Raw genomic sequence first — 109932 nt, forward strand, 5'->3', positions numbered from 1 at the left:
TATCTGCGCGAGGCGGCCGGGATGCCGGTCTCCAGCAAGGATCTGCGCATGCTGGCGGCCAATGCCGCCGCTGCCGAGCTGCTGCTCGCCTCCGACATCGCCGCCAGCGAGCGCGGCCGCCGCCGCCAGCTCGCCGACATCATGCGCGCCATCGCCGAGCGACTGGTCAACACCCCGGCGGTCGTCCGCAAGAGCTATGTCCACGCGATCGTGGTCGATTCCTACGCTTCCGGCCGGCTCCAGAGCGCCTATCGGAAGGCGCGCGGCCGGGGCGGCTGCTCGCGCATCGAGCGGGCGCTCGGCGTGCTCGCCGGCTGAGGCGAGGCTGCGCCGTCGCCCCCGCCCGTGCTATGCGCTGCCGCGGATGCGGCGGCGAGGGACTTCATGCGCAGGCTCAGGATCATCGGCATCGGCGCCGGCAACCCCGACCACCTCACCTTGCAGGCCGTAGCGGCACTGAACACGCTCGACGTGGTCTTCCTGCCCGACAAGGGCAGCGAGAAGGGCGCGCTGCGGGCGCTGCGCGAGGAGATCTGCCGCCGCCACGTCACCCGCCCCGACATCCGCATGGTGCCGCTCGCCGTGCCGAAGCGGGCCGAGGCAGGAAATGACTATCGCGGCGCGGTCGACGACTGGCACGCCGCGCTGGCCGAGGCCTATGAGCGGCTCTTCCGCGACCATCTGGCCGAGGGAGAGACCGGCGGCCTGCTGGTCTGGGGCGACCCGGCCCTCTACGACAGCACGCTGCGCATCGTCGAGGCGGTCTGCGCCCGCGGGCTGGCGCTCGACTATGACGTCATCCCCGGTATCAGCAGTGTGCAGGCGCTGGCCGCGTCCCATCGCCTCGTGCTGAACGGCATCGGCGAATCGGTGCTGGTCACCACCGGCCGCCGGCTGGCGCAGGAGGGGTTTCCGCAGAATGCCGGCAGCGTCGTCGCCATGCTGGACGGCGAGCAGGCCTTCGCGGCGATCGATCCCGCCGGGCTGGAGATCTGGTGGGGCGCCTATCTCGGTGCCGAGACGGAAATCCTCGCCAGCGGGCCGCTGGCAGAGGTCTCCGAGGAAATCCGCCGCCGCCGCGCCGAGGCCCGCGCCGCCCATGGCTGGATCATGGACACCTATCTGCTGCGCCGGTCGCGCTAGACGGGCGAGTGGGCAGGGGCTCTATCGCGCGATCGGCGCCTCGCGCCTGGCGGCGCACGGCGCTGATCCGAGGTCGATAAGGGCGAGAACACGGTGGCGACGGACGCAAGGCCCGCCGCCATACAGTCTCAGCCCTTCTTCTGCTGGCCGAATTCCGAGATGCCGCCATGCGCGCCCGACCATTTGGCCGGCTCGTTCAGGAAGCTCTCGACCTCGGCCAGGATCTTCGGCTCGAAATGGCCGCTGGCCTTGGCGGCGGCGAGCACGTCCCACCAGGTGGTGAGGTAGTGCAGCTTCACGCCGATCTCGTCCATCATCTCCCGGCCTTCCTTGAAGATGTCGTAGTAGAACAGCACGAAGCAGTGATCGACCTTGGCGCCGGCGTCGCGCAGGGCCTTGCAGAAATTGACCTTGCTGCCGCCGTCGGTCGCCAGGTCCTCGACGAGCAGGGTGCGCGCGCCCTCGACGACCTCGCCCTCGATCTGCGCGTTGCGGCCAAAGCCCTTGGGCTTCTTGCGGACATACTGCATCGGCAGTGACAGCCGGTCCGAGATCCAGGCGGCGAAGGGGATGCCGGCCGTCTCGCCGCCGGCGACGATGTCGATCGATTCGTAGCCGATGTCGCGCACGATGGTGGTGGCGGCGAAGTCGATCAGCGAGGAGCGCAGCCGCGGGAAGGAGATGATCTTGCGGCAGTCGATATAGACCGGGCTCGCCCAGCCCGAGGTGAAGGTGAAGGGCTTGTCGCTGTAGAAGTGGACCGCCTTGATCTCGAGCAGCATCTTCGCCGCTTCGAGCGCGATCGTGGCCCGGTCGACCGGCATGTAGAGGTTGGTCATGGTCTCGCTCTCCCAGGCCCGCGCGCACGACTGCGGCGCCGGGCGGCGGCGTCGTGGGCGGTTGCGATGTGGCAAACGGCCTCTTTTCCGCAGGTTGCGGCCGCCGGTCAATCCCGCCGCGCGGCATTTCCCACCGCGATCGCGTGACGGGCGCGGCTTGCGGGGGCGACGGCCCGGCCCGTCCATGGTAAGCGCCCGCAGCGGCGGCGACGGCCGCGGGCGGTTTTTGCGCGGATGCGCGCGGCTAAGGGCAGAGCGAGGGCAGGGCATGAGCGTCACGGATCTCTTCGGCAGCAGGCAGGACGCGGCCGCCGGCACCTTCGAGACGCTGACCATCCGCCGCCCGGACGACTGGCACGTCCATCTGCGCGACGGCGCGATGCTGAAGGCCGTTCTGCCCTTCACCGCCACGCAGTTCCGCCGCGGCATCATCATGCCGAACCTGGTGCCGCCGGTGACCTCGGTCGACGCGGCCAGCGCCTATCGCGAGCGTATCCTGGCGGCGCGGCCGGAGGGCAGCGACTTCACCCCGCTGATGACCTGCTATCTCACCGACGCGACCGACCCGGCCGAGATCGAGCGCGGCTTCCGCGAGGGCGTCTGGGTCGCCGCCAAACTTTATCCCTCCGGCGCCACCACCAACTCGCATCACGGCGTTACCAGCATCCCGAAGCTCGCCCCCGTGCTGGAGCGGATGGAGGCGATCGGCATGCCGGTGCTGGTCCATGGTGAATCGACCGATCCCGAGGTCGACATCTTCGACCGCGAGGCGGTCTTCATGGAGACCGAGATGCTGCCGCTGCTCAAGCGCCATCCCGGGCTCAAGGTCGTGGTCGAGCACGTCACCACCGCCGAGACGGTCGAGATCGTGCGCGCCCATGCCGGCCGCGCCGCCGGCACGATCACGCCGCACCACCTCATCATCAACCGCACCTCGATCTTCCAGGGCGGCCTGCGCCCGCATCTCTACTGCTTGCCCGTCGCCAAGCGCGAGCGGCACCGGCTGGCGCTGCGCAAGGCCGCGACCGCCGGCGACGGCAACTTCTTCATCGGCACCGACACCGCCCCGCATCTGCGCAGCGCCAAGCAGGCCGAATGCTGCTCGGCCGGCGTCTTCGGCGGCGCCACCGCACTGCAGACCTATGTCCAGGTCTTCGACGAGGAGGGCGCGCTCGACCGGTTCGAGGCCTTCGCCTCCGAGAACGGCGCGCGCTTCTACGGGCTGCCGCTGAACCAGGGCACGATCACGCTGGAAAAGCGCCCCTGCCGCGTCTCGCCGGCGGTCGCGGTCGGCGAGGAGGACGTGGTGGTCTTCCGCGGCGGCGAGGAACTGCCCTGGTCGCTCGGCGCCATCGCGGGCTGAAGGGGCTGCGCCTGATTCGCGCCATCGGTTGAAAAACCGCGCGGGTCCGCTAGGTGTGGGGCGATGAACCGTCCCCGGCGGCCCGCCAGACCGCCCTTAGCAGCAGGACCCGAGGCTTGGATCTTCGTTTTTCCGTCGCGCCTATGATGGACTGGACCGATCGGCATTGCCGTGTCGTCCATCGCCTGATGTCGCGCCGCGCGCGGCTCTATAGCGAGATGGTCACCGCCCAGGCCGTGATCCGCGGCGACCGCGAGCGGCTGATCGGCTTCGACGCGGTCGAGCATCCCGTCGCGCTCCAGCTCGGCGGCAACGACCCGGCCCTGCTGGCGCAGGCGGCCCGGATCGGCGCCGATTTCGGCTATGACGAGATCAACCTGAACTGCGGCTGCCCCTCCGACCGGGTGCAGGGCGGAGCCTTCGGCGCCTGTCTGATGAAGGAGCCGGCGCTGGTGGGCGACTGCGTCGCCGCGATGAAGGCCGCCGTGGCCATCCCCGTCACGGTGAAGTGCCGCACCGGCGTCGACGAGCAGGACCCCGAGGCCGCGCTCGACGCGCTGACCGCGAGCGTCCGCGCCGCCGGCGTCGACGCGCTGATCGTCCATGCCCGCAAGGCCTGGCTGCAGGGGCTCTCGCCCAAGGAGAACCGCGAGGTGCCGCCGCTCGATTACGAGCGCGCCTATCGGCTCAAGGCGGCCAATCCCGGACTGATCGTCGCGCTCAACGGCGGCATCCGTGCGCCGGACGAGTGGCTGCCGCATCTGGAGCGTCTCGACGGCGTGATGATCGGCCGCGAGGCCTACCAGAATCCCGAAATCCTGCTGGCGGTCGATCCGCTGCTCCATGGCGAGGCGCCGCCGGTGTCGGACGCCTTCGCCATGCTGGAGGCGCTGGAGCCCTTCATCGCGGCGCATCTGGAGCGCGGCGGCCGGCTGCATGCCTTCACCCGCCACCTCGTCGGGCTCTTCCCAGGCCGGCGCGGTTCGCGCCTGTTCCGCCGCCATCTCGCCGAGCATTGCGTCGCGGCCGGCGCCGGCCTCGCCGATTTGCGCGCCGCGATCGCCCATGTCGAGCGCGAGCGCCCCGTCATCGCCGCCGCGTGAGCCGCCCGAGGGTTTTTCCATGAGCGCTGCCGAACCCGCAGTCGTCGCGCGCGTCGAGGCGAGCTTCGCACGCCAGGCCTTCATGGCGACGCTGGGTGCGCGACTCGCCCATGTCGGCGCGGGCGAGGTCGAGGTGCATCTGCCGGTGGCGGCCCATCTCGGCCAGCAGCACGGTTTCGTGCATGCCGGCGCCGTCGCCACGATCGCCGACAATGCCTGCGGCTTCGCGGCTTTGACCCTGATGCCGCCCGGCACCGGCGTGCTGACCGCCGAGTTCAAGATCAACCTGCTGGCGCCTGCGACCGGCGAGGCGCTGATCGCGCGTGGCCGTGTGGTGAAGGCTGGCCGCACGCTGACGCTGGCCATGGCCGAGGTGTTCTCGGTCTCGGGCGGGGCCGAGAAGCTCTGCGCCATGATGACCGCGACCTGCATGACGATCGCCGGGCGCGAGGGCATCGCCGACTGAGGGCGGCCCGCGGCCGGGCGACGCATGCCCGGCCTGCCATGGGCAAGCTTGCCCTTTCGTCACAAACGCTTAAGACCGCCGCGACGTCCTTCCCGATCGGATATGCGATGATCGCCGGCATTCCCCTGAACGACCTGATCTTCCTCGCGGTCTCGCTGGTCGCAGCCGGGGCCGTCACCGGGCTGCTCGCCGGCGTGTTCGGCGTCGGCGGCGGCGCGGTGGTCGTGCCGGTGCTCTACGAGGTCTTCCGCGTGATCGGCGTGCCGGACGAGGTGCGGATGCCGCTCGCGGTCGGCACCTCGCTGGCGGTGATCATCCCGACCTCTATCCGCTCCTTCAACGCCCATCGCGCCAAGGGCATGGTCGACACCTCGATCATCAAGGTCTGGGCGGTGCCGGTCGTGCTCGGCGTCATCGGCGGCAGCGTCATCGCCCGCTACGCGCCGGCCGACCTGTTCAAGGCGGTGTTCGTCGCCGTCGCCTTCATCAGCGCGCTGCGGCTGCTCTTCGCCTCCGACCGCTGGAAGCTCGGCGACGACATGCCGGGCCCCTTCCTGATGCGTGTCTACGGGCTGGTGATCGGCGTGCTCTCGGCGCTGATGGGCATCGGCGGCGGCCAGCTTTCCAGCCTGTTCATGACCTTCTACGGCCGGCCGATCCACCAGGCGGTCGCGACCTCGTCCGGCCTCGGCGTGCTGATCTCGATCCCCGGCGCGCTCGGCTACATCTATGCCGGCTGGCCGAAGATGGACGTGCTGCCGGCCTTCTCGCTCGGCTATGTCTCGCTGATCGGCTTCCTGCTGTTCATCCCGACTTCGATCTGGACGGCGCCGATCGGCGCGCGGCTGGCGCACCGGCTGTCGAAGCGAAGGCTCGAGGTCGCCTTCGGCCTGTTCCTGCTCGTGGTCTGCGTCCGTTTCGCCTGGTCGCTGATCGCCTGAGGAGCGCGCCTGCTGCCCTAAGGGCAGCTTCCCTCAGCCCGGCTGGCGTGGATGCCGCCCGGCCTGCGCCGCGCCGAGGCGCTCGCCCAGCGTCGCCATGATCGCGCGCCGCTCCGCCTCCGAGAGCCGCGACCATTGCGCGATTTCCTGCAAGGTTCGGCCGCAGCCTTCGCACAGCCCGCTCGCCTGATCGATCACGCAGATCTGCACGCAGGGGGTGGAGACGCCGGTCACGCGGCGGCCCAGCCGAGCGCGGCGGCGAGGCCGAGATAGATCGCGATCTCGCCGAGCTGCTGCGCCGCGCCGAGGATGTCGCCGGTCTGCCCGCCGATCAGGCGCCGCGCCATGGAGGCGAGCAGCGAGCCGGCCAGCACCGACAGAGCGAGCCCGAGCAGCAGGCCGGGCAGGGGCAGCAGGCCGGCAGCCCCCAGCGCCAGCGCGACGGCTCCCGACAAGCCATAGGCTACAGGCAGCACCGAACGCGCCGGCTGGCCGACGGCGGCGGAAGCACCGTCGCGCCGGGTCGGCGGGGTGGTGGCGAGGATGCGGATGCCCTCGACGCGCGACCAAGGCGCTGCGGCGAGCACGGCCGCCGCCATGGCGAGCGGGCCCGAAGCCTCGAGGATCGCGGCCAGCGCCGTCACCCGCAGCAGCACCGAGAGCCCCAGCGCCAGCGCCCCGAAGGTGCCGACGCGGCTGTCCTTCATGATCTCCAGCCGGCGCTCCGGCGTGTGCCCGCCGAACAGCCCATCGGCGGTGTCGGCGAGCCCGTCCTCGTGGAAGGCGCCGGTGGTGACGACCAGCGCGGTCACGGTGAGCGCAGCCGCCAGCAGCGGCGCGATCCCGGCCAGCCCGGCCAACAGGGCGGTCACGGTTGCGGGCAGGGCGATTGCCAGCGCCGCTAGAGGCAGGGCGCGCGGCACCAGCCGGAAATCGGGCAGGCCATGGGGCGTCTCGCCCGGCAGGGCCGGCACGGGCAGGCGCGAATAGAAGCGGATGCAGGTCGCTGTCGCGATCGCCCACCCCGGCCAGTTGGGGGGCGTCGCCTGCGTCGCATCATCGCTGTCGGTCTGCGTCACGCCACCCTCGGATTGTCTTCGGCGACTCCAGCCTATAGCAGCAGCGGCGAGTGCGCGGCGATGCCCGTGCGAGTCCGACATTCCAGGCTTCCACGAGAACGCTGCGATGACCGCCTCCGGCCTGCCCTTCGACGATATCCGTAACCTGCTCGCCAATATGCCAGGCCCCGACATGGCCGCCGCCAATGCGGTGCGCGCCCGCGACAAGCAACTGACCAAGCCCGCGGGCAGCCTCGGCCGCCTCGAGGAGATCGCCGAATGGCTCGCCGCCTGGCAGGGCAAGGCGCCCCCGCGCGTCGACCGGCCGCTGGTCTGCGTCTTCGCCGGCAATCACGGCGTGGTGGCGCAGGGCGTCTCGGCCTATCCGCAGTCGGTGACCCGGCAGATGCTGGAGAACTTTGCCGCCGGCGGAGCCGCTATTAACCAGATCTGCGCCGCCTACGATCTCGGCTTCAAGGTCTTCGACCTGGCGCTCGACCTGCCGACCGGCGACTTCACCCGCGAGGATGCGCTCGACGAGCGCGCCTGCGTCGCCACCATGGCCTTCGGCATGGAGGCGCTCGCCGGCGGGGCCGACCTGCTGGCGCTGGGCGAAATGGGTATCGGCAACACCACCTCGGCGGCGGCGATCTTCGCGGCGCTCTATGGCGGTGACGTCGCCCGCTGGTGCGGCCGTGGCACCGGGCTCGACGATGCCGGGCTGGCGCGCAAGGTCGCGGCGGTGGAGGCCGGGCTGAAGCGGCACGCGGCGCATCTCGCCGATCCGCTCGAAGTGCTGCGTCGCTTCGGCGGGCGTGAGATCGCGGCGATCTGCGGCGCGATCCTGGCCGCGCGCCTGCAGCGCATCCCGGTGATTCTCGACGGCTATGTCGTCACCGCCGCCGCAGCCATCCTGCATGCGCTCGATCCGGCGGCGCTCGACCATTGCATCGCCGGCCATCTCTCGGCCGAGGGCGCGCATGCGGAGGTGCTGGTGCGCCTCGGCAAGCAGCCGCTGCTGGCGCTCGACATGCGCCTCGGCGAGGCGACGGGCGCCGCGCTGGCAGCCGGGCTCGTCAAGGCGGCGGCCGGTGTGCATTCCGGCATGGCGACGTTCGCGCAGGCCGGCGTCTCCGGCAAGGACGCGGCCGCTACGCACTGATCTGCGCGAGAACCGCGTCTCAGCGCTCGATCTGGTCGCGCTGCATCTCGTCGGAGAGCCGCGCCGCGCCGGGCGGCCGCGAGCGCGACCAGACTACCGCGAGCATCAGCCCGACGGGGATCGCCAGCAGGATCGTCCAGGCCAGGAAGCCCCATTCCGCTTGCATGTGTGTCGTCCTTTCGCAACGGAAACCCGGCCGATGGCCGCGAGGTTCCGTGCCGCCGTCGCGGCGGCCGTCTTGCTGCCGCGATCCTCGGCGAAATCTTGACAGGCGCCGGTGCGGACCGCGAAACCGGTCCTGGCGGCAGGCGCCTGACGAGGGACGGCATGAAGCTCTATGATGGCGGTCGGGCGCCCAATCCCCGACGGGTCCGCATTTTCTACGCCGAGAAGGGCATCCCGCTGCCCGAGATCGTGCCGGTCGACATCGCCGCGCGCGAGCACCTGACGCCGGAGTTCGCCCGCATCAACCCGGCAAGGCGCGTCCCGGTCCTCGTCCTCGACGACGGGACTGCGCTGGCCGAGACCATGGCGATCTGCCGCTATCTCGAAGGGCTGCACCCTGAGCCGGCGCTCTTTGGCGCCACGCCGAAGCAGGCGGCGCTGATCGAGATGTGGAACCGGCGCATCGAGCTCGGCCTGTTCGCCTCGGTCACCGCCGTCTTCCGCCACAGCCATCCCTCCATGGCCGATCTGGAGCGCCAGGTGCCCGAATGGGCGCAGGCCAACCGCGACATGGTCGACGACCAGCTGACGCTGCTCGACCTGCAGCTGGCCGGCAGCCGCTTCCTCTGCGGCGAGGAACTCAGCGTCGCCGACATCAGCGCCGGCATCGCCATAGACTTCATGAAGCCGGCCCGCATCGCGCTGCCGGAGGAGTTCGCCAATATCCGCCGCTGGCATGCAGAGCTCTCGTCGCGGCCGAGCTGGAGGGCCTGAGCGGTGCGGCATCTGCTGCTGCTGCCGTTCCTCGTGCTGCTGCCCGTCTGGCCCGCCGGCGCCCAGATGCTGACCGGCGAGCAGATCGGCGAGGCCTTCGGCGGCAACACGGTCAGCGGCCGCTATACCGGCGGCGGCTTCTTCACCGAATATCACGATCCGGACGGGCGGGCGCTCGGCCATAATGGCTGGTTCGCCAACACCGACGCCTGCTGGATCACCCGGGCCAATTCCGTCTGCTACTATTACGGCCCGCCGGAGAAGCGCACCACGCATTGCTTCACCGTGGAGCGGAAGGACAAGCTCTACATCCTGCGCAATGCCGGGGACGGCCGCATCAATGCGGTGGCCTCGGTCGAACTGGCCAATCCGCGCAACCATACCGACCAGGGCAAGCCCTGGTATTGCGACGGGCTGATCTCGCGCGCGCCGGGCAAGGCGATGTCGCGCAAGGTGGCGGCGCGATGAGGCGGCTTTTCCTGCTCGCTGCGCTGGCGCTGCTGGTCCGGCCGGGTCCGGCGGCCGCGGTCGACAAGCTGAGCGGCGAGCAGATCCGCACGCTGTTCGAGGGCAACACCGTGCTCGGCCGCTATGCGAACGGGCTGCCCTTCAGCGAGTATCATCATCCCGACGGCCGCGCGCCGGGCCATAACCGCAACGTGCCCAACACCGACGCCTGCTGGACCACTACGGCGGACGCCGTCTGCTACTACTACGGCCCGTTCGAGACGCGCCGGACCTATTGCTTCACGGTCGAGCGCAGCGGCACGCTCTACGTGCTGCGCACCCAGCGCAGCGGCCGCATCAACGCGCTGGCGCGGATCGAGCCCGGCGACGGCGAGAAGCACACCGAGAAGACGCCGCCCTGGCATTGCGACGGGCTGATCTCGCAGCGGCCCGGGGGCGCGCGCCTGGCCGCACGATGACGGACCGCGAGCGCGATCCGCAGGACGGCCTGGACGCGGTGCTGGCGGAGCTGCGCGCCTGCCGCATCTGCCGCGACGCACCGCGCTATCTGCCCGGCCTGCCGCACCAGCCGCGCCCGGTCATCCAGGCGGCGGCGAGCGCCCGCCTGCTGATTGCCGGCCAGGCGCCCGGCACCCGCGTCCACGCCAGCGGCCGGCCGTTCACCGACCGTTCGGGCGACCGGCTGCGCGACTGGCTCGGGCTCGATGCCGAGCGCTTCTACGACGCCGCGCGCGTCGCCGTCGTGCCGATGGGGCATTGCTTTCCGGGGCTCGACGCCAAGGGCGGCGACCTGCCACCGCGGCGCGAATGCGCGCCGGAATGGCGGGAGCGCGTGCTGGCGGAACTGCCGGCGCTCGAGCTGGTGCTGCCGATCGGGCGCTATGCCCAGGCCTGGCATCTCGGCCGCGAGGCGGCGAAGAACCTGACCGCCACCGTCGCCGACTGGCGCAGCGTCTTCGCGCTGCCGCGCCGGCCGCGCGTGCTGCCGCTGCCGCATCCCTCCTGGCGCAACAATGCCTGGCTGCGGCGGAACCCGTGGTTCGAGGCCGAGCTGGTGCCGGTGCTGCGGGCCGAGGTCGCCCGGCTGGTCGGGTAGCGGCCCCGCTCTCACGGGGCGGGCGGGAAGGCAAGCCGGGGCCTGCGCTGGACGCGGCCCCGGATGGTGTCATGGTGCGCCCGGCGGCGAGCGTAGCGCTGCGCCTTACGATTCCAGGCGCTTCAGCAGGCTCGACGTATCCCAGCGGCCGCCGCCCAGCGTCTGCACGTCGGCATAGAACTGGTCGACCAGCGCGGTGACCGGCAGGCGGGCGCCGTTGCTGCGCGCCTCGTCGAGCACGATGCCGAGGTCCTTGCGCATCCAGTCGACGGCGAAGCCGTAGTCGAACTTGCCGATGTTCATGGTCTTGCCGCGGTTCTCCATCTGCCAGGAGCCGGCGGCGCCCTTGGAGATCACCTCGATCATCGCATCGACGTCGATGCCGGCGCGCTTGGCGAAGTGCACACCCTCGGCCAGCGCCTGCACCAGCCCGGCGATGCAGATCTGGTTGACCATCTTGGTGAGCTGGCCGGCACCGGCCGGGCCCATCAGGCGGCACATGCGGGCGAAGCTCGCGATCACCGGCTCGACGCGGGTGAAGACCGCCTCGTCGCCGCCGCACATCACGGTCAGCACGCCGTTCTCGGCGCCGGCCTGGCCGCCGGAGACCGGTGCGTCGACGAAGCCGAAGCCGGCTTCCGCCGCTGCGGCATAGAGCTCGCGCGCCACATTGGCGGAGGCGGTGGTGTGGTCGACGAAGACCGCGCCCTTTTCCATGGCGGCGAACGCGCCGCCCTCGCCGGTGGTGACCGAGCGCAGGTCGTCATCGTTGCCGACGCAGGCGAAGACGATCTCCTGGCCGCGCGCGGCGTCGGCCGGCGTCGGGGCCGAGACGCCGCCATGCTGGGCCACCCAGGCCTGCGCCTTCGCCGGAGAGCGGTTGTAGACCGTGACCTCGTGGCCCTTGGCCTTGAGGTGTCCGGCCATGGGGTACCCCATCACGCCGAGCCCGAGGAATGCGACCTTTGCCATGTCCAGCTCCACCCTTCTTCTCTGGAAGTCCGGATTGCGTGTACCGCCTCATCCCTGGGCTGCAAAGCCGTTCGCGCGGGATCGGCGCATGCCGGAGGCGCGCACGCCCCGGTTGCCTGAGCTGCGGCACGGGCGTAGGAGCGGCCCATGACCGTGAGCAATGACGACGAACTGCAGGCGCTGCGCGAGATCGGGCGCATCGTGGCGGAGACGCTGGCCGTGATGGGCAAGGCGCTCGAGCCGGGCATCACCACCGCCGAGCTCGACGCGATCGGCCGTCGCCACCTCACCCTGCACGGCGCCCGCTCGGCCCCCGAGGTCGACTACGCCTTCCCGGGTGCCACCTGCATCAGCGTCAACGAAGAGGTCGCGCACGGCATCCCTGGGGCGCGGCGCATCGCGGCCGGCGATCTCGTCAACATAGACGTCTCGGCGGAGAAGGGCGGCTTCTACTCGGACACGGGTGCCTCCTTCATCGTGCCGCCGGGCGACCGGCGCATCGAGAAACTCTGCCGCGACGGCAAGCGCGCGCTCTGGGCCGGCATCGGCCAGGTCGGCGCCGGCAAGCCGCTGGCCGGCATCGGCAGCGCGGTCGGCCGCTTCGCCGGCAAGAACGGCTACACGCTGGTGCGCAACCTCGCCAGCCACGGCATCGGCCGCTCGCTGCACGAGGAGCCGAAGGAACTCGCGACCTGGCCTGAGAAGGCCGAGCGCCGGATCATGCGCAAGGGCCAGGTCTTCACCATCGAGCCCTTCCTCTCGCTCGGGGCCGAATGGGCCGAGACGACCGATGACGATCGCTGGACGCTCTACGGCACGCCGAGCGCGCCGACCGTGCAGTACGAGCACACGCTGGTGGTGACCGCCTCGGGCGCCACGGTGCTGACGCTGGCGGCCTGATGGGCGGCGGCTAGCGCAGCGCCATGTGCCGGGTCAGGCGCCGCTCGAACAAGTCCCAGACGCGCCGGACGATCTCGACCAGTGCCAGATACACCAGCGCCGCATAGAGATAGATCGACAGGTCGAAGGATCGCGCGAAGGCGAGACGCGTCGCGCCCATCAGGTCGAACAGCGTCACCAGCGAGGCGATGGCGCTCGACTTGATCATCACGATCAGCTCGTTGCCGAGCGGCCGCAGCGCCAGGATCATCGCCTGGGGCATGATGACCAGCAGCAGCGTCTTCCAGCGCGGCAGGCCGAGCGACAGCGCGCCCTCGAACTGCCCGCGCGGGATCGACTGGATGGCGCCGCGCAGGATTTCGGCCTGATAGGCGGCCGTGTTCACCGTGAAGGTCAGGAGCGCGCAGTAGAACGGCTCGCGGAACAGCCACCACAGCCCGACCTCCTGCCAGAACGGCCGGAACTGCCCGAGGCCGTAATAGACCAGGAAGAGCTGGCAGAGCAGCGGTGTGCCGCGGAAGAAGGTGGTGTAGCCGGTGATAGTCGCGGCGAGCCAGCGCGGCCCGTAGAGCCGCCCGACCGCTAGCGGCACCGCCATGACGAAGCCGAGCGCCACCGAGATCGCCACCAGCTGCAGCGTGATGCCGAGTCCGGTCGCCATCCGGCAGCCATAGTTCTGCAGAGCTTCGTTGCCGGTGATGAGGCCGGGATACTCGCACCACCTCATCGCGTGCTCCCGCCGAAAGCGCTGTAGCCGCGATTGGCCCTGGCCTCCATCCGCGCCAGCCCCCAGGCCGAGACCAGCGAGAAGAACAGATAGAGCAGGATCGCCGCGCCGAAGAACAGGAAGGGCTCCTTGGTGGTGACGTTGGCCCGCGTGGTGATGAACATGATGTCGGGCAGCGTGATCACCGAGACCAGCGAGGTCTCCTTGAGCAGCACCATCCAGTTGTTGCCGAGGCCGGGCAGGGCGACGCGCATCAGCTGCGGGAAGACGACGAGGCGGAAGGCCTGCCGGCGGCTGAGGCCGAGCGCCGCCGCGGCCTCGCGCTGGCCGCGCTGCACCGAATCGAGCGCCGCCACCCAGACCTCGCTGGAGAAGGCGCCGAGCACGAGGCCCAGCGCCACCATGCCGGCGACGAAGGGTGGCATCGAGAAGCCGCTCCACAGCTTCTGCATCAGCACCTGGATGCCGAAATAGATGATGTAGAGCGTCAGGAGCTCCGGCACGCCGCGGAACACGGTGGTGAACAGGGTCGCGGCGCCGCGCACCAGCGCGTTGCGCGAGCGCTTGCCGAGCGCCACCAGCAGGCCCAGCGCCAGGCCGAAGGGCAGGGTGGCGAGCGCGATCGAAATGGTAACGAGTGCGCCCTGCAGGAGAGCGAGGCCCCAGCCTCCCGGGCCGAAGCCGAGCAGTGCGAGCTTGTCGAGCATGACCGGTATCGTCGGGATCCGAAGGGGAAGGCCGGGCCGTCAGGCCCGGCGGGAGAGGGGGCGCGGCTTCAGTTCACGGTGAACTGGAACCACTTGTCCTCGATCTTCTTCTGCGTGCCGTCGGCGATCGTCTCGGCGATGGCCTTGTCGAGCATCGCCTTCAGCGCGGTGTCCGACTTGCGCACGGCGGCCGCGACGCCCGGCCCGTGGATGGCCTCGTCGCGCGTCACCTCGGCGATCAGCTTGCAGCAGTCCTTGCCCTGGCCCTTGAGGAAGTCGGCCAGCGCCAGCGCGTCGGCCACGGCATAGTCGAGCCGGCCGTTCAGCAGGTCGAGATTGACCTCCTCCTGCGTCGGGTAGAGCCGCGCCGTCGCGTCGGGATAGACCTTCTCGACATAGTTGGCGTGGATGGTCGAGCCCTGCGCGCCGATCGCCTTGCCCTTGAGGGCAGCTGGCGACACGTCGTTCGACTTGGTGCTCTTCGGGCCGATCACCCAGATCGGCGTCTTGCTGTACACCGCGCTGAAGGCGACCTGCTTCCGGCGTTCCTCGGTGGCGTTCATGCCGGCGATGATCACGTCGTATTTGTTGGCCTGCAGCGCGGGAATGATGCCGTCCCAGTCCTGCACCACCCAGGTACAGGTCACCTTCATCCGCTCGCAGAGCACCTTGCCGTAGTCAATCTCGAAGCCCTCGAGCTCCTTCTTGGCGTTGAGGTTGTTGTAGGGCGGATAGGCGCCTTCGGTGCCGATCCTGATCTCCTTCCACTCCTTCGTCTGGGCCGAAACGGTGGTGGCGGCGGCGCAGCTCAGCGCCAGGACGGCAAGAAACCCGGTGAACGCCTTCATGAAACCTCCCTCTCGCGATTCTGCCGGTGGGCACCGAACGCCCGGCCGGATCATGGCGACACTGTGAGGGAGGAACGGGCGCAGCGGCAAGGGGCGGCGAAGGGAAGCGCGCCGCTTTCGCGGGCGGACCGGTCAAAAATGCTGCAGGACGGCCCGCGAAGGCGTCCGGCTCAGCGGGGCGCGCCGGGCTCGCCGCGCCGCGCATCCCACCAAGTCAGAAGGAAGACCGCGAAGCCGGCGAGCGCCAGGCCCATGCCGACCCAGCCGGTCGATGTCCAGCCATAACCGGCCGCGATCGCCATGCCGCCGAGCCAGGGGCCGAGCGCGTTGGCGGTGTTGAAGGCGCTGTGGTTGAGCGCCGCCGCCAGCGACTGTGCGTCCTGCGCCACGTCCATCAGCCGGGTCTGGAGCGGCGTGCCGAGCCCGCCGCCGCAGCCGATCATGAACACGACCACGCAGACCGCGACGAGATTGCCGGCCGCGAACGGGAACAGCGCCAGCGACAGCGCGCTCCACAGCAGGATCGCGCCGATCGACGGCATCAGCGCCCGGTCCGCGGCCCAGGCGGCGGCGAGCGTGCCGACGGTCAGGCCGAGGCCGAACACGGCGAGCACGACCGGCACCATGGCCGGCGAGACCTGCGTCACCTCCAGAAGCGTCGAGGCGACATAGGTGTAGACCGCGAACATGCCGCCGAAGCCGATCGCGCCGATCGCCAGCGTTAGCCAGACCTGGCGGTGGCGCAGCGCACCGAGCTCGCGCAGCGGGCTGGAGCCCGCCTGCGGCTCGTCGCGCGGCGCGAAGAGCGCGATCAGCACGGCGGTCAGCGCCGCCAGCAGTGCCACGAGGCCGAAGCCCCAGCGCCAGCCCAGCCACTGGCCGAGCCCGTTGGCGAGCGGCACGCCGATGATCGTCGCGATCGTCAGGCCCAGCATGACGCGCGCCACGGCCTGCGACCGGCGGTTGCGCGGCACCAGCGAGGCCGCGACCAGCGCCGCCACGCCGAAATAGGCGCCATGCGGCAGGCCGCTGAGGAAGCGGAAGGCGAGCATCCAGGAATAGCTCGGCGCCAGCGCGCTCAGCCCGTTGGTCACGGCGAAGGTCGCCATCAGGCCGATGAGCAGCGTCCGGCGCGACAGCCGCGCCGCCAGCACGGCGATCACCGGCGCGCCGACCACCACGCCGGCGGCATAGGCGCTGATCACAAGACCCGCCGTGGGTTCGTCGATGCCGAGCCCGGCCGAGAAATAGGGCAGGAGGCTCATCACCGCGAACTCGGCCGTGCCGATGGCGAAACCGCCCATGGCGAGCGCCAGCAGCACGAGGGAGACGCGGTGGGGCGCGGCGCGGGGCGACGTGGCGGGCGCGGCCTGCGCATCGCGCGCAGCAACGTCCTCCGTGACGGACAGGCTCATGGATCGGCTTCGGAAAAGGAGTGTTGGCGCAGACATGGGCATGCTGCGCTGCAATAACATGCGTCGATCATGCGCTTTGCGCAAGTCCCCCGCGGGGATACCTGCCGTTACACTCTCCGTCATGTGATCGGCGCATGCGGATGGGCGGCTTCATAGGCACGGGGCTTCGCGGTGCGCGGCGAGAAACCATCTTTCCACGGCCGTTTCCGGTGATTTGCCGCGACAACTGCTGCAAAAATCGCCTGTTTCGGTGCGTGGTGGTGGTTGACCGCGCCCCCGAAAAGCCGCATCGCTTGAGCGCAGCCGTGCCATGCTCTGGGCGCAAAGCGCCCCTATGCGCAGGGCCATGGCGGGCGACGGCAACGGAGGTGCTCCGCAGGTTCGCGCAGACGGGGAGGGCAGCCGCCTCTCGGGCAGGATCCCGCCGGAAGGGCTCCGCAGAGAGCCCGCCATCCCCCACCAATGTCGCCCTTCTAGTTCGCGTCGTGCCGTTCTATCGCTGGTCGCGCACGACGATAAAAAACGTCGAAACGAGGAGATGTCCCAGATGAAGCGTCGTCACTTTCTGCAGGCCGCCACGGTCGGCGCGGCCGGCTCCACCATCGCGATGCCGGCGATCGCCCAGTCGAATCCCGAGGTGAAGTGGCGCCTGACCTCCAGCTTCCCGAAGTCGCTCGACACGATCTATGGCGGCGGCGAGACGCTGGCCAAGATGGTCTCCGAGCTGACCGACGGGAAGTTCCAGATCCAGGTCTTCGCCGCGGGCGAGATCGTGCCCGGCCTGCAGGCGCTCGACGCCGTGTCGAACAACACGGTCGAGATCTGCCACACGGTCTCCTACTACTATGTCGGCAAGGATCCGACCTTCGCGATCCCGTCCTCGGTGCCGTTCGGCCTGAACACCCGCATGCAGACCGCCTGGCTGGCGCAGGGCGGCGGCGACGCGCTCTTCAACGAGTTCTGGAAGAAGTACAACGTCGTCGGCATCCAGTGCGGCAACACCGGCGCGCAGATGGGCGGCTGGTTCCGCAAGGAGATCAAGTCGGTCGCCGACCTGCAGGGCCTGAAGATGCGCATCGCCGGCATCGCCGGCTCGGTGCTGCAGAAGCTCGGCGTCGTGCCGCAGCAGCTCGCCGGCGGCGACATCTACCCCTCGCTCGAAAAGGGCACGATCGACGGCGCCGAATGGGTCGGCCCCTATGACGACGAGAAGCTCGGCTTCGCCAAGGTCGCGCCCTATTACTATTATCCCGGCTTCTGGGAGGGCGGCCCGGCCGTCCACGCCTTCATCAACACCGAGCGGTGGGACAGCCTGCCGAAGCATTACCAGGCGGCGCTGCGCGCGGCGGCGGCCTATGCCACCCAGCAGATGACCGCCAAGTACGACGTGCAGAACCCGGCGGCGCTGAAGCGCCTGATCGCGGCCGGCGCGCAGCTCCGCCCGTTCCCGCAGGACGTGATGGACGCCTCGCTCAAGGCCTCGAACGAGCTCTATGCCGAGATCTCGGCGAAGAACCCGGAGTTCAAGAAGGCGATCGACGCGATGAACGCCTTCCGCAACGACCAGTATCTCTGGTGGCAGGTGGCGGAGCTGACCTTCGACATCTTCCAGGTGCGCAACCGCACGGCAAAGTGATCGCTGCGCGCCAGCGTGACGATGATCAGCGAAAGCCCGGCCCGGTGCCGGGCTTTCCGCGTTTTCAGGCAATGGCTGTCGCGCCATCTGCCGCCATGCCTGGCCTTGCTCGGCCTGCGCCGCTTTGCCCGCATCGGGCGAACGCGCTAGGATCGCGCGGTTTTCACGCGATCGAGGCCATGATGCTGCGTCCCGCTCTCCTCATCATCGCGCTGCTCGGCCTGCCCGGCCTGGCGTCGGCGCAGTCGATCGGCGAGCCGATTCCCGGCCGCGCCGCGCTCAAGCCGCGTCCCGCCCCCGCACAGCAGGCCCCGCGCGGCGCCAGGTCGTGCCCGGAATACGGCGCCGGCTTCGTGCGCCTCGAGGGCAGCACCACCTGCGTGCGCATGGGCGGCGGGGTCCGGGTCGAAATCGGCAAGTCGTCGCGCCGCTACGGCTCGAACGCCGACGCCATGCTCTATGGCGAGGCCCGCAGCGCCACCTCGCTCGGCGAGGTCCGCGCCGTGGTCAGCGGCCGGGTGCGCCGCGACACGCTCAACGACGGTTTCCAGCGCTGGTGATGGTCGGCCGCCCGCGGGCGGCGCGCCGCATGCTCGATCATCGAAAAGGCCCCGGACCTGACGGTCCGGGGCCTTTTCTGTTCATGAAAGAAATTCGATACGCCGGAGCTTACTGGCCGGGAGCCGGGGGCAGGCCGAGGCCGGGGAAGGCACCGCCATCGCCCAGTCCGGGAATGCTGATCGAATCCAGCTGCTTGTTGATCTCCTGCTGGTCGAGCTGTTTCACCGATCCCTTGTAGTGCATCACCATCTGCGGGAAGAGGATCAGCAGCACCACCATCAGGCACTGGATGCCGATGAAGGGCACCGCGCCCCAGTAGATCTGCCCCGTGGTCACCGGCTCCATGCGCTTGCCGGTGATCTTGTCGACATAGGCCGTGCGCGGCGCGACCGAGCGCAGGAAGAACAGCGCGAAGCCGAAGGGCGCGGTCATGAAGCTGGTCTGCATGTTCATCGCCAGGATGACGCCGAACCAGATCAGGTCGATGCCGAGCTTCTCCGCTGCTGGCGCCAGCAGCGGCACGACGATGAAAGCGAGCTCGAAGAAGTCGAGGAAGAAGGCCAGCACGAAGACGATCACGTTGACGATCGCCAGGAAGCCGATCGTGCCGCCGGGCAGGCCGACGAGCAGGTGCTCGACCCAGACATGGCCGTTCACCCCGTAGAAGGTCAGGGCGAAGACGCGCGCGCCCAGCAGGATGAAGAGCACGAAGGCGGAGAGCTTCGCGGTCGACTCCGTCGCCTGCTTCAGCAGCTGGAAGGTCATCCGGCCGCGCACGAAGGCGAGCAGCACCGCGCCCGCCGCGCCCATCGCGCCGCCCTCGGTCGGGGTCGCGACGCCGATGAAGATCGTGCCGAGCACCAGGAAGACCAGCGCCAGCGGCGGCACCATCGAGAAGATGACGCGCTCCGCCATGTGCGAGAGCAGGTTGAGGCGCAGAAGCTTGTTGGCGCCGGCGATCACCAGCGAGATCGTGATGCCGATCAGCATCAGCATCACGGCGAAGTCGGAGCCGGCGGTGACGTTGGTGTAGAGCTTCAGAAAGGCATAGGCCGTGCCGAAGGACAGCAGCATCACCACGCCGAGCGAGGTGCGGCGCGTCTTGCCGTCCGCGTCGCGCAGCGTCAGCGCCTCCTCGGGCAGGCCGGGCACGCGGTTCGGCGCGACGAGGCCGACCGAGAGCACGTAGACCGCGTAGAGCGCCGCGAGCGCCAGCCCGGGGATCATCGCCCCTTCGTACATCTCACCAACGGGGCGGCCGAGCTGGTCGGCCAGCACGATCAGCACCAGCGAGGGCGGGATGATCTGCGCCAGCGTGCCAGAGGCGGTGATGACACCGGCCGCCAGCCGCCGGTCGTAGCCGTAGCGCAGCATGATCGGCAGGGAGATCAGCCCCATCGAGATCACGGAGGCCGCGACGACGCCGGTGGTCGCCGCCAGCAGCGCGCCGACGAAGACGACGGCAAAGGCGAGGCCGCCGCGCACCGGCCCGAAGAGCTGGCTGATCGTGTCGAGCAGGTCCTCCGCCATGCCCGAGCGCTCCAGCACCAGCCCCATGAAGGTGAAGAACGGGATCGCCAACAGCACGTCGTTGTTCATCGTGCCGTAGACGCGTTCGGGCATCGCCTGCAGGAAGTTCTCCTGGAACAGGCCGAGCTCGATGCCGATCAGCGCGAAGAACAGCCCGTTGGCCGCCAGCGCGAAGGCCACGGGATAGCCGAGCAGCAGGAAGACGATCAGCGCGCCGAACATCACCGGCGCCATGTTCGCGCGCAGGAAGTCGGTGACACCGGCGGCGTGCGCGTCGCCCATGTGCAGGCTCAGCAGCGCGAAGAGGGCGAGCGCCGGCACAGAGGCCGTGGCGCGGACGATGCGGGAGAGCTGCATGATATGTCGTGTCCGGAGCGGGCTTGCGAGCGGTCAGGTGAGGCCGTCGGCCTTGGCCTGCTGCAGCAGGCGCTCGGCTTCGGCCTCGGTCGACGCGGCAAGTCCGCCGCTCTGGGAATCGTCCTCGATCACGCCACGCATGATCGCGATCTGCTTGATGATCTCGGAGACGCCCTGCAGCGCCAGCAGGAAGAAGCCGATCACCACCAGCCCCTTGGCCGGCCATTGTGCCAGCCCGCCAGCCGAGAGCGACTGCTCGTTGACGGCGTAGGAGCGCAGGAAGAACGGCACGGCATAGTAGAGCGTCAGCAGCGCGAACGGCATCAGGAACAGGATATGGCCGAGCAGCTCGATCCAGAGCTGCACGCGCCGGGGCAGGGCCAGGTTCACGATGTCGATGCGGATGTGCTCCTTCAGCATCAGCGTCCACGGCGCGCAGAACAGGAAGACCGCGCTGAACAGCATCCACTGCAGCTCGAGCCAGGCGTTCGACGAGACGTTGAAGACCTTGCGGACGATGGCGTTGACCGTCGACACGAGAATGGCGGCCACCAGCAACCACGCGAAGGAGCGGCCTATGCGCTGGTTAAGGCCGTCGATCAGCCGGCTGATGGCGAGTGCTGCCTGCACCTTGGGCTCCCTCGGATCATGACGTTATGGCCGCGTTATGCGGCCTCCGAGGGCGGTTATAGGAAAGATAAGCGCGAGACAAGGTTCCGTCGCCGAGGGGCTATGCGGCCCGGTCTGGCCTCGACGGGCGCAGCGCCAGCATGGCGATGGCGATCAGTAGCCACATCATCAGCATCATCACCTGCGGCCAGACGACGACCAGTGCGCTGACGAGCACGGCGGCAAGGGCGCTGCTCCCGAGCTGCAGCGCGCCCGAGAGACCCGCAGCGGAGCCCGCCAGCTCCGGCCTCGCCGAGAGCGCCTCGGCCGTCGCGCCGGGAATGGTCAGCCCGTTGCCGATGGCGTTGAAGGCGAGCGGCAGGAACAGCGAGAGCGGCGTCCAGTAGGCGCTCAGCGAAATCGCGAAGGCGGCGGTGGTCGCTATGAACGAAATGACGAGACCGATGCGGATAAGCCGGGGCGCGCCATGGCGTCGCACCAGCCGCGACATGCCGAAATTGCCGATCATGTAGCCGAGCGCATTCAGGATGAAATAGGTGCCGTAGGCGTCCGAGCCATGGCCCATGACCTCGACCACGATATGCGGCGCGGCGGCGACGAAGGCGAAGAAGGCCGCCGTCGTGGTCGAGACCGCGATGGCGTTCATCTGGAACTCGCGGTCGGAAAGCAGGATCGGGAAGGCGCGGAACAGCCCGGAGAGCGAACTGCGCACCCCGATGACGGGCGCCGTCTCCGGCAGGCGCCAGGCCGTCAGCAGCAGCACGACGCTGCCGACCGCCACCATCGCCCAGAAGATGGTGCGCCAGCCGAGCCAGGAATCGATCTGGCCGCCGAGATAGGGCGCGATCATCGGCGCCACGACCATGACCATGGTCACCGAGGCGATCTGGCTGGCGGCGTCGTCGCGGCTCGAGGTGTCGCGGATGATGGCGCGCGTCAGCGCGAAGGCGGTGCCCGAGCCGGCGCCCTCCAGCACGCGGCTGAGCAGCAGCACCCAGGTGCTCTGGGACAGCGCGCCGAGCACCGAGCCGGCGACGAACAGCGCGATGCCGGCGATGACGCAGGGGCGCCGGCCGAAGCGGTCCGAAAGCGGGCCGACCACCAGCTGCGTCAGCGCGACCGAGACGAGGAACAGCGTCAGGGTCAGCTGGATCGTGGCGTAGCTCGCGCCGAACTCGCGCGCCAGCGCCGGCGTCGCGGGCGCCAGCATGTTGAGCGCGATCGGCTGCAGGGACGAGATCGCGACGAGAATCAGCAGGGTCGGGCGGGGGGCCGTCACAGGGGTGGCTCGCCTTCCGGCTTGAGGTTGGAATCGCGACGCACGCGTTGGCGGTGCAGCGTGTAGAGGCCGCTGCCGACGATCAGCGCGATGCCGGCGAGCGCGGCGGCATCCGGCCTCTCGTCCCAGACGATGTAGCCGATCGTCACGGCGAAGACGACGACGGCATAGCGATAGCCGGAGACGACGCCGATGTCGGTGCTGCGGAAGGCGTTGATGATGCAGAAATTTCCGAGCGTCACCAGCACCGCGGCCATCACCAGGTAGAGAAGCTGCGGCCTGAAGGTCGGCACCCACTCTTCGAACAGGCCGAAGCCGAGCGAGACGATCCCCACCACGATGCCCGTCGAGAAGGAGACGATGGTGACGGGCACGCTCGGCCCGATCTGCCGCGTCAGCAGTTCGCGCGCGGCGACGAGGGCGGCGCTTCCCAGCGCCACCAGGGCGGCAAGGCCCAGCCCGTCGCCGCTCGGCCGCGCCACGATCAACACGCCGGCGAAGCCGACCGCCAGCGCCGCGGCGCGCCGCCAGCCCACGACCTCGAGGCGCAGCACCACCGCCAGCACGACGAGCAGCAGCGGGGAGGCCATCAGGATCGCGGTGATCGTGCCGAGCGGCATCTGGCCGAGCGCCCAGATGAAGCAGAGCGCCGAGAGCGCCTCCGCCAGGCCGCGCCCCAGCACCAGCGGGCGCAGCGCCATGCCGAGCCGGCGCACGTCGCCGAGGATCATGATCACCGCGAAGCCGGCGATCAGCGCGAAGACCGTGCGCAGCGCCACCGCCTGCCCGGTCGGGAAGGTCTCGCGCGCCAGCTTCATGAAGGTGTCGTTGACCGAGAACAGGGCCATAGCCCCGAGCATCGCGATGATCCCGCGGCGATTCTGGACGGCGGTGGCCAAGATGATGTCCCGATGCGGAAGCGTCAGGCGCCGAAGCGCGCGAGCGAGAAGGGCGAGAGGTCGAAGGCGGAGGGCTTGCCGGTGCCGAGATCGGCGAGGATCTCGCCGATGGCGCTGGCGAACTTGAAGCCGTGGCCGGAACAGGCCGAGGCGAACACCGTCTGCGGCACACCGGGCACGGCGTCGATGATGAAGTCCTCGTCGGGCGAGACCGTGTAGACGCAGCCCCGGACCGTCAGCGGATCGCCGGCGGCGTCGGGGATGTAGCGGGCGAGGCATTCGCGGATCAGCCGAAGCTGGTTCGGGCTCGGCGTGCGGTCGGGCTCGCGCGGGTCCATCGGCTCCCGGCCGAAATGCGGGCCGCCGAGCTTGAAGCCGGGATGCTCGTAGAGCGGGAAGCCGTAGAAGCTGCCTTCCTCGACGCTGAGGATGAAGACCGGGAAGGCGTCGGCGCGGAACAGCTCGGGCCGCTGCGTGCTGAACCAGCCGATCGCCTGCTTGACGGTCGAGACGCGGCTCTGCAGCGCCGGCACCGCATCGGCGATCCAGCCGCCGGAGGTGATGACCAGCCGCCCGGCCGAATAGCTGCCGCGCTCGGTGCGGACGGTGACGCCGCCATCGGCGGTCGGCGCCCAGTCGAGCATCGGCTCGCCGGTGCGGATCTCGGCGCCGTGCGCCTGCGCCAGGCCGACATGGGCGTAGATCGCCTTCTCGGAGGCGACGAAGCCGCCATCCGGCTGCCACAGGCCGAGATGCTTCTCCGGCAGGCGAAACGCGGGAAAACGGCGGGCGATCTCGGCATGTGACAGGACCTCGTGCTCGAGCCCGTGGTCGAGGCAGGATTGCAGCGAGGATTCGACCGGTCCGAGCCCCTCGGGCGCGAGGTCGAGCGAGCCGGTGACGTGAAGCAGGCGCATCCCGGCGGCGGCACCGGCCTCCTGCCAGAGCGCATGGGCGCGCCGGACGATCGGCACGTAATGCGAGCCTTCGAAATAGGCGAGGCGGATGATCCGGGTCAGCCCGTGCGAGGAGCCCATGGCGTGGCCGAGGTCGAAGCGCTCCAGCCCGAGCACCCGCAGGCCGCGCTTCGCCAGATGCCAGCAGGCGGAGGAGCCCATGGCGCCGACGCCGGCGACGATGACGTCGTAGCTCCTCGCGCTCATCGCTTTCCTCTCCCGACTGGGCCGCGAACCCGCGCGATCCCGGCTGCCGACTGGTCCCGCAACCGGCCGGGACGCCGGACCCGGACGCGCGGGAGACCAAGTCTCTCGCGCGGCGCTGGGCGACCGCCATGTCCCGCCGCGGATTGAAGGGCAATCTAGACCGCGCCCTTTGCGCCGGTCCATGGCGGCGCGGGCCGCGGGGCCATGCGCTGACCGGGTGAGGGCAGGACGAAGTGTTAACCATGGCGGCGTCATGGTCCCCGGACCGCGTCCGTCCGGAATCTGCCTATGCTTCTTCGTGCTCTCCGGCGCTGGTCGCGCCGGACCTCGCCTCCCGAGCCGGTGCCCGTCGCGCCGCAGCCCGAAAGCACCGTGCCGGTCCCGGTTCCCGCCGAGGTTGCGGGCCCGGTGGGCGAGACCATCAACGAGCTGGAAAACGACGTCGTCGCCGCCATGCGCCGGCTGACCGACGGGCTCGACCGCTCCGAGGAATGCTCGGTGCGCGCTGAGGCCCGCTCGCGCGAGATCCATGCCGGCGTCGCCGAGCTGCGTGAGGTCGCGTTCTCGGCCAGCACCAATTCCGTCGCCTTCGCCGGTGCGACCCAGCAGGTCTCGGACGCGGCAGAGCGCGTCGGCGCGCTGATGACCGGCATGCGCGGCCGGCTCGATGCCGCCGCCGTCCGGGCGGGCGAGGCGACGCGGATGATGGACGAGCTGGCGCTGGCCGCCGGCGAGATCCGCTCGGTGGTCGACGCTATCGCCGACATTGCCCGCCAGACCAATCTGCTCGCGCTCAACGCCACCATCGAGGCGGCGCGCGCCGGCGAGACCGGCCGCGGCTTCGCCGTGGTCGCCCAGGAGGTGAAGTCGCTGTCCTGCGAGGTGCGCGACGCAGTCGACGACATTCGCGGCCGGGTCGACCGGCTGAACCAGACGGCGCAGGGCTCGGCCGCCGTGATCGGCGATGCGCTGCGCATGGTCACCGACGTCAATCCGGTGATGGCGACGATCAGCGAAGCCACGCTGGAGCAGGCCGCCGCCGCCGCCGAGCTGTCGCGCGGGGCCGACGTCACGGCACGCTTCGTCGAGACGGTGCAGCAGCGCGTCGTCACCATGGACCGGATGGCGCTCGCTGCCGCCGAGGAATGCGCCGGCGCCCGCCATGCCCTCGCCGAGGGCACCCGCCAGGCGGACGGGCTGATCGAGCGCTTCGTGCCGACGCTGCGCCATACGGTCTTCGCCGACCGCCGCCGCCATGACCGCTTCCCGGCCGAGTTGCCCGCCGTGCTGACGGCGGACGGCGTCGCCCACCGGGTCCAGACCATCGATATCGGCTTCGGCGGTGTGCTCGCCCGCCATGACGGCCCGGACCGGATCGAGACCGGCAGCCTGGCCCGGGTCGCGCTCGACGGGCTGCCGGCCCTGGCCTGCCGCGTCAAGGGCCGCAGCGATCTCGGCCTGCATCTCGCCTTCGAGGGGCCGGAGGGCCCAGAGCATGCGGCGCTGCGCCAGCGCCTTGCCGCGATCGAGGAGGGCTATCGCCCGCTGATCGATCGGGCTCAGCTCTTCGCCCATCGCGTCGCCTTGCTGTTCGAGGACGCGTTGCGCCTGCGCCGGCTCCCGGAAGACGACCTCTTCGACGTCGATTACGTCGCGATTTCCGATACCGATCCGCGCCAGTACTGGAACCGCGCGCTGCCGGTGATGCAGCAACTGCTGCCGCCGCTGCTCGAGGAGATGATGGCGACCGATCCGCGCCTCGTCTTCAGCCTCGCGGTCGACCGCAACGGCTTCATACCCGTCCACCACCCGCAATACTCGCTGCCGCAGCGGCCCGGTGATCCCGACTGGAACCCGGCCTTCAGCCGCGACCGGCGGATCTTCGACGACCGCGCGGGCATCATGGCGGCGCGCTCGACGCGGCCCTTCCTGGTGCAGTCCTATCTGCGCGATATGGGCCCCGCCGGCTCCGAGCTGATGCGGGAGGTCGATGCGCCGATCCGCGTCAACGGCCGCCATTGGGGCGGCGTGCGCATGGCCTACCGCATGTGAGGGCGGCCGCCGCGGCGGCGCTCAGCCGCCGGTGACGCTCATATGCCGCCCGACCGCGGCACGCGGCGTGCGCCGGTCGATCACGAAGTCATGGCCCTTGGGCTTGCGCGAGATCGCCTCCTGCATCGCCTTGTGGAGCAGGGCGTCGTCCTCGGAGGCGCGCAGCGGCGCACGCAGGTCGGCGGCGTCCTCCTGGCCGAGGCACATGTAGAGCGTGCCGGTGCAGGTCAGCCGCACGCGATTGCAGCTTTCGCAGAAATTATGGGTCATCGGCGTGATGAAGCCGAGCAGCCCGCCGGTTTCGCGCACCCGGACATAGCGCGCCGGGCCGCCGGTGCGGTGCGGATCGTCGTCCAGCGTGTACTGGTCCATCAGCCGCGCCCTGACCATAGAGAGCGGCAGGTACTGGTCGAGCCGCGCCGGCTCGATCTCGCCGAGCGGCATCACCTCGATCAGGGTGAGGTCCATGCCGAGCCCGTGCGCCCAGCGCATCATCGTCGGGATCTCGTCCTCGTTGACGCCCTTGAGTGCCACCGCGTTGATCTTGACGTGCAGGCCGGCCGCCCGCGCCGCCTCGATTCCCGCCAGCACCTTGGAGAGGTCACCCCAGCGCGTGATCGTGCGGAACAGGTCGGGATCGAGCGTGTCGAGCGAGACGTTGACCCGGCGCACGCCGCAGGCGGCGAGCTCGGCCGCATGGCGGGCCAGCTGCGAGCCGTTGGTGGTCACCGTCACCTCGTCGAGCGCGCCCGAGGCGAGATGGCGCGAGAGCGAGCGGAACAGGCTCATGATCTCGCGCCGCACCAGCGGCTCGCCACCGGTGATGCGCAGCTTGCGGGTGCCGCGCTGAATGAAGGCGGTGGCGATCCGGTCGATCTCCTCCAGCGTCAGCAGGTCGCGCTTCGGCAGGAAGGTCATGTCCTCGGACATGCAGTACACGCAGCGGAAATCGCAGCGGTCCGTCACCGAGATCCGCAGATAGGAGATGTCGCGGCCGAAGGGATCGACCAGCGGGGCGCGCGTCAGGGGCTTGAGCGGGGCGTCGAGCACGAAGGCCTTGTCCTGGGCTGTTCCGGTGCGTCGTCCCGGCGGCTTCACGCCGGCCGGTTTCTTGCCGATATAGGCACGAAGCATTGTCGCGGCCACCCCGCAGGTCAAGCGGGCCGAAAGCCGCAGCCGCATCGAAGGAGCGCCAGCATCATGTCGGATTGGCCGAGCGAAATCCGTCTGTCGAAAGACCGGCGCACCCTCACCGTGAGTTTCGAGGGCGGCGAGAGCCACGAGCTGCCGGCTGAGCTGCTGCGGGTCGAAAGCCCTTCTGCCGAGGTCCAGGGCCACGGGCCCAGCCAGAAGCGCATCGTGCCCGGCAAGCGCGAGGTCGAGATCCTCAAGGTCGAGCCGGTCGGCAACTATGCCGTGCGGCTGACCTTCGACGACATGCACGACACCGGCATCTTCGGCTGGGACTATCTGCGCCTGCTCGGCCGCGAGCGCGAGGCCAAGATGGCGGCCTATCTCGCCGCGCTCGACGAGCAGGGCCTCTCGCGCGAGCGCCCCTCCGCCCGCCGCTGAGGCGGTTGCCGCCGCATCTGCCCATGAAAAAGGCCGGCGTCGCCGCCGGCCCTGGGTCGTCTAAGGGTTTGTCCGAAGCGTCGCGTCAGCGGGCGACGACGACGCGGGTGCCGACCTTGGCGCGCTCGTAGAGGTCGATCACGTCGTCGTTCAGCATGCGGATGCAGCCCGAGGAGACGGCCTGGCCGATCGTCTCCGGCTCGTTCGAGCCGTGGATGCGATAGAGGGTCGAGCCGAGATAGAGCGCGCGGGCGCCCATCGGGTTCTCCGGGCCGCCGGGCATGAAGCGCGGCAGGTCGGGGCGGCGCTTCAGCATGCTGGCCGGCGGCGTCCAGGTCGGCCACTCGGCCTTGCGGGTGATGGTCTGCGAGCCGGCCCAGTCGAAGCCCGGACGGCCGACGCCGACGCCGTAGCGCACGGCCTTGCCCTCGGGCAGCACGAAATAGAGGCGGCGCTCGGTGGTGTTGATCACGATCGTGCCCGGACGGTGGCGGGTCTCGTAGGACACGACCTCGCGCGGGATCGTCGTGGCCTGCGCCTTCGACGGGTCGGCGTACTGGAACAGCGGCTGGCGGGTCAGCGGGTCGATTTCGGCGGTCGCGATGGTCGCGCTGGCCGAAAGGCAGGCGCCGGCGAGCAGGGCCACATGGAAGAGACGGGTCATTTCAGCCTCGAGCGAATGGGGGCGGCAGCAGGGAGGAAAGCTGGCGGAAAAACGTCAACAATTCAAAAACCTCTGGCAGATGCGCAGGGGCTGCGCAAACGGCCGAGCGTTCACATCGGCGCGACTTCTCCAGCTTTCCGGCGGGCGTTGCGGGGCAGCAACAAGGGTTAGCGTCGCCTTGCTTCTGTCGCATTCTGGCCGGGTTTCGCACCCGCCCGCTCTTCGGGTGCGGGATGGGCCGTCGGAAGGCCGTCGCATACGACCTCACCGCGCCTGATCGCCGTCTCCGGCAATCCGCCGACGAGCGTTTTCCTGCCCGCGCCACCGCCGCGGCATCGATCCTGCAATTGCTTCCGGCACAGCCGGGAACCGGGCGGCCGCGACGGCGTTACGTCGCTGCCCTCGGCGGTCGACCGACCGGCTGAGGGCAAGCCTAGGCCTGGCAGGAGCATGAATGATGAGCAGACCCGACGCCGATGAAGAGCGCATCATCCGGATCGCGCGGGCCATGTGCCGTTCGGCGCGGATCGATCCGGATTCGATCCTGGACGAACGCAACGCCCGGCTGCCGATGCGCGACGGCCCCGGCAGTTCCGAGCCCCTCCCGGCCTGGACCGCCTTCCGTGCCGACGCGCTGGCCTTCGCGGCCGAATGCCCGCCGGAAGCCGTGCGCCTGCTCTGAAAGCCGCGCCATACACAGGGCGGCGTGCGCGGCTGCGAGTTGAGCATTGACGCGGCCGCCGGAGCGCCCTAGGAGAAGCCCGCTCCGGGCGGCTAGCTCAGCGGTAGAGCACTCCCTTCACACGGGAGGGGTCACAGGTTCGATCCCTGTGCCGCCCACCATTTCCCCGACAATTCGCCTTATGAATCGTCGCCCTCGCGGGCACGTTTCGGCGCGCCTGAGGCGTGGTCGAGCGCCGGCTGTGCTCAGGCCGCAGGTACGAGCGCGCGCACGGCCTCGGGCAGCGCCGAGAAGTGCTGGATGACGCGGTCGGGCGACAGATCCTCCACCGGCACGTCGGTATAGCCGAAGGGCACGCAGACCACCGGGATGCCGGCGGCCTTGGCGGTCGCCACATCGGTGCGCGAATCGCCGATCATGACGGCGCGGCGCGGGTCGGCGCCGGCCTCTGCGATCGTCATCGTGAGATGGCGCGGGTCGGGCTTGAAGAAGGCGTAGCTGTCGCGCCCGGCGATGGCCGCGAAGCGGTTCGTCACCCCGAAGGCGTCGAGGATCAGGCGCGTGTGCAGGATCGGCTTATTGGTGCAGACGCCGAAGACGAACCCGTCCGCCGTGAGGGCATCGAGCGCCTCGACCACCCCGTCATGCAGATAGGAGTTCGGCGCCACCGCACCCGCATAGATCTCGAGGAACTGCTCGAACAGCCGCTCCAGCGTCTGCGCGTCCAGTGGCCGGCCGCTCGCCTTGAAGCCGCGCTCGATCAGCGCGCGGGCGCCGGCGCCGACCAGTTCGCGCGCCCGCTCCACCGGCAGCGCCGCCAGGCCTTCCTGCTGCAGGATGACGTTCAGCGTGTGCATGATGTCGGGCGCGGTCTCGGCGAGGGTTCCGTCGAGATCGAAGACGACGATCGGGGGCAGGGACATGGCGGCATCCTGTTGCTGGCTTGCGGCATAAGGGCCGCGCCGCCGCCGCTTGGCAAGCGCGCCACCGCCGCGGCGATGGTCACGGTTTCCGCTGATCGGCGCAGGCCGGCGCGTGATATCCTCCCGCGCGAATCGCTGGAGGTCGCCACGGTGTTCAGGTTTGCCCAGGTCCGGAAGATCGTTGCCGTCGCGGCCTGCCTCGCGGCTGCGCCCGCGCTCGCCGGCTCCTTCGAGTTCGCGCCGGCGCCGCAGACCGACATCAACCGCATGTATCGCGTCGATCGCGCGACGGGTGAGGTCGGCGCATGCCAGTTCCAGCTCAAGGACGGCGGCATCGGCATCACCGTCTGCTTCCCGGCGGGCGAGGGCGCTGGCCCCCAGCAGCAGCCGGGCGAATATGCGCTGATGCCGTCGCGCCACGAGCGCGAGGGCGGCATCTTCCGCGCCAATCTGCGCACCGGCGAGATGAGCAACTGTTACGTCTTCGACGACAAGGTGGTGTGCACCCCCCAGGCGAAGTGAGGGCGCGCGAGGCGCTTTGAGGCATGGCGGTCCAGGCGCCCACGCGCTTTCCCCTCTGCCGGGTGATGCTGTAGACGGCTGGCAGTCCTTTCAAGCCGTCGCGAGGCCGCCATGCTCCAGCTCAACGATCCGACCCTCCTGAAGACGCAGTGCCATGTCGGCGGGGCCTGGCTCGGCGAGGGCGTCGACGTCGTCGACAACCCGGCGACGGGCGAGGAACTGGCGAAGGTGCCGCGCTTCGGCGAGGTGGAGACGGTGGCCGCGGTCGAGGCCGCCAAGCGCGCCTTCAAGCCGTGGGCGCGCAAGAGCGCCAAGGAGCGCTCGCAGATCCTGCGCAAATGGTTCGAGCTGATCATGGCCAACCAGGAGGACCTGGCGCGGATCATGACGGCCGAGCAGGGCAAGCCGCTGGCCGAGGCGCGCGGCGAGGTGGCCTATGCCGCCTCCTTCGTCGAGTTCTACGCCGAGGAAGCCAAGCGCATCTATGGCGAGACCATTCCCTCGCCCTTCCCGAACTCGCGCATCATTGTGCAGAAGCAGCCTGTCGGCGTCTGCGCCGCGATCACGCCCTGGAACTTCCCGGCCGCGATGATCACCCGCAAATGCGCGCCCGGCCTCGCCGCCGGCTGCACCTTCGTGGTCAAGCCGGCGCCGGACACGCCGCTGACCGCGCTCGCCCTGATCGAACTGGCGATCCGCGCCGGCTTCCCCGAGGGCGTGCTCAACACCGTCACCGGCGACGCGGTCGCGATCGGCAAGGTGATGACCTCGCATCCGGCGATCCGCTTCATCGGCTTTACCGGCTCGACGCCGGTCGGCAAGCTGCTGATGCAGCAGGCCGCCTCGACGGTGAAGAAGGTCGGGCTCGAGCTCGGCGGCAACGCGCCCTTCATCGTCTTCGACGACGCCGATCTCGACGCGGCCGTGCAGGGCGCGATCGCCGCCAAGTACCGCAACATGGGCCAGACCTGCGTCTGCACCAACAGGCTTTTCGTGCAGGACGGCATCCACGACGCCTTCGTCGAGGCCTTCGCCGCCGAGGTCGCCAAGCTGAAGGTCGGCAATGGCACCGAGGCCGGCGTGACCCAGGGGCCGCTGATCAACGCCCGCGCCGCCGACAAGGTCGAGCGCCACGTCGCCGATGCCGTGGAGAAGGGCGCCAGGGTCGTGGTCGGCGGTAAGCGCCACGCGCTGGGGCGCACCTTCTTCGAGCCGACCGTGCTCGCCGGCGCCACCACGCAGATGCTGGTCTCGCGCGAGGAGATCTTCGGCCCCGTCGCCCCGGTCTACCGCTTCGGCAGCGAGGACGAGGTCATCGCGCTCGCCAACGACACGCCCTTCGGCCTGGCGGCATATTTCTACACGAAGGATCTCGGCCGGGCCTTCCGTGTCGCGGAGGAGCTGGAATACGGCATGGTCGGCATCAACTCGGCGATGCTCGGCACCGAGGTCGCGCCCTTCGGTGGCGTCAAGGAATCGGGCCTCGGCCGCGAGGGCTCGCTCCACGGCATCGAGGAGTTCGTCGAGATCAAGTACATGCTGATGGGCGGCCTCGGCGCGTGAGCGACGCGCTCAAGCGGGCTGCGGCGCAAGCCGCGCTGGCGCTGGTCGAGCCGGGAATGCGGCTCGGCCTCGGCACGGGCTCGACGGCGAAGCACTTCGTCGACGGGCTCGGCGCCCGCGTGGCGCAGGGGCTCGCCATCCTCTGCGTCGCCACCTCGGAGGCGACGCAGGCGCAGGCCGAGCGCCTGCGCATCCCGATGACGACGCTCGACGAGACGCCGGAGCTCGACCTGACGGTCGACGGCGCCGACGAGCTCGACGGCCGCCTGCGCCTGATCAAGGGCGGCGGCGCGGCCCTGCTGCGCGAGAAGATCGTCGCTGCGGCCTCGCGCCGGATGGTGGTGATCGCCGCTGCGGCGAAGGCGGTCGACATGCTCGGCCGCTTTCCGCTGCCGATCGAGGTGGTGCCGTTCGGCCTGGGCGCCACACGCCGCGCGATCGTAGAGGCCATGGCGTCAGCCGGCGCCGCGGGCGAGCTGGTGCTTCGCCTGAAGGACGACGGCGCCCCGCTGGCGACCGATGGCGGCCATCTCATCCTCGACGCGCATCTCGGCCGCATCCCCGATCCGGAGGCGTTGGCGCTGGCGCTCTCGCAGGTGCCGGGGGTGATGGAGCACGGGCTGTTCATCGGCCTCGCCACGGCGGCCTTCGTCGCCGGGCCGGACGGCGTGACGGTGATCGGCGACCCGGCGGCCAGCCGGGGCTGAGCATTCCGCCCATGATGCGGCCGCAAAAGTGGTTTCCACTTTGGCTGTACATGTTCTAAGAGCGGCACGCTGGCGCCTTGCTCCCGTGGACAGGCGCCGACGGGCCTCGCCCGTTCAGGAATCCGACAAGGGGTACTCGCATGATCCGTCAAAGCCTCGCCGGCGCGCTGCTCTCGCTGGCGCTGCTCGTCGCGCCCGCGCAGGCGCAGACGGCGCCGACGCCGGACCATCTCAAGGCGGCCCGCGAGGTGGTGGTCGCCTCCGGCATGGCCCAGTCCTTCGACGCGATCTACCCCGAATTCTCCGCCCGCGTGCGCCAGACCATCGGCGTGACCCGTCCGGAGATGCAGAAGGACATGGATGCGGTGCTCGAGAGCCTGAAGGCCGACGCCGACGCCAAGCGCACCGAGATCGTCGACACCACCGCGCGCGTCTTCGCCAGCAAGATGACGGAGTCCGACCTCAAGGAGGTCGCGGCCTTCTTCAACTCGCCGGTCGGCCAGCGCTACAACGCGCACCGCAACGAGATCATCGACGAGGTCTTCACCCTGCTCCAGCCCTGGAGCGTGGCGACCAGCAACTTCCTGTTCGATCGTTTCAACGCCGAGATGCGCAAGCGCGGCCACCAGCTCTGAGCCTGGCGCCTCGCCTCTGAGATCAGGCCGCCGGCTTCGTGCCGGCGGCCTTTTTCTTAAAAATCGCGCCTCAGTTCACAGAGCCTCTGCCACTGACATTCTCCGTGGATGGCCCGTGATGGCGCAGCGGCCGCATCCGCTGAAGGTCTTTGCACCACATTTCGTCGTCCCTGCCGCCGACGCCCGCGGAGTTTCGACTAGTCGCGGTCGTGCCGTTTCGAGTAAGCCCCTGCGCATGACCGCTTCGCCCGCCGCAGCCGCCGCTCCCGCCTATCCCGAGCCGGCGCGCGTCCGCCGCCTGCGGCTGGCCGGCGAAGCCTGCCTGGTGCTGCTGCCGATCTTGATGTGGCTGGCCAACCGCTCGGCGCCGCTGCTGCTCGGGCTCGGTGCCGCTGCCTATCTCGCCGCCGTGCTGGCGGCCGGGGAGGGGCGGGCGCTGGCCGGGCGCCTGCGGGCGCTGCTCGGCACCCCGCCGGCACTGGCGCTGGGCTGCTTCCTGTTCTGGGCGCTGCTCTCGATCGGCTGGAGCCATGACAGGCCGGGCTCGCTGCGCGCCTATGGCGAACTCGTGCTGCCGCTCGGCTTCGCGCTGCTGATCGCGGCCTCTGGCCGCTTCCGCCCGTCGCCGGGCTTCTGGCGGGCGCTGGCGCTGGCGCTGATCCTCGCCGGCGCCATGATGGTGGTGGAACTCGCCTCCGGCCTGTCGCAGCGGGCCGCGCTTGGCACCGGCAAGCTGATGGGCTTCGTCTTCAATCGTCCGATGATCGTGCTGATGGTGCTGGTGCTGCCGACCGTGCAGGCGCTCTGGTCGCGGCCGGGCGCCGCACTGGCTGATCGCGGGCTGGCCGTGATCTGCGTGCTGGTGGTGACGTTCTGCGTCTTCCGCTCCGAGAGCGAGGCGGCCAAGCTCGGCCTCGCCGTCGCCTGGGCCTGCTGGCTCGGCGCCGCCCTGCTGCCGCGGCTGTCGCGCATCACGGTGGCTACCGCCTTCGTCGCCACCATGGCGATCGCGCCGGCCATCGGGCCGCTCGCCGACAAGGCGCTGCCGAAGGCTGTCGTCACCAGCTTCGACGAGATGAGCTCGCGCGCCCGCATCGACATCTGGCAGAGCTTCGGCGAGGTCGCGACGGCCCGCCCCGTCACCGGTACCGGCTTCGGCTCGGCCGCGAGCATGCAGAACAACCGCGTCGTCGCCGAGGTCTCGCACGAGCATCGCGCCATGCTGGCCGCCGGCCATCCGCACGACATGCCGCTGCAGAGTTGGGTCGAGACAGGCCTCGTCGGCGCGACGCTGCTGACGGTGGCTGGGCTGCTCGCTTTGCGCGGGCTCGCCGGGCTGTCGGCGCGTGACCTCGCGCCGCGGCTGGCGCTGTTCGCCGGCGCCTTCTCGGTCGCGACCGTCGGGCACGGCGCCTGGCAGGGCTGGTGGATCGCGGCGCTGGCGCTGGCCGTCCTCCTCTTCACGCATGATATCCGGCCCGGACCTGAAAGGGATGGCGATGGCTGATTTCGATGTCGACCTCTTCGTGATCGGTGCCGGCTCGGGCGGGACCCGGGCGGCGCGCATCGCCGCCGGCCATGGCGCCCGGGTGATGATCGCCGAGGAGGACCGGATCGGCGGCACCTGCGTGGTGCGCGGCTGCGTCCCCAAGAAGCTCTATGTCTATGCCAGCCGCTTCGCCGACGATTTCGCCGACGCTGCCGGCTTCGGCTGGACGCTGGGCGAGGCGCGCTTCGACTGGGGCACGCTGCGCGATGCGGTCGCGCGCGAGGTGACCCGGCTCTCCGGCCTCTATCGCAAGGGGCTGGAAGGCGCCGGCGTCGCCGTCCGCACCGAACGCGCCGTGGTCGCCGGCCCGCACGAGGTCCGCCTCGCCGGCGGCGATACGGTCCGCGCCCGCCATATCCTGGTCGCCACCGGCGGCTATCCGGCCTTCGACCCGCCAATCCCGGGCGGCGAGCTCGGCATCTCCTCGAACGAGGTCTTCCACCTGCCGAGCCTGCCGAAGCGCATGCTCGTGGTCGGCGGCGGCTATATCGCGCTGGAATTCGCCAGCGTCTTCGCCCGGCTCGGCGTCACCGTCACCGTGCTCCACCGCGGCGACAACATCTTGCGCGGCTTCGACGAGGATATCCGCACAAGGCTGCGCGACGCGCTCGCCCATGCCGGCATCACCCTGCGCCTCGGCTGCACGGTCGAGCGCATCGAACTGCTGGAGGACGGCGTCCGCCGCGCCCATTGCGCCAGCGGCGCCCCGATCGACGCCGAGGTGATCCTGGTCGCGACGGGCCGGCGCCCCAACACGGTCGGGCTCGGCCTCGCCGAGGCCGGCGTCGCGCTCGGTCCGGTCGGCGAAGTGATCGTCGACGCGAACTCGGCGACCGCCGTACACTCGATCCATGCGGTCGGCGACGTCACCAACCGCATCAACCTGACGCCGGTGGCGATCCGCGAGGGGCATGCTTTCGCCGACTCGACCTTCGGCGGCAAGCCCTGGACCGTCGATCACCACCTCGTGGCGTCGGCAGTGTTCACCACGCCGGAGATCGGAACGGTCGGGCTCTCCGAGCAGCAGGCGCGCGCGGCCGGCCATGAGCTGCGCATCTTCGAGACCGGGTTCCGCCCGATGAAGGCGACGATCTCCGGCCGCGAGGAGCGCATCTACATGAAGCTCGTCGTCGATGCGCAGAGCGACCGCATGCTCGGCGTGCACATTCTCGGCCACGATGCCGGCGAGATCATCCAGGCGGTGGCGATCGCCGTCAGCATGGGCGCGACCAAGGCGGATTTCGACCGCACGATCGCGCTGCACCCCAGCGCCGCCGAGGAACTGGTGACAATGCGGACGCCGCGGGCGGGCTGAGCCCGCCCGCGCGCTACTTGGTGCAGACGAAGAGCCGGTCGAGCCCCTGGAGTTCCAGCCCGTGCTTCTCGATGAGCCGGTGGCGCTCGCCTTCCTCCGGCGAGAAGCGGATCTCGTCTACCTTGAAGCCGACCGCCGCCAGCTTCTCCGGGAAGTCGCGCCCGTAGAGGCGGACATGGTCCCAGCCGCAGATGCGCTCGATCTCGGCGGCCGGCATGCCCGCGGGCGGCTCCCAGGTCTCTGCCCGGTTCTGGTCGAGCGGCACCGAGAAGAAGGCCTTCCCGCCGGGCTTCAGCACCCGGTAGCACTCCTGCATGCCCTTGGCGTCGGCTGGGACGTGCTCGAGGATGTGGTGGCAGATCAGATAGTCGAAATGCGCGTCGGCGAACTGGATCGCGGTGATGTCGACCACGGCGTTGGCGACCTTGCTGATCTTCACATCGCCGGCGACATAGCCGGGATTGTCCTTCCACAGGCGGAAGAACGGCCGCTCCGGCGAGAAGTGCAGCAGGGTCTTGCCCATCATCTCGATGCCGTTGCGGCGCAGATAGAGCCCCATGATCCGGTCGCGCTCCTTGGAGGAGCAGTTGGGGCAGCGCGCCTCCGGCCGGGGCCCGACATCGAGAAAGCGCCCCTCATAGCCGCAGATGGTGCACTGGCGCGCGGGCCGCGATTCCAGGAATTGCTTGGGCCGGCGCAGGGCGCCGCGCAGATATTCCTGGACGAAGACGCTCAGATTCATGGTGGGGCCCGCGCGAGGGAAGGATGACCGGTTTCGGCTAGAGGGCTCTTGGGAGGCTGTCAATCGGCGTGCCGTGGCCGGAAATGCCGGCTCCGGGGCCGCCACGGCGCGCGCCGGCAGGGGGCTGCGACACCCTGCATGGCCGCCGCGGCCATTCCCGAGGTGGCCAGCGGCGCCCGGGGGGTGTATAGGCCGCCGGTCGCGCAAGGAGGTTAACGCGCGCGGCACGTGCAATCAGGAGCAAGATGATGTCCGAGCGGTGGACGCCCGAAAGCTGGAGGGCAAAGCCCGTCCAGCAGATGCCGGATTATCCGGATCAGGCAGCCTTGAAGGCGGTTGAGCAGCAGCTCGCCGGCTTTCCGCCGCTCGTTTTTGCGGGCGAGGCGCGAAAGCTCAAGCGGGCGTTGAGCAAGGTCGCCGCCGGTGAGGCCTTCCTCCTCCAGGGTGGTGACTGCGCCGAGAGCTTCGGCGAGCATTCGGCCGACAACATCCGCGACTTCTTCCGTCTGTTCCTGCAGATGGCGGTGGTGCTCACCTTCGCCGGCGGCTCGCCGGTGGTGAAGGTCGGCCGGATAGCCGGCCAGTTCGCCAAGCCGCGTTCGGCGCCGATGGAGAGCATCGGCGGCGTCGAGCTGCCGAGCTACAAGGGCGACATCATCAACGACAACGAGTTCACGGCGGAATCGCGGGTTCCCGATCCGCGCCGCCAGCTCGAGGCCTATCGCCAGTCGGCGGCGACGCTCAACCTGCTGCGCGCCTTCGCGACCGGCGGCTACGCCAACCTCGACAACGCGCATCGCTGGATGCTCGGCTTCGTCAAGGACAGCCCGCAGTCGGACCGCTACCAGGAGGTGGCCGGGCGCATCACCGAGGCACTCGACTTCATGCGCGCCATCGGCATCGACCCGGAGACGCATCCCGAGATGCGCTCGACGGAGTTCTACACCAGCCACGAGGCGCTGCTGCTCGGCTACGAGGAAGCGCTGACCCGCGTCGATTCGACCACCGGCGAATGGTACGACACCTCCGGCCACATGGTCTGGATCGGTGACCGCACCCGTCAGCTCGACCACGCCCATGTCGAGTTCTTCCGCGGCATCCGCAACCCGATCGGCCTTAAATGCGGCCCGTCCCTCAAGCCGGACGAGCTGCTGAAGCTGATCGAGGCGCTGGACCCGCAGAACCAGCCGGGCCGCCTGACGCTGATCGCCCGCTTCGGCGCGGACAAGGTGTTCGACCACCTGCCGGCGCTGGTGCGTGCCACCAAGCGCGAAGGCCGCAACGTCGTGTGGTCGTGCGATCCGATGCACGGCAACACCGTCAAGGCGGCGAGCGGCTACAAGACCCGGCCCTTCGACATGATCATGACGGAGGTGAAGAACTTCTTCGCCGTCCATCAGGCCGAGGGCACCTATGCCGGCGGCCTGCATCTGGAGATGACGGGCAAGAACGTCACCGAGTGCACCGGCGGCGCCCGCGGCATGACGGATGCGGACCTCAACGACCGCTATCACACGGTCTGCGACCCGCGCCTCAACGCCGAGCAGGCGCTGGAGCTCGCCTTCCTCGTCGCCGAGCTGGTCAAGCGCGACCGGGCCGGCCGGGCGCGTCCGGAGGTCGAGGCGGCCGAGTGAGGCTGCCTCTTCCCCGCTCAGGCGGGGAATGTCGCGACGAAACGACAAGGGGCCGCAGCGGCGACGCTGGGGCCCCTTGTCTGTCGATCGTTCTTGTAAGGCCCAGCTGACCTAGCTTGCGCCTTCAGAATTTCAGCGCGGCGGCGACGCGGCCGGTGTTGACGGTCGTGGTCGTGCCCTCGACCTCGGCGAAGCGCACGATCTGGTATTCGGCGCGGAGGAAGAGATTGTCGGTCACCGCCCAGTCGACGCCGGCGCCGGCGCTCAGGCCGAAGGCGTATTTGTTCTTGCGCGTCGCGCCGACCTGCAGCGGATAGCCGGCCCCCTGGAAACGCTGCTCGGTGGGGAGGCCCGCATTGGCGACGATGAGCGCATTGGCGTCGACCGTCGAGCGTGCGTCGAAGCGGCCGACCGCGCCGCCGAAGGTGGCGAAGGGCATGATGCGCCCATAGGTCCAGCCCATGCGCAGGCGCATCGTCGCATAGTCGTTGAGCTTGGCGCTCTGGTTGGTGCGCAGGAAGACGTCAGTGACAGAGCCGCCAGACGTCGTGACCCGCCGCGCGATGTCGTCGTTGACGCTGTAGGCGTGGCCGGAGCGGGTATAGTCCGCCTCGAAGCCCAGCACGACGTCGCCGAACAGATAATTGTAGCCGAGGATGCCGAAGAACTGGCTGCCGCTGTCACGCTTGTCGGGCAGATTGCTGACCCAGCCGCCGGGATTGTACTCGGTTCCGATCAGCGTATTGCGAAAGGCGTGGTTCGCGAGCTTCTGTACGCCTTCGCCCGGCTTGAACTTGGTTTCGCTGACACCGGCGCCGCCGCCGAGATAGAAGCCCGACCAGTCGAAGCCCGGCGCGAAGACCGGGGCCGAGACGGGCTGGTCGATCTGCGTGCCGCGCAGATAGTCCGCGGCGATGGCGCCCGCGGGCAGGGCGGTCAGGCCGGCCAGGACGGCCGCCAGGGCTGAGGTGACAGCACGCATCGCGCGTCTCTCCAAAGATGCCGGACGACGGCTCGCACCGCTCCGCAGGAGATTCATGACGGGTTAACCCTAATGACGGGTTAATGGCGTTGCGCGCATGGCCCGGCTCTGAGACAGATCGGCCCGGAATCGACGCTTGCGATTCCCGTCCGCCGATTTCCGTCCGCGAGGAGAGGGCCGTTGATCCGGCATATCGTGTTCTTCACCGTGAAGCCCGGCCAGGATGTCGAGACGGTGCGCCGGCTGCTGACCCGGCTCGGCGACATCCCGCATTCCTCGGTCTTCGAGGTGGCCGCCAACCGCAAGATCGATCTCTACGCCAACGAGATCGACATCGTGGTCTATGCCGAGTTCGCGGACGAAGCCGCCTTCGCCGCCTTCAAGGCCGATCCGATCTACGCCGAGACGACTGCCACCGTGCGGCCGCTGCGCGAGCTGCGCTTCGCCGCCGATTTTCCGGCCGGGGGCTGAGCCGGGCGCCGGGGCCGCCTGCTTCCCGCCCCGTTGCTGGCCTTCGCCGCGCAGGATAAAGCGCTAGGGCATGACCGAGACCGTCCTCCGCCTGGCGCTGGCCCAGCTCAACCCGATCGTCGGCGACGTCGCCGGCAATGCCGACAAGGTGCGCGCCGCCCGCCGCGAGGCCGCCGCGCAGGGCGCCGAGCTCGTGATGTTCTCCGAGCTGTTCCTGGCGGCCTATCCGCCCGAGGATCTCGTGCTGAAGCCCGCCTTCCAGGACGCCTGCCGGCGCGCCTGCGAGGAGTTGGCGCGCGAGACGGCCGATGGCGGCCCCGCCATCCTGCTCGGCCTGCCCTGGAACGAGGACGGGCGCCTGCACAACGCCTATGCCCTGCTCGACGGCGGCGCGATCCAGTCGGTGCGCTTCAAGGTCGACCTGCCGAATTACGGCGTCTTCGACGAGAAGCGCGTCTTCGAGCCCGGCCCGCTGCCCGGCCCGGTGGTGTTCCGCGGCAAGGTGCGGCTCGGCCTGCCGATCTGCGAGGACATCTGGGGGCCCGACGTGGTCGAGTGCCTGGCCGAGACCGGCGGCGAGATCCTGCTGGTGCCCAATGGCTCGCCCTTCCGCCGCGGCGTCATCGAGGAGCGCCTGAACGTCGCCGTCGCCCGCGTCGTCGAATCCGGCCTGCCGCTGGTCTATCTGAACCAGCTCGGCGGCCAGGACGAACTGGTCTTCGACGGCGCCTCCTTCGTGCTGAACGCCGACCGCACCTTCGCCTGCCAGCTTCCGGCCTTCCAGGAGGGCATTGTCCTGACCGAGTGGGAGCGCGGGCCCGAGGGCTGGCGCTGCCGCGAGGGCGCGCGCGCCGTGCTGGAGAGCGGCGACGAGGCCGATTACGCCGCCTGCGTGCTGGGCCTGCGCGACTATGTCGGCAAGAACGGCTTTCCCGGCGTGGTTCTCGGCCTTTCCGGCGGCATCGATTCGGCGATCTGCGCCGCCATGGCGGTCGACGCGATCGGCGCCGAGCGCGTCCGCTGCGTGATGATGCCCTACCGCTTCACCTCGCAGGAGAGCCTGGACGACGCCAAGGCCTGCGCCGACGCGCTCGGCGTGCCCTATGAGGTCGTGCCGATCGCCGCGCCGGTCGAGGGCTTCGAGGCGACGCTGGCCGGGCTCTTCGCCGGCACCGAGCGTGGCATCACCGAGGAGAACCTGCAGAGCCGCGTGCGCGGCACGCTGCTGATGTCGATCTCCAACAAGTTCGGCCCGATGGTGGTGACCACCGGCAACAAGTCGGAGATGTCCTGCGGCTACGCCACGCTCTATGGCGACATGAACGGCGGCTTCAACCCGATCAAGGACCTCTACAAGACCGAGGTCTTCCGCCTCTCGGCCCTGCGAAACCGCTGGAAGCCGGCGGATGCGCGCGGCCCCGATGGCGAGGTCATTCCCGAGAACATCATCGTCAAGCCGCCGAGCGCGGAGCTGCGCGAGAACCAGAAGGACCAGGATTCGCTGCCGCCCTACGAGGTGCTGGACGACATCCTCGCCTGCCTGATCGAGCACGAGATGCGCGTCGCCGACATCGTCGCGCGCGGCCACGATGTCGAGATCGTCCGCAAGGTCGAGCGCCTGCTCTATCTCGCCGAATACAAGCGCCGTCAGGCGGCGCCTGGCGTGAAGGTGACGCGACGCAATTTCGGCCGCGACCGACGCTATCCGATCGTCAACCGCTTCCGCGATCCCGGCGCCCCGGCGCACGAGCCCGACCTCGCTCTGGTCAAGGGCGTCGGCAAGGCCGGCGGCGAGAGCTTCGACTTCTGAATCCTGGTGCCGCCGGCATGCTGGCCTGCCGGCGCGTTTCCGCCCTTGCCCTCAGGCCGCGGCCGCGCGACAAGCCCGGCCATGACCGCACCTTTCGTTCGCACCGCGCCATCGCCGACCGGCTACCTCCATATCGGCAATGCGCGCTCGCTGATGTTCAACTGGCTGTTCGTCCAGCGCGCGGGCGGGCGCTTCCTGCTGCGCTATGACGACACCGATCAGGCGCGCTCGAAGCCGGAATATGCCGACGCGATAGCCGAGGACCTCGCCTGGCTCGGCGTGGTCCCGGACGCCAGCATCCGCCAGTCGCAGCGCGTCGCGCTCTATGACGCCGCCGCCGCGACGCTGCGCGCCGCCGGCCGGCTCTACCCCTGCTACGAGAGCGCCGACGAACTGGACCGCAAGCGCAAGCGCCAGCTCGCGCGCGGCCTGCCGCCGGTCTACGACCGCGCCGCGCTGAAGCTCACCGCCGAGGACCGGGCGCGGCTGGAAGCGGAGGGCCGCCGGCCGCATTGGCGCTTCCTGCTGGAAGCGGTCGAGATCGGCTGGGAGGACATGGTGCGCGGCGCTTCGCATGTCGACTGCGCCTCGCTCTCCGATCCGGTTCTGGTGCGCGAGGACGGCAGCTATCCCTACACGCTGCCCTCCGTCGTCGACGATCTGGAGCAGGGCATCACCCATGTCGTGCGCGGCGAGGACCATGTCACCAACACCGCCGTGCAGATCCAGATCATGCAGGCGCTCGGCGGCACGGCTCCGATCTTCGGCCACCACAACCTGCTGACCACGGCGAGCGGGGAGGGGCTGTCGAAGCGCCTCGGCCATCTCTCGCTGCGCGGCCTGCGCGAGGCGGGTATCGAGCCGCTGGCGGTGGCTGCGCTCGCGGTCCTGACCGGCACCTCCGATGCGGTGCGCCCCGTCGCCAGCCTGGCCGAACTCGCCGGCATCGCCGACGTGACCCACGCCTCGCGCGCGCCGGCCAGGTTCGACGAGCACGAGCTCGAGACGCTGTCGGCGCGCACATTGCACCAGTTCGGCCTTGCCGAGGTCGCGCCCCGGCTCGCGGCGCTCGGCGTCCCGGCCGACGAGGCGTTCTGGCTGGCGATCCGCGGCAATCTCGCGCGGCTCTCGCAGGCGAGCGACTGGTGGCGCGTCGTCTCCGGCCCGGTCGAGCCGGTGATCGCCGATCCGGCCTTCGCCGCCACCGCCGCGGCGCTGCTGCCGGCCGAACCCTTCGACGCCGGCACCTGGAAGACCTGGACGCAGGCCGTCGCCGCCGCGACCGGCGCCAAGGGCAAGGCGCTGTTCATGCCGCTGCGCCAGGCCCTGACCGGGCTCGACCATGGACCGGAACTCGCGGCCTTGCTGCCGCTGATCGGCCGCGACAAGGCGCTGAAGCGGCTGGCCGGCGAGGCTGCCTGACGGGCGGGGCTCGCCCCGGCTCAGGCCGAGATGAACCCGCCGCCGCACCTCGCGCAGCGGCGGGCCTACTCGCCTCATTCGTGCCGGTGCATCGCCGATTGGTGCTTGGTGTCGCGCATCGTGGCGTAGACCAGCAGCGAGATGAAGATCACCCCGGAGAGGTAGTAGTAGAACCACTGCTCGTGGCCCTGCTGCTTGAAGAACAGCGCAATGGCCGGCGCCGTGCCGCCGAAGATCGAGACCGTCAGCGCATAGGGCACGGCGACGCCGGTGGCGCGGATCGAGGTCGGGAACAGTTCGGCCTTCACCACCGCGTTGATCGAGGTGTAGCCGGCCACGAAGATCCAGGCGCCCGAGATCAGCAGAAAGGCGACGAAGGGCGACTTGGTCTGCGACAGCGCGGTGAGGATCGGCACCGTCAGCAGCGTTCCGGCCACGCCGAAGAAGATCAGCATCGGCTTGCGCCCGATCCTGTCGGAGATCATCCCGTAGATCGGTTGCAGGATCGAGGCGAAGATCAGCGAACCGGCGATCACATAGGTTGTGACGATGTCGGTCAGCCCCACCGTCTGCTTCACGAAGGTCTGCATGTAGGTGGTGAAGGTGTAGAAGGCCGCAGTGCCGCCGGCGGTCAGCCCGACGACGATCGCCACCTCGCGCGGATACTTCAACAGCCCGCGCAGCGAGCTGGTCTGCTTCGTCGCCTTCTTCGCCGCGGTGAAGGCCTCGGTCTCCTCCATGTGCCGGCGCATCAGCATGGCGGTGACCGCCAGCATGGCGCCGATCACGAACGGGATGCGCCAGCCCCAGTCGACCAGCTGCTCATGCGTCAGGAAGACGTTCTGCAACAGTAGCAGCACGAGGATGGCCGTCAGCTGGCCGCCGATCAGCGTCACGTACTGGAAGCTCGAATAGAAGCCGCGATGCTGCGGATCGGCGATCTCGGAGAGATAGGTCGCGCTGGCGCCGTACTCGCCGCCGAGGCTCAGCCCCTCGATGATGCGCGCGAAGGCGAGCAGCGCCGGGGCGAGGAAGCCGATGGTCTCGTAGGTCGGCGTCGCGGCGATGATCAGCGAGCCGAAGCACATCATCAGCACGGAGACCGTCAGCGACAGCCGCCGGCCGTAGCGGTCGGCGATATGGCCGAACAGCCAGCCGCCGAGCGGGCGCACGATGAAGCCGGCCGCGAACAGGGTGGCGGCGTTGAGTTGCTGCACCACCGGATCGTGGGACGGGAAGAATTTCGGCGCGAAATACAGCGCGAACGCCGTGTAGGCGTAGAAATCGTACCATTCGACGAGATTGCCGACGGAGCCGATGAAGATGGCCTTCAGGCGCCGGGCCGTGTCGGCGGGGTCCAGGCCCCGCGACGTGTGAACCGCTTGGTCGGACATGGATGGTCGCTCCGCTGACATGCGGCGGGCAGCTCGCCCGTCTCCGCAATGCCATACGCCCGATTATGGCGGCCGTTCCATCGATCGGCCGTCTCTGGCGGCGTGTCAGCCCTGCGATGCGGGCATGACGGCGGTGCTCAGGGCCGCGCGGGAGCGCCCGCGCCGAGATTGGGCGCGATGCTCGGCGCCACGATCCGCACCGTGCGGCGCTCGCCGGTGACGCTGCGGCTCTCGCGCTTCAGCCCGTCATCCTTGTCGAGCGTCTCCTGCCCGTCGATCCGCTGCGGGCCGACGCCGGCCGATTCGGTGCCGGCGGTCGGCAGGTTGGCCGCGGCCTCCGGTTCGTCGCCCGGCGCCGCCTGCAATTCGGTCGGGGCGGGGCCCTCGCTGCCGGGCTGCGGCTTGGCGTCCGGCGTCTTCGCCTCGGCCCGGCGGTTGCGCGGATTGCGGTCCGGCTTGGGGCGGGACATTTCCTCGGCGCGCTGCTCGGTGACGATGATGTCGCCCTTGCGGCGTTCCAGCAGCGCCTCGGCAGGGGCGAGCGCCCGCGCCCAGCTCTGGCCCGGCGCGCGGCAGGTGCAGGCGGCGTCGAAGCTGCGGGTGTATTTCAGCGCGTTGGGCAGCGAGGCGTAGGGCGTGCCGCCGGTGCGGCTCATCGCGTTCTGGATGTCGCCGCCACTGCTCATGCCGAAGGCCAGCGTCTCGGCGCCGGGGCAGAGCGCCTGGCACATCTCGTCCTGGCCGCCACGCCCGCCCGGGCTGTTGGCGAGCGGGAAGAAATAGCCGTCGCAGGTACGCACGCAGACATTGTAGGCGCCGCCCTGGCGGGGGCGCTCTTCCTGCGGCTGCGGATCGAGCTCCGGCAAGGTTGAATCGATTTCGCCGCGCGGATTGTCGGTGCCGAAGATCGTGTCGAAGAAGCCCCGCGACTGGCCGCGGCAATTGCGGTCGATCAGGGCGGCGAGCTGGGCCCGGCGCTGCTCGATGCCGCCGCCCTGCGCCTGCTCCTGCAGCGCGGCGTACTGGCCCTGGAGCTGGCCGAGGCGGGCGCGGATGCCGCCGCACTCCGGCGGTGGGCGCTCGCCGAAGAACAGGAAGCCGCCGCGGTCGCAGCCCATGGCGCGGTACTGGCCGGAGAGCTGCGTCAGCTGCGCCGCCACGTGCCTTGCCTGCTGGGCGGCGCGGGCGTCGCCGCCGCCGCGCCCCTGCAGCCGCGAGAGCTCGGCCTGCCAGGTCTGGCACGCCGGCGATTGCGCCACCGCCGCGCCTGTCAAGGCGGCGAGCGCCAGAAGCGGGCTCAGGAAACGGCGGAGGGAAGCTCGAACCATGGCGGGGATGCGTCTTGGACCTTCGGTAGCGATGGCACCGCCGCGTGCGGCGTGCCGGTTGCCGGAAGACATGTCACAAACGCGACGGAACTAAGGACGGCGGGCTCCGACGACGGCCTTGTCACGACTCGCGGGTCGCGACGAAGAGAGGCCGGAGTCGCATATCCGCCGGCCCGCGGCAATCAGCTCACCTCTTCTTGATAGGCGCCGGCGAGGTGGCGGCCCCGTTCGGTCAGCACCGCCAGCACGCGCTCGAAGGTGCGCAGCTCGTCGGGCGCGATGCCGTCGGTCCAGCGGCTCTCGAAGGCGAGCGCCAGCGGTACGATCTGGGCGTAGAGCCTGCGGCCGGCGGCCGAGAGCGAGACGAAGGATTCGCGCCGGTCGGCCCGGTTCTCGCTGCGCTCGACGATGCCGCGCTGGTCGAGCTCGGCGACGGCGCGCGAGACCTTGGTCTTGTGCATCTGCGACAGCTCGCCGATGTCGCGCGACGTCAGGCGGCCGAATTCGCCCAGCTGGGCGATCACCCGCCATTCCGGGATGCCGATGCCGAAATGCTCGCCGTAGATCCGCCCCAGCGCCCGGCTGGCGAAGGCGCCGACGACGTTCAGCCGATAGGGCAGGAACTGCTCGAGATGGAGCGGCGGCTCGTCGGGCGGGGTGGTCGGCATCGCGTCGTCCATGGCTGCTGGCTAAAGGGCGCGCGCCGGCGCCCCGGGAGGCGGCAGGGCCGGGCCTCCCGGGGCGCGGGGCTCAGCGCCCGCGCAGCCTGTTCATGAAGGCGTCGTAGGAGAGCTCGGCGATCTGCCACCAGAGCAGGTTCTCGCCGCGGAAGGCGACCATCGACTCGTAGCCCTTCTTGAAGGCTTCGCTCTTGGCCGAGGTCTCGGCATAGTACTCCTCGGCGGCCTTCAGCGAGGCTTCCATCACCGGCATCGGGAAGGGACGCAGCTGCGCGCCCTGCGACACCAGCTTGCGCAGTCCGCCCGGGTTCACAAAGTCGTACTTGGCCAGCATCCAGTTGTTCGCGGCCTCGCTCGCGGCGCGCACGATCGCCTGGTAGTGCTTCGGCAGCTTGTCCCACTGCTCCTGGTTGATCACGAGGTGCAGCATGGCGCCGCCCTCCCACCAGCCGGGGTAGTAGTAATAGGGGGCGACCTTCACCAGCCCGAGCTTCTCGTCGTCATAGGGGCCGACGAACTCGGCGGCGTCGATCGTGCCGCGCTCCAGCGCCGGATAGACGTCGCCGGGCGCGATCTGCGTCGGCACCACGCCGAGCTTGGCCAGCACCGAGCCGCCCATGCCGCCGATGCGGAACTTCAGCCCCTTCAGGTCGTCGACGGACTTGATCTCCTTGCGGAAGAAGCCGCCCATCTGGCAGCCGGAATTGCCGCAGGGCAGGCTGTAGGCGTTGAACTTGGCCAGCGCGCCGTTGATGACCTGCTCGCCGCCGCCGAAGAACCACCAGCTATGCTGCTGGCGGGCGTTCAGGCCGAAGGGAATGCCGGTGCCGAGCCCGAGCGCCGGCTCCTTGCCGATATAGTAATAGACCGGCGTATGCGCGCACTCGACCGTGCCGGAGCTGACGGCGTCGAGCGCCTGCAGGCCGGGGACGATTTCGCCGGCCGAGAAGGTCTGGACCTGGAAGCGGCCGTCGGTGGCGTCCGACATGTATTTCGCGAACTGCAGGCCGGTGCCGTAGATCGTGTCGATCTGCTTTGGGAAGCTCGACGTCAGCCGCCACTTCACCTCGGGCATCGACTGCGCGATGGCCGGCATGGCGATCGGCGTCGCGGCCGCGGCGAGCGCGCCCGTCGTCAGGAAAGTCCGGCGTTTCATTGGGGTATCCTCCCGCGGCTGGTTGCGCCCTTTCTGGCGCGTCCCGCGGCGATTGAAAAGGGCTGCCGGCCGCGGCATCTCGTGCCGGGAGGCAGGCGCGTCATCGCAGGCTAACCGAATACCGGCTCGCGCTCGCACAAGCGGGCCCAGCGCGGGCTTCTTGGCTCTCTAACTCTTGGCGCGGCCTGCGGCGGCGCTGTAGTCTCCGGCCCAGCCGCCCTGCGCCTCCCGGAGCACGCCACGATGCACGACCTCGCTCCCTTCCACGCCACGCTCGTCCCGCTCGCCTTCTTCATCTGGGGGCCCGCGCTGGTCATGCTGCTGTTCTGGCTGGTGGGAGCCTGGGCGAGCCGTCTGCGCGTCCCGCGCCTGCTGGAGAGCGACTGGAACGGCTTCGACCGCGCCGATGTCGAGCGGCTTTTCGCCGCTTATGGCGAGGAGCGCCGCGCGCTCTATCGCCACCGCATCCTGCCGGCCGACGCGGCGGTGGCGCTGACCTATGCCGTGGTCGGCGGCTTCACCGTCGCCGGGCTCTCCATGCGCGGCTATCCCTGGTGGGTGGCGGCGCTGTGCGGCGGCGGCTGGCTGTTCGGCGGGCTCTGCGACATCGTCGAGAACCTCGCGGTCGCCCGCCTGCTCGACCGCTATCCGCAGGTCGACGAGGGCACGGTCGCCCTCGCCAGCGGCTTCACCCGCATCAAGCTCGTGCTGTTCGCGCTCGGTCTGGCCGGGGCGCTCGCCGCCGCCTGGCTCGCCTTCCGGCCGCTCGCCGCCTGATCTGGCGCGACGGGCTCACGCCCACCATATAGCGGCTGGCCGTTTCGCCGGCCGTTCGCGGAGGTACGCATGCGCATCGGTTTCGTCGCAATTCTGACCGCTCTCGCCGGCATGGCCGCGCTCTCGCCGGCCCAGGCGCAGGAGGACCTGATCTTCCGCAAGTCGACCGTCTGGAAGATGATGACGCCGAACGACAAGCTCGCGGTCTACGGCGTCGACGACCCGCTCGTCGAGGGCGTGGCCTGCCACTACACCGTGCCCGAGAAGGGCGGCGTTGCCGGGATGTTCGGCGTGGCGGAAGAGGTCTCCGACGTCTCGCTGTCCTGCCGCCAGATCGGGCCGATCCGCTTCAAGGAGAAGGCCTCGCAGGGCGATGTCGTCTTCCGCGAGCGCCGCTCGATGATCTGGAAGAAGATGCAGATCGTGCGCGGCTGCGATGCCAAGCGCAATGTGCTGATCTACATGGTCTACACCGACAAGCTGATCGACGGCTCGCCGCAGAACTCGACCTCGAGCGTGCCGGTCATGCCCTGGGGTGGCACCGGCGAGGTGGCGCGCTGCTCGGAATGGATCCGTTGATCTGAGGCGAGCCGGGGCAGGGCGCCGTCCGGCGGCCTCGCCCTGAACCTCAGCCCTCGCAGGTGATGGCGAGCGGCTGCTCGGCGGTGGCCGCCTTGGTGACGGTCGTGCCGGTGAAGTCTTCGGCGCTGGCCAGTCCGAAGGTCTTGGCGACGCGGTGGCCATTGGCCTCGCACCAGGCATCGGCGACGATCTGTCCGCAATCCGAGCGGCTGGCGATGCAATCGGCCACGCCATAGCCGTCCGCGGCGGGCAGGAGATAGGTCTGTGCGGGCTTCGGTGCGGCGGTGCCCCGGCTCACCGGGATGATGGCCAGCGACAGACCGGCCCCGACGATACCGAACGACCCGACGAGCGCGATGGCGCGACGCATGATGCTTTTCCCAGGCTTCGACGGGTTCTGAACCTCAGACATCCCAGTATGGTTCCGGATCGTTAAGATTCGATTGAATGGCGTGGCTCGCTGGAGCCGGCGCCCGATGGCCGAATTGCGGCGCCCAGGCGTGATTTCGCTGCGCCGGCCGTGATCGCCGGCCGGGCGTTGCGCGGCTGCCACTTGACGCAAGGCGGCGCGCTGAGGCATCACTGCCGCGATGACGCGAGCCCTCGCCACTTTCTGCATTATTTGCCGCTAGCTTCCGCTGGCCGGCTGCTCACGTCCTCGTCTCGAAAGCGAACAGACAGAAAGCGCCCCGGCCAGCGGCCAGGATGCCCTTTTGCTCGTTCCGGGACTGTGACCTCCGATGCAGCCGACCCTCAGGCTCTACAACACGCTGACGCGCACGAAGGATGTCTTCGTGCCGGTCGATCCCGCGAACGTCCGCATGTATGTTTGCGGGCCGACGGTTTACGACTACGCCCATATCGGCAATGCGCGCCCGGTCATCGTCTTCGACGTGCTCTACCGCTTGCTGCGCCATGTCTACGGGCCGCAGCACGTCACCTATGCGCGTAACCTCACGGACGTCGACGACAAGATCAACGCCCGTGCCGCGCGCGACTATCCGGCGTTGCCGCTGAACGAGGCGATTGGGCGGGTCACGCAGGCCACCACCGCCCAGTTCCACGCCGATGTCGACGCACTGGGCTGCCTGCGCCCCGACCAGGAGCCGCGCGCCACCGGCCATATCGCCGAGATGAAGGCGATCATCGAGCGCCTCGTCGCGCGCGGCGTCGCCTATGTCGCCGAGGACCATGTGCTGCTGCACGTGCCGGCGGTGGCGCAACTCTCGGCGGCGCCGAAATACGGCTCGCTCGCCCGCCGCTCGCTCGACGAGATGGTCGCCGGCGCGCGCGTCGACGTCGCCCCCTACAAGCGCGATCCGATGGACTTCGTGCTGTGGAAGCCGAGCCGCGACGGTGTCGATCCGGGCTGGCCCTCGCCTTGCGGCATCACCGTCGCGGGCCGCCCGGGCTGGCATATCGAATGCTCGGCCATGTCGATGAAGACCCTGCTGGAGCCCTTCGGCGGCGGCCTCGCCTGCGATGATCCCGCCCGGAACGTCTTCGACATCCATGGCGGCGGCATCGATCTCGTCTTCCCGCATCACGAGAATGAGCTGGCCCAGAGCTGCTGCGCCTTCGGCGGGCCGGACGGTGCGCCGCGCATGGCCAATTACTGGATGCACAACGGCTTCCTGCAGGTCGAGGGCGAGAAGATGTCCAAGTCGCTGGGCAACTTCGTCACCATCAACGAACTGCTGGCGACCGAGAACTTCGGAGGCCGCAAATGGCCGGGCGAGGTGCTGCGCCTCGCCATGCTGCGCACCCATTACCGCCAGCCGATCGACTGGACGGCGAAGTCGCTCGAGGAGGCCGAGAAGACGCTCGCCGACTGGAGTGCTCTGTCCGGCGAAGCGGCCGCGACCGCGGTGCCCGAGGCGGTGATCGCGGCGCTGGCCGACGATCTCAATACCTCGCAGGTGCTCGCCGAACTGCATGCCCTGCGCAAGGCGGGCGATGCCGGCGCGTTGCGCGCCAGCCTGGACCTTCTCGGCGTCGCGCCGCTGCGTGCGGCCGCCGCCGAGCTGGACGCCGATGCCCGTGCCCGCGTCGAGCGGCTGGTCTCCGAGCGCGTCGCGGCCCGCAAGGCCAAGGACTTCGCGGCCTCCGACCGCCTCCGCGACGAGCTCGTCGCGCTGGGCATCGTGCTGATGGACGGTAAGGACCCGACCACCGGCGAGCTGATCACGACGTGGGACGTGAAGCGATGAGCCGCTGCCGCGCGCCCTCGTCCCCCTGCGGGAGAGGGAGCGCGGCGAGGGGGCTCGCAACTACCGCGCGGCCGACGCGGCACCAACCTTCGACAGCGTTTCCATGAAAGCCGCCATCCGATGACCCAGTCCGCTCCCGAGATCCGCAAGGCCGGTTCGCTCTCCTTCGCCATCAAGCTCGTCATGCTCGCCATGGTGATGCCGAAGGTGCTGCGCTATCGCATGAGGGCGCGGTCGTGAGCGCCGCCCGCGTCTATCTCTTCGACACGACGCTGCGCGACGGCGCCCAGACCACCGGCGTCGACTTCTCGCTCGACGACAAGCGCGCCGTCGCCGCAATGCTCGACCGGCTGGGCATCGACTATGTCGAGGGCGGCTATCCCGGCGCCAACCCGCTCGACACCGCCTTCTTTGCGCACAAGCCGACGCAGGCGGCCCGCTTCGCAGCCTTCGGCATGACCAAGCGGGCCGGGCGCTCGGCCGCGAACGATCCCGGCATCGCCGCGCTGCTCGAGGCCGATGCCGACGCGATCGTCTTCGTCGCCAAGAGCTGGGACTATCACGTCCATGTCGCGCTCGAGATCCCGCTGGAGGAAAACCTCGCCGGTATCCGCGAGAGCGTCGAGGCGGCGCGCGCCGCCGGCCGCGAGGTGATGCTGGACTGCGAGCATTTCTTCGACGGCTACAAGGCCAATCCCGACTACGCGCTCGCCTGCGCGCGGACCGCCTACGAGGCCGGGGCGCGCTGGGTGGTGCTCTGCGACACCAATGGCGGCACGCTGCCCGACGAGGTCGGGCGGATCGTCGCCGAGGTGGCGCGGGTCGTCCCGGGCGAGCATCTCGGCATCCACGCCCATGACGATTGCGGCTGCGCCGTCGCCAATTCGCTGGCGGCGATCGAGGCCGGCGCGCGCCAGATCCAGGGCACGCTGAACGGGCTCGGCGAGCGCTGCGGCAACGCCAATCTCGTGACGCTGATCGGCACGCTGAAGCTCAAGCAGCGCTATCGCGACCGCTTCGCGACCGGCGTCGGCGAGACCGAGCTCGGCGAGCTGACCCATGTCTCGCGCGCGCTCGACGAGATGCTAAACCGCGCCCCGAACCGCCATGCGCCCTATGTCGGCGCCTCGGCCTTCGCGACCAAGGCCGGCATCCATGCCTCCGCCGTGCTGAAGGATCCGCGCACCTACGAGCACGTCGCGCCCGAGGCGACCGGCAATGTCCGCAAGGTGCTGGTCTCCGACCAGGGCGGCAAGTCCAACCTCGTCGCCGAGCTGGAACGCATCGGCGTGACGCTGGGCCGCGACGATCCGCGCCTGACCCGCGTGCTCCAGGAGCTGAAGGACAAGGAAGCGCAGGGCTATGCCTTCGAGGGGGCCGACGCCTCCTTCTACCTGCTGGTGCGCCGCATCCTCGGCGAGGTACCGGCCTTCTTCGAGGTCGAGCGCTTCAAGGTCAGCGTCGAGCGCCGCTACAACGCGGTCGGCGAGCTCGTCACCTTCTCGGAGGCGACGGTGAAGCTCAAGGTCGGCGACGAGGTGCTGATCTCGGCTGCGGAAGGCGCGGCCGGCCCGGTCAATGCGCTCGACATGGCGCTGCGCAAGGATCTCGGCCGCTATCAGTCGCTGATCGGCGGCCTGCGCCTGGTGGACTACAAGGTCCGCATCTTCCAGGGCGGTACCGACGCGGTGACGCGCGTGCTGATCGAATCCGCCGACGAGCGCGGCGAGCGCTGGACCACGGTTGGCGTCAGCGCCAACATCATCGACGCATCGTTCCAGGCGCTGACGGACTCGATCGTCTACAAGCTGATGCGCGAGGGCGCGACGGCTTAAGTCGCCGCGCCTTCGCACGGATACGCGGAGCGCGATCGCGCAGCGTGCGATCGCATCGGGCCGAACGGTGGTTTCACGGTTCGGTCCGACGCCGCTGCCCTCGCGGGCTCGCGCCTCAGTCGGTGAGGCGCAGCGTCCGTTCCTTGCAGAGGTCGACGGCCTCGTGCTCGACATCGGCGTCGTCGCCGAAGCGGCCCATCACGGTGTAGCTGCAACCGGCCGGCTTGGTCAGCTTCAGCGTGACGCTCTGCCGGGGCGCCAGCGGCTTGGCGAGCTTGGCGACCAGCCGCGCCTGCTCGCCCATGGTCGATATCTCCAGCATCTCGAGCGGAACCTCGCGCGTGTTGGTGATCTTGATCTGCCCCGGCGGCCGGGCCGGCTGGGCGAGCGCGGGCAGCGTCGTCAGCAGCGCGGCGGCGCAGGCGATCGCGAAACTCCGGTGAGCGGTCATGGCGGTCTCCCGATGCGGCCGGCCTCGCGGGCCGGCGCCGCGATCTGACACCCGGCTTGCGGCGGCGGCAAGGCAGGTTTGCCGCGCTGGCCGGAGGCGGATCTGCTCCGGCGGCCCGCTCGCATGCCCGCCCTGTCCTCTCAGCCGCTGCATTGCCGAGGGAATCTCCCTATATCGGCGGTTCGATCTGGAAGAGTTTGCATGTCATCGCCAAACGCGCCGTCCCCGGCGCCGCTATCCCGCTCGGCCGTCATCCAGCCGGGTGCCGGTTTCGTCGCCACCTTCCGCGCCCTGTGGCCCTATCTCTGGCCGCCGGAGCGCGCCGACCTGCGCAAGCGCGTCGTCGCCGCCTTCGCTTTGATGGTGATGGGCAGGCTCGTGCTGATGGGCGTGCCCTTCACCTTCAAATGGGCGACCGACGCGCTGGCCGGCAATCCGACGACGCTCTCGGCCTGGCTGCCCTGGCTGGTCGGGGCGCCCCTGGCGCTGACGGTGATCTACGGCCTGGCGCGGGTCGGCTCCGCCGCCTTCGTCCAGTTGCGCGACGCGATCTTCGCGCCGGTCTTCATGCATGCTGTGCGCACGCTGGCGCTGCAGACCTTCGGCCATCTCCACCATCTCTCGCTGCGCTTCCATCTCGAGCGCAAGACCGGCGGCCTGACCCGCGTGCTCGAGCGCGGCCGCAACGGCATCGAGGAGATGGTGCGCCTCGGCCTCAACCAACTCGTGCCGGTGATCATCGAGGTGACGCTGATCATCGCGGTGCTGCTCTGGCTGTTCGACTGGCGCTATGTCGTGGTGCTCGTCGTCATGGTGGTCGGCTACATGGCCTTCACCATCAAGGCCACGGAATGGCGCATCGCCATCCGGGCGCAGATGAACGAATCCGACACCGACGCCAACGCCAAGGCGATCGACTCGCTGCTCAACTACGAGACGGTGAAGTATTTCGGCGCCGAGGCCCGCGAGACCGCGCGCTACGACGTCGCCATGGCGCAGTACGAGCGCAACTCGATCAAGGCCTACACCTCGCTCGCCTGGCTGAACTTCGGCCAGGCCGTGATCTTCGCCGCGGGACTGACGATCGCGATGGTGATGTGCGTGCGCGGTTTCCAGGCCGGCACCAACACGGTCGGCGATTTCGTGCTGATCAACGCCATGCTGATCCAGCTCTATCTGCCGCTGAACTTCATGGGCACCGTCTATCGCGAGATCAAGCAGGCGACGCTCGACATCGCCCAGATGTTCGCCCTGATCGGCCGCGATCCGGAGATCCAGGACCCGCCTGGCGCCCCGCCGCTGACGGTCGCCACGGGCGCCGTCAGCTTCGAGGACGTGCACTTCGCCTATGTGCCGGAGCGGCCGATCCTGCGCGGCATCTCGTTCTCGGTGCCCGCCGGCCACACGGTGGCGATCGTCGGCCCCTCGGGCGCCGGCAAGTCGACCCTGTCGCGCCTGCTCTTCCGCTTCTACGAGCCGCAGGCCGGCCGCATCCTGATCGACGGGCAGGACATCGCAGGGGTCCAGCAGGTCAGCCTACGCCAGGCGGTCGGCATGGTCCCGCAGGACACCGTGCTGTTCAACGACACGCTCGAATACAATCTGCGCTACGGCCGGCCGGAGGCGACGCAGGCGGAGATCGAGGAGGCGGCACGGCTCGCCCAGATCGACCGCTTCATCGCCTCGCTGCCGGAGGGCTACCGCACCTCGGTCGGCGAACGGGGACTGAAGCTCTCCGGCGGCGAGAAGCAGCGCGTCGCCATCGCCCGCACCATCCTCAAGGGGCCGCCGGTTCTGGTGCTCGACGAGGCGACTTCGGCGCTCGATTCCTTCACCGAGAAGGAGATCCAGGACGCGCTCGACCGGGTGAGCGAGGGCCGCACCACGCTGGTCATCGCCCACAGGCTCTCGACAGTGGTCAACGCCGACGAGATCATCGTGCTCGACAAGGGGCTGATCGTCGAGCGCGGCCATCACCGCGAGCTGCTCGCCGCAGGCGGGATCTATGCGGGGATGTGGAACCGCCAGCGCCAGGTCGACGAGGCCAAGGCGACGCTGCAGCGCGCCAGCGCCGAGGAAGGCGAGAGCGTGCGGGTCACGCTCGGCGAGTGAGGGAAGGCCCCCGCGCGCTCACCGTTTCAGGCGGCGCTGCGTGCGCCGGGCTCGGGCAATGCCGGCAGGGTGTCCATCACCCGTTCGGCCGGCAGCGTGATCGTCACCTCCGTGCCGGCGCGGGGCCTGGAGCGGATCTGGAAGCCGCCGCCATGCAGGTCGATCAGGCCCTTGACGATCGGCAGGCCGAGGCCGGAGCCCTGTTCGGCGGTCTTGATGGCGAGCGAACCGCGGCCGAAGCTCTGCAGCACGGTCGGGAACTCTTCTTCCGGGATGCCGGGGCCGGTGTCGCTGACGCTGACATATTGCCCGCCGGCCGCGGTCCAGCCGACTTTGATCGAAATCTCGCCGCCCTGCGGGGTGAATTTGATCGCGTTCGACAGCACGTTGAGCACGGCCTGCCGCAGGGCCCGCTCGTCGCCCCAGATCGCCGGCAGCTCCGGCTCGACCGCCTGGCGGATGGTCTGGCCCTTGGCCTTCGCCCGGAGCTTCAGCATGTGGACGCTCTCGTCGACGATGCCCGAAAGGCTGAGCGACTCCTCGTTGAGGTCGTATTTGCCGGCCTCGATGCGCGACAGGTCGAGGATCTCGTTGATCAGGTTGAGCAGATGCTGGCCTGAATCGTGGATGTCGCCGGAATATTCCTTGTAGGCCGGGTTGGCGTGCGGGCCGAACACCTCGTTCTTCATCACCTCCGAGAAGCCGAGGATGGCGTTCAGCGGCGTGCGCAGCTCGTGGCTCATCGTCGCCAGGAAGCGCGACTTGGCCAGATTGGCCTCCTCGGCCTTGCGCCGCGCCTCGTCGGAATTGGCGTTGGCGGTCTCCAGCTCGGCGATCAGCGCGTCCTTCTCGGCACGGAAGGCGATGGTGGCGACCGAGGTGGCGTAGAGCCGGTTGGCCAGGAAGACGAAGAAGAGCTGCGCGCAGGCCGCCATCAGCAGCAACGTCATGCTGTCCATGTCGCCATGGCCGGAGAAGAACAGCGCGGTGCCGAGCGCGATCGGGGCCAGCCCGGCATAGACGACGATCGGCAGCGTCGCTCCCAGCATGACGGTCAGGGCGCTGACGATCAGCAGCGCCGTCACCACGAAGAAGCGCGCGCCCGGCGCCTCCTGGCCGAGGAACAGCACCAGCAGCAGCGCCCAGCAGGTGCCGTGCAGCAGTTCGGCGAGCGCGATCGCCTTGCGCCAGAAGCCGATCCGTACCCGCTCGGCCTGCTCGGCGAGGAAGCGGCGGCAGAGCAGCAGCGTGATCCCGGCCGAGAGCACGACCGGCACCAGCCAGCCCATGACCTTGTAGACCGGCACCCAGATGCAGGTCGCGGCGGCGATGAGGGCCGCCAGCACCAGCGTCCCGGCGACGCCGGCGCTGCGGTATTGCGCGAACAGGCGCACCAGCTCGTAGTCGAAGGCGCGGTCGAGCCCGGTCGTCGAGGTCAGCCGCTCGCGGGCCGACCGAACCTCGCGGCTGATCAGCTTGCGGCGTGCCAGCGCGGAAGGATCGGGACCGCGTCCGCGCTGCACCTGCTCGGCTGTGAGGTCCGACATTCCAGACTGACAATCTCTCCGTCCGGCGGCTGCGCCCATGCAGGCCGGCTCGCCATCATGGCTTGCAAATCGTTAAGCTAGTGCTGATGGCGAAGGCACGATTCAGGGCAGTCGGGCGCGGGCCCTTCGGCTGGCACAGGGTGGGGCGCGGCGTCGATCTGGCGGTCGCGCTCGGCCTGCTGCTGCTCATGGCGATCGCCGGCGCGGTGCTGCAATACCGCCTGGGGCCGTCGCGGGAGCTCGTCGGCCATGCCAGCGCCATCGACGGGGATTCGTTGCGCCTCGCCGGCGAGGAATTGCGGCTGGAAGGGCTCGACGCGCCGGAATATCGCCAGCGCTGCCGGGCGCGGGACGGGCGCGAGGTCGCCTGCGGCCGGGATGCCCATCGGGCGCTCGCCGCGATGCTCGCCGCCGGTCCGGTCACCTGCGCCATCTCCCGTCCGGATCGCTATGGCCGCGGCCTCGCCATCTGCCGGCAGGGCGAGACCGAGATCAACGCCGCGCTCGTGCTGCAAGGACAGGCGGTCGCCTATGGCGGCTACCGCGCTGAGGAGGAGAGGGCGAAGGCCGCCGGTCACGGGCTCTGGGCGCTGGATTTCGAGCGCCCGGCCGATTGGCGGCGCAGCCATCCGCGCTGAGCGCGCGCCATGCGAGCGGCGCATGCGCTCCGCAGAATGGCGATGTTCTCTCGCCCGCGCCCGCGATCTAGAAGGGATCAGCCCCGCCGGACGGGACATCGGAGCCCGCCATGGTCGGAGCCATTCTCCTCGCGCTCGCGCCGATCGCGCTGCTGATCGCGGCCGGCAACGCCATGCGCCGCCTGCGCTTCCTGCCCGATGCGTTCTGGCCGCAGGCGGAGCGGCTCTGCTATTTCGTGCTGCTGCCGGCGCTGTTCGTCCATGCCCTCGGCACCGCCGACCTGCGCGGCGTCCCGGTGGCGGCGCTCGCGATCACGCTGATCTCGGCGATCCTCGTCGTCGCCGCGCTGATCGTATTGGCCAGACCCTGGCTCGGCGTCTCGGACGCCGCCTTCACCTCGGTCTTCCAGGGCGGGGTGCGCTTCAACAACTATGTCGGGCTGAGCGCAGCCGGCAGCCTGCTCGGCCCCGGCGGCCTGCCGCTGGCGGCGGTTGCCAACGCCACCATCGTGCCGACGGTCAACCTGCTCTGCGTGCTGGTGTTCTCGCGCTGGGGAGCGGCGCGGCCGAACCTGCTCGGCATCCTGCGCGGGCTGGCGCTGAACCCGCTCCTGACCTCTTGCCTGGTCGGCATCGCGCTGCAGGCGAGCGGGCTCGGCCTGCCGCGCGGCGTCGACGGCTTCCTCAAGGCGCTGGGGCAGGCCTCGCTGCCGCTCGGCCTTCTCTGCGTCGGCGCCGCGCTGGACTGGCAGGCGCTCGGCCGTGGCCTGAAGCCGGCGCTGATCGCGTCTTTGGCCAAGTTCGTGCTGATGCCGCTCGCCACCTATGCCGCGATCAGGCTGTTCGGCCTGTCGGGGCAGGCGGCGACGCTCGCCATCCTGTTCCAGTCGCTGCCGACCGCGTCCTCCTCCTATGTGATGGCGCGCCAGCTCGGCGGCGACGCCCCGCTGATGGCCGGCATCTGCGCCTTGCAGACCGTGATGGCGGCGGCGACCGTGCCGCTCGCCCTGCTGCTGCTCGCCCCCGGCTGAGGCGGGATCAGGAGCGCCCGCCCAGGATCGGCAGGATCTCGCCGGTGATGTAGCTCGCCGTCTGCGGCGAGGCGAGGAAGACATAGGCCGGCGCGATCTCCTCGGGCTGGGCCGGACGCTTCATCGGCACCTTGCCGCCGAACTTCGCCACCTGCCCGGCCGGGCGGTCGGACGGGTTGAGCGGTGTCCAGACCGGCCCCGGCGCCACCGCGTTCACGCGGATGCCGCGCGGGATCAGATAGGCGGCAAGCGAGCGGGTGAAGGCGTGGATGCCGCCCTTGCTGGTGGCGTAGTCGATCAGCTCCTTGCTGCCGTCGAAGCCGGTGACCGAGCCGGTGTTGATGATCGAGCCGCGGGAGCGCAGATGCGGCAGTGCCGCCTGCGCCATGTGGAAATAGCCGTGCAGATTGGTGCGGATCGTGGCGTCGAAATGCGCCAGGCTGAGATCCTCGAAGCGCGGCGAATGCACCTGGAACGCCGCATTGTTGACCAGGATGTCGAGCCGCCCGAAGGCCTTCACCACGGCTTCGACCGCCTCGCGGCAGAAGGCCGGATCGCGCACGTCGCCCGACAGCGCCATGCCGCGCCGCCCCTCCGCCTCGATCGCAGCCAGCGTCTCGGCGGCGTCGGCCTCCTCGCCGAGATGCAGGATCGCGACATCGGCGCCTTCGCGGGCGAACAGCACGGCGACCGCCCGGCCGATGCCGGAATCGCCGCCGGTGATGATCGCCGCCATCTCCGCGAGCTTGCCCGAGCCACGATAGAACGGCGCATCGTACATCGGCTGCGGGTCGAGCCCGGCTTCCGAACCGGGCTTGGCCTGGTGCTGGGGCTTGAAGGGCGGAGCCGGGTAGAGGCGGGCGCCGGCCTGCATCGGGCGGGCCTTCGGCTTGCGCTGTCCGTCCTCGGCGCGGGCGACCTCCTTCTGGATGCGCCGCTGCTCGCGCGCCGCCGCCTTCACGGCCGCCCGGTCGCCGGCCTTGAGCTTGGGCGTGCGGGCCGTGTCGCCCTTGCCGGCGCTCTTCTTTACTCCTTGGACCGTGCCCTTGGCCGCGCGCCTGGCCTCACGTTTGTCCTGCGTCTTCTCCTTCGACGATGCCTTCGCCATCTCCGCTGCCTCCGCTGCCAGCCGTCTCCGGTTCCGGGCCAACGCGCCGGACGGATGGGCGGTTCCTCGCTCCGCGCGGCGGGCGAAAGGCGGCATCGTTGTCGCGGTGCGGTGATTCCGCTTTCCCCGGCCGGGCCGAACGCCTAAACAGCATCGCTTTCCAAGAGCTCCGGACGAAGAGCTCCGGACCGGCCGCGCATCGGCGCGGGCGGCCTCGTGGAAGCCCGCAAGAGCAACAGGAACCCGTCATGTCCCTCGTCGATTCCGTCCGCCGGTTGATCGTGCCGATCCACAAGGAAGGCTATGTCTTCATCGCCATCGGCGTCGTGGCGACGGTGGTGCTGTCGCAGCTCTGGTCGCCGCTCGGCTGGATCGGCGCGCTGATCACGCTGTGGATTTGCTACTTCTTCCGCGATCCGGTGCGCATCGTGCCGCAACGCGAAGGGCTGGTGATCTCGCCGGCCGACGGGCGCGTCAGCCAGATCGCCACCGCGGTGCCGCCGCCGGAGTTGGAGCTGCCGGCCGAGCAGATGACCCGCATCTCGGTGTTCATGAACGTGTTCGACTGCCATGTGAACCGCGCGCCGATCGCCGGCCGCGTCGTCAAGATGGCTTATACGCCGGGCCTCTTCCTCAATGCCGAGCTCGACAAGGCCAGCGACGACAACGAGCGCAACGCGCTCGCCATCGAGACCTCGCGCGGCATTGTCGGCGTGGTGCAGATCGCCGGCCTGGTGGCGCGCCGCATCGTGCCCTTCATCAAGCAGGGCGACCAGCTCGGCACCGGCGAGCGCTTCGGCCTGATCCGCTTCGGCTCGCGCGTCGACGTCTACCTGCCGCTCGGCGTGAAGCCGCTGGTCAGCGAAGGCCAGACCATGTTCGCCGGCGAGACCGTTCTGGCCGATTTCGCCGCCGCGGATGACGGCCGCGTCGCCAAGGCGATCTGACCGTCACGCCGGCCGGAGCCGGCGGTTAGGCGGCGCGGGACCATGCTTTTTCTGCGCCGCCACGCACCTTGTCGCGGATCGCGGGGGCTGTTCGGACGCGTTGCGCGCCCGTTCCGTCGCCTGATGATCCGAAAGGCCGGTCGCAGCGGCGCCGGCGGCCGGCTATGGCGTCGCGCGCAGAATCCGCGTATTCCGGCCGCATGAGCGATCTCTTTCCTCCGTTCGAGCCCGAGCGCGTCGAATCGAAGCGCGCCCGCTTCAAGGCGATCCCCTTTCGTCTGATCGCGCCCAATGTGGTGACGCTGCTGGCGCTGTGCCTCGGCCTCACCGCGATGCGGCTCGTCGTCGAGGGCAAGCTCGAGACCGCGACGATCTGCATCCTGATCGCCGCCGCCCTCGACGGCGTCGACGGACGCCTCGCACGCATGCTCAAGGGCACCTCGCGCTTCGGCGCCGAGCTGGATTCGCTCTCCGACTTTGTCAATTTTGGTGTCGCGACGGGCTATGTGCTCTGGGTCTTCGTCCTGCACGACCTCAAGTCGTTCGGCTGGATCGTGGTGCTGACGCTGGCCTGCGCCATGGCGCTCAGGCTGGCGCGCTTCAACGTCATGCTCGACGATCCCAACCGGCCCGAATGGCAGAAGAACTTCTTCGTCGGCATGCCGGCGCCGGCCGGCGCGATCACCGCCATGCTGCCGCTCTACCTGCAGTTCGTCGGGGTGCCGGTGCAGGATTACGGCGCGCCCTTCGTCGGGCTCTACATCCTGTTCATCGCCTTCCTGACGATCTCGCGCATTCCTTGCTATGCCGGCAAGACGCTCGGCACCCGCATCCCGCGCGACCGCGTGCTGCCGATCTTTGTCGCGGTGGTGATCGCAGCCGGCCTGCTCTTCGCCTATCCGTTCGAGCTGCTCTCGCTGATCGTGCTGGCCTATCTTTGCCTGATCCCGCTCGGCGTCGCCCGCTATCGCAAGCTCGAGCAGCAGCACGCCGCCGAGATGCAGCACGCGGCCGCAAGCGCGGACGCCCCGGCGCAGCCTCCGGCGGCCTGAGCGGGCGCGCAGGCCCGCTTCACGACGTAAGTCCACTTCATTTGGTCAGGATGGCGATGCCGCGACAGCGTCGGCGCCGGGAACCCGGCATCGGGTGCCGCTAGAAGCGGCGTCGCGACAGCCGGCTGGCATTGGCGCGGGTGCGCTTGGCGAAGGGCTCCAGCGTGCTGTGGGCGGCGCGCGTCGCCGCCTCGCCGAAGCCCGAGGGCGAGAGCGGCGACATGGCGAGCGCCATCCACAGCGACATCGCGGCCTGGCCCGCGGCGACGGAACTCTCCATCACCGCCGAGACCTTCTCGGCCACCGCCTTGCTCGCCTCGCGCTGGCCGCGGGCATCGCCGAGCGCCCCGCGCATCAGCATCGGCGTGCGCATCGCGATGGTCAGGCCCGCGTCGAACTGCATCATCGCTACCTTGACCAGCAGGCCCTGTGCGGCGGCCGTGTCCGGTCGCTGTCCCGATGTCGGCATGCGTTTCGATCTCCAAGAGGGCTGCGGGAGCGTTCCGGGTCCGGATCGGCGGTTTCGGGCCGGCCCTAGCCGGGCCAGGAAGGGACGGGAAACCGACGGTCTCGCAGCAGGTGGTTTCGAGTGTAACGGATGCAGCCAGTGCATGACTATAGAAAAATTCCAGAGCCGCGATGCGCCTGATGCGTGAACAGCCCGCACATTTCCCAGCCGGCCGATTTGCTCTAAAGCCTTGGACCGATCCCGACGGGTTCCGATATCGAAAGAGCCGAATCCCTTGAGTCTTTTCGCGTCTTCGAAGCCCGCCGGCGGGCGGGCCCTGCTGGTCCTGGCCTCGGCCTCTCCGCGTCGCCTCGCCCTTCTCGAACAGGCCGGCATCCGGCCCGACGCGCTGATGCCGGGCGATCTCGAGGAGACGCCGCTCAAGGGCGAGCGCCCGCGCGATCTCGCGCTCAGGCTGGCGCGCGCCAAGGCCGAGGCCGGTCATGCCGGGCTCGCGACGCGGCCCGATCTCGCCGGCGCCTATGTGCTCGGCGCCGATACGGTGGTCTCGGTCGGCCGGCGCATCCTGCCCAAGGCGGAACTCGTCGACGAGGCGGCCCAGTGCCTGCGCCTGCTCTCGGGCCGGGCCCACCGCGTCCATACCGGCGTCGCGCTGGTCACGCCCGGCGGCGCGGTGCGTACCCGCGTGGTTGAGACGCGGCTGCGCTTCCGGCGCCTCGGCGCCGAGGATCTCGAAAGCTATCTCGCCTCGGGCGAATGGCGCGGTAAGGCCGGCGCCTATGCCATCCAGGGCATTGCCGGCGCCTTCGTCGTCAAGCTGGTCGGCTCCTATACCGGCGTCGTCGGCCTGCCGCTGCACGAGACGGTCAATCTGCTGGCCGGAGAGGGCTATCCGGTCAGGCTCGGCTGGCTCAACGCCGGCTGACGCCCCGCGCCGCGATTCAATAACGACAGTCACTGGGGAGGACAGGACATGGGCGAACGCTTGAAGGACAAGGTCGCGATCGTCGCCGGCGCCGGCTCGATCGGGCCGGGCTGGGGCAATGGCAAGGCGACCGCGACCGTCTTCGCGCGCGAGGGCGCCAAGGTCGTCTGCGCCGACCGCAATCTCGATGCGGCGCAGGAGACCGCCGAGATCATCCGCAAGGAGGGCGGCGAGGCCTTCGCGATCCGTACCGACGTCACCAGCGAGGCCGATCTCGCCGAACTCGTCTCGCAGACGCTGGCGCGCTATGGCCGCATCGACGTGCTCGACAACAATGTTGGCATCGCCGAGGTCGGCAGCGTGGTCGAGCTGCCGCTGGAAACCTGGGAGCGCGTCTTCAAGGTCAATCTCACCGGCTGCTTCCTCGCCATGAAGCACGTCATCCCGGTGATGCAGCGCCAGTTCGCGCAGGACGGCCGCGGCGGCGCGATCGTCAACATCTCCTCGATCGCCTCGATCCGCCACACCGGCGTCTCCTATGCCAGCTACGGCGCCAGCAAGGCGGCGATGAACCAGCTGACCCGGACCACGGCCGCGCAATACGCCCGCGAGAAGATCCGCGTGAACGCGCTGCTGCCGGGGCTGATGAAGACGCCGATGGTCGAGCATTCGGCCGGGCTCGCCCAGTCCTACGCCTCCGGCGACGTCGCCGGCATGTGGGCGGCGCGCGACCGGCAGGTGCCCATGGGCCATATGGGCGAGGCCTGGGACGTCGCCTGGGCGGCGCTCTTCCTCGCCAGCGACGAGGCGCGCTATGTCACGGGCATCGAGTTGGTGGTGGATGGTGGAGTGACCCTGCAATATGGCGCCTGACGACAAGACCGCCCCGCCGGCGAAGCCGTGCCCGATCTGCGGCAAGCCGGCGCTCCAGCGTTTCCGGCCGTTCTGCTCGGCGCGCTGCGCCGATGTCGATCTCGGGCGCTGGCTGAAGGGCAGCTATGTCGTTCCGGGCGAGCCCGCCGAGGTCAGCGAGGAAGCGCCCGGACGGCGCGACGAGGACTGACCCGAGAACATAGGGCGGCGGCGGCAAGCCCGCCGCCTTCGCCACGGGCCGCTCGGGACCACGGACGCCCCGCATGTCTGCTGTGAGGGCGCGAGCAGGCGCCGGCAGGCCTGGCCGGCCCTCCGGCGGTCTGTGAGCGGCCTCGCGGGGGGGGGGCGCGGTGCGGCCCAGCGCTGCCAATGGGCAGTCTCGCGGCGACCTTTCCCGCGCCCCTGTTACAGCCGCCGCGAGCCCCTCCTGATTTTTCCACCGGCGAAGAGCTTTGCTGGCTGGACAGCCCGCCCGGCTCCCTCTATATCGCCTCCCACCAACCGAAGCGCGACGCGCTTCGCGGCGCCCAGGTAGCTCAGTTGGTAGAGCATGCGACTGAAAATCGCAGTGTCGGCGGTTCGACTCCGTCCCTGGGCACCATTTTTCGCCGAGCGAGCAGGCCGAATAGTAGCTCAATACAATCCTAACCTAAGTGGCCGGTTGACCTCTCGGTCTTACGCAGCCTGTTTCAGTGCTCACGTTGGCTCGCGTCGCAACGCGTCTCCGCGCGTCAGAGTTCAGGAATGGGCGACGTTCGATGCGATCCTTTCGTGCTTAAAGGATTTCCTGGGCCGGTTATGAGCAACTAGGTGTTGTCGAGGCTGCATTTACCATTGCTGTCGCTCCGCAATGCGCTCGTGATAAATATTCGCCGAATAAGACATTCGCCTGATTTTATGACGGCCAAGAGCGTGCTACCAATCGCTCATCATAAGGCATTGGGGGCTTTCATGAAGAAGATTATCATTGCGGTCGGCGCGTTCCTGGCTCTGTCCGGAACGGCGTACGCGCGTTGTGACCAATATGGAAACTGCTATAGCGGCGGCTATGGCAGCAACCTGAATACCGGATCTCAGTGGAATTCGCGCTCGTCCGGATCAACGACCTATGGCACGGACAGTCGTGGCAACTCATGGAGCTATAACCGGAGTAGCGGGCAGTATCAGAACTATGGGACAGGTGAGACTCGCTATCGCGGTCAGCGGTACTGAGAAATAGTTCCGCGTTTGGACGATCTTTCCTGATTATTGTCTCGCGAATGACCGAGTGGCTGCTTTAACGGCTAGCCGTCGGTCTGAGTTGTGTGCTTTAGATTCTGCGGGCTCTCCGCATTTCGCCTCGGGCTCGCAGACGTCTATGCAACTCTTTTGGCCGTCGCGTTACGACGCGACGGTAGCCCGTTGGCGAGCCGATCATGCCAACTGGCGATCTGGGAACCTCCGCCGGCCCGCTGTCGTTTCGTCAGAAACGGGAGCAAAGCCATGAACACCGATCTATTTCTGAAATGCTGCGTCGGGCTGATGGTCAACGCCGTCCTGTTCGGCGTCGGTGCTGTGACGGTTCTTTCGGTTCCGGCCTTCGCCGAGAAGGCGGCTTATCTGCTGCCGGCCGTCATCCTCGCGAGCTTCGCCGCGACGCCCTTCATCGCCGGCTGGATCGCCCCACGCCTGCGCTTTCGCAACTGGGGCCGCGAGGCCTGGCTCAAGGGCGACGCGATCTCGGGCTGAGGGCGTCGGGCGGCCACGAGAGGGGACTGCTCCCGGCGCGCCGCTCGCCATCGCATGAACGCGCCGGTGACGCCGGCGCTCGCGATCACGCGCTTGGCCAGCGCGCTCTCATCGCTCACAAATAAGCACGGCGCCCTCTCGGGCGCCGTGCTGTCGTCTCGTCGTCGCTCTCCGCCGCTTAGGCGTTGCGATGATGCGCCTCGGGGCTCACCACCGCGGCGGCGGGCGGTAGCCGGGGCGGGGGCCGTAGCCCGGACGCGGAGCATAGCCGGGGCCGCGACCGTAATAGCCGGCGCGGGGACCGTAGCCCGGGCGCGGGCCGTAGCCCGGGCCGCGGCCGTAATAGCCGGGACGCGGGCCATAGCCGGGACCGCGGCCGTAGCGCGGCTGGGCGTTCTGCATCATCATCAGCCGGCGCCGCTTGGCGGCCGTCATGGTGAAGTCGGCTTCGGCCTGGTCGAGCCGCTGGGCGAGGTCCTGCGGGACGGCCTCGGACGCCATCGCCGGGGCGGCGAAGGCGGCCCCGATGACGATGGCCGCAGATAGGATCAATCGACGCATGCGTGCCTCCTGTTGTCGCGGCATATAGCCGGAGCATAGCACAACAGAGGATGAACGAGGTTCGCCGCCGCGACAGGCCCGACCGATAGTGAGGCGGGCCCGTTCGAAGGCAGCGGTTTGGGTCTACGGCTCAGGCGCGCATGTCGCCGGTGTCCATGAAGCGCTGATGCCAGGACAGGGCCTCGCCGGGCAGCGAGGGCGATTGCTGCCCGTAGGAGCCGGTGCGCGCCCGCCGCACGTAATCCTCCAGCGCCGGGCGGTAGTCCGGGTGGGCGCAGTTGGCGATGATGGTTGCGGCGCGCTGCTTCGGGCTCAGGCCGCGCAGATCGGCCAGCCCCTGCTCGGTGACGACCACCTGCACGTCCTGGGCGATATGATCGACATGGCTCGCCTGCGGCACGATCGCCGAGATCGCGCCGCCCTTGGCGGTCGAGGGCGTCATGAAGATCGAGATGAAGGCGTTGCGGGCGAAGTCGCCCGAGCCGCCGATGCCGTTCTGGATGCGCGAGCCCATGATGTGGGTCGAGTTGACGTTGCCGTAGATGTCGGCCTCGATCAGCCCGTTCATCGCCACGCAGCCGAGCCGCCGCACCAGCTCCGGGTGGTTGCTGATCTCCTGCGGGCGCAGGATCATCCTGTCGCGATAGCGCGCCATGTCGGCGTTGAGCTTCTCCGCCGCCTGCGGGCTGACAGAGAAGGCCGTGGCGGAGGCCAGCAGCAGCTTGCCGGCGTCGATCAGGTCGATCATCCCGTCCTGGATCACCTCGGTGAACGAGGTCAGGTTCGAGAAGGGCGCGTCGAGCAGGCCCGAGAGCACCGCATTGGTGATGTTGCCGACGCCGGATTGCAGCGGCAGCAGCGAGGGAGGCAGCCTTCCCTTCGCCACCTCGTGGCGGAAGAACTCGATGAGGTGACCGGCGATCGCGCCGGCGGTGGCGTCCGGCGCGGCATAGGGCAGGTTGCGGTCGGGCGCGTCGGTCTCGACGATCGCGACGATCTTGGCGGGATCGCAGCGCAGATAGGCCTCGCCGATGCGGTCGTGCGGGCGCGTCAGCGGGATCGGCACGCGGTTCGGCGGCAGGGCGGTGCCGTAATAGATGTCGTGCATGCCCTCCAGCTCGGGACTCTGCCAGCGATTGACCTCGAGGATCACCTTGGCGGCGCGGTCGAGCCAGGTCTTGTTGTTGCCGATCGAGGAGGAGGGGATCAGCGAGCCGTCGGCGCGGATGCCCGAAACCTCGACCACCGCGACGTCGAGCGGGCCGAGGAAGCCCTGCCAGGCCATCGGCGCGACCTGCGAAAGATGCATGTCGAAATAGTTCATCTCGCCGCGATTGATCTTCTCGCGGGCGATGGGGTCGGAATTGTAGGGCAGGCGGAATTCGATGCCGTCGGCCTTGGCGAGCGCGCCGTCGAGCTCCGGCCCGGTCGAGGCGCCGGTCCAGACCTTGACGCGGAAGGGCTGCCCGGCGGCGTGGGCCGCCTCGATGCGCTCGGCCAGCGCCAGCGGCACGGCCTTGGGATAGCCGGAGCCGGTGAAGCCGCTCAGGCCCAAGGTCATGCCGTTCTCGACGAGGGCGGCGGCGTCCCGCGCGCTCATTAGCTTGGCGCGCAGCGCCGCGTTCGCAATTCTGGACATGGTCGATCCCATCTGTGGTTCGCCCGGCTTAGGCATCCCCGGTGCCGGCCGCGTCAAGCAGGCTGCGACGAAAGGCTGAGCAGCCCTGCGTCGCGGCCGCGTGGCCCTCGTGTCGCGATATCGCCCGGCCGGCTCGCTATCGCAGCCCGGCGCGGGCATCATCCGCCAGCGTTCCCCGCACCGCGAAGGACCGGCCAGCACCATGAGTTTGCTCGAAACCGGACTGGTCGCCATGCGCGACCGCAAACGTCTCGCCGATATCGCCGGCGTCGTCATGCGCTTCGGCCTCGGCGACATGCTGGCGCGCATCGGGCTGGCCGGCCTGCTGCCGGCCAGCGGTGGCGAGGGCGAAGGCGGTATCGCCGCGGCGCCCGAGCGGCTGCGGCTGGCGCTGGAGGCGCTGGGGCCGACCTTCGTCAAGCTCGGCCAGATCCTCTCGACGCGCGGCGACCTCCTGCCGCCGGATTGGACCGGCGAGCTGGAGAAGCTGCAGAGCCAGGTGCCGCCGCAGCCCTGGGCGGCGATCGCGGCGCAGGTCGAGGCCGATCTCGGCGGCCCGGTCGAGGCGGTCTTCGCGCAGTTCGAGCGGCAGGCGCTCGCCGCCGGCTCGATCGCGCAGGTTCACCGCGCCACGCTGCGCGACGGCACGCCCGTGGTGGTGAAGATCAGGCGCGACGGCCTGCGCCCGCTGGTCGATGCGGATCTGCGCCTGCTCGCCCATGTCGCCGGTCTCGCCGAGGCGCAATGGCCGGATCTGGCGCGCTACCGGCCGCGGGAGATCCTGCGCCATCTCGGCCTCGCCATGGCCGAGGAACTCGACCTCGCCGCCGAGGCGCGCCATTGTGAGGCGATCGCCGAGAATCTCGCGGGCCTCAGCTTCGTCCGCATCCCGCGCATCCATGGCCAATGGAGCGGCGAGCGCCTGCTGGTGCAGGACTATGTCGACGGCATCGCGCCCAATGACCGCGCGGCGCTGGCTCAGGCCGGCCGCGACGGGCGCCTGCTGGCGCAGCGCGGCGCCCGCGCCTTCCTGCAGATGGCGCTGGTCGACGGTCTTTTCCATGCCGATCCGCATCCCGGAAACCTGCGTGCGCTTCCGGGCGATGCCATCGCCTTCCTCGATTTCGGCATGGTGGGGCGTCTCGGCGGCCGGCGGCGCGAGCAACTGCTCGCCTTCGTCGCGGCCATCGTCTCGCGCGACGGCGAGCGCGTCGCCGCCATGCTGGTCGAATGGTCGGGGCCGGGCGACATCGATCTTGCCGCGCTGGAGGCCGCTTGCGACGCCTTCGTCGCGCGCCATGGCCAGCCGCCGCTGCGGCTCGGCGAGGCGGTGCAGGACTTCGTGACGCTGTCGCGCCAGCACGGGCTGGCGCTGCCGCCGGACCTCGCCCTGCTGTTCAAGGCGCTGATCACCGCCGACGGCGTGATGCGCGGGCTCGACCCGGCCTTCGACGCGATCGCCGTCGCCGGGCCGATCGTGCGTGGCGAGCTGGAGCGCCGCTTCGGCCCGGCCGAGCTCGCCGGCCGCGGCAAGCGCCTGGCGCTGGAACTGGCCGAGATTGCCGGCGGGCTGCCCGGCCTGCTGCGCCTGCTCAGCCTGAGGCTGCGGCAGGGGCGGCTTTCGGCCGAGATCGAGCTCAAGGGGCTGGACCGCATCGGCGGCGATATCCGCTGGGCGGCGACGCGCGTCGCGGTGGCAATCGTCACCGCCGCCTTCGCGCTCGGCATCGCGCCGCGCCTGATGGATTTCGGTCCGGTGCTGCTCGGCGTTCCCCTACCGCTCTGGCTGGCGCTCGGCATCATCGCAGCCGGCATCGCCTGGCTGATGAAGCCACGGCGCTGAGGGCGGCGGAGGCGCCTTCCATAGAGCGTTTCCGAACTTGCGTTTGCGCAATCAGGCCGGCGCCGAACGCGCCTAGGGTCTCTGCCAACGACGGGCCTCGGGCTCGACGTGGACAAGGAGACGACGATGTTCAGGACTGTTCTGGCCGGGGCTTTCATGCTGCTGGCCGCCGCCGGGGCCCATGCCGCCGAGGTCGAGGTCAAGATGCTCAACAAGGGCGCTGCCGGAGCGATGGTGTTCGAGCCCGCGCTGGTCAAGATCGCGCCGGGCGACACGGTGAAGTTCGTGCCGACCGACAAGAGCCACAACGCCGAAAGCGTGCCCGGAATGCTGCCGGATGGTGCCGAAGCCTTCGCCGGCAAGATGAACGAGCAGGTCGAGGTCAGCTTCAAGGCGCCGGGCGTCTACGGCATCCGCTGCAAGCCGCATTACGGCATGGGCATGGTGGCGCTGGTCGTGGTCGGCGACCCGGTCAATCTCGACGCGGCCGCGGCGGTCAAGCATCCCGGCAAGGCCCGCAAGGTCTTCGAGGATCTGGTCGCCCAGGCCAAGTGACCCCGTCCGAATCCCGGGAGCAGGGGCACGCGTGCAGCCGCGCCGTGCCCCTTTTCATGTGAGCCTGCCATGACACCCATCCCCCGTTTGCGGGCCTTCAGCGGCCCGGCGCTCCTGTCCTACGGCTTCCGCCCCTTCTTCCTGCTCGCCGCATTGCAGGCCGGGGCGACGATCCTGCTCTGGCTGCCCTTCGTCAGCGGGCGGATCGCGGTGCCGACCGCCTTCCATCCGATCGACTGGCACGTCCACGAGATGCTGTTCGGCTATCAGGCGGCCGCGATTGCAGGCTTCCTGCTGACCGCGATCCCGAACTGGACCGGGCGCCTGCCGGTGCAGGGCCTGCCGCTTCTCGTGCTGGTGCTGGCCTGGTGCGCCGGGCGCGTCGCGGTTTTGGTCTCGGCCTGGATCGGCTGGCGGGCGGCGATGGCGATCGACGCGCTCTTCCTCGTTCTTCTGGCCGGTGCCGCGCTGCGCGAGATCGTCAGCGGCCGCAACTGGCGCAATCTCAAGGTCGTCGCGCTGCTGCTGATGCTGCTCGCCGGCAATCTCGCCTTCCATCTCGAGGCGGCTCTAACCGGCAGCGCCGACATGGCTCGCCGGCTCTCGATCGGCGCGGTGCTGCTGCTGGTCGCGCTCGTCGCCGGCCGCATCGTCCCGAGCTTCACGCGCAACTGGCTGGCGCCGCGCGGGCAGGGGCGCCTGCCGGTCGCCTTCAACCGCTTCGACAAGCTGGTGCTCGGCCTGACAGCCGCCGGCGTGCTGCTCTGGATCGCGCGGCCGGACGACGTTGCGACGGGGGCAGCCCTGTCGGCCTGCGCCGTGCTGCACCTCGCCCGGCTGGCGCGCTGGGCCGGCGATCGGACCTGGCGTAACCCGCTGCTCGTCATACTCCATGTCGGCTATCTGTTCGTGCCGGTCGGCTTCGCGCTCTCGGGTGCGGCGGCGTTCGGCCTGGTCGCGCCGGCGGCGGGGTTGCACGCCTGGACGGCGGGCGCCTTCGGCGTCACCACGCTGGCTGTGATGTCGCGCGCCAGCCTCGGCCATACCGGCCGCGCTTTGGTGGCGAGCCGGGCGGTCCAGGCCTGCTATGCGCTGCTGGTCGCCGGCACGCTGCTGCGCATCTGCTCGGCGCTTGGGCACGGCCCGGCGATGGTCCTCCATGTGGCTGGCCTGTTCTGGTCGCTCGCCTTCCTCGGCTTCGCGCTGGCCTACTGGCCGGTTCTGACCGGCCCGCGTCTCGGCCCGAAGGCGGGCGCCGGCGCCTGACGGGGAAGCCTTACCAAAAGCACGAAGCACGCCGCGCCGGCGACGGCGCGGCGTGCTTATGGCTAGAACGGCGCGCTCATCGCCGGGGTCCAGGGCGGATCCCAGGTCAGCGCCACATCGACGCTGCCGACGCCCCCCACCGCCGCGACCGTGGTCGCGACCGCTTCCTTCAGGAAGCCGGAGAGCGGGCAGCCGCGGGTGGTCGTCGTCATGACGATGTGCACGGCAGCGTCATCCGCGACCTCCACGCCGTAGATCAGCCCGAGATCGACGAGATTGCGGCCTATCTCCGGGTCGAGCACCTGCCGCAGCGCGGCGTCGATCCGGCCGGGGAGGGAGGCATCCATCACCGGCCCCCGCCATGGCGGACGAGCAGCCGGTAGTCGCGGCCCTCGGGATCGAAGTTGCCGGCCCATTCATGGCCGCGCTTGGCCAGTTCGGGGAAGAGGAAGGTTGGCTCGCGCCCGAGCAGGGCGAAGAGCACGTCGCCGCCCTGCAACTGGCTCAGCGTCTCGAGGATCCGCACCATCGGTTCCGGCGGGTCGAGATCGCGCAGGTCGAGCTCCTCGATCGGTGCCTTCCAGGTTATGGCCGAGGGGCTGCTGCCGGCGGCGAGCCCCTCGGTGTCGGGCTGGGCCGTGACGGGCGAGAACACCACCTCCCAGGCGCCGTCGCCGAGCGGGCGATCGGAGACCGCATAGCCGCGATTGGCCATGACCTGGAACAGGGGCACCGGGCGGAACGGCACCGTCAGGCGCAGCGGCTGGCCGGGTGCGAGCCCGTCCACAGCCGCCATGATGCTGCCGAAGGGTTCCTGGCCCGCCGCCATCATCGGGCGCAGGTCGAGATCATGAGGCTTAGGCTGGTCCTGCGGCATGAGCTTGGGTCCTTTGCGGAGCGGAGGTGACGATCAGGCTGGGGCGCCGGCACCCGGCGTCGGCGATGGCGGCGAGCCGGCGGGCGCGCACGAGCTCGACCACGATGCCGAGCGTGCCGGCGAGGCCGAGCGCCATCGCGGCCCGGAAGGCGAGAGGCTGCGCCAGCAATAGAGCGAGCGTGCCGGCCGCGACGCCGGCGTGATAGAGCGAGAACCACAGCCTTGCCCGGCGGGCGGCGAGCAGGTCCTCGATGCGCGGCACCGGCCGGTGGCCGAGCACCGGTGCATAGACCTCGATCCAGGTGATGAACGGCACGATCCTGACCAGCTGCGCCAGGGTGAGCCCGGTCAGCCAGCCGAAGACGAGCAGGAAGCCGGTCGCCGCGACCACGGGTTCGCCGGCTTGGGTCAACAGCGCCGGCGGCAGCATCGCGGCCCCGAGCGCCAGCGCGGCGAGCGCCGGCAGGCTGGCGGACATGTTGAGCTCGAGCCGCTTGCGCCGGCGCTGGCGGTGAAGCGCGACGAGATCGCAGGCGTAGAGCGCGATCATCGCGGCGAAGAGCACGGAGGCCGCGGTCGCGGCCAACGGCGCGGGGGCGAGCCCGCTTAGGCCGGCGAGAATCGCGCCGAAGCCCGCGGCGCCGAGCGCCATGATGCGCCGGCCCTGCCGCACCGCGCCATCGGGCGCGAGCATGAACATCGCGAACAGCCGGTAGCTGACGCCGAGCGTGACGAGGCCGAGCCAGCCGCCGATGCCGAGCATGGCGTGCAGCGGCACCCTGTCGCCCGGCCAGTCGAGGGCGGCGAGCCAGTCCGCCCGGCCGGCGAGCAGGACCGCGAAGCCGCTGCCCGTCGCTGCCGCCGCAATGAGGCAGGCGAGCCCGCCGAGCACGAAGCCGGCGACGCTGCCGGCTGCATGCTCGCCCGCGATCGTCCGCGCCAGCATCAGCGCCAGCAGCAGCACGCCGGTGAGCAGCAGCGCCGCTACCGGCAGGAACAGATCGAGCGGGGCGTCGAGCCAGCCGGCCAGCACCGCGAACGCGGCGCAGAGCAGGCCGGCGCCGCTGGCGAGGGCGGCGAGAGCGGGCGCCGCCAGCCCCGGATGGGCGAGGGGACGGGCGATCAGCACGGGGACGAATTGCAGCAGCGCCCCCGCCATGGCGAGGCTGAGCCAGCCGATCAGCACGAGATGTACGACGAGCAGGGTCTCGGGCGCCCGCAGCGGCGCGGCGGGATGGCCGAGGCCGGTCACCATCAGCGCCTGCGCCAGCAGCAGCGCCGCCAGCGAGACGGTGAAGTAGCCCGGCGTCCAGCGTGCCAGAGAGGCGAGCGGCATGGCGGCTCCCGTCGGTTCCCGGCCGCCCTGTGGCCGCTATTTCGGTCTAGCGCACGGCCGGGCCGGAAACGTTGAGCCGCCGCAATGACGGCGCGGAAAGGGCAGGGGCCGTGCCTTGGCCGGCGGCGCTCACGCGGCGCTGTTCTGCTCGTTGGCCAGCCGCACCAGCCCCTCGACGTCGAGCACCAGGAGGCGGCGCCGGCCGCCACGGACGAAGCCCTGCTTCTCCAGCCGGCTGAGGATGCGCGAGACATTGTGCAGGGTCGTGCCGGTCATCGCCGCGAGATCCTCGCGGGTCAGCGGCAGGTCGACCAGCGTGCCGTCCTCGGTGAGGCGGCCGACCTGGTCGGCAAGCTGCAGGATTTCGTGGATCAGCCGGGCGGTGACGTCGAGCGTCGCATTGTTGACCAGCCGGTCATAGGCGTCGTCGAGCCGCTCGCCGAGCACGCGCAGCACGTCGGTCGATTCCGGCGTGGTGCCGAGAACCCGGTGCCAGTCGGCGGTGCGCCAGAGCGCGACCCGGCTCCGGCGAATGGCGATAGCGGTCAGGAGATAACGCGGCATGCCCATGGCCGGCCCGATGCCGAAGAGCTCGCCGGCATAGGCGACGCGGACGATCGCGGTGCGCCCGGCGCGGCTGGTGCGCATCAGCTTCAGGCAGCCCTCGACCAGCAGCACCACCTCCTCGCCGGCCTCGCCCTGAGCGAAACAGCACTGGCCCGGCGCGATGTCGCGCAGGCGCACCTCGCGCATCAGCGCGTCGCGGGTGGCGGCGTCGATCGATGCGAAGGCGGGCAGGCGGGGCAGCTTGGCGAGGGTGAGAGGCATGGCAGAGGCGGGGTCCGGCTTCCTGTCGGGCGGGGCGCGACGAGCGCCCGACACGCCATCCGCGCCGCCCTGTCCTCCTGTTAGGCGGTTTTGCGGCGGTCATCTTTGCACTTTGTCAAAGATGAAGGCAGCCGGGGCGAATACTTGCAACCGGCGCATGGACAGGCCGTCGGAGAATGTTGTCTTTAAAGTAACTCCAATCCGGCGGTGGCCCCCGGACGGTTATCCGGCATCGCAACGAAAGGGGGGCGGCATATGGCCGTCGACACCTCACAGAGCGATCTCTCCCGCAAGCCGACGCGGCGCGACGAGATCGTGGCCTTCCTCGTCCTGGGCGTCCTGATCTGGCCCGTGATCGCCGTCGGTGTCGTCGGCGGCTACGGCTTCCTCGTCTGGATGTCGCAGCTCGTCTTCGGCCCGCCCGGCCCTCCGCACTAGGGAGGTGGCGATGACGTCGAACAAATCCGAGATCGACCGGCGCGACTTCCTCACCGGGCGCGTGCTGCCTGCCGCCGAGGGCGGCGCGCGGGCGCCGGAGCGCCTTCTCTACATCGCGAGCGCGGTCGTGACCGCGCGCCCCGAGAACTGCGCCGCCGTCGCGGCCCGGATCGCCGAGATACCCGGCGCCGAGGTCCACGGCATCGAGGGCAGCAAGATCGTCGTCGTGCTTGAGAGCGAGCGCAGCGGCGAGATCGGCGGGCGGCTGACCGAAATGGCGCTGATGGACGGCGTCTTCTCGGCCAACCTCGTCTTCGAGCAGATCGAACAACTGAACGACCACGGAGGCGGCCGATGACGGTCTCTCGTCGCGAGCTACTCAAGGCCCAGGCAGCGGGCATAGCTGGTCTTGCCGCCGGCATCGGCGGCACCGCCAGCGCCCAGCCGGTCGCCGGCGGGGTCGACGCCCTGCAGATCAAATGGTCCAAGGCGCCCTGCCGCTTCTGCGGCACCGGCTGCGGCGTCATGGTCGGCGTCAAGGAAGGGCGGGTCATCGCCACCCATGGCGACATGAAGGCCGAGGTCAATCGCGGCCTGAACTGCGTGAAGGGCTATTTCCTCTCCAAGATCATGTACGGCGCCGACCGGCTGACCCAGCCGCTGCTGCGCAAGAAGAACGGCGTCTACGCCAAGGACGGCGAGTTCACGCCGGTGTCCTGGGACGAGGCCTTCGACACCATGGCCGCCAAGGCCAAGGAGACGCTGAAGGCCAAGGGACCGACCGCGCTCGGCATGTTCGGCTCCGGCCAGTGGACCATCTTCGAGGGCTACGCCGCGACCAAGCTGATGCGGGCCGGCTTCCGCTCGAACAATCTCGACCCCAACGCCCGCCACTGCATGGCGTCGGCCGCCTACGCCTTCATGCGCACCTTCGGCATGGACGAGCCGATGGGCTGCTATGACGATTTCGAGCATGCCGACGCCTTCGTGCTCTGGGGCTCGAACATGGCGGAGATGCACCCGATCCTGTGGACCCGGGTCGCCGATCGCCGTCTCGGCCATCCGCACGTCAAGGTCGCGGTGCTGTCGACCTATACCCATCGCAGCTCCGACCTTGCCGACATCCCGATCGTCTTCAAGCCGGGCACCGATCTGGCGATCCTGAACTACATCGCCAACCACATCATCTCGACCGGGAAGGTGAACAAGGAATTCGTCGAGAAGCACGCGACCTTCGTGAAGGGCGCGACCGATATCGGCTACGGCCTGCGGCCCGACGATCCGCGCGAGGTCAAGGCGCGCAAGGCGGCCGATCCGGGCGCGACGACGCCGATCGACTTCGACGCCTTCGCCGCCTTCGTGAAGGATTACACGCTCGAGAAGGTCTCGGAATTGACCGGGGTGGAGCAGGGCTTCCTGCGCCAGCTCGCCGAGCTCTATGCCGACCCGAAGCGCAAGGTCGTCTCCTTCTGGACGATGGGCTTCAACCAGCATGTGCGCGGCGTCTGGGCCAACCAGATGGTCTACAACCTGCACCTGCTAACCGGTAAGATCTCCGAGCCCGGCAACAGCCCGTTCTCGCTGACCGGCCAGCCCTCCGCCTGCGGCACCGCCCGCGAGGTCGGCACCTTCGCCCACCGCCTGCCGGCGGACATGACGGTGACCAATCCCGAGCATCGCAAGCATGCCGAGGAGATCTGGCGCATCCCGCACGGGATCATCCCGGAAAAGCCGGGCTACCACGCCGTGGAGCAGGACCGGGCCCTCAAGGACGGCAAGCTCAATTTCTACTGGATCCAGGTCAACAACAACCTCCAGGCCGCGCCCAACAACACAGGCGAGACCTATCCGGGCTATCGCAACCCCGACAACTTCATCGTGGTCTCGGACGCCTATCCGACCGTGACCGCGATGGCGGCGGACCTGATCCTGCCGGCGGCGATGTGGGTCGAGAAGGAGGGCGCCTACGGCAATGCCGAGCGGCGCACCCATGTCTGGCACCAGCTCGTCGACGCGCCCGGCCAGGCGCGCTCCGATCTCTGGCAGCTCGTCGAGTTCTCCAAGCGCTTCACCACGGACGAGGTCTGGCCGGCGGAGATCCTCAACGCGAACCCGAACTATCGCGGCAAGAGCCTGTACGACGTGCTCTTCCGCAACGGCACGGTCGACGCCTTCCCGGTCTCGGATGTCGAGGCCGGCTACGAGAACCGTGAAGCCGCCGATTTCGGCTTCTATCTCCAGAAGGGCCTGTTCGAGGAGTATGCTGCCTTCGGGCGCGGCCACGGCCACGACCTCGGCCCCTTCGACCTCTATCATCAGGTCCGCGGCCTGCGCTGGCCGGTCGTAGACGGCAAGGAGACGCTCTGGCGCTATCGCGAGGGGCTCGACCCCTATGTGAAGCCCGGCAAGGGCATCGAGTTCTACGGAAACAAGGACGGCAAGGCCCGCATCATCGCGGTGCCCTACGAGCCGCCGGCCGAGAGCCCGGACGCCGAATTCGACCTCTGGCTGGTCACCGGCCGCGTGCTCGAGCACTGGCACTCCGGCTCGATGACCATGCGCGTGCCGGAACTCTACAAGGCCTTCCCCGGCGCCCGCTGCTTCATGCATCCCGACGATGCGCGCAAGCGCGGCCTCAACCAGGGCGCCGAGATCAGGCTGATCTCGCGCCGCGGCGAGGTCCGCACCCGCGTCGAGACGCGCGGCCGCAACCGCATGCCGCCGGGCGTGGTTTTCGTGCCGTGGTTCGACGCCAGCCAGCTGATCAACAAGGCGACGCTCGACGCCACCGATCCCATCTCCAAGCAGACGGACTTCAAGAAATGCGCCGTCAAGATTCTCGCGGTCTGAGCGTCATGCGCTCCTGGCCCCTTCTAGCCGCCTTCGTCGCCGCCGCCGTCGTCCTCGCCTTCGGGGCCGCCGTCTCGCAGGAGGGCGCCCCGGTCAAGATCGTGCCGCGCCTCACCGGCAACGCCCAGCCGATGGCGCTCGATCGCATCCCGCCGCTCGGCCGGCCGGTCGTCGACGACGTCAAGCGCATGCGCAACTACCCCGAGCAGCCGCCGGTGATCCCGCATTCGATCGACGGCTACCAGCTGACGGTGAACACCAATCGCTGCATGGACTGCCACAAGCGCGAATTCACCGAAGGCTCGGGCGCGCCGATGATCAGCGTCACGCATTTCCAGGACCGTGACGGCCAGGTGCTCGCCGACGTCACCCCGCGCCGCTATTTCTGCACGGCGTGCCATGTCCAGCAGAGCGACGTGCAGCCGCTCGTCCCGAACCAGTTCCGGGACGCCGCCACCATCGGCCGCAAGCCGTGAGCGGGGCCGGCATGAACCCGAACGACGGCGCGAAACCGGGCTTCCTGGTCCGAATCTGGCATGCTGTGCTGCGCTTCTGGCGGATCGTCAGCCGCCCGAGCGCCTATCTGCCGCTCGGCTTCCTGACGCTCGGCGGCTTCCTGTGCGGGGTGGTCTTCTGGGGCGGCTTCAACACCGTGCTCGAGGCGACCAACACCGAGAAGTTCTGCATCTCCTGTCACGAGATGCGCGATAACGTCTATCAGGAGCTGACCCAGACGGTGCACTTCTCCAACCGGTCCGGCGTGCGCGCCAGCTGCCCGGACTGCCATGTCCCGCACAACTGGACCGACAAGATCGCCCGCAAGATGCAGGCCTCGAAGGAGGTCTGGGGCAAGATCTTCGGTACGATCTCGACGCGCGAGAAGTTCCTCAACCTGCGCCTCGAACTCGCCAAGCACGAATGGGGGCGCCTCAAGGCAAACGACTCGCTGGAATGCCGCAACTGCCATTCCTCGGTGGCGATGGACTTCACCAAGCAGACCAGGCGCGCGGCCGACATTCACAGCCGCTTCCTGACCACGGGCGAGAAGACCTGCATCGACTGCCACAAGGGCATCGCCCACCAGCTGCCCGACATGACCGGCATCGAGCCGGGCTGGAAGGAAGCGCCCGAGCTGCAGGGCCGCACCGGCGCCTCCTATCATGGCGGGCCGGAGAGCGAGCTGCGCGCCTATCTGACCCGGATCGAGGCGCGCTGAGCCGCGCGCCCGATCCCTCCGGGGCGGCGTCAGGCTGCCGCCGGCACCGCGCCGATGCGCGCAATCCTGATCGCCATGTGAGGCAATGGCGGCCGTTCAGGCCGTTCCCGGCGCGGCCATCCTCCGGCGCATTCGGTCGCGCGAGAGGTGCCGCCGTGGGGGATGACGTGCCGGGGATGACGTGCCTGCGCCGATTGCTGCGGCTGGCCGCTTAGGGCATGGTCCGCCGCTGCCGCGGAGCTCCCATGAAGCTTGACCAGATCGACATCAAGATCCTCTCCGAGCTGCAGAAGAACGGCCGGATCACCAATGTCGAGCTGGCGGAGCTGGTCAATCTCTCGCCGAGCCCCTGCCTGATGCGCGTGAAGAAGCTGCAGCAGGACGGCTACATCACCGGCTATCACGCCCGGATCAACCTCGCGAAGCTCGGCCAGACGCTGACGGTGTTCACCGAGATCACCCTGAAGAACCATCGCCAGATCGATTTCGCCCGCTTCCAGGCGGCGATCGAGAAGCTCGACCAGCTTGTCGAATGCCATCTGGTCTCGGGCGGCTACGACTACCTGGTGAAGTTCGTGCTCAGCGGCATCGTCGAATACCAGACGCTGATGGAGCGCCTGATCGACCTCGATATCGGCATCGACAAGTATTTCAGCTTCGTCGTGCTCAAGTCGCCGATCGTCAAGCCGCACATGCCGCTGACGAGCCTGTTCCCCACCGCGGGCTGACCGCCCTCCGCGCAGGGCGAAGGGCGGTCGGGTCGCGGTCGGGAGACCGAAGTGCCGGCGCGGCGCTCAGGCCATCGCGGCGCGCACGTCCGGATCGGCCAGCGTCTCGTCGAGGGTCTTGCGCGTGCGCGCCACGATCGCGTCGATCTCGCCCTCGGTGCAGCACAGCGGCGGCGCATAGCCGAGCACGCCGTTGCCGAAGGCGCGGATCACCAGCCCGTGCTCCCAGGCCCGGTCGAAGATGCGCACGGCCGGGGCGCTGGAGGCCGGCAGCGGCGTCTTCTTCGCCTTGTCGGTGACCAGCTCGATCGCGGCCAGCATGCCGCGGCCGCGCACCTCGCCGACCAGCGGGTGGTCGCTCAGGCTCTGCAGGCCGGCCATCAGGCGCGCGCCGGCCTTGCGGCCGTTGTCGAGCAGGCCGGCATCGTAGAGTCGCAGCACCTCCAGGCCGACGGCCGCGCTGACCGGATGGGCGGAATAGGTGTAGCCATGGCCGATCGCGGCGGTGCCGGCACGGTCGGCGATGACGTCGTAGACGGCCTGTGACATCAGCACCGCGCCCATCGGCACGTAGCCCGAGGTCAGGCCCTTGGCGATGGTCATCATGTCGGGGACGATGCCCTCGTCCTCGCAGGCGAAGAGCGGGCCGGTGCGGCCGAAGCCGGTGATGACCTCGTCGGCGACGAAGAGGATGTCGAGCGCGCGGCAGCGCTCCCGCATCGCCTTGACCCAGCCTGGCGGCGGGACGAGCACGCCGCCGGAGCCCTGGATCGGCTCGCAATAGAAGGCCGCGACCCGCTCGGCCCCGCCGAGCGCCTCGACCTTGGCCTCGAGCGCCGCCAGCGAGGCGGCGATCACCGCCGCCGGGTCGGCGCCCGCCGGGTTGCGGTAGGTATAGTGCGACGGAATCTTGTGCTGCCAGTCATAGGGCACGCCGAAGCCGGCATGGAAGACGGGCAGGGCGGTGAGGCCGGCGCCGACGGTGGAGGAGCCGTGATAGCCCTGCTCCAGCGTAATGAACTGGTCCTTCTGCGGCTTGCCGCGCGCCTGCTGGTAATAGCGGATGAAGCGTACCGTGCTGTCGACCGCGTCCGAGCCGCCCAGCGAGAAATAGACGCGGTTGAGGTCGCCCGGCGCGCGCTCGGCCAGTTCGGCCGCCAGCCGGATCGCCGGCTCCGATCCGAGGCTGAAATAGCCGGTGGCGTAGGCGAGCTGGCGCATCTGGTTGGCGGCGGCTTCCACGATGCTCTCATGGCCGTAGCCGGCATTGACGCACCACAGCCCGGCGAAGCCGTCGATCAGCTGCTTGCCGGAATCGTCGGTGACGGTCGCGCCTTTGGCCGAGCGCAGCACGCGTACGCCCGCCTTCTCATGGCCGCGATAGGAGGCGACCGGATGAATCCAGTGCTGGCGATCGAGTTCGATCAGCGAATTGCTCAACATGACGGGTCTCCGGTCTGTCCAAGTGCTTTGGGTCTATCCCAGCGCCTGGCTGGCGAGGGCGAAGGGACGTGCGGGCCCGGCGGGGGGCGCGCTCGTGCTGCCGCGCCGCATGGCGACGCCGTCGCCGACCTGCGGCAGGCCGCGCCCGGCGAGCCAGGGCGACAGGCCGGAGGTCGCCGGCGTGTCGATCCGCAGGACGGTTCCGGAGCGGGCGGCAGCGAGGAAGTCGATCAGCGCCCGGGCCTGGTCCTGTGTCTGCGAGATGACCGGGCCGACCAGCTCTCCGCGGCCGAAGCTGCGCAGCGCGCCATAGCCGGCGAGACGGTCGCCCTCGCGCAGCACGGCCAGGCGCCCGACCTCGGCGAGACGGTGCGTCAGCGCGGTGCGGTCGATGCCATGCGCCGCGCGGTCGAGCGCCGCGATGGCCGGCGCGTCGGCCTCCGACGCCCAGACGACGCCGTTCTGCGGCTGCGCGTCGGGCGGGGCGCCGAGATCGGCCTGGTGCTGGTTGATCGCGTGGCTGGCGCGGAAGCCGAGCGTTTCGTAGAGCGGCATGCCCTCCGGCGTGGCGACGAGGCGGCATTCGCGCGCGCCGGCCGCCGCGATGACGGCATTCATCAGCCTCCGGCCGAGGCCGCGCCCGCGCAGGGCGGCCGCCACGATCACCATGTTGATCGTGGCGCAGTCGTCGCCGAAAGGCGTGAGCATGGCCGTGCCGACCACGCGGCCGTCCAGCATCGCCGCGAAGCCGCGGCTCAGCGGCAGCGACATCGCCCAGTCCTCGCGCCGATGCAGCCAGCCGGCCTCGCGCGACAGGCTGACCGCGCCGTCGAGATGGCTTTCATCGAAGGCGACGAGATCGATCGTTCCCGTGTCCATGCTGCTATCCGCGTCCTTTGGTGGTCATGAATAAGCCCTGCGACGGCGCAGTTCGTCCCGAGGATCGGTGCCGCGCGACATCTTCCGCTGTAAGGGCACGCGGCCGCCGCAGGGAATGCCAGGGGCGGTCTGCGAAGTCCTGCTGTGCCGTGGACAGCGCGGCTGATCGTGGAGCGGTCTGTGCCCGCGCACCTCCACCAGCGCATGGCCGTCTCCCGGTTGGCGATCAGGCTCCGTCCTGCGCGAAGCGGCCGCAGAGCCGCTCCAGCATCCGCGTGCAGGTGGCCAGTTCGTCGCGCGTGACGTATTCGTCGGGCCTGTGGGCGCGGGAGATGTCGCCCGGCCCGCAGATGATCGCGTCGATCCCGGCTTCCTGATAGCGCCCGGCCTCGGTGCCGTAGCTCACCGCCGCCTGCGGGGTCGTTCCGGTGATCTCGGCGAGCAGGAGCGCGATCGGCGCGTCGGCCGGCAGCGAGAGTGCCGGATAGCTCGCCATGGGCTGCCATTGCACTTCGTACCCGTCCGCCCGCAGTGCCTCGGCGGCGGAGCGGATCGGCGCCAGCAGCGCCTCGGGCGAGACGCCGGCGATGGCGCGGGCCTCCAGCTCGACGGTGCAGCGGCCGGGCACGATGTTGAGGGCCCCGCCGCCGCGGATCGTCCCGATCTGGATGGTGGAGTATGGCGGCTCGAAGATCGGATCGAGCGGACCCTGCTGCGCCGCCAGCGCAGCAGCCCGCGTCGCCGCGATGACGCTGCCCATGGCGTGGATGGCGTTGAGCGCCAGCTCGGGCCGTGAGGAATGGCCGGGCCGGCCGACGATCTCGACGCGCGCCGCGGCCTTGCCCTTATGGGCGAGGATCGGGCGCAGCCCGCTCGGCTCGCCGATCACCGCCGCGGCCGGCCTGGTGCAGAGCTCCGGCAGACGGGCGATCAGATGCGGCACGCCGCGGCAGCCGGCCTCCTCGTCATAGGAGAAGGCGATGTGCACCGGGCGGGCGAGTCGGCTCGCCACCAGCGCCGGGACGATGGCGAGGACGGCCGCGAGAAACCCCTTCATGTCGCTGGCGCCGCGCCCGAACAGCCGGTCGCCCTCGGCGCGCAGGCGGAACGGGTCGGAGGTCCAGTCCGGCTCCTCGGCCGGGACCACGTCCATATGGCCGGAGAGGATCAGGCCGGGCGCATCGCGGGCGCCGATCGTCGCGAACAGGTTGGCGCGGTCGCCCTCGGGTCCGGGCAGGACATGCGCCGCGACGCCGAAGCGCCCGAGATAGGCCGCGACCCAGTCGACGATGTCGCCATTCGGCTGGCCGACCAGCGAACGAAAGCGGACGAGCTCCGCGAGGATGTCTTCCGGCGTCACGAGCGGCTCCGTGCTGGCGTGCGGTCCAGCGATCATAGGACGCTCCGCCCGGCCGCCGCATCTATTCGTCGGCAGCTTGTCGGTTGTCCCTGCCGAATTGCCGTTGACACACGGCGCGTCCTGTCGCGGACACGGGGGAAGAGGCCGTGAGGCCGGCCGCGTCTCTCCGGTCGACTCCGGAGGGCGGCGCAGGCCGAGCGGTACGGCACTGTCAGCCCGTCCCCCCTGCGATGGCGCGGGAGGGCCGTCTCTCGCCTATTCCTCGCTCTTCGCCTCGGCCTCCGCCTTGGCACCGTCCGGCTTGGCTGCGTAGCGGAAGTCGCAGCAGCTCCCGCCCGACATCAGGGTCGAGGTGCGGGTCAGCGTGGCGTTCGGGTCGTAGCCCTCGATGAAGCCGTAATCCCGGTTGCAGGAGAGCAGGTGCCCGATCTCGCCGAGCCCCATGGCGTGATACATCTCGGCATAGCGGCAGCGATGCACGTCGTAGCTGAACGCGGCCTCGTCGGCGCGCAGCACCGTGACCTCCAGCGCGTCGTCCTGCGTCCAGAGCCGCTGCAGCTCGGCGAAGCTGCGCAGGTCCGCGCCGCCGGGCTCGCGCGCCGCGAAGTCGCGGCCGGCCGCGACGGCGGTCTTGGCGATCGCCTCGCCGATCAGGGCCTGGGCCTGCGCCTTGCCGAGATGCGCGACCAGCGTCTCGTAGATCGGCTTGATGACGCCGGCCTCGATCCGCCGGCGGGCGAGGATCCCCATCTCCGCATCGTCGCTCATGACCGGCCCTCCGTCGTGAAAGCAGCCAGCGCCGCGAGCACGGCGCCGCTCTCCGCCACCGCGCCGAAGACGCCGCTCTTCTTGATCAGCAGCTGGATTGCCGCCTCGTGCACCGCCTGGAAGCAGGCCCCGGTGCCGTCAGACAGGGTCAGGCAGTCGAAGCCCCGGTCCAGCGCCTCGCGGACATTGGTGTGGATGCAGCAATCGGTCGTCAGCCCGGTCAGGATCAGGTTGTGGATGCCGCGCTCGCGCAGATGCGCCTCGATGCCGGTGAAGCCGAAGGCGCCATAGGACGGCTTGTCGAACACCGCCTCGCCGGGCAGCGGCGCCAGCTCGGGAATGATCTGCCAGCACTCCGCGCCTTCGATCAGGTAGCGGCCCTTCGGCCCCTCGTCGCCGACCGCGACACCCTTGCCGTCGATGCCGCGCCAGAGCCGGTGCGGCTGCACGTCGGAGAGATCGGGGCTGAAGGTTTCGCGGGTGTGGATCACCGGCAGGCCCGCCGCCCGGCAGGCCGCCATGACGCGGGCGATCACCGGGATCGGCCGGCGCAGTGCGCCGAGATCGAAGCCGAACTGGTGCATGTAGCCGCCTTCGGCGCAGAAATCGCCTTGCATGTCGATGACGAGCAGAGCGGTGTTCTGCGGCGTCAGCGCGCCGTTCAGCGGGAAGGCGTAGGGGTTGGCCTGGACCTTGGTCACGGCGTCGCTCACTTCTTCACCCAGAGATCGTGCCAGCTGCTGGACGGCCAGCGCGGCGTGTTGTGGTCGTTGCGCAGCGCCTTGCTGGTCACCGAGATGAACTCGCGATCGGTCGCCATCCAGACCGGCGCCTGTTCGTTGGCGAGCTTGACGAACTCGACATAGCGCTGCTTGCGCGCCTTCGGATCGAGCTCAGCCGCCGCCTGGTCGATGACGCGGTCGATCGCGTCGTCCTGCCAGCCCCACTGATTGGTCCAGGGCGCGCCCTTCGGCGCGCCTGAACGGTACCAGACCGTGGTCGAGACCGCCGGGTCGCTGCGATACTGGTGGCGGCCGGTGGCGAGGTCGAAATCCCAGTCGCGATAGACCTGGTTCAGGAAGCCGGCGGCGTCGCGCTGCACGATGTCGACCTGGATGCCGACCTCGGCCAGCGATTGCTGGATGAAGGTGCCGAAGGCGCTGACATCCTCGCCCCAGGGCGCCGGCAGCAGGCGCAGCTTGAAGCGCGGGCCGTTGCCGCGCGGATAGCCCGCCTCGTCGAGCAGCTTGTTGGCGAGCGCCCGGTCGAAGGGCAGGTCGGGCGCGCCCGGCACGAAGAAGTCCGAGGATTGCGGCACCGGCCCCCGGCCGCGACGGCCGAAGCCGTACAGCATGTTCTCGATGAAGAAGTCGGTGTCGATCGCGTGGACGATGGCGCGCCGCACCCGCAGGTCGGCCAGCTCCTTGCGCCGCAGGTTGAACTCCACGGTGTTCTGCACCGCGTTGCCCTCATTGCCCTTCGTCGAGACCGTGAAGCCCGGATGCTTGCGCAGGCGGTCGATATCGGCGAGCGCCAGCGAGGTGTAGGCGCTGAGATCGACCGCGCCGGTCTCGAGCGCGGCGGCCGCCGCCGACTTGTCCGGCATGAACTTCCAGACGATGCGGTCGAGATAGGGGAAGCCGGTGCGCCAGTAGTCGGGGTTGCGGTCGGCGATGAAGTACTGGCCGCGCTCATAGCGCGCGAACTTGAAGGGGCCGGTGCCGATCGGCTCGAGATTGGCCGGGTTCTCGAGGATGTTGGTGCCCTCGTAGACGTGCTTCGGCGCGACATAGCCGAGATCGGGCAGGGCGCGCAGCAGCAGGTCGAGTGGCATGGGCTGCGCGTATTTGAAGACGGCGGTGTGGGCGTCCGGCGTCTCGACGGCCTCCAGGTTCTTCTGCAGGGTCGTGCCGTAGTTCAGGTGCTTCTTCCAGATCTCCATGGCGGTGAACTGGACATCGGCCGCGGTGAAGGGCTTGCCGTCGTGCCAGCGCACGTTCTGGCGCAGGGTGAAGGTGATGGTCCTGCCATCGGGCGAGGAGGTCCAGCCGGTGGCCAGCACGCCGACGGGCTGGCCCTTGGCGTCGAGATCGACCAGCGGCTCCACGATCTTGCTGCCGACGAGATAGACGTCGACCGAGGCGCGGATCGCCGGATTCACCACGCGCTGCTCGGCGTTCATATGGACGTTGAGGATGCCGCCGCGCACCGGCTGCTCCTGCGCCAGAACGCCGGGGGCGTGACTGGCGACCAGCCCGATGGCGGCGACCGAGGAGAGGAAATCGCGGCGGGAGAGAGCTTTGGACATCGCGGGCTCGGTCCTTTTCGGCTTGCGGAAATCCGGCTCCGGGGGCGGAGAAACCGGTGCGGCGGCAGATGGCGCGAGAAGAAAAATCTCTTTTACAACCTGCAAAGAGTGAAATTAATTTCACATAATTACGACTATATCGGCTCGAAATCGCCGATCAATCCGCTATAAAGCTGATAATAATTCAACATTTGAGGTGCCCAATGGCTGAGCGCGCCGAGCCTCCTTTGACGGCAATCCGTGCCTTCGAAGCGGTCGCCCGCCTCGGCGGCGTCACGCTCGCCGCGCGCGAGCTGCACGTCTCGCCCTCGGCGATCAGCCACCAGCTCTCGCTGCTCGACCAGTTCGTGCAGCAGCCGCTGACGCGCCGCGAAGGCCGCGGCCTCGGCCTGACGGAGGCCGGGCGCGAATATTTCCGCTCGGTGCGCGCCGCCTTCTCCGTGCTGCGCGGCGCGACGGAGCAGCTGCGGGAGGGCACGCTCGGCGCGCAGGTCCAGCTCGGGGTGATCCCGCTCTTCGCGCGGACCTGGCTGTTCCGGCATGTCGAGGCGTTTCTCGCCGCCAATCCCGATATCGAGCTCACCGTCTCCTATGCCCACCATCGCAACTATGTCAGCGATTCCGCCGACCTCTCGGTGCGTTTCGGCGAGGGCCAGTGGCGCGGCTACGAGGCGCACCGCATCCTGTCGGGAGGCGTGGCGCCCTATTGCAGCGCCGGCTTCGCCACGCGGCATCCGGACCTCCTGGCTGGGGAGGGCGCGCTGCCGGCCGGGCCGCTGATCCACGACCAGGACAGGGATGGCTGGCGGCTCTGGTGCGAAGAGGCGGGGGCCGAGCCCAACCGCGAGCAGGGTATCCTGGTCGAGGACGGCAATCTCGCCCTCCAGGCCGCGCTGGACGGGCTCGGCGTGGCCCTGCTGCGCCCGTCACTGGTCGGCGTTCTGGCCGAGGAGGGGCAGCTCGTGCGCCTGTCGCAGCGCGAGCTGCATGACGGGCGCGACTACTATCTCTGCCATCTCAGCCAGCAGCCCTTGTCAGGTGCGGAAACCCGCCTGCTGCGCTGGATCGTCCGGCACTGCGGCGCCGCGGTCCGCACTGCGCCCTAGACGCGGGCGGAGCCGACTGCGGCCGGCCCCGGCGGCTCATGGCGACATCGGCACAGGCCGCTTGAAAACGACCCTGATATCGCTCAGTTCCTGCACGGGCGACGTGCAAAAACGGAGTTCTCGGTAGAGCGGATCCCTGACCACGCCGCCCTCGCTGACGGCCGGCCGAGCGTATCGCGCCGCAGCCGATGACGGCGGCGGCGCGGGGAGGGGCGTGGTCAGGGAATGGCCGCAGGGCGCCGCCAGTGCCTCGGCCGCTACATCTTCTTGCCGTCCTTGCCGAACTGCTTGAGGAAGGCCGTCAGGTCGGCGATCTCCTTCTCGTTCTTGATGCCGGCGAACACCATCTTGGTGCCGGGGATCTTGGCGCGCGGATCCTTGATGTACTCGGCGAAGATCGCCTCGTCCCAGGTGATGTCGGCGTTCTTGTTGGCGTTGGAGTAGCTGTAGCCCTCGACCGCGCCGGTATGGCGGCCGAACAGGCCGTTGAGATGCGGGCCCACGCCGTTCTTGGCCGTCTCGCCGAGCTGGTGGCAGGCGCGGCACTTGTTCCAGGAGCGCTCGCCGGCGCTGATGTCCTGGGCGAGGGCGGTGCCGCTCAGCGCGGCGAGCAGGACGGCGGCAATCGGGATCGAGCGTCTCATCATATCCTCTGGAAAGGGCGGGCGGGTCGAAGAGATGCCCCGCTCCGCGGGAGGTCGGAGCGGGGCGGTTCCGGGCCGGCCGCGCCTTTGCGCCGGCCCGGTCTAGAAGGGTCAGCCGAACATGTCCGCCGTGATGCCGGCATACCAGCCGACGTTCTCGGCCTGGTTCTCCTTGCGCAGCTCGGCGGTTTCGCCGGGCTTGGAGACGAAGGTGTCGATCGCGGTGATCTTGCCGTCCTTCGCCTCGTAGCGGCCACCGACCTTGATGGTGTCGTCGGTCTCCACCAGCGACCAGCAGGTGTTGGTGTAGCGGGCCGGGAAGGTGCGGGCCCCGGCGAGCTCGCCGCGGATCGTCATGGCGGCGACCTTGGCCTGGCTGTTGGCGGAGAAGGCCGATTTCGGCATGTCGCCGGCGATGCAGGCATCGCCGAGCACGTAGATGTTCGGGTCCACGGTGGAGCGCATCGAGGCGGCCTCGATGGCGCAGTAGCCGCCGGCCGGCGCCAGCCCGGCCGAGCGCGCGATCTCGCCGGCCATCTGCGCCGGGATGACGTTGACGAAGGCGGCGTTGCGGTAGGTCTCGAAGCCGGTGACGACCGTGCCGGTCTTCGGATCGACCGACTTGATGCCGTCATGGATCTTGGGGCCGAGCCATTCGATCATCGTGCCGTAATGCTGTTCCCAGGCCGCCTGGAACGTGCCCTGCTTCGAGAAGCTCTCCTTGGGATCGAGGATCACGATCCTGGCGGCGGTCTTGCCGGCCTTCTTCAGCGCGTGGGCGAACATCGAGGCCCGCTCATAGGGGCCGGGCGGGCAGCGATACGGATTGGGCGGGGCGATCATCACGATCAGCCCGCCATCGGGCACCGCGTCGAGCTTCTCCCGGATCAGCCTGGTCTGGCGGCCGGGCTTCCAGCCATGCGGCATGGCTTCTTCCGCCTCCTTCGACCAGCCCGGCACGGAATCGTATTTCAGGTCGATGCCGGGCGAGACGACCAGCCGGTCATAGGGCAGGCGAGCGCCGGTCGAGAGCACGACCTCCTTCTTCTCGCGATCGATGGCGGTGGCGCGGGCGCGGGCCAGCGTGACGCCGTGATTCTTCGCAAGCGCGTCGTAGCGATGGCTGATGTCGTCGAAGCTCTTGAAGCCGCCGACATAGAGGTTGGAGTGGAAGCAGGTCTGGTAGACCTCGTTCTCCTCCACCAGGGTGACGGCGATGGCGCCGTTGGAATCCTTGGCGATGTAGCGTGCGGCCGTCGCGCCGCCGGCCCCGCCGCCGATCACGACGACGCGCGGTTTCGTCTGGCCGAGGAGGGCGGGCGCCCCGAGGGCGACGCCGCCCGTCAGGGCCAGGCCCGATAGCAGCAGGCCGCGGCGTGTCGTGTCCATGGTGATGCCTCCCTCTCGTCGTTGCGGTGCGGTCCACCCGACGGGCCTCTTGGCGGGCCCGTTCGATCCGGTCGTTCAGGGCTTCGGCGTCAGGCTGCCGTAATAGGCCGCCAGCGCCGCGATCTCCTCCTCCGAGAGGCGCGCGGCGATGGTCCGCATCACCTCGTTCTCTCGGTAGCGCTGCTTGTAGGATTCCATCAGCGCCACGAACTGCTCGGCGGGATGGCCGATGATCGCCGGGACGCCGCCGGCCTGCCGCCCGCTGGTCTGGTGGCAGGTGGCGCATTCCGAGGACAGGTATTCGCCCAGCGCGCGGTCGCCCGCGGCGCTCGCCGGCTGGCCGGAGACCGCGAGCGACACCGCCACGAAGGCCATCCAGCCGGTGGTCTCGGCCGCGGCCGCCATCAGTCGACCTTGGGCGCGGACTTGGAATCCGGCGTCACGTCGAGCACGGCGGCCCGGCCGGTGATCCTGGCCTCGCTGCGGCAGTCCTTCATGCAGGGCTCCTTGCCCCAGAACGCCTTCTCCGTCGTCTCTCGGTCGTCGTCGTAGAAGGCGGCGGCGTTGGGCAGCTTCACCGTGGTGAAGTTCTTGTCGGACAGCTCGAAATCCTCGTCCTTCACCAGGTCGTTGAGATAGAGCAGATAGGCGGTCAGCGCGTAGGTCTCGTCCGGCGTCAGCGACTGGGCGTTGCCATAGGGCATGGCGCGGTGGACGTAATCGAACACCGTCGAGAGATCGGGCCAGAACGAGCCGATCGTCTTCTCCGGCCGGTCGGAGGTCAGGCTGCCCTGGCCGCCGGCGAGCACCGGCCAGCGGCCATTGCCCTGGCCGAACTCGCCATGGCAGCTGGCGCATTGCGCCTGGAAGAGCTCGTCGCCCTGTTTCACCGTGCCCTTGCCGGGCGGCAGGCCCTTGCCGTCGGGCCGCACCGCGATGTCCCAGGCCTTGATCTCCTCCGGCAGGGCCACGCGGCCGAGGCCGAGCTTGACCGGCTGGGCCGGCGCGGGCTTTGCAGGGGCGGAGGGCTTCGCCGCCGGGCCGTTCTGCGCCAGCAGCGGCGCGGCGAGGAGGAGCGCCGCCGCGGCGAGCCCGGCGCGCAGGGTCGCTTCAACCGATCTCGACATTCTCGGTCTCCCCGTTCGCCTTCACATGCCAGGTCTGGATGCCGTTGTTGTGGTAGATCGAGTTCGCGCCGCGGACCTTGCGCAGCTCGTCCTTGGTCGGCTGGACGTAGCCGGTGGAGTCCATGGCACGCGACTGGATCAGCAGGTCGTGGCCGTTCCAGTCGAAGTCGACATAGAAGCGGGTCAGCGACTTCTCGAGCACCGGCCCGTCGATCCGGGCGTGCTGCCAGTTGCGGCCGCCGTCGAGGGTGACGTCGACGCGCTTGATCGTGCCGCGCCCGGACCAGGCCAGGCCGGAGAGCACGTTGCGGCCCTTGTGCTTCAGCGGCGCCTGCGGCGAGGGATTGGTCACCACCGACTTGGCATCCATGATGAAGGTGAAGCGGCGCGAGCGCCCGTCGGCCAGGAGATCGGTGTATTTCGAGGTCTCTTCGCGCGCCTGCCAGGGCATGTCGCCGACCTCGATGCGCCTGAGCCACTTGACCCAGAGATTGCCTTCCCAGCCGGGGATGACGGCGCGCAGGGGATAGCCCTGCTCGGGCCGCAGCGCCTCGCCATTCATCGCGAAGGCGATCAGCACGTCGTCGAGCGCTTTTTCCAGCGGCAGCGAGCGGTTCATGCCGGAGGAATCGGCGCCTTCCAGCATCAGCCATTTGGCGTTCGGCTTCAGCCCGGCCTCGGCCAGCAGCACCTTGAGCGGCACGCCGGTATACATGACGTTGTGCACCATGCCGTGGGTGAACTGGCAGCCGTTGAGCTGCGCCCCGCGCCACTCCATGCCGGAATTGGCGGCGCATTCGAGGAAGTGGACGCGGTTCTCGCGCGGCATGCGCCGGATGTCGTCCATGGTGAAGACGAGCGGCTTGTCGACGAGGCCGTGCAGCATCAGCCGGTGGTCCGCCGGGTCGATGTCGGCGATGCCGCCATGATGGCGCTCGAAGCACAGGCCCGAGGGCGTGATGATGCCGTCGAGTTCGTGCAGCGGCGTGAAGTTGACCGAGGATTCCGGCGAGGCGGTCAGCCAGGAGACGTCGCGGCGCACGACATGCTTCTCGAAGCGCGAGGGCGTGCCATAGGGGCGCTTGTCGACGCCTTCGCCGAGATAGCGGTTCCAGTCCTGGACCTCGGTGATCCGCGGGTCGGGCTTGCCGGCCTCGGCACGGGCGAGCCCGGTGCTGGCCAGGCCTGCGACCGCGGCCCCGCCGAGGAAACGGCGGCGGCTCAGCGCGTCGGGCTTGATGGGAGAGGTCATGCCTCGCCTCCTCGTCTGGGGATCGTCGTCGCGGCGAAGGCCCGGAAAATCGCTTGGAAAGTTTTGTCCTCGCGGGCGGCGGTCTCGAGCCCTCCCCCCGCTTGCGGTGCGGAGGGTTGGGTGGGGGGCAGTGCCGCTCGGCGCGACATCGAAGAATGGTGGAGCCCCGCTTTTCGGCCCCCCATCCCTGACACTTCCCCACCGCAAGCGGGGGGAAGGGGATGCGGCGCGCATCCGGGCGACCGCGCTGGAACGGACGCGCTCATGCTCCGCTCACCTTCACAGCGTCGTTCGGCTTGATCGTCACGGTCTTCGTCGCGGCGACGTGGTCGCGGACCACGTCCCAGATCGGCGGGCCCTGCGTGCCCTCGTTGACGCTGGCCCAGCCGGAGACGACGTAGCGCTTGCCGGCCTCGATCGGCTGGCCGGATTTGAGATGGGTCAGGCCGGAAATGCGGCTGCCCACCGGCTTGCCGACATCGATCGCGTAGCCCATGCCGCCGATGCGCACCATGTCGCCGCCGCCCTGGAAATAGGGGTCGGGGTGGAAGATGTTGTCGGCGACGTCCTCGAGGATCTCCTTGAGCTGCGCCCCGGTCATCTCCATGCGGTAGCAGTTCGGATAGGTGATCGCCGTGGCGTTGGTGATCGCCTCCCAGGTGATCGGCTCGCCGGGCAGCAGGCTGCCGCCCCAGCGGAAGCCGGGCGAGAGCGCGATCTCGGCGTCGCGCTGCGCCAGCATCGCATCGCAGATCAGGTCGTCGAAGCTGCCGTTGAAGTTGCCGCGCCGGTAGAGCAGCGATGCCGTCCGGCCGATCTCCTTCGCGAGGTCGGCGGCGAAGGGCGCGCGCAGCTTGGTGACCAGCGCGGCCATCTCCGTATCCGGGGCGATGGCGTCGGCGAAGACCGGCATCAGCTTGAAGCGGATGTCGGCGACCTTGCTGTCCTTCACCGCGATGTCGAGGCGCGAGACGAACTTGCCGTGTGAGCCGGAGCCGACCAGCACGGTGTCGCCGACGCGGATCAGGCCCGGCATGGCGTCGTGGGTGTGCCCGGTCAGGATGACGTCGATGCCCTTGACCCGGCCGGCGAGCTTGCGGTCGACGTCGAAGCCGTCATGCGAGAGCAGCACGACGATGGCCGCGCCCTCGGCCCGCGCCTCCTCGACCTGCTTCTGCAGCTCGTCCTCGCGGATGCCGAACTCCCAGTCGGGGAACATCCAGCGCGGATTGGCCACCGCCGTCCGCGGCAGCGCCTGGCCGATCACCGCGACCTTGACGCCGCCGGTCTCGAAGACCTTGCGCGGCGGGAAGACCGGCTCGTTCCATTCCTTGTCGCGGATATTCTGCGCCAGGAAGGCGAAGGGTGCGGCGTCGACGATCTCCTTGACGCGGTCTGCCCCGAGCGTGAACTCCCAATGCGCCGTCATCGCGTCGAGCTTCAGCGCCGCCATGGCCTCGACCATGTCCTGGCCCTTGGTCTGGAGCGCGCTCCAGCTGCCCTGCCAGGTGTCGCCGCCGTCGAGCAGCAGTACGCGGTCGTCGCCGCGCTCGGCCCGCACCGCCTTGACCAGCGTCGCGATGCGGTCGAGCCCGCCCATCCGGCCGTAATTGCGGGCCAGCGAGACGAAATCGTCCGAGGTCAGCGCGAACGCCTCCGGCGAGCCGGTGGCGATGCCGAAATGGGCGCGGAAGGCGGCATCGGTGAGATGGGGCGGCAGGCCCTTGACCTCGCCCACGCCGAGATTGATCGAAGGCTCGCGGAATTGCAGCGGCACGAGCTGGGCGTGGATGTCGGCCACGTGCAGGATCGTGACCTGGCCGAGCGGCTCGAAGGCCAGGATGTCGGCCTGGGACAGCTTCTGCTGCGCGGCCGCGCGCCCCAGCGGGCCCAGCCCCGAAGCGCTCGCCAGGACCGCCGCGGCGGCGCTGGCCTGCAGGAATTCACGTCTCGAGATCATGCGTCGTCCTTTGGGCGCGCGCATATCGCGGCCCAGGGCAGAAGGGATCGCAGAAGGGGGGCCCCGGCCGTGCCCGGCGGGAGCCGCAGCCTTGGCTCAGCCGACGGTGAGCTTGTTCTTCGAGCTGTATTCGGAGCCGTCGTCATCCTTCCAGGTGAAGGTGAACTCGCCGGATTCCGTCGCCTTGAAGAAGAAGGACTGGTACGGGTTGGCCGAGATCGCCGGGTGCCAGTCTGCGGCGAAGACCGGCTTGCCGTTGAAGCTCGCGGTGAAGCTGTTGATGATCTTGCGCGGGATGGTGGCGCCCTTGGCGTCCTTGCGCTGGCCTGACTCCATCTCGTGCGAGATCAGCGTCTTGATCTCGATCATCTCGCCGGCGGCGGCCTTGCTGGGGACGCGGACCCGTGGCGTGGGCTTGGTGCTCATGATGTTTCCTCGCCTTGTTGTCGTCGAGCGGTTCTCGCGCCGGCCTCAGCCGCCGCAGCCGCCGATCGTGACCTTGACGTTGGCCTTGGTGCTGTAGAGCGAGCCGTCCGACATCTCGGCGACGCAGACGATGTCCTGCGTCTGCGCCAGCCGCATGCGGGTGGCGGCGGCCGCCTTCCCGCAGGCGGGCGTGAACCGGTAGGTCACGATGCCGGGCTGCGGGTTGCCGTCGGCGAAGAGGTGGACGGCCTTGACGTAGTCGGTCTCGGTCATCGGGCTGTCGATCTCGACATTGACCGGCACGACCAGCCCGTTCTCGGCGATTTCGGGCACGTCGAGCTTGATCTTGCCCTGGCCCATCGGCTTGTCGCCGTAGAGCTTCTTGATCTCGGCGGCGACGGCCTTCTCGTCGGCCAGCGCAAGGCTTGGCGCGATGGCGCCGGCGGCAAAGGCGAGCGCGGCCAGCCTGACGGCATCGCGACGCGACGGCTTCACGGAGCCTGTGATCATGCCTGTCCCTCCCTAGGACTGTTCTCGTTTTAAGGCTTGACGGGGCGACGGATCGCCGCACATCATTTGCACGTATCGTGATATTGTTTTTTGTGAATGTAAAGCCCGGCGTCAGCCGAAACCATCGCGAGGCCCGCGTGCACAAGCGGGCCCGGAGGAAACGAAAGGTCCGAGGAATGAAGCTCCCCTTGCTCGGGGCGGCCATGCTGGCGGCTGCCATGACCTTTGCAGCCGGACAGCTGACGGCGCAGGCCCCGCCGGACGACAGCGAGAAGGAGATCGAGCGCTATCGCCAGATGCTCTCGGATCCGTTCTCCAATCCGGGCTTCCTCGCCGTCGACCGCGGCGAGGCGCTCTGGTCCGAGGCGCGCGGCAGCAAGAACGCCTCGCTCGAGACCTGCGATCTCGGCGAGGGGCCCGGCAAGCTCGAGGGCGCCTTCGCCCGGCTGCCACGCTATTTCGCCGATGCCGACCGCGTGATGGACACCGAGCAGCGCCTGCTCTGGTGCATGCAGACGATCCAGGGTCTCGACACCAAGGACGTGGTCGCCCGCCGCTTCTCCGGCCCCGGCCGGGCCTCCGACATGGAGGATCTCGTCGCCTTCATCGCCAACAAGTCGAGCGAGATGCCGATCCAGCCGCAGCTCTCCCATCCCAAGGAAAAGGAGATGGCGGAGGTCGGCGAGGCGATCTTCTTCACCCGCGGCGGCGTCAACGACTTCTCCTGCGCCACCTGCCATGCCGAGGAAGGCAAGCGCATCCGCCTCCAGGGGCTGCCCAACCTCTCGGTCAAGGGCAAGACGGCCCAGGAGACCATGGGATCGTGGCCGACCTACCGCGTCTCGCAGAGCGCGCTGCGCACCATGCAGCACCGCCTCTGGGACTGCTATCGCCAGCAGCGCTGGCCGGTGCCCGAATACGGCTCCGACGCGCTGACCGCTCTCACCGTCTTCCTGCAGAAGCAGGCCGAAGGCGGTGAGATCAAGGTCCCGTCGATCAAGCGCTGAGAGGGTCGACCATGCTCAAGCACACGCTCGTCTTCGCCGTCCTCCTGTGCGCGGCGCCCCTCGCCGCGCAGGAGCGCCCCTCCCAGGCCACCGTCGACGCCTATCTGAAGGCGACCTTCGGCAAGGCCCCGCCGGAATGGCAGGCCCGGATCAAGCCGGACGATTCCCTCGCCATCTGCAACGCCACCCGCAATAACCCGTCCTCGGCCCAGTCCGACGAGATCCTCAAGCGCGAGGGGGCGCGGGTCGTGCTGCCGGCCGACGGCAAGTTCCTCGGCGACTGGAAGAAGGGCTATGTCGTCGCCAACAACGGCCGCGGCGGGCAGTTCTCCGATGCGCCGGGCACGGTCTCGGGCGGCAACTGCTTCGCCTGTCACCAGCTCGACCCCAAGGAGGTCAGCTACGGCACGCTCGGTCCGAGCCTCGCCGCCTATGGCAAGGACCGGAAATACGATCCCGAGACGATCAAGGACGCCTACACCAAGATCTACAACTCGATGGCGGCGGTGCCGTGCTCGAACATGCCGCGCTTCGGCGTCAACAAGGTGCTGGACGAGCAGCAGATCAAGGACGTGATGGCCTATCTGTTCGATCCCGAATCGCCGGTGAACAAGTAGGGGGCGCCGCATGCTGACCCGCAGGAGCTTCTGCGCGGCGGGCGTCGCGGCGCTCGCCGTTCCCGCCCGGGCGCAGGTCGTCGCGACGCTGGGCGGCGGCCCGCAGACATTGACGGTGCTGAGCGATGGCGGGTTCGAGATGCCGGCGACCATGCTGGCGCAGGGCGTCGCGCCCGATGCGGTGGCGGCGCTGGTGAAGCAGCCGACGCCCTATCGTACCGTGCTCAACGTCACCTGCCTGCGGCGCGGCGACGAGACGATCCTGTTCGACTGCGGAGCCGGCCCCAATTTCCTGGCCGGCTCCGGCAAGCTCGCCGACAGCCTCGCGGCGGCCGGGATCGCGCCGGATACGGTGACGCATGTGGTCTTCACCCATCTACATCCGGATCATTTCTGGGGCGCGCTCGACGATTTCGACAGCCCGATCTTCCCGCAGGCGCGCTGGCTCGTCGCCGAGCCGGAGATCGCCTTCTGGACCGACTCCGGGGTCTATGAGCGGCTGCCGGAGGACCGTCACGCTTTCGCGGCCGGCGCCCAGCGCATCGCCAAGGAGCTCGGCGACAGGCTGGAGCGGCTGAAGCCAGGCGCCGAATGGCTGCCCGGGATCGAGGCGATCGCGACGCCCGGCCATACCCCCGGGCATACCTCCTTCGCCGTCCAGGCCGGTGGCGAGCAGGTCGTCGTGCTGGGCGACGCGCTCACCCATCCGGAGATCTCGTTCAGGCATCCGGACTGGCGCCCGGCGACGGATCACGACGCCGATCTGGCGGTCGCGACGCGCAGGCGCCTGCTGGAGCGGCTCGGCGCCGACAAGGCCACCATCGTCGGCTATCACCTGCCGGGCGGTGTCGGCCGCGTGGCGCAGGATGGCGCGGGCTACAGGTTCGAGCGCGCCTGAGCGCCGCTTCAGCCGCGCCGGAAGAGCCCGCGGAGCGAGCCTTCCATCAGGATTGCGATGCCGAGGCGCGCGCCCAGCATCATCCCGGCGATGGCGATCGGCCATGACAGCGCCATCAGCGATCCCGCCGAGACGCCCTGGCCGATGGTGCAGCCGCCGGCGAGGACGCCGCCGCCGCCCATCAGCACGGCCCCGAGCAGATGGCGGCGCATCTCGCGGTCGTCGTCGAACGCTTCCCAGCGGAATTCGCGATCGTAGACCGCCGAGAGGAAGGAGCCGAGCGTGACGCCGGCAAGGGTGCCGATGCCGAATTCCAGCAGGGCCGCGGGCGCGGTCAGCACGGCATAGAGCGCGCGGCCGACGGGCGAGACGAAGGTCAGGCTCTGCGAGCGCGGCACGGTCTCGAAGCTGTCGACCGCGATGCCGGTGACCCACCAGCCGGCGACGACGGCGAGGCCGAGCGTCAATCCTGCCAGGAGCAGCCGCGGCGAGCGGCGCAGCCGCGGATCGATCGCGACCGCCGCGATCAGCACGCAGGCGGCGACGGCGACCAGCATCAGCCGGGCGCCGGGAACGCCGAATCCGGCCAGCAGGGCGGCAAGATCGCTCTTCTGCCCGCCGGGGATCGGCCAGTAGACCCGCTCGAATACCTCGATCCTGACCGGCGCCAGCATGCCGCGCAGCGTGGCATAGGCGACCGAGCCGAACACCATCATCACGATCAGGCTGCGCAGGTCGCCGGCCCCCAGCCTGACCAGCGAGCCGAAGCCGCAGGTGCCGACCAGCGCCATGCCGAGCCCGAACAGCACGCTGCCGATGGCGATCGACAGCCAGGGCAGGGCGGGCTGGACATAGCTCGACATTGCCGGGTCGAGCAGCCCCGCGCCGACGAGCGATTGCGTGCCGGCGAGCGCGATCGCGAGCGCCAGGCCGAAGATCCGCAGGCGCCGGGTGTCGCCGCCCATCCAGGCGTCCTCGACCGCGCCGAAGGAGCACAGGCGGGCGCGGCGCACCGTGAAGCCGCAGGCCGCGCCGATCAGCATGCCGGCGAGCGTGGCGCCCCAGGGACCGAGCGGGGTCATGGGCCGGGTGCGGTCATCGGTACGGCACCGGCGAGGCCAGTTTCGTCACCGCGCGGCCGTGCCGTCGGCGGGGCCGCAGAAAATGCCATAGATCACGGCGATGACCTGCCGCACATCGTCATTGGCCAGGCTGTAATAGATCGCCTTGCCGTCGCGGCGGGTGGTGACGAGCTGGTCGAGCCGTAGCCGCGCCAGCTGTTGCGACACCATCGGCTGGCGCAGCGAGAGCAGGTTCTCGAGCTCGGTGACGGTGCGCTCGCGCTCGGCGAGCAGGCAGAGCAGCAGCAGCCGATTCTCGTGCGAGAGCGCCTTGAGGAAGTCGCTCGCCTTGCGCGCCTTGCGCATGAGCTGGTCGAGCTCGGGCGAGAACTCGGCGCCGTCGCGCAGTTCGGTCTCCAGCGCCTTCGAGACGATCGCTGTCATTGTGCCAGGGCCTTCGATGTCGTTATCGTCGGGGCGGGCGGCGCCAAACCGGCGATCAGCCGGCCAAGCAGGCCCCAGAACATGTCGTCGTTGAGATAGCCCGTGATGCGGCCGGCCTCGCGACCGTCCTGCATCAGGACGAAGGTGGGCGTGGCGAACACGGGCTCGCGCAGGCCGGCGCCGGACACCCCGCCCGCCGGCAGCGTGATGCGCTGCAGCGGCGCCAGCCGGCCCTCGGGCGTCTTGTCGTAGACCGGCGCCACCTCGCGCTCGAAGCGCACGCAGAACGGGCAGCCCGCGCGCGTATACATGACGAGGTCGGCGGCGACGGCGGGCGCGACCGCCAGCAGCGCCGCAACGACCATCGTCAGCCCGGCGAAAGACGAAGCCCTTGCGTTCATCGCGATAACATAGTCGTATTCCTATGTTTGCACCAGATGCGATCGCGAGGCGCCCTGATGATCACGAGGCGGGCAATCGTCGCAGCCGGCCTGGCGGGTCTGCCCACCCTGGCGGCCGGACCGGCCCGGGCCGCCGCCCGGCTCTCCGAGGACGGCCTCTACCAGATGGACTGGTATCACGAGAGCTTCCTCGACCTCGCCGAGGATCAGCGGACGGCGAGCGAGCAGGGCAAGCGCTTCGCCGTCCTCTGGGGTCTGCGCAACTGCCCGGCCTGCCGGGTGATGCATCGCGACTATCTCGCCGATCCCGCGATCGAGGCCTTCATCCGCGAGCGCTTCCTCGTCCTGCACCTCAACATCCTCGGCGCGCGGGAGGTCACGGATTTCGATGGCTCGCGCCTGTCGGAAAAGGCGCTGGCAGCGCGCTACGGCATCGAGGGAACCCCGGCGATCCAGTTCTTTCCCGCCTCGGCGGAGGCGCTGGCGACCCTGCCGCCGCGAGCCCGCGAGGCCGACCGCATGGCCGGCCTGCCGCCCCGCGCGGAGTTCCTCGCCATGTTTCGGCGACTGGCTCCCGGAGCGGCACCGGACAAGCCGGCCGCAGTCCGCTGACGCCCTCGTAACCGGGCGCGGAGGGCGGACCCGCGCGCCTCAGGCCAAGGCCGGCCAGGACCGGTCAGCCGGCTGCGGCCGGGCGTCCGGCCTCGTGGTCGATGACGCCGTCCATCGGCTGGGCGATCCACTGTTCAGACGCGGTGCGGTAGGCCCTCCGTAGCGGCCTTGTCGATCGCCGCCGGGCGTCGGAGCGTTATCGCAGCCCGGCGAGCGGGAAGGACGATTGCTTGAGGACGAGCATGGTCGAGGTCTCGGCCACGGTGGGCAGGCCCTGCAGCGTGCCGGTCACGAATTGTCGCAACGCCTCGATATCCTCGACCCAGACCCGCAGCAGGTAGTCGCTGGCGCCGGTGACCAGCATGCATTCGGTGATCTCCGGCCGGTCGCTGATCGCCTTGAGGAACTGCTCGTGGCCCTCGGGCCCGTGGCGCGCCAGCTTGACCGAGACCATGACGCAGAGATTGAGGCCGAGCGCGGCGGGGTTGATCCGGGCGGTGTAGCCCTCGATGACGCCCGCCTCCTCCAGCTGCCGGATACGCCGGCTGCAAGGCGTCGGCGACAACCCGACCCGCTCGGCGAGATCGAGATTGGAGATTCGCCCGTCGTCGATCAGCTGAGACAGGATGCGGCGGTCGATCGGGTCGAAACGCGGCTGTAGTGATTTCACCTGCGATCTGGCTTTGTGTTGGCGCATGTCGCTCCGATCCCGTGCCGTCTCAATCGAATTTGCACGCATTCGCTCGCATGGCGAGCGCTATTCTGCGGCCGCCGGTTCTGCGCCGGCGATCGGCATCGAGGACTGGACATGACTCCGACAAGCGGGGCGCCGCGCCCGCCCTTCGCCCGCTGGCTGGGGACGACCAACGACATCACCCGGACGTTCCTCTCGGCCGGGCGGATTCCCGGGCTGATCAACATGGCCGGCGGCCTGCCGGAGGCGGCGACCTATCCGGTGGCGGCGCTGGCGGCGATCGCCCGCGAGGTGGTCGAGGCCCATCCGCACGACGTGCTCGGCTATGGGCCGATCGAGGGCCTGCCGGAACTGCGCGACGCCTTGGCACGGCGCTTCGCCACGCCGGCGCTGGCGCTGACGCGCGCCAATGTGCTGGTCACCACTGGCGGAATGCAGGGGCTCGACCTGATCGGCAAGGCGCTGCTGGACGAGGGCGACCTGATCGCCGGCCAGTTCCCGACCTATCTCGGCGCGCTCGACGCCTGGCGCCCGCGCGCGCCGCGCTTCCGCCCGATGCCGCTGGGCAAGGCCGGTTTCGATGCGGTGACGGCGCTCGACGGCGCGAAATTCGCCTATACCGTGCCGAACTTCTCCAACCCGACCGGCCGGATGGTCGGCCTCGAGACGCGCCGCGCGCTGGCCGAGGCGGCGCACCGCACCGGCACCTGGCTGGTCGAGGACGATCCCTATGGCCGGCTGCTCTATGACGGCGAGCCGCTGCCGCGGGTGATCGAGCTGTCGGCGCAGGCGCGCCTGGGCGAGCCCTATGACGGGCCGGTCGTCTATATGGGCACGCTGTCGAAGGAGATCGCGCCCGGCCTGCGCATCGGCTGGGTGATCGCCGCGCCCGCAATGATCGAGGCGCTGACCATGGCCAAGCAGGGCTCGGACATGTGCACCAGCGGCCTGACGCAGCGCATTGCGCTCGCGGCGCTGGAGGCCGGGCTGATCGAGCAGATCCAGCCGCTGGTGCTCGACACCTATCGCGCCCGCCGCGACGCACTCTGCGCCGCCATGGACGCGCATCTGCGCGACTGGCTCGACTGGGAGGTGCCGGTCGGCGGCATGTTCGTCTGGGCGACCGCGCGCGACCGCGCGCTGAGCACCGACCTCCTGCTGCCGCATGCGATGAGCGCAGGCGTCTGCGTCTCGCCGAGCAGCGTCTTCGACGCGGCGGGCCAGGACCGCAGCGCCATCCGCATCAACTTCACGCTGAACGATCCGCAGCGCCTGCAGGAGGGTGTCCGGCGTCTGGCGCGCGCGTTCGAGACCATGCAGGCACGGCGCGGCTGAACCGGGGCCCGGCCGCGTGCGTCGCCTCAGTCGCGATGCGTATCGACGGCCGGCAGCGTGTCGCGGATATCGCTGCGGCTCTTCCAGCCCGGCCCGGGCGGCGCGCCCTGGGCGGGCGGCGTCGCTCTCGGTAGGGCGATGGTCGTGGACGGCGGCTAACCGGTGCCGCTGGCGGCAAGCTGCAAGGCCAAGGCACCCGGGCGGTGGAACACTGCGCCGGGCCTCGCGTTTGGAGGCAGCCACCGAAGGGGGAGCTGCGATGAAGAGCGTTCTGTTGGGGTTGACCGTTGGATCGGGCGTGTTGCTCGCCGCCTGCAATCCGCTGGAGAGCGGGCCTGTCGGCAACGCCGCCGTTCCCCAGCCGGCTAAGCCGGTCGAGCTCGGGCGTTATGCCGGCACCTGGTACGAGCAGGCGCGCTACGAGGCCGGCTTCCAGAAGGACTGCGAGGGCGTCACGGCGGTCTATGCCGCGAAGCCGGACGGCAGCGTCGGCGTGGTCAATTCCTGCCGCCAGGGCAGCCTGACCGGCCCGCTCAAGACCGCCGAAGCCACGGCGCGCGTGGTCGAGGGTTCGAACGGCAGCAAGCTCAAGGTCAGCTTCTTCTGGCCGGTCGAGGGCGATTACTGGGTGCTCGACCGGGCCGCCGACTATTCCTGGTCGATCGTCGGCGAGCCCTCCGGCCGCTATCTCTGGATCCTGACGCGCAGCCAGCGCATCGGCCCTCAGGCCTATGCGGCCCTGGTGCGCCGGGCGCAGGTGCTGGGCTACGACACCGCCATGCTGCGCCGGACCCAGCAATAGCGCGCACCGCACCGTGCAGCGCGGCGGGGAGGGCGCTTGCGTCCCGCAGCCGCCGTCGATGCGGCTCGCACTGAAACCGGCTGAATACTGCGTCGGCGGACAGGCGCCGGAGCCGGCGAACCGGGCTCCGGCGATCGATGTCGGCTTTACGGCTTGGCGCTCGCGGCCATGGCGGCGCGCGCTTGCTCCACCAGATCGGTGCCGATCTTCTGGCTGTACTCCTTCACGACCGGCGCGACACGCTCGCTCATGGCTGCGATCGCTTCAGGCGTGGGGCGGGTGATCTTGAAGCCTTTCGCCTCGAGCTCGCTTTCCAGCTGCTCCGCCGCCTTGCGGGAGAGATTGCGCTGGAACGCCGCCGATTCCTTGCCGGCCTCCATGACCAGCGCCTTGTCCTTGTCGGACAGGCTCCCGAACCACTTCCGGCTGGCGAGGAGGACGAACGGCGTATAGACGTGCCCCGTCTTGGCGAGGTGGCCCTGCACCTCGTAGAACCGCGCGGTATAGATCAGGGCGTACGGCGTCTCCTGGGCGTCGACCGCGCGATTCTCGAGCGCGCTGTACAGCTCGGGCCAGGGCAGCGGCGTCGGATTGGTGCCGAGCGCCGTCCAGGTCGCGATGAACAGTGGGTTCGGGATCACCCGGATGTTGAGCCCGGCCATATCCTGCACGGTGTTGACCGCGCGCTTGCCGTTGGTCATGTGGCGGAAGCCGTTGTCCCACCAGGCCAGCCCGACGATGCCGGTCTTGTCCTTCAGCTGTCCGAACAGCTTTTCGCCGACCGGACCGTCCATCACGGCATCCACCGCGGCGAAGTCCTTGTAGAAGAACGGCAGGTCGAAGATCATGAATTGCGGAACGACGCCGACCAGGTTGGGCGTCGGGCCGACCATGATGTCGATGAAGCCGGCCTGGACCGACGCCTGCATCTCCGGTTCGCTTCCGAGCACGCCGTTGCCGAATGTCTCGATCTTGATGCGGCCACCGGTCTTCTGTTCCACCAGCTTCGCGAAATGGCGCGAGGCCTCTCCCACCGGGTGATCGGGGACGGGGACGTAGCCCAGGCGCGCAGTCTGAGCGATGGCCGGAGCGGCGGCCAGAAGGCCTCCGACAAGCGCGGCCGCGAGCATCTTCATGTTCATCGTGTATCCTCCCATTGATATTGATTATCGAGAACCGGAGTGCCGGACGCTTTTTTTGATGAATACGCGCTTTCGGCACTGCGATTTTGATATTCGGCCAGGGTTAACCTGTATGGTCCCTCCGATTTTGTAGCGAAGAGGTCGCTTTCTTGGCGGGATCTTCATGGTGAAGATGCGCTGGCCGGCAGTATGATCCCCTACCTCTGCGGACTTGCGATGGACCTGGCCCGGAGCCTGCCTGGCAGATGGCTTGCGCCGCCATAAAGGCAGACCGCCGGCAAGATCAGGCCAAGTATCCCTCGCCGAATAGCGGAGGCCTGGCGCGGCGATCATGGCCACGCCCTCCTGTCCATACGGTCTTCACAGCCTCTCCTCCGTTATCCGAGTGACTGATCTCGACATCGCGGCCCGCCCGAGCCCCAAATCGGCAACTCGGCGGCGTTTGTCCATAATATGGTCTACATGTCCAATAAGATATGATGGCCAGACTGAAAACCAATTGTCAACGCTTCGACGATCCGCGCATTCTGGGCCTGATGGTCCGCGTCGCCCAAGGGCTTCGGCTGGCCGCTCGCCGCTGTCGGCGCGGCTAAAGGAGGAGGGGGGTTGCCAGGCTGCCGGTCGCGGCCGCGATGGGCGAGCGGTCGGAGCCCATGCCCGAGCGGCGGTAAAGGACATCCTCCGGGCGCTTTCGCGGGCGATCCGAACCTCGCCGGGACGATCGTCCACGCCAGCACGCGCTATGGCACGGCGGTGAGCGCCGCGCCGTTCTCGAACCAGGCGACCAGATTCTGCGCCACGAGGTCCGCCATTGCGGTGCGCGTACTGACCGAGGCCGAGCCGATATGCGGCAGGATCGTCAGGTTATCGAGTGCCAGCATCTCGTCCGGGACATTCGGTTCGTCGGCCAGCACGTCGAGCCCGGCCGCGGCGATGGTTCCCGTACGCAGTGCCTCGACCAGCGCAGCCTCGTCCACGACGGTTCCGCGGCCGACATTGATGAACACGCCCTGCGGCCCGAGAGCGGCCAGCACCGCGGCATTCACGCTCTTCGCGGTCGACAGGTCCCCGGGCACGATCGAGATGAGCACGTCGACGGCGCGGGCGAGGTCCAGCAAGGATGGATAATGGTCGTAGGCGACGCCGTCCGCCGGGCGCCGGCTGTGATAGGCGACGGGTAGGCCGAACGCCTCGACGCGCCGCGCGATGCAGCGGCCGATCCGCCCCATGCCGTAGATTCCGACCTTGCGGTTGCGCAGCGTCAGAGGGCTGAGCGGGTAGTCCGTCGCTGACCACCGGCCCGCGCGAACGAAGCTCGCTGCCTGCGGGATCTCGCGCACGACGCTGATCAGCAGGCCGAGCGTGAGGTCGGCGACCTCCTCGTTCAGCACGTCGGGCGTGTTGGTGACGACGATGTTCCTGCTGCGTGCGTAGGCGACATCGACATCGTCATAGCCGACGCCGTAGCTGGCGATGATCTCCAGCCTGGGAAGGGCATCGATGAACCGTCGATCGATGCCGGTGCGACAGGCCACACCGCGGATTGAAGCGCGCACCGCTTCGGAAAGATGGGCGCGAATGTCGCAATCAGGGCTTTCGACGATGTCGAAATGCGTTCGGAGCGTGGTCCGGGCATGGTCGTGCATCCAGCCTGGGATCAGCACGGTGGCGGGGTTCGACAACGGGCATCCTTCCGGTTCGGGGTGTTGCTTCCGGCAGAGGCGGCCGCAGGCGACCGTCTGCCTTTCGGAGGCGAGGTGCGCGCGGAGCGAACGCGACGACACCTCGACGGCTGACGCCGGCTTCCTCCCGCTCGCGGGTGCCGAACGACGCATCCTCTGCCGGGCCGTCTGCTGCCGCGTGAGAAATCGATCGTCCTGGCCGCATGGGCGCAGGCCCTGCGCTGCGCGCCGGAGCAGTCGCCATGCCGGCGTCACGGTGGCTGGTTCCTCCCAAGACAGGCATGCGGTCGCCTATATAGTGGGCATTGTGTCCATGAATTCTGTCGTCCGGGCGACCTCGCTGTCAAGCCGGCGTCTGACCGACCCTGACGCGGTGCTTGACAAGGCGCTTTGCCCGTAAGAAATTCATGGGCAATCTGTCCATATAATGGATAAAGCGGGTCGGCTATCCGGCGGTGCCAATTGATGGCGTGCCGCGGCCCATGGAGGGCTGCAGCGATGTGGCCGGGCGAACGATCAGGGGGGATTGCGTGCACACCATCACCTATTTGACCAACATCAGTTTCGGCCTGGGAGCGTCCGATGCGCTGGCGGACACGCTGCGCGAACTGGGGGTGTCGCGTCCGCTGGTGATCAGCGATCACGGCATCAAGGCTGCGGGTCTACTTGAGCGTCCGGGCTTCGCGTTCCTGCAGGGGGCGCCGGTCTTCCTGGACGTTCCGACCAATCCCACCGAAAGCGCGGTTGCCGCCGGGCTCGACCTGTACCGGCAAGGTGGCTGCGACGGCGTCGTCGCGATCGGCGGGGGATCACCGATCGACCTGGCCAAGGGCGTGGCGCTCCTTGCCACGCATGAGGGCGAGCTGGAGCGATATGCGGCGATCCTCGGCGGCGTGGCGCGCATCACCAGTGCGGTGGCGCCGCTCGTGGCGATCCCCACGACGGCCGGCACGGGGTCGGAAGTCGGGCGCGCGGCCCTGATCACGCTGGATGACGGCCGAAAGCTCGGCTTCATCAGCCCGTACCTGATCCCGCGCCGCGCGGTCTGCGATCCGGCCCTGACCATGGGGCTTCCCCCGGGCCTGACGGCTTCGACGGGGCTCGACGCGCTGTCGCACTGCATCGAGACCTACCTGTCGCCCCGCTTCAACCCGCCCGCCGAGGCGATCGCCACCGACGGCTTCAAGCGCATCTGGAAGGCTCTGCCCGTCGCCTATGCCGATGGCGCGAACGCCGAGGCGCGCACCGAGCTGATGATGGGCGCTCTCGAAGGCGGCATGACGTTCCAGAAGGGGCTCGGCGCCGTCCATGCGCTGAGCCATGCGCTGGGCGGTCTCAAGGAGGCGAAGCTTCATCATGGCACGCTCAACGCCATCCTGATGCCGACGGTCCTGCGCTGGAACGTCTCTGTCGAAGCGGTTGCCGCGAAGGTCGGCCATCTCGAAAGCCTGGCGGGGCTTGAAGGCACGACGCTGGCGGACGCGCTGGACGCGTTGAACAATCGACTGGGCATTCCCCCCAGATTGTCCGGGCTCGGGGTGCCCCGCAACGTCATCGACTGGGTGTGCGAGCGGGCCCTTGCCGACCACAGCCACCCCACCAATCCCCGTCCCCTGAGCAAGGAAGACTATGCCGCGATCCTCGAGGCCGTGTTCTAGGCCGGGAACGCCACAGGGAAGGAGCGGGGAGGGAGTTCCGTGAGACCGATCGTGATCGTGACGGGCGCAAGCCACGGCATCGGCAGGGCAACGGCCAGGCTGTTTGCCGCCGAAGGCTACGACGTCTGCATAAACTATCTCTCGGACAGCGCTGCGGCGGCCGAGGTCGTCGAGGCTTGCAAGGCCGAAGGCGCCCGCGCCATCGCGGTGCAGGGAGACGTGGGGCGCCGGGAAGACATCCAGGCCCTGTTCAGCGCCTGCGACGAGCAGCTCGGGAGAGTGACCTGCCTGGTCAACAATGCCGGGATCATCGGCAAGGCCGGCAGGATCGAGGAGCTCCAGCCCGAGGTGCTGGAAACCGCCTTCAGGATCAACGTCTTCGGCGTCATGTACTGCATCCAGGAGGCCGCGCGACGCATGTCGACCCGCAAGGGCGGACAGGGCGGGACGATCGTGAACATGTCGTCGCTGGCCGCCTTCCTCGGCAGCCCCAACGAATATGTCCACTACGCCGCCACCAAGGGCGCGGTGGAGTCGATCACATTCGGCGCGGGCAAGGAGCTGGCGCCGGAGGGCATCCGCGTGAATGCCATCCGCGTCGGAACCACCAATACGCGGATACACACGCAAGGCGGCAATCCCGAGCGCCCGGCCAGGATCGCCGCGGCAACGCCCATGGGGCGCATCGCGGAGCCCGAGGACATCGCACGCGCTGCCCTGATGCTCGCCTCGCCCGGCTCCGGATTCATGACCGGCACCTTGATCACGGTCGCCGGCGGCCTCTGACGCTCCGCTGTCGGGGCATCTCGTCGAAGCGCACCGGGCTGGCCCGGCACGCTTCGGGGAGTGCATGCGCGTCTCGGCGATGGACGGTTGCTCCGGCGCGAAGAGGCACGATGCGCGTCGGAGGGCGGCTCGTCTTCGGTCGAGGCAGGCATCGGCGCCGCGACCTTGTCGCTGCGCGACCGATCGATCGGCCCCAGCGGCAGCCAATACCCCGCATGCGTGGAAGCCCTGACCCCGCCCGCTCTGCGCGGTTGAACTTGCGCTTTGCCAGACGACAGCCGCCGGGAGACTTGCGCGCCCGCGGGTCTGCGTGACGGCCTCGTCCAGGGGGGGCGCCAGTCGGCGATGTCTCAAGACGACCATGACCGGGGCGCCATACGGCCCGCGCCGCCCATGTAGCAGAGGCGGCAGCAGCGCCGTGACGCCGTGGGGCCTCCGCTTCGGCAAACCCCGCCTGAGCTTTCGCGGCGCGTACCATTCCCGAAAGAACAAGGCCCCGCCGTATCCGCGGCGGGGCCTCTCTACTTGTCTATGCGGACCGGCCGGCGTCGATGGCTGGTCGGCGACGCGCCGGTCCGAGCCTCAATGCAGCCAGCTCGCCGGCACGGTGACCAATGGCGGGAACAGGACCAGCAGCACGATGAGGAGCATCTGGGCGATGAGGTAGGGCATCGCCCCCTTCGTCGCTGCCTCCATCGAGACGCCGCTGACTCCGCAGACCGTGTTGAGCACCGTTCCGACCGGCGGCGTGATCAGGCCGACCGCGTTGACCATCATGAAGATCACCCCGAAATAGACCGGGTCGATCCCTGCCGCTTTGACGACCGGCATCAGGATGGGCACGAGAATGGTGATACAGGGCGCGAAGTCGAGTGCCGTGCCGACGAGGAACACCACCACGACGATCATGCCCATCAGCAGGATCGGCGATTTGATGAAGGGATCGAGCAGGCTGACGAGCTGGGCAGGCATGTTGGAGATCGTCAGCATGAAGCCCGAGATCATCGAGGCCGCCACCAGGAGCATGATCACGGCGGTCAGGCGCCCGGCCGCGAGCAGCGCGTCATAGAGCAACCGTGGCGTCAGCTCGCGATAGACGAACAATCCGACGAACAGCGCATAGGCGGCGGCCACGACGCCGGCCTCGGTCGGCGTGAAGATGCCGAAGCGCAGGCCCGCCAGGATGATCACCGG

Annotated in this window: 113 protein-coding genes and 2 tRNA genes (2 of these 115 cut by a window edge); 60 read left to right on the forward strand and 55 right to left on the reverse strand. The window is 69.4% G+C overall.

The genetic code is table 11. The annotated features are described in order from the left end of the window. Positions 1-318, forward strand: the end of a protein-coding gene (locus ABE438_RS07155; protein ID WP_346501871.1) for a DNA topoisomerase IB. It extends 705 nt beyond the left edge of the window; 318 of the gene's 1023 nt are visible here — the last part of the coding sequence; its start codon lies off the left edge, out of view; the stop codon is at positions 316-318. 66 nt (positions 319-384) lie between these two features. After that, positions 385-1143 carry a precorrin-6A synthase (deacetylating) gene (cobF, locus tag ABE438_RS07160; protein WP_346501872.1) on the forward strand — a complete coding sequence of 253 codons (759 nt, stop codon included), beginning with the start codon at positions 385-387 and terminating at the stop codon, positions 1141-1143. A gap of 128 nt (positions 1144-1271) precedes the next feature. Here the strand turns inward: cobF and ABE438_RS07165 are convergent, their stop codons facing one another. After that, on the reverse strand, positions 1272-1982 hold the full coding sequence (locus ABE438_RS07165) for an orotate phosphoribosyltransferase (protein WP_346501873.1): 711 nt from the start codon (positions 1980-1982) through the stop codon (positions 1272-1274). A 268-nt stretch (positions 1983-2250) separates the two neighbouring features. On the opposite strand from ABE438_RS07165, the gene pyrC reads away from it, so the two are divergent. The 4 genes from pyrC to ABE438_RS07185 all read left to right on the forward strand — a co-directional run bounded on the left by pyrC (position 2251) and on the right by ABE438_RS07185 (position 5855). Continuing rightward, the gene (gene pyrC / locus ABE438_RS07170; RefSeq protein ID WP_346501874.1) at positions 2251-3345 is read left to right on the forward strand and encodes a dihydroorotase; all 1095 of its coding nucleotides are present in this window, start codon (positions 2251-2253) and stop codon (positions 3343-3345) included. Positions 3346-3461: 116 nt separating this feature from the next. Further along, entirely contained in the window at positions 3462-4448 is a 987-nt protein-coding gene (dusA, locus tag ABE438_RS07175) for a tRNA dihydrouridine(20/20a) synthase DusA (protein ID WP_346501875.1), read from the forward strand. A 19-nt stretch (positions 4449-4467) separates the two neighbouring features. Next, positions 4468-4914 (forward strand): PaaI family thioesterase, encoded by a 447-nt coding sequence (locus ABE438_RS07180; protein WP_346501876.1) that lies wholly within the window; start codon positions 4468-4470, stop codon positions 4912-4914. Between the two features lie 107 nt (positions 4915-5021). Further along, positions 5022-5855, forward strand: a complete 834-nt coding sequence (locus ABE438_RS07185) for a sulfite exporter TauE/SafE family protein (RefSeq protein ID WP_346501877.1) — start codon at positions 5022-5024, stop codon at positions 5853-5855. Between the two features lie 33 nt (positions 5856-5888). On the opposite strand, the gene ABE438_RS07190 is transcribed toward ABE438_RS07185, so the two are convergent. Beyond that, positions 5889-6089 carry a DUF1289 domain-containing protein gene (locus tag ABE438_RS07190; RefSeq protein WP_346501878.1) on the reverse strand — a complete coding sequence of 67 codons (201 nt, stop codon included), beginning with the start codon at positions 6087-6089 and terminating at the stop codon, positions 5889-5891. Next, positions 6086-6934, reverse strand: a complete 849-nt coding sequence (locus ABE438_RS07195) for an adenosylcobinamide-GDP ribazoletransferase (protein ID WP_346501879.1) — start codon at positions 6932-6934, stop codon at positions 6086-6088. Before ABE438_RS07195 ends, ABE438_RS07190 begins: the two co-directional genes overlap by 4 nt. A 106-nt stretch (positions 6935-7040) precedes the next feature. Here ABE438_RS07195 and cobT point away from each other — a divergent pair, with 106 nt between their 5' ends. Further along, complete coding sequence (gene cobT, locus ABE438_RS07200; RefSeq protein ID WP_346501880.1) at positions 7041-8075, forward strand: nicotinate-nucleotide--dimethylbenzimidazole phosphoribosyltransferase; 1035 nt, start codon at positions 7041-7043, stop codon at positions 8073-8075. 19 nt (positions 8076-8094) lie between these two features. Here cobT and ABE438_RS07205 read toward each other — a convergent pair whose 3' ends face one another. Continuing rightward, entirely contained in the window at positions 8095-8241 is a 147-nt protein-coding gene (locus tag ABE438_RS07205) for a hypothetical protein (RefSeq protein WP_346501881.1), read from the reverse strand. A gap of 161 nt (positions 8242-8402) precedes the next feature. Here ABE438_RS07205 and ABE438_RS07210 point away from each other — a divergent pair, with 161 nt between their 5' ends. The 4 genes from ABE438_RS07210 to ABE438_RS07225 are packed head-to-tail and all read left to right on the forward strand — an operon-like array spanning position 8403 to position 10578. Continuing rightward, positions 8403-9014, forward strand: a complete 612-nt coding sequence (locus ABE438_RS07210; protein ID WP_346501882.1) for a glutathione S-transferase family protein — start codon at positions 8403-8405, stop codon at positions 9012-9014. 3 nt (positions 9015-9017) lie between these two features. Continuing rightward, positions 9018-9482, forward strand: coding sequence for a hypothetical protein (locus ABE438_RS07215; protein ID WP_346501883.1), 465 nt, complete (start codon positions 9018-9020; stop codon positions 9480-9482). Continuing rightward, entirely contained in the window at positions 9479-9940 is a 462-nt protein-coding gene (locus tag ABE438_RS07220) for a hypothetical protein (protein WP_346501885.1), read from the forward strand. Before ABE438_RS07215 ends, ABE438_RS07220 begins: the two co-directional genes overlap by 4 nt. After that, positions 9937-10578 (forward strand): uracil-DNA glycosylase family protein, encoded by a 642-nt coding sequence (locus tag ABE438_RS07225; RefSeq protein WP_346501886.1) that lies wholly within the window; start codon positions 9937-9939, stop codon positions 10576-10578. The genes ABE438_RS07220 and ABE438_RS07225 overlap by 4 nt, the downstream gene beginning before the upstream one ends. Before the next feature lie 105 nt (positions 10579-10683). Here the strand turns inward: ABE438_RS07225 and ABE438_RS07230 are convergent, their stop codons facing one another. Beyond that, positions 10684-11550, reverse strand: coding sequence for an NAD(P)-dependent oxidoreductase (locus ABE438_RS07230; RefSeq protein ID WP_346501887.1), 867 nt, complete (start codon positions 11548-11550; stop codon positions 10684-10686). Positions 11551-11697: 147 nt separating this feature from the next. On the opposite strand from ABE438_RS07230, the gene map reads away from it, so the two are divergent. Continuing rightward, complete coding sequence (map, locus tag ABE438_RS07235; protein ID WP_346501888.1) at positions 11698-12450, forward strand: type I methionyl aminopeptidase; 753 nt, start codon at positions 11698-11700, stop codon at positions 12448-12450. A 10-nt stretch (positions 12451-12460) separates the two neighbouring features. Here map and ABE438_RS07240 read toward each other — a convergent pair whose 3' ends face one another. The 4 genes from ABE438_RS07240 to ABE438_RS07255 form a co-directional block, all read right to left on the reverse strand. Continuing rightward, positions 12461-13177 (reverse strand): ABC transporter permease, encoded by a 717-nt coding sequence (locus tag ABE438_RS07240; protein ID WP_346501889.1) that lies wholly within the window; start codon positions 13175-13177, stop codon positions 12461-12463. Further along, positions 13174-13884 carry an ABC transporter permease gene (locus tag ABE438_RS07245; protein WP_346501890.1) on the reverse strand — a complete coding sequence of 237 codons (711 nt, stop codon included), beginning with the start codon at positions 13882-13884 and terminating at the stop codon, positions 13174-13176. The genes ABE438_RS07240 and ABE438_RS07245 overlap by 4 nt, the downstream gene beginning before the upstream one ends. Before the next feature lie 68 nt (positions 13885-13952). Continuing rightward, positions 13953-14732 carry a transporter substrate-binding domain-containing protein gene (locus ABE438_RS07250; RefSeq protein WP_346501892.1) on the reverse strand — a complete coding sequence of 260 codons (780 nt, stop codon included), beginning with the start codon at positions 14730-14732 and terminating at the stop codon, positions 13953-13955. Between the two features lie 170 nt (positions 14733-14902). Further along, on the reverse strand, positions 14903-16147 hold the full coding sequence (locus tag ABE438_RS07255; RefSeq protein WP_346501893.1) for an MFS transporter: 1245 nt from the start codon (positions 16145-16147) through the stop codon (positions 14903-14905). A gap of 547 nt (positions 16148-16694) precedes the next feature. Between ABE438_RS07255 and ABE438_RS07260 the strand changes: the two genes are divergently transcribed. Both ABE438_RS07260 and ABE438_RS07265 read left to right on the forward strand, forming a co-directional pair. Next, on the forward strand, positions 16695-17783 hold the full coding sequence (locus tag ABE438_RS07260; RefSeq protein WP_346501895.1) for a TRAP transporter substrate-binding protein: 1089 nt from the start codon (positions 16695-16697) through the stop codon (positions 17781-17783). A 179-nt stretch (positions 17784-17962) separates the two neighbouring features. Beyond that, on the forward strand, positions 17963-18343 hold the full coding sequence (locus ABE438_RS07265) for a porin (protein ID WP_346501896.1): 381 nt from the start codon (positions 17963-17965) through the stop codon (positions 18341-18343). Between the two features lie 109 nt (positions 18344-18452). On the opposite strand, the gene ABE438_RS07270 is transcribed toward ABE438_RS07265, so the two are convergent. From ABE438_RS07270 to solA, 5 genes are all read right to left on the reverse strand, one after another. Then, positions 18453-20156 carry a TRAP transporter large permease gene (locus ABE438_RS07270; protein WP_346502109.1) on the reverse strand — a complete coding sequence of 568 codons (1704 nt, stop codon included), beginning with the start codon at positions 20154-20156 and terminating at the stop codon, positions 18453-18455. Between the two features lie 108 nt (positions 20157-20264). Continuing rightward, a complete protein-coding gene (locus ABE438_RS07275) occupies positions 20265-20861 on the reverse strand; it encodes a TRAP transporter small permease subunit (protein WP_346501897.1) in 597 nt (198 codons plus the stop codon). A 100-nt stretch (positions 20862-20961) separates the two neighbouring features. Then, positions 20962-22140 (reverse strand): multidrug effflux MFS transporter, encoded by a 1179-nt coding sequence (locus ABE438_RS07280; RefSeq protein ID WP_346501899.1) that lies wholly within the window; start codon positions 22138-22140, stop codon positions 20962-20964. Beyond that, positions 22137-23039, reverse strand: coding sequence for a DMT family transporter (locus tag ABE438_RS07285; RefSeq protein WP_346501900.1), 903 nt, complete (start codon positions 23037-23039; stop codon positions 22137-22139). The genes ABE438_RS07280 and ABE438_RS07285 overlap by 4 nt, the downstream gene beginning before the upstream one ends. A gap of 23 nt (positions 23040-23062) precedes the next feature. Beyond that, positions 23063-24202: an N-methyl-L-tryptophan oxidase gene (solA, locus tag ABE438_RS07290; protein ID WP_346501901.1), complete on the reverse strand. Its 1140-nt coding sequence runs from the start codon at positions 24200-24202 to the stop codon at positions 23063-23065. Positions 24203-24490: 288 nt separating this feature from the next. On the opposite strand from solA, the gene ABE438_RS07295 reads away from it, so the two are divergent. Further along, a complete protein-coding gene (locus ABE438_RS07295) occupies positions 24491-26254 on the forward strand; it encodes a methyl-accepting chemotaxis protein (protein ID WP_346501902.1) in 1764 nt (587 codons plus the stop codon). Between the two features lie 21 nt (positions 26255-26275). Here ABE438_RS07295 and moaA read toward each other — a convergent pair whose 3' ends face one another. Continuing rightward, positions 26276-27388, reverse strand: a complete 1113-nt coding sequence (gene moaA / locus ABE438_RS07300; RefSeq protein ID WP_346501903.1) for a GTP 3',8-cyclase MoaA — start codon at positions 27386-27388, stop codon at positions 26276-26278. A 66-nt stretch (positions 27389-27454) separates the two neighbouring features. Here moaA and ABE438_RS07305 point away from each other — a divergent pair, with 66 nt between their 5' ends. Then, positions 27455-27826: a gamma-butyrobetaine hydroxylase family protein gene (locus tag ABE438_RS07305; RefSeq protein WP_346501904.1), complete on the forward strand. Its 372-nt coding sequence runs from the start codon at positions 27455-27457 to the stop codon at positions 27824-27826. An 85-nt stretch (positions 27827-27911) separates the two neighbouring features. Here the strand turns inward: ABE438_RS07305 and ABE438_RS07310 are convergent, their stop codons facing one another. Further along, a complete protein-coding gene (locus ABE438_RS07310; RefSeq protein ID WP_346501905.1) occupies positions 27912-28490 on the reverse strand; it encodes a L,D-transpeptidase in 579 nt (192 codons plus the stop codon). Between the two features lie 457 nt (positions 28491-28947). On the opposite strand from ABE438_RS07310, the gene ABE438_RS07315 reads away from it, so the two are divergent. Further along, positions 28948-29172: a hypothetical protein gene (locus tag ABE438_RS07315; protein WP_346501906.1), complete on the forward strand. Its 225-nt coding sequence runs from the start codon at positions 28948-28950 to the stop codon at positions 29170-29172. Positions 29173-29258: 86 nt separating this feature from the next. Next, positions 29259-29333 (forward strand) — tRNA-Val (locus tag ABE438_RS07320). A gap of 84 nt (positions 29334-29417) precedes the next feature. On the opposite strand, the gene gph is transcribed toward ABE438_RS07320, so the two are convergent. Further along, positions 29418-30095: a phosphoglycolate phosphatase gene (gph, locus tag ABE438_RS07325; RefSeq protein WP_346501908.1), complete on the reverse strand. Its 678-nt coding sequence runs from the start codon at positions 30093-30095 to the stop codon at positions 29418-29420. A 12-nt stretch (positions 30096-30107) separates the two neighbouring features. Between gph and ABE438_RS07330 the strand changes: the two genes are divergently transcribed. The 6 genes from ABE438_RS07330 (at position 30108) to gor (ending at position 36386) form a co-directional block, all read left to right on the forward strand. Further along, positions 30108-30617, forward strand: a complete 510-nt coding sequence (locus ABE438_RS07330; protein ID WP_465248573.1) for a hypothetical protein — start codon at positions 30108-30110, stop codon at positions 30615-30617. Positions 30618-30728: 111 nt separating this feature from the next. Further along, positions 30729-32180 (forward strand): NAD-dependent succinate-semialdehyde dehydrogenase, encoded by a 1452-nt coding sequence (locus ABE438_RS07335; RefSeq protein ID WP_346501909.1) that lies wholly within the window; start codon positions 30729-30731, stop codon positions 32178-32180. Beyond that, a complete protein-coding gene (rpiA, locus tag ABE438_RS07340; protein WP_346501910.1) occupies positions 32177-32887 on the forward strand; it encodes a ribose-5-phosphate isomerase RpiA in 711 nt (236 codons plus the stop codon). Before ABE438_RS07335 ends, rpiA begins: the two co-directional genes overlap by 4 nt. A gap of 140 nt (positions 32888-33027) precedes the next feature. Further along, on the forward strand, positions 33028-33522 hold the full coding sequence (locus ABE438_RS07345) for a DUF2059 domain-containing protein (RefSeq protein ID WP_346501911.1): 495 nt from the start codon (positions 33028-33030) through the stop codon (positions 33520-33522). A 235-nt stretch (positions 33523-33757) separates the two neighbouring features. Next, on the forward strand, positions 33758-35029 hold the full coding sequence (locus tag ABE438_RS07350; RefSeq protein WP_346501912.1) for an O-antigen ligase family protein: 1272 nt from the start codon (positions 33758-33760) through the stop codon (positions 35027-35029). Next, on the forward strand, positions 35022-36386 hold the full coding sequence (gor, locus tag ABE438_RS07355; RefSeq protein WP_346501913.1) for a glutathione-disulfide reductase: 1365 nt from the start codon (positions 35022-35024) through the stop codon (positions 36384-36386). Before ABE438_RS07350 ends, gor begins: the two co-directional genes overlap by 8 nt. 13 nt (positions 36387-36399) lie before the next feature. Here the strand turns inward: gor and ABE438_RS07360 are convergent, their stop codons facing one another. After that, entirely contained in the window at positions 36400-37128 is a 729-nt protein-coding gene (locus ABE438_RS07360; protein WP_346501915.1) for a methyltransferase domain-containing protein, read from the reverse strand. 248 nt (positions 37129-37376) lie between these two features. On the opposite strand from ABE438_RS07360, the gene ABE438_RS07365 reads away from it, so the two are divergent. After that, a complete protein-coding gene (locus ABE438_RS07365; protein ID WP_346502111.1) occupies positions 37377-38762 on the forward strand; it encodes a class II 3-deoxy-7-phosphoheptulonate synthase in 1386 nt (461 codons plus the stop codon). 124 nt (positions 38763-38886) lie between these two features. Here ABE438_RS07365 and ABE438_RS07370 read toward each other — a convergent pair whose 3' ends face one another. Further along, positions 38887-39744, reverse strand: coding sequence for an outer membrane protein (locus tag ABE438_RS07370; protein WP_346501916.1), 858 nt, complete (start codon positions 39742-39744; stop codon positions 38887-38889). 180 nt (positions 39745-39924) lie between these two features. On the opposite strand from ABE438_RS07370, the gene ABE438_RS07375 reads away from it, so the two are divergent. From ABE438_RS07375 to ABE438_RS07385, 3 genes are all read left to right on the forward strand, one after another. Beyond that, positions 39925-40215: a Dabb family protein gene (locus ABE438_RS07375; protein WP_346501917.1), complete on the forward strand. Its 291-nt coding sequence runs from the start codon at positions 39925-39927 to the stop codon at positions 40213-40215. A 70-nt stretch (positions 40216-40285) separates the two neighbouring features. After that, the gene (locus tag ABE438_RS07380) at positions 40286-42025 is read left to right on the forward strand and encodes an NAD+ synthase (RefSeq protein ID WP_346501918.1); all 1740 of its coding nucleotides are present in this window, start codon (positions 40286-40288) and stop codon (positions 42023-42025) included. Positions 42026-42106: 81 nt separating this feature from the next. Continuing rightward, positions 42107-43447 carry a glutamate--tRNA ligase gene (locus ABE438_RS07385; protein ID WP_346501919.1) on the forward strand — a complete coding sequence of 447 codons (1341 nt, stop codon included), beginning with the start codon at positions 42107-42109 and terminating at the stop codon, positions 43445-43447. A gap of 74 nt (positions 43448-43521) precedes the next feature. Here the strand turns inward: ABE438_RS07385 and ABE438_RS07390 are convergent, their stop codons facing one another. The 4 genes from ABE438_RS07390 to ABE438_RS07405 form a co-directional block, all read right to left on the reverse strand. Then, on the reverse strand, positions 43522-44841 hold the full coding sequence (locus ABE438_RS07390) for an MFS transporter (protein WP_346501920.1): 1320 nt from the start codon (positions 44839-44841) through the stop codon (positions 43522-43524). A 137-nt stretch (positions 44842-44978) separates the two neighbouring features. Next, complete coding sequence (locus ABE438_RS07395) at positions 44979-46169, reverse strand: DUF2865 domain-containing protein (protein ID WP_346501922.1); 1191 nt, start codon at positions 46167-46169, stop codon at positions 44979-44981. 182 nt (positions 46170-46351) lie between these two features. Further along, a complete protein-coding gene (locus ABE438_RS07400) occupies positions 46352-46837 on the reverse strand; it encodes a MarR family winged helix-turn-helix transcriptional regulator (protein ID WP_346501923.1) in 486 nt (161 codons plus the stop codon). A gap of 82 nt (positions 46838-46919) precedes the next feature. Next, positions 46920-48005, reverse strand: a complete 1086-nt coding sequence (locus ABE438_RS07405) for a TRAP transporter substrate-binding protein (RefSeq protein ID WP_346501925.1) — start codon at positions 48003-48005, stop codon at positions 46920-46922. A 243-nt stretch (positions 48006-48248) separates the two neighbouring features. Here ABE438_RS07405 and ABE438_RS07410 point away from each other — a divergent pair, with 243 nt between their 5' ends. Both ABE438_RS07410 and ABE438_RS07415 read left to right on the forward strand, forming a co-directional pair. Next, positions 48249-48782, forward strand: a complete 534-nt coding sequence (locus ABE438_RS07410) for a hypothetical protein (protein ID WP_346501926.1) — start codon at positions 48249-48251, stop codon at positions 48780-48782. Positions 48783-48851: 69 nt separating this feature from the next. Beyond that, the gene (locus tag ABE438_RS07415) at positions 48852-49361 is read left to right on the forward strand and encodes a CreA family protein (RefSeq protein WP_346501928.1); all 510 of its coding nucleotides are present in this window, start codon (positions 48852-48854) and stop codon (positions 49359-49361) included. A gap of 49 nt (positions 49362-49410) precedes the next feature. Here the strand turns inward: ABE438_RS07415 and ABE438_RS07420 are convergent, their stop codons facing one another. Then, positions 49411-49734, reverse strand: coding sequence for a hypothetical protein (locus tag ABE438_RS07420; protein WP_346501929.1), 324 nt, complete (start codon positions 49732-49734; stop codon positions 49411-49413). Positions 49735-50104: 370 nt separating this feature from the next. On the opposite strand from ABE438_RS07420, the gene cysS reads away from it, so the two are divergent. Together cysS and cimA are read left to right on the forward strand one after the other, a co-directional pair. Beyond that, the gene (gene cysS, locus ABE438_RS07425; RefSeq protein WP_346501930.1) at positions 50105-51574 is read left to right on the forward strand and encodes a cysteine--tRNA ligase; all 1470 of its coding nucleotides are present in this window, start codon (positions 50105-50107) and stop codon (positions 51572-51574) included. A 236-nt stretch (positions 51575-51810) separates the two neighbouring features. Then, on the forward strand, positions 51811-53409 hold the full coding sequence (gene cimA, locus ABE438_RS07430; protein WP_346501931.1) for a citramalate synthase: 1599 nt from the start codon (positions 51811-51813) through the stop codon (positions 53407-53409). Positions 53410-53524: 115 nt separating this feature from the next. Here the strand turns inward: cimA and ABE438_RS07435 are convergent, their stop codons facing one another. Next, entirely contained in the window at positions 53525-53860 is a 336-nt protein-coding gene (locus tag ABE438_RS07435) for a hypothetical protein (protein WP_346501932.1), read from the reverse strand. A 201-nt stretch (positions 53861-54061) separates the two neighbouring features. Here ABE438_RS07435 and ABE438_RS07440 point away from each other — a divergent pair, with 201 nt between their 5' ends. Next, positions 54062-55972: an ABCB family ABC transporter ATP-binding protein/permease gene (locus ABE438_RS07440; protein WP_346501933.1), complete on the forward strand. Its 1911-nt coding sequence runs from the start codon at positions 54062-54064 to the stop codon at positions 55970-55972. 26 nt (positions 55973-55998) lie between these two features. Here ABE438_RS07440 and ABE438_RS07445 read toward each other — a convergent pair whose 3' ends face one another. Next, the gene (locus tag ABE438_RS07445; protein ID WP_346501934.1) at positions 55999-57519 is read right to left on the reverse strand and encodes a sensor histidine kinase; all 1521 of its coding nucleotides are present in this window, start codon (positions 57517-57519) and stop codon (positions 55999-56001) included. An 86-nt stretch (positions 57520-57605) separates the two neighbouring features. On the opposite strand from ABE438_RS07445, the gene ABE438_RS07450 reads away from it, so the two are divergent. Together ABE438_RS07450 and ABE438_RS07455 are read left to right on the forward strand one after the other, a co-directional pair. Continuing rightward, a complete protein-coding gene (locus ABE438_RS07450; RefSeq protein WP_346501935.1) occupies positions 57606-58157 on the forward strand; it encodes a thermonuclease family protein in 552 nt (183 codons plus the stop codon). Positions 58158-58267: 110 nt separating this feature from the next. Next, entirely contained in the window at positions 58268-59188 is a 921-nt protein-coding gene (locus tag ABE438_RS07455) for an AEC family transporter (protein ID WP_346501936.1), read from the forward strand. 7 nt (positions 59189-59195) lie between these two features. On the opposite strand, the gene ABE438_RS07460 is transcribed toward ABE438_RS07455, so the two are convergent. Then, the gene (locus ABE438_RS07460) at positions 59196-60296 is read right to left on the reverse strand and encodes an SDR family oxidoreductase (protein ID WP_346501937.1); all 1101 of its coding nucleotides are present in this window, start codon (positions 60294-60296) and stop codon (positions 59196-59198) included. A gap of 152 nt (positions 60297-60448) precedes the next feature. Between ABE438_RS07460 and ABE438_RS07465 the strand changes: the two genes are divergently transcribed. Together ABE438_RS07465 and ABE438_RS07470 are read left to right on the forward strand one after the other, a co-directional pair. Continuing rightward, complete coding sequence (locus ABE438_RS07465; RefSeq protein ID WP_465248578.1) at positions 60449-61243, forward strand: phosphatidylserine decarboxylase; 795 nt, start codon at positions 60449-60451, stop codon at positions 61241-61243. 200 nt (positions 61244-61443) lie between these two features. Then, positions 61444-62295 carry a CDP-alcohol phosphatidyltransferase family protein gene (locus tag ABE438_RS07470; RefSeq protein ID WP_346501938.1) on the forward strand — a complete coding sequence of 284 codons (852 nt, stop codon included), beginning with the start codon at positions 61444-61446 and terminating at the stop codon, positions 62293-62295. A gap of 100 nt (positions 62296-62395) precedes the next feature. Here ABE438_RS07470 and ABE438_RS07475 read toward each other — a convergent pair whose 3' ends face one another. Beyond that, a complete protein-coding gene (locus ABE438_RS07475) occupies positions 62396-62764 on the reverse strand; it encodes a hypothetical protein (RefSeq protein WP_346501939.1) in 369 nt (122 codons plus the stop codon). A 274-nt stretch (positions 62765-63038) separates the two neighbouring features. Here ABE438_RS07475 and ABE438_RS07480 point away from each other — a divergent pair, with 274 nt between their 5' ends. From ABE438_RS07480 to ABE438_RS07500, 5 genes are all read left to right on the forward strand, one after another. After that, positions 63039-63689, forward strand: coding sequence for a Maf-like protein (locus ABE438_RS07480; RefSeq protein ID WP_346501941.1), 651 nt, complete (start codon positions 63039-63041; stop codon positions 63687-63689). A 48-nt stretch (positions 63690-63737) separates the two neighbouring features. Further along, the gene (locus ABE438_RS07485) at positions 63738-64562 is read left to right on the forward strand and encodes an SDR family NAD(P)-dependent oxidoreductase (RefSeq protein ID WP_346501943.1); all 825 of its coding nucleotides are present in this window, start codon (positions 63738-63740) and stop codon (positions 64560-64562) included. After that, entirely contained in the window at positions 64552-64752 is a 201-nt protein-coding gene (gene yacG, locus ABE438_RS07490) for a DNA gyrase inhibitor YacG (RefSeq protein ID WP_346501945.1), read from the forward strand. Before ABE438_RS07485 ends, yacG begins: the two co-directional genes overlap by 11 nt. Before the next feature lie 335 nt (positions 64753-65087). Continuing rightward, positions 65088-65163 (forward strand) — tRNA-Phe (locus tag ABE438_RS07495). Between the two features lie 881 nt (positions 65164-66044). Next, positions 66045-66290 (forward strand): hypothetical protein, encoded by a 246-nt coding sequence (locus ABE438_RS07500; protein ID WP_346501946.1) that lies wholly within the window; start codon positions 66045-66047, stop codon positions 66288-66290. Positions 66291-66497: 207 nt separating this feature from the next. Here the strand turns inward: ABE438_RS07500 and ABE438_RS07505 are convergent, their stop codons facing one another. After that, entirely contained in the window at positions 66498-66851 is a 354-nt protein-coding gene (locus ABE438_RS07505; RefSeq protein WP_346501947.1) for a hypothetical protein, read from the reverse strand. A 130-nt stretch (positions 66852-66981) separates the two neighbouring features. Further along, a complete protein-coding gene (locus ABE438_RS07510; protein WP_346501948.1) occupies positions 66982-68490 on the reverse strand; it encodes an acetyl-CoA hydrolase/transferase family protein in 1509 nt (502 codons plus the stop codon). Positions 68491-68692: 202 nt separating this feature from the next. Between ABE438_RS07510 and ABE438_RS07515 the strand changes: the two genes are divergently transcribed. The 3 genes from ABE438_RS07515 to ABE438_RS07525 all read left to right on the forward strand — a co-directional run bounded on the left by ABE438_RS07515 (position 68693) and on the right by ABE438_RS07525 (position 72154). Continuing rightward, positions 68693-70333, forward strand: a complete 1641-nt coding sequence (locus ABE438_RS07515) for an ABC1 kinase family protein (RefSeq protein ID WP_346501950.1) — start codon at positions 68693-68695, stop codon at positions 70331-70333. A gap of 126 nt (positions 70334-70459) precedes the next feature. Next, positions 70460-70888: a pseudoazurin gene (locus ABE438_RS07520; RefSeq protein WP_346501952.1), complete on the forward strand. Its 429-nt coding sequence runs from the start codon at positions 70460-70462 to the stop codon at positions 70886-70888. Positions 70889-70957: 69 nt separating this feature from the next. Next, entirely contained in the window at positions 70958-72154 is a 1197-nt protein-coding gene (locus ABE438_RS07525; protein ID WP_346501954.1) for an NnrS family protein, read from the forward strand. A gap of 62 nt (positions 72155-72216) precedes the next feature. On the opposite strand, the gene ABE438_RS07530 is transcribed toward ABE438_RS07525, so the two are convergent. The 4 genes from ABE438_RS07530 to ABE438_RS07545 all read right to left on the reverse strand — a co-directional run bounded on the left by ABE438_RS07530 (position 72217) and on the right by ABE438_RS07545 (position 75195). After that, positions 72217-72501 (reverse strand): metal-sulfur cluster assembly factor, encoded by a 285-nt coding sequence (locus tag ABE438_RS07530; protein ID WP_346501956.1) that lies wholly within the window; start codon positions 72499-72501, stop codon positions 72217-72219. Further along, positions 72501-73031, reverse strand: coding sequence for a DUF2249 domain-containing protein (locus ABE438_RS07535; RefSeq protein WP_346501958.1), 531 nt, complete (start codon positions 73029-73031; stop codon positions 72501-72503). The genes ABE438_RS07530 and ABE438_RS07535 overlap by 1 nt, the downstream gene beginning before the upstream one ends. Beyond that, on the reverse strand, positions 73012-74367 hold the full coding sequence (locus ABE438_RS07540; RefSeq protein ID WP_346501960.1) for a hypothetical protein: 1356 nt from the start codon (positions 74365-74367) through the stop codon (positions 73012-73014). The genes ABE438_RS07535 and ABE438_RS07540 overlap by 20 nt, the downstream gene beginning before the upstream one ends. Before the next feature lie 129 nt (positions 74368-74496). Then, the gene (locus ABE438_RS07545; protein ID WP_346501962.1) at positions 74497-75195 is read right to left on the reverse strand and encodes a Crp/Fnr family transcriptional regulator; all 699 of its coding nucleotides are present in this window, start codon (positions 75193-75195) and stop codon (positions 74497-74499) included. A 255-nt stretch (positions 75196-75450) separates the two neighbouring features. On the opposite strand from ABE438_RS07545, the gene napE reads away from it, so the two are divergent. The 6 genes from napE (at position 75451) to ABE438_RS07575 (ending at position 80427) form a co-directional block, all read left to right on the forward strand. After that, positions 75451-75633, forward strand: coding sequence for a periplasmic nitrate reductase, NapE protein (gene napE / locus ABE438_RS07550; RefSeq protein WP_346501964.1), 183 nt, complete (start codon positions 75451-75453; stop codon positions 75631-75633). 10 nt (positions 75634-75643) lie between these two features. Then, complete coding sequence (locus tag ABE438_RS07555; RefSeq protein ID WP_346501966.1) at positions 75644-75991, forward strand: chaperone NapD; 348 nt, start codon at positions 75644-75646, stop codon at positions 75989-75991. Continuing rightward, positions 75988-78483 (forward strand): periplasmic nitrate reductase subunit alpha, encoded by a 2496-nt coding sequence (napA, locus tag ABE438_RS07560; protein ID WP_346501968.1) that lies wholly within the window; start codon positions 75988-75990, stop codon positions 78481-78483. Before ABE438_RS07555 ends, napA begins: the two co-directional genes overlap by 4 nt. 5 nt (positions 78484-78488) lie before the next feature. Further along, positions 78489-78959: a nitrate reductase cytochrome c-type subunit gene (locus ABE438_RS07565; protein ID WP_346501969.1), complete on the forward strand. Its 471-nt coding sequence runs from the start codon at positions 78489-78491 to the stop codon at positions 78957-78959. Positions 78960-78970: 11 nt separating this feature from the next. Beyond that, complete coding sequence (locus tag ABE438_RS07570; RefSeq protein ID WP_346501971.1) at positions 78971-79699, forward strand: cytochrome c3 family protein; 729 nt, start codon at positions 78971-78973, stop codon at positions 79697-79699. Positions 79700-79944: 245 nt separating this feature from the next. Next, positions 79945-80427 (forward strand): Lrp/AsnC family transcriptional regulator, encoded by a 483-nt coding sequence (locus ABE438_RS07575; protein WP_346501972.1) that lies wholly within the window; start codon positions 79945-79947, stop codon positions 80425-80427. Between the two features lie 66 nt (positions 80428-80493). On the opposite strand, the gene ABE438_RS07580 is transcribed toward ABE438_RS07575, so the two are convergent. From ABE438_RS07580 to ABE438_RS07605, 6 genes are all read right to left on the reverse strand, one after another. Then, positions 80494-81870: an aspartate aminotransferase family protein gene (locus ABE438_RS07580; RefSeq protein WP_346501973.1), complete on the reverse strand. Its 1377-nt coding sequence runs from the start codon at positions 81868-81870 to the stop codon at positions 80494-80496. Positions 81871-81903: 33 nt separating this feature from the next. Next, positions 81904-82749 carry a GNAT family N-acetyltransferase gene (locus ABE438_RS07585; RefSeq protein ID WP_346501974.1) on the reverse strand — a complete coding sequence of 282 codons (846 nt, stop codon included), beginning with the start codon at positions 82747-82749 and terminating at the stop codon, positions 81904-81906. 226 nt (positions 82750-82975) lie between these two features. Beyond that, positions 82976-84145, reverse strand: coding sequence for an acetylornithine deacetylase (gene argE / locus ABE438_RS07590; RefSeq protein WP_465248574.1), 1170 nt, complete (start codon positions 84143-84145; stop codon positions 82976-82978). A 219-nt stretch (positions 84146-84364) separates the two neighbouring features. Beyond that, positions 84365-84877, reverse strand: a complete 513-nt coding sequence (locus ABE438_RS07595) for an L-2-amino-thiazoline-4-carboxylic acid hydrolase (RefSeq protein WP_346501975.1) — start codon at positions 84875-84877, stop codon at positions 84365-84367. Next, positions 84874-85578: a cysteine hydrolase family protein gene (locus tag ABE438_RS07600; protein WP_346501976.1), complete on the reverse strand. Its 705-nt coding sequence runs from the start codon at positions 85576-85578 to the stop codon at positions 84874-84876. Before ABE438_RS07600 ends, ABE438_RS07595 begins: the two co-directional genes overlap by 4 nt. An 8-nt stretch (positions 85579-85586) precedes the next feature. Further along, on the reverse strand, positions 85587-87185 hold the full coding sequence (locus ABE438_RS07605) for an ABC transporter substrate-binding protein (RefSeq protein WP_346501977.1): 1599 nt from the start codon (positions 87183-87185) through the stop codon (positions 85587-85589). 227 nt (positions 87186-87412) lie between these two features. On the opposite strand from ABE438_RS07605, the gene ABE438_RS07610 reads away from it, so the two are divergent. Continuing rightward, positions 87413-88291, forward strand: a complete 879-nt coding sequence (locus ABE438_RS07610) for a LysR substrate-binding domain-containing protein (RefSeq protein ID WP_346501978.1) — start codon at positions 87413-87415, stop codon at positions 88289-88291. A 257-nt stretch (positions 88292-88548) separates the two neighbouring features. Here ABE438_RS07610 and ABE438_RS07615 read toward each other — a convergent pair whose 3' ends face one another. The 8 genes from ABE438_RS07615 to soxY all read right to left on the reverse strand — a co-directional run bounded on the left by ABE438_RS07615 (position 88549) and on the right by soxY (position 95599). Beyond that, positions 88549-88938, reverse strand: coding sequence for a c-type cytochrome (locus tag ABE438_RS07615; RefSeq protein WP_346501979.1), 390 nt, complete (start codon positions 88936-88938; stop codon positions 88549-88551). 108 nt (positions 88939-89046) lie between these two features. Next, a complete protein-coding gene (locus tag ABE438_RS07620) occupies positions 89047-90324 on the reverse strand; it encodes an FCSD flavin-binding domain-containing protein (RefSeq protein ID WP_346501980.1) in 1278 nt (425 codons plus the stop codon). Positions 90325-90399: 75 nt separating this feature from the next. Beyond that, positions 90400-90729 carry a c-type cytochrome gene (locus tag ABE438_RS07625; protein WP_346501981.1) on the reverse strand — a complete coding sequence of 110 codons (330 nt, stop codon included), beginning with the start codon at positions 90727-90729 and terminating at the stop codon, positions 90400-90402. Beyond that, positions 90729-91451 (reverse strand): c-type cytochrome, encoded by a 723-nt coding sequence (locus ABE438_RS07630; RefSeq protein ID WP_346501982.1) that lies wholly within the window; start codon positions 91449-91451, stop codon positions 90729-90731. Before ABE438_RS07630 ends, ABE438_RS07625 begins: the two co-directional genes overlap by 1 nt. Then, positions 91435-92703, reverse strand: coding sequence for a sulfite dehydrogenase (gene soxC, locus ABE438_RS07635; protein WP_346501984.1), 1269 nt, complete (start codon positions 92701-92703; stop codon positions 91435-91437). The genes ABE438_RS07630 and soxC overlap by 17 nt, the downstream gene beginning before the upstream one ends. Positions 92704-92965: 262 nt before the next feature. Continuing rightward, positions 92966-94663, reverse strand: coding sequence for a thiosulfohydrolase SoxB (gene soxB / locus ABE438_RS07640; RefSeq protein WP_346501985.1), 1698 nt, complete (start codon positions 94661-94663; stop codon positions 92966-92968). Between the two features lie 96 nt (positions 94664-94759). Next, on the reverse strand, positions 94760-95089 hold the full coding sequence (gene soxZ, locus ABE438_RS07645) for a thiosulfate oxidation carrier complex protein SoxZ (RefSeq protein ID WP_346501987.1): 330 nt from the start codon (positions 95087-95089) through the stop codon (positions 94760-94762). A 45-nt stretch (positions 95090-95134) separates the two neighbouring features. Further along, complete coding sequence (gene soxY / locus ABE438_RS07650) at positions 95135-95599, reverse strand: thiosulfate oxidation carrier protein SoxY (RefSeq protein WP_346501988.1); 465 nt, start codon at positions 95597-95599, stop codon at positions 95135-95137. Between the two features lie 203 nt (positions 95600-95802). On the opposite strand from soxY, the gene soxA reads away from it, so the two are divergent. Genes soxA through ABE438_RS07665 form a run of 3 tightly spaced genes read left to right on the forward strand, consistent with a single transcriptional unit; the run spans position 95803 to position 98121 of the window. Further along, the gene (soxA, locus tag ABE438_RS07655; protein ID WP_465248579.1) at positions 95803-96606 is read left to right on the forward strand and encodes a sulfur oxidation c-type cytochrome SoxA; all 804 of its coding nucleotides are present in this window, start codon (positions 95803-95805) and stop codon (positions 96604-96606) included. A gap of 11 nt (positions 96607-96617) precedes the next feature. Continuing rightward, positions 96618-97223 (forward strand): sulfur oxidation c-type cytochrome SoxX, encoded by a 606-nt coding sequence (gene soxX / locus ABE438_RS07660; RefSeq protein WP_346501989.1) that lies wholly within the window; start codon positions 96618-96620, stop codon positions 97221-97223. Positions 97224-97233: 10 nt separating this feature from the next. After that, positions 97234-98121, forward strand: coding sequence for an MBL fold metallo-hydrolase (locus ABE438_RS07665; RefSeq protein ID WP_346501990.1), 888 nt, complete (start codon positions 97234-97236; stop codon positions 98119-98121). Between the two features lie 8 nt (positions 98122-98129). Here ABE438_RS07665 and ABE438_RS07670 read toward each other — a convergent pair whose 3' ends face one another. Genes ABE438_RS07670 through ABE438_RS07680 form a run of 3 tightly spaced genes read right to left on the reverse strand, consistent with a single transcriptional unit; the run spans position 98130 to position 100027 of the window. Beyond that, the gene (locus tag ABE438_RS07670) at positions 98130-99203 is read right to left on the reverse strand and encodes a YeeE/YedE family protein (RefSeq protein ID WP_346501991.1); all 1074 of its coding nucleotides are present in this window, start codon (positions 99201-99203) and stop codon (positions 98130-98132) included. A gap of 45 nt (positions 99204-99248) precedes the next feature. Further along, positions 99249-99626, reverse strand: a complete 378-nt coding sequence (locus tag ABE438_RS07675; RefSeq protein WP_346501992.1) for an ArsR/SmtB family transcription factor — start codon at positions 99624-99626, stop codon at positions 99249-99251. Next, complete coding sequence (locus ABE438_RS07680; protein WP_346501993.1) at positions 99623-100027, reverse strand: thioredoxin fold domain-containing protein; 405 nt, start codon at positions 100025-100027, stop codon at positions 99623-99625. Before ABE438_RS07680 ends, ABE438_RS07675 begins: the two co-directional genes overlap by 4 nt. A 57-nt stretch (positions 100028-100084) precedes the next feature. Here ABE438_RS07680 and ABE438_RS07685 point away from each other — a divergent pair, with 57 nt between their 5' ends. Beyond that, the gene (locus ABE438_RS07685) at positions 100085-100639 is read left to right on the forward strand and encodes a thioredoxin family protein (protein WP_346501994.1); all 555 of its coding nucleotides are present in this window, start codon (positions 100085-100087) and stop codon (positions 100637-100639) included. 196 nt (positions 100640-100835) lie between these two features. On the opposite strand, the gene ABE438_RS07690 is transcribed toward ABE438_RS07685, so the two are convergent. Then, entirely contained in the window at positions 100836-101309 is a 474-nt protein-coding gene (locus tag ABE438_RS07690; protein WP_346501996.1) for an Lrp/AsnC family transcriptional regulator, read from the reverse strand. Between the two features lie 138 nt (positions 101310-101447). On the opposite strand from ABE438_RS07690, the gene ABE438_RS07695 reads away from it, so the two are divergent. Both ABE438_RS07695 and ABE438_RS07700 read left to right on the forward strand, forming a co-directional pair. Beyond that, entirely contained in the window at positions 101448-102668 is a 1221-nt protein-coding gene (locus ABE438_RS07695) for an aminotransferase-like domain-containing protein (protein ID WP_346501997.1), read from the forward strand. A 259-nt stretch (positions 102669-102927) separates the two neighbouring features. Then, positions 102928-103470, forward strand: coding sequence for a lipocalin family protein (locus ABE438_RS07700; RefSeq protein ID WP_346501998.1), 543 nt, complete (start codon positions 102928-102930; stop codon positions 103468-103470). A 146-nt stretch (positions 103471-103616) separates the two neighbouring features. Here the strand turns inward: ABE438_RS07700 and ABE438_RS07705 are convergent, their stop codons facing one another. Further along, entirely contained in the window at positions 103617-104612 is a 996-nt protein-coding gene (locus ABE438_RS07705) for a TRAP transporter substrate-binding protein (RefSeq protein ID WP_346501999.1), read from the reverse strand. Between the two features lie 740 nt (positions 104613-105352). Then, complete coding sequence (locus ABE438_RS07710; RefSeq protein WP_465248580.1) at positions 105353-106258, reverse strand: 2-hydroxyacid dehydrogenase; 906 nt, start codon at positions 106256-106258, stop codon at positions 105353-105355. A 566-nt stretch (positions 106259-106824) separates the two neighbouring features. Here ABE438_RS07710 and ABE438_RS07715 point away from each other — a divergent pair. Together ABE438_RS07715 and ABE438_RS07720 are read left to right on the forward strand one after the other, a co-directional pair. Further along, positions 106825-107952, forward strand: coding sequence for an iron-containing alcohol dehydrogenase (locus tag ABE438_RS07715; protein WP_346502002.1), 1128 nt, complete (start codon positions 106825-106827; stop codon positions 107950-107952). Positions 107953-107991: 39 nt separating this feature from the next. Beyond that, complete coding sequence (locus ABE438_RS07720; RefSeq protein WP_346502004.1) at positions 107992-108738, forward strand: SDR family oxidoreductase; 747 nt, start codon at positions 107992-107994, stop codon at positions 108736-108738. A gap of 582 nt (positions 108739-109320) precedes the next feature. Here the strand turns inward: ABE438_RS07720 and ABE438_RS07725 are convergent. Next, positions 109321-109932 carry the end of a TRAP transporter large permease gene (locus ABE438_RS07725; RefSeq protein WP_346502006.1) on the reverse strand. It continues 666 nt past the right edge of the window, so only the last 612 of its 1278 coding nucleotides appear in the window; its start codon lies off the right edge, out of view; its stop codon occupies positions 109321-109323.

This window comes from Allobosea sp. TWI1241 (assembly GCF_039673065.1).
In the GTDB taxonomy this organism is placed as follows: domain Bacteria; phylum Pseudomonadota; class Alphaproteobacteria; order Rhizobiales; family Beijerinckiaceae; genus Allobosea.

Excerpts from the sequence above, each read along its gene's own strand:
- cobF (WP_346501872.1), top strand. The coding sequence starts at position 385 with ATGCGCAGGCTCAGGATCATCGGCATCGGCGCCGGCAACCCCGACCAC.
- ABE438_RS07165 (WP_346501873.1), bottom strand. The coding sequence starts at position 1,982 with ATGACCAACCTCTACATGCCGGTCGACCGGGCCACGATCGCGCTCGAA.
- pyrC (WP_346501874.1), top strand. The coding sequence starts at position 2,251 with ATGAGCGTCACGGATCTCTTCGGCAGCAGGCAGGACGCGGCCGCCGGC.
- ABE438_RS07180 (WP_346501876.1), top strand. The coding sequence starts at position 4,468 with ATGAGCGCTGCCGAACCCGCAGTCGTCGCGCGCGTCGAGGCGAGCTTC.
- ABE438_RS07185 (WP_346501877.1), top strand. The coding sequence starts at position 5,022 with ATGATCGCCGGCATTCCCCTGAACGACCTGATCTTCCTCGCGGTCTCG.
- cobT (WP_346501880.1), top strand. The coding sequence starts at position 7,041 with ATGACCGCCTCCGGCCTGCCCTTCGACGATATCCGTAACCTGCTCGCC.
- ABE438_RS07205 (WP_346501881.1), bottom strand. The coding sequence starts at position 8,241 with ATGCAAGCGGAATGGGGCTTCCTGGCCTGGACGATCCTGCTGGCGATC.
- ABE438_RS07210 (WP_346501882.1), top strand. The coding sequence starts at position 8,403 with ATGAAGCTCTATGATGGCGGTCGGGCGCCCAATCCCCGACGGGTCCGC.
- ABE438_RS07220 (WP_346501885.1), top strand. The coding sequence starts at position 9,479 with ATGAGGCGGCTTTTCCTGCTCGCTGCGCTGGCGCTGCTGGTCCGGCCG.
- ABE438_RS07225 (WP_346501886.1), top strand. The coding sequence starts at position 9,937 with ATGACGGACCGCGAGCGCGATCCGCAGGACGGCCTGGACGCGGTGCTG.
- ABE438_RS07230 (WP_346501887.1), bottom strand. The coding sequence starts at position 11,550 with ATGGCAAAGGTCGCATTCCTCGGGCTCGGCGTGATGGGGTACCCCATG.
- map (WP_346501888.1), top strand. The coding sequence starts at position 11,698 with ATGACCGTGAGCAATGACGACGAACTGCAGGCGCTGCGCGAGATCGGG.
- ABE438_RS07240 (WP_346501889.1), bottom strand. The coding sequence starts at position 13,177 with ATGAGGTGGTGCGAGTATCCCGGCCTCATCACCGGCAACGAAGCTCTG.
- ABE438_RS07245 (WP_346501890.1), bottom strand. The coding sequence starts at position 13,884 with ATGCTCGACAAGCTCGCACTGCTCGGCTTCGGCCCGGGAGGCTGGGGC.
- ABE438_RS07250 (WP_346501892.1), bottom strand. The coding sequence starts at position 14,732 with ATGAAGGCGTTCACCGGGTTTCTTGCCGTCCTGGCGCTGAGCTGCGCC.
- ABE438_RS07255 (WP_346501893.1), bottom strand. The coding sequence starts at position 16,147 with ATGAGCCTGTCCGTCACGGAGGACGTTGCTGCGCGCGATGCGCAGGCC.
- ABE438_RS07260 (WP_346501895.1), top strand. The coding sequence starts at position 16,695 with ATGAAGCGTCGTCACTTTCTGCAGGCCGCCACGGTCGGCGCGGCCGGC.
- ABE438_RS07265 (WP_346501896.1), top strand. The coding sequence starts at position 17,963 with ATGATGCTGCGTCCCGCTCTCCTCATCATCGCGCTGCTCGGCCTGCCC.
- ABE438_RS07270 (WP_346502109.1), bottom strand. The coding sequence starts at position 20,156 with ATGGGCGACGCGCACGCCGCCGGTGTCACCGACTTCCTGCGCGCGAAC.
- solA (WP_346501901.1), bottom strand. The coding sequence starts at position 24,202 with ATGAGCGCGAGGAGCTACGACGTCATCGTCGCCGGCGTCGGCGCCATG.
- ABE438_RS07295 (WP_346501902.1), top strand. The coding sequence starts at position 24,491 with ATGCTTCTTCGTGCTCTCCGGCGCTGGTCGCGCCGGACCTCGCCTCCC.
- moaA (WP_346501903.1), bottom strand. The coding sequence starts at position 27,388 with ATGCTTCGTGCCTATATCGGCAAGAAACCGGCCGGCGTGAAGCCGCCG.
- ABE438_RS07305 (WP_346501904.1), top strand. The coding sequence starts at position 27,455 with ATGTCGGATTGGCCGAGCGAAATCCGTCTGTCGAAAGACCGGCGCACC.
- ABE438_RS07310 (WP_346501905.1), bottom strand. The coding sequence starts at position 28,490 with ATGACCCGTCTCTTCCATGTGGCCCTGCTCGCCGGCGCCTGCCTTTCG.
- ABE438_RS07315 (WP_346501906.1), top strand. The coding sequence starts at position 28,948 with ATGAGCAGACCCGACGCCGATGAAGAGCGCATCATCCGGATCGCGCGG.
- gph (WP_346501908.1), bottom strand. The coding sequence starts at position 30,095 with ATGTCCCTGCCCCCGATCGTCGTCTTCGATCTCGACGGAACCCTCGCC.
- ABE438_RS07335 (WP_346501909.1), top strand. The coding sequence starts at position 30,729 with ATGCTCCAGCTCAACGATCCGACCCTCCTGAAGACGCAGTGCCATGTC.
- ABE438_RS07345 (WP_346501911.1), top strand. The coding sequence starts at position 33,028 with ATGATCCGTCAAAGCCTCGCCGGCGCGCTGCTCTCGCTGGCGCTGCTC.
- ABE438_RS07350 (WP_346501912.1), top strand. The coding sequence starts at position 33,758 with ATGACCGCTTCGCCCGCCGCAGCCGCCGCTCCCGCCTATCCCGAGCCG.
- gor (WP_346501913.1), top strand. The coding sequence starts at position 35,022 with ATGGCTGATTTCGATGTCGACCTCTTCGTGATCGGTGCCGGCTCGGGC.
- ABE438_RS07360 (WP_346501915.1), bottom strand. The coding sequence starts at position 37,128 with ATGAATCTGAGCGTCTTCGTCCAGGAATATCTGCGCGGCGCCCTGCGC.
- ABE438_RS07365 (WP_346502111.1), top strand. The coding sequence starts at position 37,377 with ATGTCCGAGCGGTGGACGCCCGAAAGCTGGAGGGCAAAGCCCGTCCAG.
- ABE438_RS07370 (WP_346501916.1), bottom strand. The coding sequence starts at position 39,744 with ATGCGTGCTGTCACCTCAGCCCTGGCGGCCGTCCTGGCCGGCCTGACC.
- ABE438_RS07380 (WP_346501918.1), top strand. The coding sequence starts at position 40,286 with ATGACCGAGACCGTCCTCCGCCTGGCGCTGGCCCAGCTCAACCCGATC.
- ABE438_RS07385 (WP_346501919.1), top strand. The coding sequence starts at position 42,107 with ATGACCGCACCTTTCGTTCGCACCGCGCCATCGCCGACCGGCTACCTC.
- ABE438_RS07390 (WP_346501920.1), bottom strand. The coding sequence starts at position 44,841 with ATGTCCGACCAAGCGGTTCACACGTCGCGGGGCCTGGACCCCGCCGAC.
- ABE438_RS07395 (WP_346501922.1), bottom strand. The coding sequence starts at position 46,169 with ATGGTTCGAGCTTCCCTCCGCCGTTTCCTGAGCCCGCTTCTGGCGCTC.
- ABE438_RS07400 (WP_346501923.1), bottom strand. The coding sequence starts at position 46,837 with ATGCCGACCACCCCGCCCGACGAGCCGCCGCTCCATCTCGAGCAGTTC.
- ABE438_RS07405 (WP_346501925.1), bottom strand. The coding sequence starts at position 48,005 with ATGAAACGCCGGACTTTCCTGACGACGGGCGCGCTCGCCGCGGCCGCG.
- ABE438_RS07410 (WP_346501926.1), top strand. The coding sequence starts at position 48,249 with ATGCACGACCTCGCTCCCTTCCACGCCACGCTCGTCCCGCTCGCCTTC.
- ABE438_RS07415 (WP_346501928.1), top strand. The coding sequence starts at position 48,852 with ATGCGCATCGGTTTCGTCGCAATTCTGACCGCTCTCGCCGGCATGGCC.
- ABE438_RS07420 (WP_346501929.1), bottom strand. The coding sequence starts at position 49,734 with ATGCGTCGCGCCATCGCGCTCGTCGGGTCGTTCGGTATCGTCGGGGCC.
- cysS (WP_346501930.1), top strand. The coding sequence starts at position 50,105 with ATGCAGCCGACCCTCAGGCTCTACAACACGCTGACGCGCACGAAGGAT.
- ABE438_RS07435 (WP_346501932.1), bottom strand. The coding sequence starts at position 53,860 with ATGACCGCTCACCGGAGTTTCGCGATCGCCTGCGCCGCCGCGCTGCTG.
- ABE438_RS07440 (WP_346501933.1), top strand. The coding sequence starts at position 54,062 with ATGTCATCGCCAAACGCGCCGTCCCCGGCGCCGCTATCCCGCTCGGCC.
- ABE438_RS07445 (WP_346501934.1), bottom strand. The coding sequence starts at position 57,519 with ATGTCGGACCTCACAGCCGAGCAGGTGCAGCGCGGACGCGGTCCCGAT.
- ABE438_RS07450 (WP_346501935.1), top strand. The coding sequence starts at position 57,606 with ATGGCGAAGGCACGATTCAGGGCAGTCGGGCGCGGGCCCTTCGGCTGG.
- ABE438_RS07455 (WP_346501936.1), top strand. The coding sequence starts at position 58,268 with ATGGTCGGAGCCATTCTCCTCGCGCTCGCGCCGATCGCGCTGCTGATC.
- ABE438_RS07460 (WP_346501937.1), bottom strand. The coding sequence starts at position 60,296 with ATGGCGAAGGCATCGTCGAAGGAGAAGACGCAGGACAAACGTGAGGCC.
- ABE438_RS07470 (WP_346501938.1), top strand. The coding sequence starts at position 61,444 with ATGAGCGATCTCTTTCCTCCGTTCGAGCCCGAGCGCGTCGAATCGAAG.
- ABE438_RS07475 (WP_346501939.1), bottom strand. The coding sequence starts at position 62,764 with ATGCCGACATCGGGACAGCGACCGGACACGGCCGCCGCACAGGGCCTG.
- ABE438_RS07485 (WP_346501943.1), top strand. The coding sequence starts at position 63,738 with ATGGGCGAACGCTTGAAGGACAAGGTCGCGATCGTCGCCGGCGCCGGC.
- yacG (WP_346501945.1), top strand. The coding sequence starts at position 64,552 with ATGGCGCCTGACGACAAGACCGCCCCGCCGGCGAAGCCGTGCCCGATC.
- ABE438_RS07500 (WP_346501946.1), top strand. The coding sequence starts at position 66,045 with ATGAACACCGATCTATTTCTGAAATGCTGCGTCGGGCTGATGGTCAAC.
- ABE438_RS07505 (WP_346501947.1), bottom strand. The coding sequence starts at position 66,851 with ATGCGTCGATTGATCCTATCTGCGGCCATCGTCATCGGGGCCGCCTTC.
- ABE438_RS07510 (WP_346501948.1), bottom strand. The coding sequence starts at position 68,490 with ATGTCCAGAATTGCGAACGCGGCGCTGCGCGCCAAGCTAATGAGCGCG.
- ABE438_RS07515 (WP_346501950.1), top strand. The coding sequence starts at position 68,693 with ATGAGTTTGCTCGAAACCGGACTGGTCGCCATGCGCGACCGCAAACGT.
- ABE438_RS07520 (WP_346501952.1), top strand. The coding sequence starts at position 70,460 with ATGTTCAGGACTGTTCTGGCCGGGGCTTTCATGCTGCTGGCCGCCGCC.
- ABE438_RS07525 (WP_346501954.1), top strand. The coding sequence starts at position 70,958 with ATGACACCCATCCCCCGTTTGCGGGCCTTCAGCGGCCCGGCGCTCCTG.
- ABE438_RS07530 (WP_346501956.1), bottom strand. The coding sequence starts at position 72,501 with ATGGATGCCTCCCTCCCCGGCCGGATCGACGCCGCGCTGCGGCAGGTG.
- ABE438_RS07535 (WP_346501958.1), bottom strand. The coding sequence starts at position 73,031 with ATGCCGCAGGACCAGCCTAAGCCTCATGATCTCGACCTGCGCCCGATG.
- ABE438_RS07540 (WP_346501960.1), bottom strand. The coding sequence starts at position 74,367 with ATGCCGCTCGCCTCTCTGGCACGCTGGACGCCGGGCTACTTCACCGTC.
- ABE438_RS07545 (WP_346501962.1), bottom strand. The coding sequence starts at position 75,195 with ATGCCTCTCACCCTCGCCAAGCTGCCCCGCCTGCCCGCCTTCGCATCG.
- napE (WP_346501964.1), top strand. The coding sequence starts at position 75,451 with ATGGCCGTCGACACCTCACAGAGCGATCTCTCCCGCAAGCCGACGCGG.
- ABE438_RS07555 (WP_346501966.1), top strand. The coding sequence starts at position 75,644 with ATGACGTCGAACAAATCCGAGATCGACCGGCGCGACTTCCTCACCGGG.
- napA (WP_346501968.1), top strand. The coding sequence starts at position 75,988 with ATGACGGTCTCTCGTCGCGAGCTACTCAAGGCCCAGGCAGCGGGCATA.
- ABE438_RS07565 (WP_346501969.1), top strand. The coding sequence starts at position 78,489 with ATGCGCTCCTGGCCCCTTCTAGCCGCCTTCGTCGCCGCCGCCGTCGTC.
- ABE438_RS07570 (WP_346501971.1), top strand. The coding sequence starts at position 78,971 with ATGAACCCGAACGACGGCGCGAAACCGGGCTTCCTGGTCCGAATCTGG.
- ABE438_RS07575 (WP_346501972.1), top strand. The coding sequence starts at position 79,945 with ATGAAGCTTGACCAGATCGACATCAAGATCCTCTCCGAGCTGCAGAAG.
- ABE438_RS07580 (WP_346501973.1), bottom strand. The coding sequence starts at position 81,870 with ATGTTGAGCAATTCGCTGATCGAACTCGATCGCCAGCACTGGATTCAT.
- ABE438_RS07585 (WP_346501974.1), bottom strand. The coding sequence starts at position 82,749 with ATGGACACGGGAACGATCGATCTCGTCGCCTTCGATGAAAGCCATCTC.
- argE (WP_465248574.1), bottom strand. The coding sequence starts at position 84,145 with ATGATCGCTGGACCGCACGCCAGCACGGAGCCGCTCGTGACGCCGGAA.
- ABE438_RS07595 (WP_346501975.1), bottom strand. The coding sequence starts at position 84,877 with ATGAGCGACGATGCGGAGATGGGGATCCTCGCCCGCCGGCGGATCGAG.
- ABE438_RS07605 (WP_346501977.1), bottom strand. The coding sequence starts at position 87,185 with ATGTCCAAAGCTCTCTCCCGCCGCGATTTCCTCTCCTCGGTCGCCGCC.
- ABE438_RS07615 (WP_346501979.1), bottom strand. The coding sequence starts at position 88,938 with ATGATGAGACGCTCGATCCCGATTGCCGCCGTCCTGCTCGCCGCGCTG.
- ABE438_RS07620 (WP_346501980.1), bottom strand. The coding sequence starts at position 90,324 with ATGGACACGACACGCCGCGGCCTGCTGCTATCGGGCCTGGCCCTGACG.
- ABE438_RS07625 (WP_346501981.1), bottom strand. The coding sequence starts at position 90,729 with ATGGCGGCCGCGGCCGAGACCACCGGCTGGATGGCCTTCGTGGCGGTG.
- ABE438_RS07630 (WP_346501982.1), bottom strand. The coding sequence starts at position 91,451 with ATGTCGAGATCGGTTGAAGCGACCCTGCGCGCCGGGCTCGCCGCGGCG.
- soxC (WP_346501984.1), bottom strand. The coding sequence starts at position 92,703 with ATGACCTCTCCCATCAAGCCCGACGCGCTGAGCCGCCGCCGTTTCCTC.
- soxB (WP_346501985.1), bottom strand. The coding sequence starts at position 94,663 with ATGATCTCGAGACGTGAATTCCTGCAGGCCAGCGCCGCCGCGGCGGTC.
- soxZ (WP_346501987.1), bottom strand. The coding sequence starts at position 95,089 with ATGAGCACCAAGCCCACGCCACGGGTCCGCGTCCCCAGCAAGGCCGCC.
- soxY (WP_346501988.1), bottom strand. The coding sequence starts at position 95,599 with ATGATCACAGGCTCCGTGAAGCCGTCGCGTCGCGATGCCGTCAGGCTG.
- soxA (WP_465248579.1), top strand. The coding sequence starts at position 95,803 with ATGCTGGCGGCTGCCATGACCTTTGCAGCCGGACAGCTGACGGCGCAG.
- soxX (WP_346501989.1), top strand. The coding sequence starts at position 96,618 with ATGCTCAAGCACACGCTCGTCTTCGCCGTCCTCCTGTGCGCGGCGCCC.
- ABE438_RS07665 (WP_346501990.1), top strand. The coding sequence starts at position 97,234 with ATGCTGACCCGCAGGAGCTTCTGCGCGGCGGGCGTCGCGGCGCTCGCC.
- ABE438_RS07670 (WP_346501991.1), bottom strand. The coding sequence starts at position 99,203 with ATGACCCCGCTCGGTCCCTGGGGCGCCACGCTCGCCGGCATGCTGATC.
- ABE438_RS07675 (WP_346501992.1), bottom strand. The coding sequence starts at position 99,626 with ATGACAGCGATCGTCTCGAAGGCGCTGGAGACCGAACTGCGCGACGGC.
- ABE438_RS07680 (WP_346501993.1), bottom strand. The coding sequence starts at position 100,027 with ATGAACGCAAGGGCTTCGTCTTTCGCCGGGCTGACGATGGTCGTTGCG.
- ABE438_RS07685 (WP_346501994.1), top strand. The coding sequence starts at position 100,085 with ATGATCACGAGGCGGGCAATCGTCGCAGCCGGCCTGGCGGGTCTGCCC.
- ABE438_RS07695 (WP_346501997.1), top strand. The coding sequence starts at position 101,448 with ATGACTCCGACAAGCGGGGCGCCGCGCCCGCCCTTCGCCCGCTGGCTG.
- ABE438_RS07700 (WP_346501998.1), top strand. The coding sequence starts at position 102,928 with ATGAAGAGCGTTCTGTTGGGGTTGACCGTTGGATCGGGCGTGTTGCTC.
- ABE438_RS07705 (WP_346501999.1), bottom strand. The coding sequence starts at position 104,612 with ATGAACATGAAGATGCTCGCGGCCGCGCTTGTCGGAGGCCTTCTGGCC.
- ABE438_RS07710 (WP_465248580.1), bottom strand. The coding sequence starts at position 106,258 with ATGCACGACCATGCCCGGACCACGCTCCGAACGCATTTCGACATCGTC.